Here is a 115343-nt window from a genome sequence, read left to right as displayed (position 1 = left end):
ATGCCCATCTCGCGTCACCGCAAAACCAACGCCCTGAAACTAAGCGTGGTGGAGTAGTTTTTTAGCACGCAGTTGAAAAGGTACCTTCTTACTAAGGTACCTTGCGACTGGGGTACCTATCAGAAAGTAAACTGAAAGTACTCAATTGCCAGAGGCTTTGGCCTTTGGTTAACTGAGAAAAGCTTAGAATTTTTTTCGGCCAAAAAGCCGCTTTGCGTTTCGCAAAGCGGCTTTTTGCTTTTTCTAATCAACTAACTTATATAAAAAACTAATCATTTAGTTTTGAAACTAACTGAATAGTGATAACTTTGAAAAAGTAAACCATTTCAGTACCTACTAAATTAATACACCCCTATGGAAATTCGCTCACTAACCCGCGCCGAGGAAGAGATCATGCTCATCCTGTGGCAAATGGGTAAAGGTTTCGTCAAGGACGTACTAGCCGAAATGCCCGAGCCCAAGCCGGCCTATAATACCGTTTCGACCATCATCCGCATTCTGGAAAAGAAAGGCGTGGTGGGCTACACGGCTTACGGCAAAACCCACGAGTACTATCCGCTCATCAGCCGGGCCGAGTACAAGCGCTATGAGATGAAGCAGTTGATGGAAAACTACTTCGACAATTCCCTGCCGCAGCTGGTATCGTTCTTCGTAAAAGAAGAATCGCTCGACCAAAAGGAACTGGATGAGATCATGAAAATCATGAAAAAGGGGAAGGAGTAATGGATATTTTGATGCTCGGCGCTCGACCTATGCCCTAAAACTAAACTCTTAAAATGATCATGGAATTACTCATCTATGTTGCCAAACTCAGCGCGTACTGGATTGCGCTGTACATTTTATACGCACTTTTCCTGCGCCACCACACGTTCCTGCGCTGGAACCGTACCTATCTGCTCGGTTCGCTGGTACTGTCGTTTGCGTTGCCGCTGGTGCAGTATCCCGAATCCGCTCCGCCTATGCCCGTCGTGTACCAGGTTTCGGCGGTATCGTTTTCAGTGGTCACAGCAGCCCCATCGCCTTCGCTATTGACGTGGGAAAACCTGGTTTGGCTGGTCTATGGCATCGGCGTAGTGGTGATGTCGGTGCGGTTGGTCCAGCATTTCCGCCATTTGAATTCATTTCTGCAAGAAGGCGAATGCATTCCGATGGACCATTATACCCTGGTTTTGCTGGGTGATAACCAGACCCGTACCGGTTCTTTTTCTTTCATGAAGTGGATCTTCATTAGTCCTGCCGACTACGCCCATAATTTCGATACGATTCTCAGCCACGAATTAGCTCATGTACGGCAACGGCACAGCTGGGACATTCTTTTTTTAGAAATCCTGCAAGTAGTTTTCTGGTTCAATCCGATTTTGATAATATATAAGAAAACTATACAACAAGTTCACGAGTACCTGGCCGACCGGCAGGCGGTCCAGGAGCAGACCCAGACCGACAACCGCGACCGCTACGCCGAGTTTCTGGTATCGTATGCTTTGGGCGCCCCTGCCAGCATGTTGACCAACCAATTTTTCAATTCTAAACTCTTAAAACCTCGAATCGCTATGCTTTACAAAAACAAAAACTCGAAATGGTCACTGGGCAAGTACGCCGCCGTGGCTCTGCTGGTGGGCTTTGCCTCGCTGATGGTGGCCTCCTGCGAACGCGAAGTAATGCCTACCTCCGCCAATGGCGAGGCTATGGTTAAAGGCGATATCAATATCACGGGTATCGTCAACACTCCCGACCACAAACCACTGCGGGGAGCAGTCATCACGGATAGTAAGGGTAAGAAAGGCGCAATCACCGATGAAGCCGGAAGGTTTTCGCTCAAAGTTCCGGCGGGCAGCGCCCTAACGTTGAGCCACCCTGACTATGGTCAAATAATCATGGGTATTAGCGGAAAGTACAAAAATACAGACTATGACCTCACGATGCCTTCCAAAGGCGACAAACCCAGCAACATGGTGTCCACGCCGTCGGCAGATGGGCAGTCCGTGAAAATTACTGGTCAAACCTCAACATTCGGCGGTTCGCCCATTTTCACAGTAGTCGAGAAAGCTCCCGAATTTCCCGGTGGGATTCAGGCGATGTACAAATTTCTGGGTGAAAACATCAAGTACCCCGAGGCAGCGGCCAAAGCCAATGTACAAGGGAAGGTATTTTTGACCTTTATAGTGACCAGCGAAGGAGAAATCAAGGATATTCAGATTATGAAAGGACTGGGCTTTGGGGCCGACCAGGAATCGGTTCGCGTTATGTCCAAAATGCCGCGGTGGGAACCGGGTATGCAAAGCGGAAGGCCTGTCAATGTGCGGTATAACCTGCCTATTGCTTTTCAATTGGATAATACTAAGGAAATAAAAGCCAATGAAAGCGCTAAGAAAGTTGGACTTGTTGAGCAAGGTACCCTCAATGGTCCATCAACCGAGGGCCCGACTATGATTTACACGGGTGTAGGCCAGGCAAGAGTCGTGATTGATGGGGTGATGCAAAAAGAAGGCTACGATATCAAGGAGGTTGGTCCTGATAATGTACAGAAAGTCAATGTTTTGAAAGGCGAAAGCGCCACGAAAGCCTATGGTGAAAAAGGGGCCAACGGAGTAATAGAGATTTATATGAAGAAAAAGTAAAGCCTCCGCTACTCGTGCCACGGCTATGAGCCGTGGCACGAGTAAAAAAAGCTCATGGATCTACTGAGGGTACCCTGAGAAAGAGGCAAAGTATAGTCCTTGACCTTTTATCCATCGACCATTCAACCCTAAACCTATGGAACTGGCTACCTACTTCGGTGAAGTGAGCCTGTACTGGCTCCTGCTGTACGGCTGCTACTGGCTCGTGCTGCGTCGTCACACCTTTTTTGTGCTCAACCGTGTCTACCTGCTCGGCGCGCTGGGAGTGGCATTTATATTGCCTCAGGTACCCTACCCCGAGGTAGCTCCGCCCGTACCAGGGGTCGTGTATGAGATGGCCACCCAGCCGATTGAAACCATAATCGTAGCGCCGCAAAATGCTATGGCGCTACCCTCTGCGGTCACTGAGCCGTTCCCGTGGGGTACCTTTCTTTGGATGGTTTACGTGCTGGGGGGGCTGGTAATGGCAGTCCGCCTGTTCCGCCATATTCGCCAGCTTTTGACTTTTATCCAGCAGGGTACCTACCTGGACATGGACTTCTACCGCCTCTGCTTGCTGGAGAATGACCATCTGGGGTCCTTCTCATTCCTGAACTATATCGTCATCAACCGCACCGACTATGCCGAGAATTTCGACACCATTCTGAGTCACGAGCTGGTACACGTGCGGCAGCGGCATAGCTGGGACATACTTTTGGTGGAGGTACTTCGGGTGGTTTTCTGGTTCAATCCGGTTTTGATTTTGTATAAAAAATCATTGCAGCAAGTCCACGAGTACCTTGCTGATCGGGAAGTGTGCGCCTGGGACGCCACACCCCGCGACCGCTACGCCGAGTTTATGGTTTCGTATTCGTTAGGAAGTCCGATGGCGGCACTGGCTAATCCCTTTTTTAACTCGTCATTTCTAAAAGACCGCATCATGATGTTGTACAAAAACCGAAATTCAAACTGGTCGCTGGGCAAGTACGCCGCCGTTGCCCTGCTCGTTGGCTTTGTATCGCTATTGGCCGCTTCCTGCGAACAGAAGGCGGGGAAGGTTAGTGAAGCCGATGAAAGTACAGCTGCTATAACGGATAAGGAGGTCACAATTGAAGGAATGGTAGTTAGAGATGATCAGATGCCTATTCCAGGAGCTTCGATAGAAGTAGAAGGAACAGAACTAATTACAAAAACGGATTCTGATGGCAGATTTAAAATAGTAGCTCCTGTCGGCGGAAAGGTAGTGGTTGGTTATCCGGGCTTTAACTCCTTTTCGTTTAATGTTTTGAAAGAAGAGAAAAAGGTAGACTACCTCTTGGAATTAAGTACAGATTCACCTGGTTCCTATTCATCTGTACCTTTCCCCGGAGAAAATGGGCCATTGGTTTACGTTAAGGGAAATGTATCTGGTGCCGATGGTAAACCACTTCCGGGAACTTCTGTTACAATAAGGCACACACAAAGGGGTACCACTACCGATAGTAGAGGAGAGTACAGAATTGAAGTCCCCAAGAAAGGATGGTTGGAATATTCTTTTACAGGCTATAAAAAGGCAGTGGCTATAATTGAGGGGCAAGGTACTGTCAATGCCACTTTGATCCAGGACGGATTGCCCAGCTCTTCTACAGCCCGGTGGGTGTCAGCTAGTGTAGAGAAAGATATAGGCTCTAAATATGCGATTTCTCAACCTACCCTCAACTCCCCCCAAGACTCCGTATATACTGTCGTCGCTGAAAACCCCGAGTTCCCCGGAGGGATCAAAGCCATGTACCAATTCATTCAGGATAACGTCAAGTACCCCGCCGCCGCCCGTCGGGCCAATGTGGAGGGTAAGGTATTCCTGACTTTTGTGGTACGGGCCGATGGAGCAATTACACAAGTCAAAATTCTGAAAGGTAGGGGTTTTGGTACAGACGAGGAGGCCATTCGCGTGGTGTCGGCCATGCCCAAATGGAAGCCCGGCGAATTGGATAATGGCCAGAAAGTCAACGTGAAATACAACCTTCCGATTTCGTTTGTACTTCCTAAAAAAGAAAAGGGACTTTCGGCGCGTTCGAAAAAATCCAAAGCAAACGTAGTTGCCACCGAACAATCAAACAGCGTAAACACTGAGGTGGATAGGCTGGTTGGGTTGAAGTTTTGAAATGAGGAAAGGAGCTGAAGCCTAAACCCAAAGACTCATGAAAGCCTTACTCATCCTGCTATTTATTTTTACGCTGCCAGCGGCTTGGGCGCAAAATTCCGCCTTCGAGGGTTTTGTGTACGACGAGCAGGGTGAACCTATCAAAGACGTGATGGTGAGCGTCCTGAATATGGGGCATGGGTACACCATGACGGATGCTACGGGCTATTTTTCCCTGGCTAGGGTAGATCCTGACGACAGTCTGGTAGTTGACCACGTGGCCTACGGACGAATCCACGTAGCCGCTGCCGGACAAAAGCGGATGATCATCCAGTTACCGCGCAGACAGGATAGGTTGCTTTCCTTTACATTGGTGGACTATTCCACCCGCCTTGATCCACCTCCCCCCATTCGAAATATGTTTGGGGAGATCGAAAAGCCGGGAATGGTGGCCCTAAGGATGCCTCCGTCTTACTTAGCGGGAGATCTGGGCCTGGTTCAATTCCTGGCCAAAACGATGAGTTACCCCGCCGAGGCTGCAAAAAATGATATTCAGGGTATGGTAGAAATCTCGTTTGTCGTCAATGAAAACGGTGATATCCGTAGCCCGCGCATTACCAAAAGTCTGGGCTACGGCTGCGATGAGGAAGTGATGAAAGCCGTGCTATCCATGCCGCGCTGGCACCCCGGCATTCAGAATGGTAAGACGGTACCCGTACCTTTCACGCTGCCCGTTTGGTTTGTTCTGAAAGAAAAGTCTTCGCCATCAGCTACCTCCGGAAGTACGGAAACCCCGCCATCGGACCCGGTTTTTATACTACACGGAAAAATTGTACAAGGGAAGGAAATAGGCGATGGCTTGCAGGGTTTCGGTATCAAGAAACTGGAGGCTTTTAAAGGCAAAGCGGCCACTGATCAATTCGGTGAACAAGGTCAGAAGGGGGTAATCCTGATTACTCCAAACACCCGAGACTGAATCTATGCGAAGCCAGCTGTGCCAGGGCTTTGAGCCGTGCCACAGCTATCATTTCATAAAAAGACTAGTTACTAACCACATGGAAATCCTCACCTACATCGCCAAAGTCAGCCTCTACTGGGTAATCCTGTATGCTTGCTACTGGCTCGTGCTGCGCCGTCACACCTTTTTCATCCTCAACCGCACCTACCTGCTGGGCGCACTGATTGTATCCTTAGGCTTACCATTGGTGAATTATACCGACACTGTCCCACCAGTTCCGGCGGCGGTTTATGAACTGACTGCCCTGCCGCTGAAAACTGCGACGACTGCGGTAGTAGAAACTACTTCGGCTCCAGTCTCCCGCATTGTAGCAAATACTGATGCTCCCACCGACTTGCCCTTCCCGTGGGCAGATGTTTTAGGGGCATCATACCTGGCCGGTGCGTTGTTTATGCTGGGGAGGCTGGTGTTTCAAGGCCGGGTGCTTTTTTCCTCCATCCAAAAAGGTGAGCGGATTGACATGGAAGACTATACGCTGGTTCTTTCGCACCCTGGTGACCTGGGCGTGCGCGGTTCCTTTTCGTTTCTGCGCTGGGTTGTCATTAGCCCCGCCGATTACGCCCATAATTTCGACACTATTCTGAGCCACGAGCTGGTGCACGTACGGCAGCGGCACAGTTGGGATATTCTGCTGGTGGAGGTACTGGGGGTACTTTTCTGGTTCAACCCGGTTTTGATTTTGTATAAAAAATCGTTGCAGCAAATCCATGAGTACCTGGCCGACCGTGAAACCGCCCTCGCACGCGAAGCTTACGCCCATTTCCTGCTAGCCTACGCGCTGAACAATCCGGCGAATATGCTGACCAATAATTTCCTAAATCCTTCCCACTTAAAAAGCCGCATTATGATGCTTTACAAAAACCGAAACTCAAATTGGGCACTGGGCAAGTACGCCGCCGTGGTCGTGCTGATAAGTTTCGTATCGTTAATGATGGCTTTTAAGCCAGCCGTTGTGAAGTCCGATCTTTCTAAAAACGATACGCTTTCTATTCCTTCTGAGAGTACTATAGCCAAATTAGAAGAAAGGATAATTCTGGCTGGGGTAGGAGACACACGATTCGGTCAGTTCATTCCTAACCTATTTTCTGACGAAATTCCGTTGAAATCCGAGCCTGAACAATTTGCTTACCACTTTATTAGAGACAAAAATTACTCCCCTTCGTTTCCTGGTGGAAACGAAGCCATGCAGAAGTTCATGGGCCAAAAGGTAACCTATCCGGCGAGCGCAGTCCGTTCGAATGTGCAGGGGAAAGTGCTGCTGAATTTTGTGGTTTCGGAGGCCGGAGAAATACAAAATGTGGAGATTTTGAAAGATCCGGGCTTCGGGCTTAAAGAAGAATCGCTACGGCTTATAGCTGCCATGCCAGCTTGGGTACCCGGCCAGAAAGATGGTAAGAACGTAGCCATGCATTACGAAATGACGCTTGATTTTCAACTGTCTGATTACAAAACAATCGTTGCACCCGCCAAGGTAGGTACCCTGGAGACGCAGGTGAATCTGGATGGAGAGAGAAGCCGTGTGGCGGTAGTCAAATATTACCCCAAATACAACCGGGACCGGCGTACCGTAAACTATCGCATATTCCATAACGACACCTTGCAAAATGCCCTGTACATTTTGAACGCTATGCCCATGAAAAACCGGGATTTCATGAAAGACCTCACGATGGACGAATTGCAATCGGTTAGGGTACTCAATAGTACTACGGCCCGGCGGCTCTACGGTGAAAAAGGAGCAAATGGGGTTGTGCAGGTTTTTACCAAAAAATCGGACAAGAACTAGTTTCTGAATGGAGCAAGCTGTGGCACGGCTCAAACCCGTGCCACAGCCATTCGAAATCCATATATAGAATATGATTATATAATAAGACAAGCCCACGCGTCACATGGAATTCTTCATTTACCTCGGAAAAGTAAGCTTGTACTGGATCGTGCTGTACGGTTGTTACTGGATTTTGCTCGGCCGCCACACCTTTTTCGGCTGGAATCGTGCCTACCTGCTTGGGGCTTTGTTGCTGTCGTTGGGTTTGCCGATGGTACAGTACCCCGAAGCGGCTCCCGTGATGCCGACAGTCGCCTACGCTGCCGCAACACTACCCGTCGCAGTGAGTGCGCCCCCTGCTTTTGTGGTGTATTCTCAATCCGAGGAAGTGATGCTTTCCTGGCCGGTACTTTTGTGGGTTGTGTATACAGTCGGAGCGATGTTGCTGCTTGTCCGGCTGGGGCTACAATTCCGAACGCTCTTTTCGTTTCTGCAAAAAGGCGAACGCATCCCGATGGATGGATACATGCTGGTCTTGCTAGATGACGACCGTACTGGTTCTTTCTCTTTTATGAAATGGATTGTCATCAATCGCACCGACTACGCCGAAAATCTTGACACTATTCTGAACCACGAGCTGGTACATGTACAGCAGCGGCACAGCTGGGATATACTTTTGGTGGAGGTACTTCGGGTAGTTTTCTGGTTCAATCCGGTTTTAATTTTATACAAAAAATCGTTGCAACAAATCCACGAGTACCTCGCCGACCGCGAAACCGCTATATCACGCGACGGCTACGCCCGTTTCCTGATGGAGTACGCCTTCCACACATCCGTACCCGACCTGACCAATCAATTTTTTACATCTTCCTTCGTCAAAAACCGAATTACCATGCTTTACAAAAACAAAAACTCGAAATGGGCCCTGGGTAAGTACCTCGCCATAGTCCCGTTGGTTGGCCTCGTACTGATGCTTACCGCCGCCCGCGAACGCGTTACGGATGCACTGGGAAATAATACACGGGTTTTGCCCTCGGCCACTTCTTCGCGGGCACCACTACCGGAGGTACCCCTGGCCGAAACCACAACGGTGAAAGGTACCGTCCGTAGTTCCAAAACCAAAGAACTCTTGCCGGGTGCCAACGTCATCGTGGCAGGTACCTCACGCGGAGCTACCACGGATGCCAACGGGGCCTTTGAGCTAAAAGAGGTACCCCTCGACAGCAAACTGGCGATCAGCTACGTGGGGTACGAAACGAGGGTGGTGGAGATCACCAAGAAAAATCAGGCCGTGAATGTGGTGTTGGCATGGCAGCAGAATCCTCTGCAAGATGTGGTGGTGGTCGCCTACCCCCCGATAACAGGATTGAAACCTCAACCCGGTGCCGATAATACCCCATCGAGCCCAGCCAAAGATGGATTCACGATAGTAGAACAAATGCCCGAGTTTCCGGGTGGGATTCAGGAAATGTACAAATTCCTGGGCCGCAACATCAAGTACCCTACCGACGCGGTACGGAACGACGTGGAAGGGAAAGTGGTAATTGCCTTTACCGTGAGCGAAAAGGGCCGTATCCGTGATCCGCAGGTGACCCAAAGACTGGGCGATGGCACCGACGAGGAAGCCCTGCGCGTGGTGCTGAATATGCCCTCCTGGAAGCCCGCTCAACAGAATGGGCGCCCGGTAGCGATGGAGTATGTGCTACCGATCGAATTCAAACTGGAAAAGCCTGAATCAAAAGAAGACAAGGAAAAGCGGCAGGGGAACGCCACCAAATACTTTAATTATCAGATGCCTGAGTTCAAGTTTGAAAATGCATTTGATTCCGGCTCGCCGGCAAGCATCAGAGATTTGGGTGCGCCGGAAGTCAATATTCCCGGCATGGGGGGTACCTCAAGAATGCGGTTTTCCAATTATTCTCCTTATTCTTCCCAAAAGGTATTTTCTGATGTGACTCCTCCGACCATGATCATTTTTCCCGCTAGCCGGTTCAAGAAAGATTAATCTAAGGTACTTATGAAGGAAATACCATGAAAAAGAAACTGCTAACGCTACTGGCGGCCTGCGCCCTGACTTTTTATGGCTGCAACAATAACTCGGAAATGGCCTCGGGCACCAATCTTGAAACGGAAAATTCCCCGCTCGACGAAAAGGTATATACCCTAGTGGACGAGCAACCCGAATTCCCCGGCGGCTTTCAATCCATGTACGAGTTTTTGGGCAACAACATCCTGTATCCCGAACAGGCCAGGAAAGCCAATGTACAGGGCAAGGTATTTCTATCTTTTGTGGTAAGCTCCACCGGCGAAATCCGCGATGTGAAAGTCCTGAAAGGCGTCGGTTATGGCCTGGATGAAGAAGCCGAACGCGTGGTGAAAAAGATGCCGAAATGGCAACCCGGTCGGGAAGATGGTAAGGAGGTGGCCGTAAGGTACAACCTGCCGGTTGTCTTTCAGTTGAAAAAGCAACCCACTATCTAACTTTCCGATAAACCTGACGGCAAGTCTTTCAGAAGAAGTGCAAAAATCGCAAGCGTAGAATCGAAAGGTTCTGCGCTTTTTCGGTTTAGAAGTGGCAACTCTGCGTAGCCTTATTTCATACTCCGGCCGTATTGTAATCGGTCGTCCTACTTTTCCAGTATCCAACTAAACCCTTTCCGCTCATGAGTGAACCCAAGAAACCCACTGATCAACCTACCCGCCGTACTTTTATCAAAGCCTCGTCGCTGGCGGCGGCTTCCTCTTTTTTCATTGTACCCCGCCATGTATTGGGCAAGGGGTACGTCGCGCCCAGTGATAAACTCAACATTGCCGGGATTGGCGTAGGCGGTAAGGGCAAAAGCGATCTGGCCAATTTTGCCAAAAGCCCCAACGTCAACATCGTGGCGCTGTGCGACGTGGACGACCGGCAGGCCGTTACCTCGCGGGAGAGTTTTCCCAAGGCTACCTACTACAAGGATTTTCGGGAGATGCTCCGCAAGGAGAACAAGAACATCGACGCCTGCTCTATTTCCACGCCCGACAACACGCATGCCGTAGCTACCCTGGCCGCCATGCAGCTAGGCAAGCACGTCTATACCCAAAAACCGCTGACGCATGACATCTACGAAGCGCGGATGCTGGGACAAGCCGCCAAAAAGTACAAGGTGATTACTCAAATGGGCAATCAGGGTGGTTCGGGCAACGGCGTACGCCGCATGAAGGAACTCTACGAATCGGGGATCATCGGCGATGTGCACAAGGTACTTTGCTGGACCAACCGCCCCGTGTGGCCCCAGGCGGTACCTACCGACAACGTCGATCCGGTACCGAAAGAACTGGATTTTGACCTCTGGCTGGGTCCTTCGCCCAAGGTACCCTACAACAAAGAGTACCTACCCTGGAACTGGCGCGGTTGGTGGCCTTACGGTACGGGCGCGTTGGGCGATATGGCCTGCCACATCATGGACCCGGTCTACCGCATCCTGCCCATCCTGTACCCTACTTCGGTGGAATGTAGTGTGGGAGGTACCTGGACGTTCACCCTGCGCGAAAAAGACGATAATCCCGCCTGGACACCCTTCACAACGTCGATTCACCTTGATTATCCCCGCAATGATGGCAAGGGCAATATCAAGGTCAGCTGGTACGACGGCGGCATTTTGCCCGAACTCCCCGAAGATCTGCTGCCCGGCGAAGCCTTCGGCAACTCCGACGGCGGGGTACTTTTCATTGGGTCAAAAGGTAAGCTGATGGCCGACTGCTACGGTGCCAATCCCCGGCTGGTACCTTTGAAAGCCAACGATATTGTGAATGTTCCGGAAACCATCGCGCGCGTACCCGACGAAAACCACTACCTGCAATGGGTCAATGCCTGCCTGGAAGGCTACGGCAAGGGCGTTACGAGCTCGCCGTTCGAATACGCCGGGCCGTTCACGGAAAGTATCCTGATCGGCAACCTGGCGATTCGGAGCTGGATGCTGCGCGACAATCCTACGGCCAAACGTGCCGTAGATAAGTATACGGGCCGCAAAAAGCTGTTCTGGGACGCCCAGAATATGAAGGTGACGAATTACGACGCAGCCAACCAATTCGTCAAGCGCGACTACCGCGACGGCTGGGGCGACTTGAAAGTTTAGCTTTACCTACATAGAAAAGCCCCGGAACGTCTGACGTTCCGGGGCTTTTTTGTGAAGATTGGGTGAGAATCTTTTTAACGCGCCGTAGCCATTACCATTTTGATATCCAGCTTGGCGCCGATTTCCAGTACGTCTACCAGGTCCTGTACTGCCAGATTCTTATCTACCCGCAGTACCACGGTACGTTCCTCCACATTGGCAAAAATGGAGGCTAACTGCGATTCCAGTTGTCCAACCGGAATTGGGTCCTTATCAATGTAGTAATTCTTCTGTTCGTCCACCGACAAGGTGATCTGCTTCTTATAGACCTGCTGCGACGACGATGCTTTGGGCAGCATCAGCTTGATGACGTTCGGGTTGGCCATCGTGGAGATGATCAAAAAGAACAGCAGCAGGAAGAACATGATGTCGTTCAGCGAGTGCGTGAACACTTCGGGTGCAAACCGGGCTTTTCTGCGTATTTTCACGTCTGTTAGATATGAGTTATGAGATATGAAGGATGAGATACCTGAACCGATATGCTGGTATTCATATCTTCTGAATTTGTTTTAATGGCCAAGTTCCGGTATTTGCGTTGCAAATCATGGAACTCTAAACGAGGAACTACGCTTAAAAACTACCGCGAAGCGACGGGGCGTTGCAGTACGTCCAGGAAGTCCGAAGCGGCCATCTGTAATTTCAGCGCAAAGCGGTCGATCTTCATATTGAGCAGGTGGTACCCTGCGTAGGCGATCAGACCGATGATCAGACCTGAACCCGAGGTGATCATTTTCTCGTACATACCACCCGAAATGGTACTGATATTGAAATCGTTGGAAATGGAGATATCATAAAAAATCCGGATGATTCCCGCAATGGTACCTACAAAACCCAGCATGGGTGCGATACCCGCGATGACGCCCAGGTAGGACAGGTTGCCCTCCATCCGCTGCAACTCGATCTGGCTGGCGTTTTCGATGGTCGTCTCGATATCCTTGATAGGGTACCCGATGCGTCCGGTGGCGCGCTCCAGAATGCGTCCGGCGGCGTTTTTCTGATTGCGGCACAGCGACTCGGCCGACTTGAGGTTGCCCTGCTGAATAAAATCCTTCACATTATCCACAAACGAATCTTCGATTTTGGCATTGGCATTGATGCCGATCCAGCGCTCCACCATCAGGAAAATCGTTACCAGGAACAGGAAACCGAGTGGCAGCATTACCCAGCCGCCTTTCATCAACAAGTCAAGAAGGGAAAGGCCCTGATCCGCCACCGGGGCAGCCATAGTAGAATCGGTAAGTGCTTGCAGCAGCATCATAATGGAGTAAAAGTGAATAGTGATACGTGAAAAGGACTAAGCCACAGCCGGCAGAGTGACTTCTGAAATAAACGGCTGGACTTGGGCCTTATTGTTCAAGCTCCAAAGATAGAAAAAATACCCTCGGGCGCGCATTTTGCTTTTGCAATTCCTTTTTTCGCAACGGGTATAATACCTTTGACCTACCCAATTGACGTCTTTCCCAGCCATGAGCTCATTTTTTACACCCGCCTTTATCCGAAACCTCTTTATCGCCGCAATCAGTGGACTGATTATCTCTTTTTCAGGGTTCCGAAGCGAGGGCGTGCACGTACCTTTCCTGTTCAATATGCTGTTCAGCGTGGGCCTGGGTTGGCTGGAACCCAAAAAAGGCTGGGCGTTGGCTCTAATGCAGGTTGTCGTGATTTTCGTTGGTTACTACGTGTTTAGCGGCTTTGTAGTTGCCGAACGTCCCGATGTAGCCAAATTTGCCACCTACCTGGCCGCTGTACCTACCCTGGCAGGGAGCTTTATGGGTGCCTTTATGAAACGGGCTTTTTTGTGAGGACTTTTGAGCAATAGGGGGTTTCCAAATACTCCGATTTGTTTTCTAACTTACCCACCCCATCACGAGAAAGAAGTTCTTGTTAAATTATTGTCGTTGTATTTCAACGGTAGCCACTTCTGTGTAAGTTTAACTCTCGACTGCCCAGGCCACTAATTCACATCAGATAATGAAACGGTTTACCTCTATTTCCCTTTTCTTACTTCTATCTTGTGCAGTGGTAAGCTGTTACGACTGCGGACCCCGAGCGGAGCCGACGGTAGAGTTCAATATGAGCTTCGATTCTTTGTACGGATTAAAAAAAGTGAGCGCTTTAGGTGCCAAATCTGATTCAGTTTTTAGGCAATACGAACCATATCTATCCTGGTCTAGGCACGGCCAATACCCAATCTCGCTCTTGCAAGACAGTACTACCTTTATCTTTTACGCCGCTAACCGAACAGACACATTGACACTCTTTTACGAGCGGATATTCGATACGGATAGCAAGTGCGGCTATTATGTCGATATTGAAGGACGAAGCTTCAAAAGCACCTTTGAGAGTGTATGGGTTGAGTTTGGATCGTACCGGGGGCCTGTGGTCATCAACAAGCAATATGGTGGGCCAGGAATCAGGGTGAATATTAGCAATCGTAGATAAGTACTCCATGCTAAACCGGACATATTTTTTGATGATTCTTGGGCATGTACTCGCATTATCCGTATCAGCGCAGCGCATACGTAGCGATAGCACAACCGCTACTGATTCGGCTGTTGTTCCTCCATCCAAAGAATTCAGCGTGGGAATAGATGTATTCAGGAATATTCCTTTTTTGCTGCTGGGTAATCATGCGGCACTTATCATGGGAGGTGAGCTGCGCAACCGACTTATTTTCGAGGGTACCTTCCGCAAGAAACTAAATCCAGACCAAAGTTGGGTCGGTTTGCTGGGCTACGCGAAGGGCGAAATATATTACAGTAACGACGTAGAGGAGAATAACAAGTTTTGGGGCTGGTATGGCAAAGGAGGAAAGGAATGGGCAGTGTTTAGGGGCAACCATACCAAAATCGGGCTGTTGGGCATCGTTACGTATGTTCACTATCGCACCGCTTTGCGTTTCAGGGGCCCGACTTTTGGCGACTACACAGAAACCCGGGAAATCGTCAATGCCGGAATTGGGGGAGAACCTTACTTTGCCTACGATTTTTTTCCAAATTCTCGATGGATGCTGCGTTGGATTACCCGCGTAAGTTTTCAGCAACGGTTAACGGGCGAAGGATATACGCCTTATTATCCGGGAATAGGAAACGTACCCGCAAGCTATAACCTCATCGTGTCGGGAGGTACCACCCTGCAACTCCATTACCGCTTCCGACCCGAACGCTGAACCTATATTTGTACAACCTAAACCCCTCCCTCCCATGACGCCCGACCAGGTATTTCAGATCGCCAGTACCATCGTCCTGCCGCAGTGGCTGCTGATGGCTTTTGCCCCGCGCTGGTTTGTTACCCAATTTTTAGTAAAATCTTTCCTGATTCCGGTGATTCTGGCCGTATTGTATGCCTACTATCTTTTTGCGGGCGGGCCTATCGACTTCGGTGCATTCGGTACCCTGGAAGGGGTGCAAGGTCTGTTCCAGAATGGGGGCGATGGTGTCATGCTGGCGGGCTGGATTCACTACCTGGCCTTCGACCTCGTCGTGGGAAGCGTCGTGATGCGCGATGCGCAGGAACGCGGAATCCCGCACTGGTGGGTGGTGGTACCCATTTTCTTCTGCTTTATGCTGGGGCCCATCGGCCTGTTGCTGTATTGGATCATCAGGACGGTGAAAATCAAAAAACTGAGCTAGCAGGGTACCTTTCGCTCGTTTTAGCGTTTATCTTTGCCCTGTAAAAATACGAATGCCCGATCACCAGGCGTTACTCATGTTGTGAAGCAATCGTTAAAACAAGGCGTGGCCGTTGGCTTTTTGTTGCTCCTGTGTATCAAAGCATGGGTGATGCCGCTGTTGTACCTCGACTTCGAGCTTCGCAAGGAATTCATCATCGACAATTTTTGCGTCAATAAAGACCGCCCTGAACTCCACTGCGACGGTAAGTGCTATCTAGCTATCCGTCTGGCCGCCGTACAAAAGCAGGAACAGCAGCAGGCTGAGCGTAATTTTATGTTCAAGCTGCTCGAAAACATCACCGATTGCCAGACTTTCTTTGCCTCTTTTTCCGCTCCTGATTACGCGTTTGACGAACAGGTACCCTCTTCTTTTTATTACGTTTCCTCTTTCTTCCCTAATGCATCTCTGTCGGGCGTTTTTCATCCCCCGCAGTTAGGCTGATTTTTTCTTCTCACTTTCTGATTTTTTCCGCCGAAATATTCTGCGGATTGCATTGTTGTTTAGCGCAATTTCTGCCGCTCCCGTATTTGATTTCACTTCAAAAAGCTATAAGCCATCAGCTAATGGCCACTGGCTATTTTATGAAAGCATCACTCGTACTGCTTCTCGGATTGCTCATCGTGGCGTGTCAGCCCAAGGATAATCCTCCTCCCGCTCCGGCGGAGGAGAAGCCTTTGTTTGCACGTCCGGCTAACTTTCCTGAGCCGGTGTATCTGATCGATAGCAATCAACCGACGGAAGCCGGGGTAGCTTTGGGTAAGACGCTCTTTTACGATGGCATTCTGTCGCGCGACAGTACCATTGCCTGCGGCGAGTGCCATCGGCAGTACTACGGCTTCACGCACCACCTGCACGACATCAGCCACGGTATCGGCGGCCGCACGGGCCTACGCAACGCGCTACCCCTGCAGAACCTGGCCTGGTTGCGGCGCTTTCAATGGGATGGGGGTATCGAGAAATTGGACGAACAGCCGATTTTCCCCATCGAACATCCCGACGAAATGGACGACACGATGGATAATGTGGTGAAGAAACTGCAAGGCAGCAAAACCTATCCTGCTTTGTTTAAAGCCGCCTACGGAAGCGAAGAAATCACTTCCGAAAAGATGCTGAAATCGCTCACGCAATTCATGCTCACGCTGGTATCGGCCAACACCAAGTACGATCAGGTGGTGCGGAAGGAGAACGCCGCGACCTTCACGGCCGACGAACTGGCAGGACAAAAACTGTTTGCCAGCAAAGGGTGCCAAAACTGCCACGCGGGCGAATTGTTCACCGACCAGAGTTTCCGCAACAATGGCCTGTCGCCTTTCGAACGTACCAAGGTAGAATATGTGGATGGAAAGCCTATGGTGCGCGTGGTGGTGGACGAAGGCCGCTACCGGATTACGGGGCAGGCCGCCGACCGCTTCAAATTTGTGGTACCCAGTCTGCGCAATATTGCCGCTACGCTACCCTATATGCACGATGGCCGCTTCAAGACGCTGCGCGAAGTACTCGATTTTTACGACAGCGGCATGATCGACAGCCCTACTTTGGACCCTTTTTTCCGGCAAGCCAATGGCTCGCTGGGGATCCCGTTGAGCGAGGATGAAAAAACAAAACTCATTGCTTTCCTCAATACACTAACGGATACTGATTTTTTAAAAGACAAACGCTTCGCCGAACCGGACGGGTTTCCCAGTCTGTAAGGCTGCAAATAACTTAATTTATAAAAAAGAATTCTTACGATAATGAAAAGAATAATTAACTCCATACTGGCCGCTGTTTTTGCCTCGGCCCTGATGCTGGCCTGTACTAACGACGATGTAGAACCCGTCGGTACCCATGACAAAAATAGCGTCACGCTGGAATTCGATAACCGCGTGGGTGCTCAGAAGATGGCTTTGGGTAATACCACCTATAAGAATGCCTCCGGTGAGGAATTTACGCTGACCCGGTTCAACTACTTCATCAGCAACGTAGCGTTGAAAAAAGCCGATGGTACCGTGGTGAAGTTCCCGGATCAGTACTTCCTCATCCGCCAGTCTGACCCTACCAGCTGGGAGCCTGAATTGAAAGACGTACCCGCTGCCGATTATAGTGAGATCAGCTTCACCATCGGGGTGGACAGTACCCGCTCCGTGTCCGATATATCGGCCCGCACCGGTGTACTGGACCCCACTTCCTACGGCGACGACGGGATGTACTGGTCATGGAATTCGGGCTATATTTTTGTGAAAATGGAGGGTACCTCACCCGTCGTTCCGCTCAATTCGGCGGGTAAGCGCGCCTTTGAACTTCACATCGGTGGTTACGGGGGTCGTGAAGCTACAGCGCCCAATAATCTCCGCAGTGTGACTCTGCCGCTGAATGGTACAGCTATGGTACGCAAGGACATTGCCCCTACGATACACTTGGTGGCCGATTTTATGAAAGTATTTGATGGCCCGAATACGATCAAGCTGGCCGAGACCAACAGCGTGCATAACCCTGCCGTGGCCGGGCCGATTGCCGACAATTACATGAAGATGTTCGTGGTGGATCATGTGCATAATGATTGAGCAATCACGGGGCGGCAGTAATACCGCCCCGCGGTTTTTTCTGGATTCAAAAATGAAGCACTTTCTACTATTGGGTTTCTTGCTGTTGCTGGTCGTGGGCTGTACCCCTACGGAGTCCACAGAGCCGGAAATCCTGTTCAGGGTACCAGCCAATTTTCCCAAGCCGCTTTACGATTTGGAGAAGAACCCAATCACAAAAGATGGTTTTGAGTTGGGAAAAGCGCTGTTCAACGATCCCATTCTCTCGCGTGATCTGACGATTTCCTGCGCCGAATGCCACAGTCAGCCGTCGGGTTTTACCCATCATGGCCACGATTTGAGCCACGGCATCGACAACCGAAAGGGTACCCGCAATTCGCTGCCCGTACAGAATCTGGCCTGGGAGTCGGAGTTTTTCTGGGACGGCGGGGTAGGTGACCTGGATTTCGTACCCATTGCGCCCATCGAAAATCCGGTGGAAATGGATGAGAAAACGGGCAACGTACTCGAAAAACTACGAAAATCACCCCGCTATCCAGCGATGTTCAAACGGGCCTACGGTTCGGAAGAAATCACGTCAGCCAGGTTTCTGAAATCACTCTCGCAATTCATGCTCACGCTGGTATCGGCGGATTCGCGCTACGATAAATTTGTGCGCAATGAAGGGGGTACCCTGACGCCAGACGAAGCGGCGGGACTGACGGTTTTTAAGCAAAAATGCGCTAGCTGCCACGCGGGCGAACTTTTCACCGATCGCAGCTACCGCAACAACGGCCTCACCATTCAGGGCGATGACGCTGGCCGCTACCGGATCACCGAAAACGAAGCCGACCGTAACAAATTCAGGGTACCTAGCCTGCGCAACGTGGCCGTGACTGGCCCCTACATGCACGACGGGCGTTTTTACACGCTGGAAGCCGTCCTGGATCACTACGCGGAGGGCGTGCAGGGTACCCCCAATCTCGATTCTTTATTGATAAAAAACGGACAGCGGGGCATTGCGCTCTCGACCGAAGAAAAGCGGCAGGTAATCGCCTTTCTCAAAACGCTGACGGATGATACTTTCCTGAAAGACAAACGATTTTCAACTCCCTGATGATGAAAAAACTACTTTTTGTAATAGCAGCCTTAGGCATGGGGGTACCTTCCCAGGCCTGCGACATGTGCGGCTGTGCCAACAGCGGCTCCTACTTTGGTCTGATGCCGCAATCGCACAAATCCATGGTCGGTCTGCGCTATTCGCACCTGAATTTTGAGACGCATCCCACCAGTTTTTATTCTCGCACCGAGGGAACCTTCCGGATCACCGAACTGTACGGGCGGTTTTATCCGGCCAAGCGCGTGCAGGCGATGGTTTTTCTGCCCTATCGGATGGATGAGCAGCTGGTAGAGGGCGGCGTCAAGAAGCAACGGGGCTTGGGCGACGCCACGGTGCTGGTCAACTACAACGTGCTGAATACGTTCATGGATAGCGAAGAAAATCACCGATTCAACCACAGTCTGCAACTCGGCGGTGGCGTGAAGGTACCCACGGGTCGGTTCCGCTACGACGAGAACGATCCGCTGGCCGTTGCCAACGCCAATTTCCAGCCCGGCACGGGCAGTACCGATTTTATTGTGAATGCTTTCTATACTCTGACCGCAGGGAAATGGGGTACCTTGCTAACGACTTCGCACAAACTGAACACTACCAACGCCCGCGGCTACCGCTTCGGCAACCAAACCTACGGTAGCGTGGATGTGTACCGGACTTTCACGAAGGGTACCCTGTCCGTTATGCCGCACCTGGGCTTGTACGCCGAGCATTCGGCCTACGGTAGGCAGGATGGAAAAACCGTTCATGAATCAGGCGGCGACCTGCTCAACGGCACGGCGGGTGTTTCACTGTTTGCCAACCGCTGGACGGCGGGCGTAAGTTATCAAAAGCCTTTGGCGCAGAATCTTTCGGGTGGCGAAGTTGTGAGCAAAGCGCGGGCGCTGGTGCAGGTGGTGTGGCTGTTTTGAGGGTGCGTCCACAGGCTTCGCACCTGAGGGCGCTACAACCAAATGGTGGAGAAGCTAGGTGTTATTTTATTGTAACTATATTTTTTTGTTATTTTGTTTTTCTGCAAAAGTTATTTTATTTGCTTATCTATTAGGCATATATACACAACTTAACTGCACGAAAATGTTCCGCATAATTCTACTCATTCTAGGTACTGGGTTTACGGCCTTTGGGCAAATCGATTTTGAGAAAGCTTCCTGGGAGAAAATAAAAGCCAAGGCCAAAGCAGAAAAGAAACTCATTTTTGTGGATGTATACACCACTTGGTGCGGCCCCTGCAAAATGCTGGACAGCCAGGTATTCAGCGATCGGGAAACGGGACGGCGCATGAATGCTTTTTTTGTAAGCTACAAAGCCGATGCCGAATCGCAGGGGCGGGCACTGGCTGTCAAATACGGGGTAAACGCTTTTCCGACGGGCCTTTTCATGGATGCGGATGGCAATTTGGTGCATAGCTTCATCGGTTTTAGGCCAGTACCGGAATTTATTGTGGAGGCCAATCAGGCGATGCAGGCTACCGAAAACGGCCGGATTTTTACCCTATACGAAAATGCTTACGAACAGGGAAACCGCAACGTTGACCTGGTATATACCTACCTCAAATTCCGTCGGATCTATAACCTACCCACGCATGATTTGCTGGAAAAGGTTTTGAAAAAAATGCCGGATGATTCGCTTCAACTTCCCCACTGGCAGCGGGTGGTGATCGAGAACACACAATGGACGGAAGGAAAAGGTTTCGACTGGCTGTTGATGCAGAAAGGTACCCCCAACATTAAGAATAAAATCGAATTTATTATTAGCAATACCGTCGTTCGGGCGCAGGAAGAGAAGGACAAAAAGCTCTTCCAAAAAGCACTGACCTACGTGGATTCCGTCGAAGTTTCCGAAAAGGCGCGCGAACTCAAGACACGTTACACGATGGATTTTTCCGCTGCCACCCGAGATTTTGACCAACTGGCCGATGCCGCCGAACAATACCTCGAGCAGGAAATCATACCTTCGCTTTCAGCCGATAGCCAGCGAGCTAATCCCGAAGCTTATCAGAAGGCCATCGACCGATTATCCAGCGTTTGTTGGCTGTACAGTGAGTATGTAAAAAAAGACCGCCTCACCAAGGTATGCGACTGCGTCGCGGACGTTATCGAGAAGGAGCAGAATTCTGTTCTTTTAAGCCACTACGCCTCTTTGCTCTACAAACAGGGCGATTTTGAAAACGCAGTAGCCGCCCAAACCCGGGCCGTGGAAATTGCCCGAAACAGCAACGACGAGAGCTTGGCCGATCAAGAAGAAAAGCTCAAACGCATCAAGCGGAAGAAGTTATGAAATGGAAGAAAGCTTAACCATCAAGGGAAAGCCTCGTGACGCTCAAAGCTTATGAAATGATTTGCACGTCTTTTTCTTAACTTTGTCAGGATTAAAAGGTGAATTGAGTTTCTCCTGGAAGAAATATTCACTCATTCCGACATTCACTCATCGCGCGGGCGACCGCCACGGGGACGCCCCGCCGTAACAATTGACCCATGTTTGAAAGCTTACAAGATAAATTGAACACCGCCTTCCGTACCTTGAAAGGCAAGGACCGGATTTCGGATATTAACGTGGCCGCCACGACCAAAGAAGTACGCCGCGCGCTGGTAGACGCCGATGTGAACTTCAAGGTTGCCAAGGAAATCACCGACCGCATTCGGGAAAAAGCGCTGGATCGCAAGATTCTGATTTCGGTGGAACCGGGACAGATGTTCGTCAAGATCGTGCAGGAGGAACTGACCGAACTGATGGGCGGACAGGCCGAGAGCATCGACATCAAGGGCGACCCCGCCGTGATCCTCATCGCGGGTTTGCAGGGTTCGGGTAAGACCACCTTCTCGGGCAAGCTGGCCATGATGCTGAAAAAGCAGGGCCGTAACGTACTGTTGACAGCTTGCGACATTTACCGGCCGGCGGCCATCGAGCAGCTGAAGGTACTGGGCGAACAGATCGGGGTGGAAGTATACGCCGAGCCTGATAACAAGAGTGCGGTAGAGATTGCTACCAACGCCATTGCCCACGCCCGCAAGACCAACAAGAAAATTGTGATCGTGGATACGGCCGGACGCCTGGCCGTGGACGAAGTGATGATGCGGGAGGTCGAGGACATCAAGAAAGCGGTGAAACCGACTGAAATTCTGTTTGTGGTGGATTCCATGACGGGACAGGATGCTGTCAACACGGCCAAAACCTTCAACGAACGCCTGAATTTTGACGGGGTGGTGCTAACCAAGCTCGACGGCGACGCGCGCGGTGGGGCGGCGCTATCCATCCGTCAGGTGGTGGAGAAACCCATTAAATTCATCAGTACGGGTGAGAAAATGGAAGCGCTCGACGCTTTCTACCCCGACCGGATGGCCAGCCGAATCCTCGGCATGGGTGACGTGATTTCGCTGGTGGAACGCGCGCAGCAAGCCTTCGATGAAGACGAAGCCAAGCGCATCAACGCTAAAATGCGCCAGAACAAGTTCGATTTCGACGACTTTCTAGGGCAGCTACAACAGATCAAGAAAATGGGCAATATCAAGGATCTCGTAGGCATGATTCCCGGCATGGGCGCGGCCATGAAGGATCTGGATGTGGACAACGATTCGTTCAAGCCCATCGAGGCCATTATCCAATCCATGACCAAAAAAGAGCGCGAAACTCCGAGCCTCATCGACGGCAGCCGTAAGAAACGCATTGCCAACGGCAGTGGTACCTCCATTCAGGAAGTCAATAACCTACTGAAGCAATTTGACGAAATGCGCCGCATGATGAAGAAAATGAACACCATGCAAACGCCCGCAGCCTTGAAGAAAGCCATACGGCGTTAGGTGGTTTGCTTTTCAGGAAATACCGACCTCCGGAGATTTCAGTATCTTCGGAGGTTTTTTATGTTAATTGAAAATTGAGAATGGAAAATGGAAAATGGGCCTATCCGTGGCCTGTGTCCTCACAGAACCTTATCAAAAAAGGCATCCTGCTCGTTTTGCTCTTCATTGGATTTTCGTATGGTACCCACGCCCAGGGGTCAATAGGGTATTATCCGTGGAGCGGATTGCTTTCGTTCGGTACCAACCCCCAAAAAGCCATTTGGCTCGATACCCGCGTGCAGACCAACTCGCTGTTCAGCAGCCTGAGTGTGGATTTGCTGCCGTTAATCAATTTGAAAAGAGGTGAGGTAGCACAGTGGTACCTTGGCGGTGGCCTGCGGGTCAATCCACTCTACCGCATCGCCGATCCCAAAGCAAAACTATTGACCGTAGATGGCTATTCCATCAACTTCGGCGTGCGGGCCGCACCTTTTGCCCAAAACCGCCAGATTCAGGTAGCGCTGGAAGTGAACCCTTACGTGAAGGATGATTTTGCCAGCGGCGTGCTGAAAAGCCACTTTGGGGTGGTGTATGTGTTTCGGAAAAGGGAGAAGGAATTTAATGAGCAGAACTAGCTTAAGGTACCTTATACTGATATTTTTATCTACGATAATTTCAGTAAGGGCTCAAAAAGCAGAAAAGTATTACAAAGCCAAAATCCAGCGTATCACACTACATAACAGAACGATACAAGAGCCCAAGAGTTTCACAGTGGCCTGAACGACAAATAATCCTTGTACTATACCTAGGTGGATGGAGTGCTGTTGGTGATGAATGCTGAATTCTTGGATGTCATAACCTGAAAAGGACGCGTGGTTTTGCAACTGTTGAATCGTTATTTACCGAGAATTCCAGGCGGAATCTTCTTCATGCAGCAGCACATGAACTTAACGCACTTCGTCAGCGCTAATGCTATTCTGGTGATGCTATATCATCTTTTGATTTTGGACATATTCATGTTAGTCTACATGAAATGGAGCTAAATCAAATTCCCTAATAGGACTAAAACTCATTTTTTTAAAAGATCCGCAACCTAGCGTCATCCTTGAACTTCCAGAGTGGGGCGTTAAACTAAAAAATACATAGATCAATAAGCTGGAAGGATTTGAGAATCATTCCAGCTTATTGATCTATGTAAATTCATAGGGCTTTTCGACGTTCCTTTTTCAAATCCTCTTTTTTTAGTACGTAACTTAAGCCTTCGAGTTCGTAACCATAACGGATTCGACCCACGTAGTGCTTACATACATTCTGCTCCACCGGTTTATAAAAGTCCACATTGTATGTATCTGGCAGGTGCCGTACACCTTCCGCTGAGCGTTGAGCGAGCATAGCAATAAAAGTCTGCTCCAAACGATAATTTGATGCATAGGAGGCAAAAAATGGATGATTGAGCCACATCTCAATTTGCTCCAAACAGATGTCTTTTGCGTTCATTACCCACAGGCCGGCATTGATGCGAGAAGCTGGACCATAGCCCAATTCTTGAACAATAACCTCCCGTTCAGTAACATACGCATCCTCGATGTCGCGGTTGAAATAATTGAAATCCCGCTGTTTTACGAGAGTATCTACGAAAGCTTCAGGATTTTTAAAGAAAAGAATATCAGAATCCATATAACCGATTCTGGCTCCTTGCCCCCAGAGTTTTACGTCAATTAATTTCAGGGCCATTACGTGGGAGTAACGGTAAGCGAGGGTACGGGGAAACGCTTTAAGTTTTTCTTGCGCTATTTCATCAGCCTCGCGGCGTCCTATTATGCGGGTTCCCGACAAAAACTCTTGAAACTGTTCAATCGCCCGTTCAGAAAGACTTCCATCGTCATGAAATACGAAGCGATGCGCGTGATTGGTATGATAATTAAACAGGCACGCTGTGATGATGGCCATTTCGTGGTCGCGTTCCCCTACTAGCATGTGCAGTGTAGAACCTTTTTGGCTTGCCGGGTACTTGGGTAATAAGGGCATTATTTGTTGGCGAATCCGCCGCCGAAAAAAAAGACGAATATCGTTTTGAAGCCTGGATTTTATCCGTTCAGGAATAGTTTTGGGCGATACGGTCGGGGTCAGGGGATTGGTGATGAGCATGGTTCAAAGGGTCGCTGGTTTCTGACCAATCAGGAAAAGGTTATTGGCTAGACTATTGGGGAACCATCGGTATAGAAAGTCAACTACCGCATTGTATAGTGTCGATTTAGGCGAAGGTGTTTCATTCAATCCAGTCAATAGGGCGTGATAATCGCGCAATGCCTTAGGATCACGCGTGGACTGGCATGCTGAAAGCAGGACCTTATAGCCAAAATGCCGCGCCGTTTGGCGTAGCTCAGCTTGGGTGAATTCTCGCTGGTGGTGCGTGAAATTGTCGTTGCTCTCCAGAAAATGCCGAAGGGGCTGCGGATGTCCAGTTCGACGCCGGACAAACAGCAGCCACATTTCAATCCGCATAACATTGGGCGTAGAAAGCACAAGGTACCCGTCCGGCGCGGTCAACTGATTAATCTCGATCATGATGGGTTTAATGACGGAGAGGTGTTCAATGACATCGATCATCAATACCAAATCATAGGCCTGGTCGGCTTGCAGTTGGGTGGTATAGCGATCCTCGACACCTAGCCAACGGGCAGTCTGCCATTCGGCCTCAGTAGCATAAGGCTCGTAGCCTGTGATCGTGTAGCCGAGGTCGGTCAGGATGCGGGTCATAAACGGATGTCCGCATCCATAGTCTAGTAGGCGTTTTTGGTTCGGGTCGGGTAGCGCTTTCAATACATAGTGTACCGAAGCCCGATAACGGAGCCAGTTTTTCAGGAACATACCCCGGAGGGTAGCCGGAGCATCCCGCAAATCGTACAGAATGGCATCTTTGGTCGCGTGAAGCGATTCCGATAGGTGAGGGGTCATGGGCTAGGGGATTTTACTTCGGGCTCGAACATCATCAATAGTTCGCGACTCATGGCTTCCAGTGAACGCAGCGGTGTAAGTTGCCTGATTTTTTCGTTGTACTTCAACAGCTGTTCGGGACTATTCGCAATGAGCTCAAATAAGGGTTCAAGCTGTTCTGAGTTAATAACCACATTTGGGAAGTCCGTCTGGTGAAGGTACTTACCGTTTTGATACTGATGCACAAAACCGTGTAGTAACGAGTCCAAGTGTGGTGGCACGAAAGCCATCAGGCAGGACGGGATATCAAAGTAGCAGGCCTCATAGCCCATGGTGGTTCCGAAATGCAGAAAAGCTCTTGCGTGCTGCATTTTCCAGAGTTTGTCTTGTACTCCGTCATATTCTACCGAAAAACTCTGGGAAGTAGTTCGGAACTGATCATCAAATACCACATTATCCCTATCCCTGAGTGATGCATATAGGTTCCACTGTTTCTGGAAAGGATATGGACGTACCACTAACTTCCATTCAGGTAGTACTTTGGCCAGCACACGAGCAATACTTACCACGTACTTTACTTCCTGCGCTACCAGTTCGTCATAGCCCGTAGCAAACCCCAGATACACATAAGGAAAAGGGTAGGGGCTTTCCTGGAATCCATCCCGGTGCAGGTGCGCTTGTACATACGAAAATTGTGTGGCTCCCCACAGGATAATCTGCGAGAGGGGTACCCTCTGCAACTGGGTTAGATCTTCCCTTAACCCTTCATTCCAGACCAGATAGCGGGTACGTGTTGAGAAGGTTTTCATCTTGCAGGGATGATCCCAACTGTAGACATAGGTCCAGACGGGCTTGTTCTGATTAAGTATGTGGGCATACAGCCGGTCGTCGTAGATTTGGGTGTTACAAAAGAATACCTCGATATCAGAGTCCAGCGGGAGTGGCTTAGGTAGCCAAGCTAACCCTTGAAGATAAGTATCATAGCTGATGAAGTGAGGGACATATTTACTTAATCCAACCAAAAATGCATGGGTGTACCTGGCCAGATGTCCCATATTCCGATCACTGAGCCTTATATGCTCCACCATGTAATAATTATAACGGCTGCGTGGGATTTTTCCGAAAACAAGGTAGATATACTGCCAAAAGATTAGCAGAAGTTTCGTAAGAAAAGAAGTTGTGGGAGGAATAACCGTTACCTCCACTTCGGTGGGTAATATAGGCGCAATGCGAAAGGAATCGGACGCCTTAAGATAAACGATTAAACGGTGATTTTTGGCCAGAATTTGGAGCATTTCCCGTACGTCAGATCGGGTATCAAGATATTGGGCCAGAACGCCAATCTTCATAGATAATAATTATTACGACGTAGCTTCTATGAGCAATTGCCGCCATTTGAAGGATTGCACAGTGGCCTCATACTTTTCAAGAACCCGTTTCCGGCCATTTTGGCCCGCCACCCGCCGAAGTTCTGCATTTTGGATAAAATAAGCAATGCCCTGTGCCAGGCCCTCAGGCGTCTGATCCCGAACCAGATACCCGGTTTCGTCATCCACTACTTCACGGACGCCCGCGACATCCATTGCTACCACGGGCTTTTCAGCCAGGCATGCTTCCAGAATCACCAACGGAAAGGCTTCCATTCGGGAAGGCAGAACAAATATATCCAAATCAGCATAGAAATCACCTACTTCGCTGGAATGGGGCAGAAAACGAAAGTGCGACTGCAGTCCCTCGCGCTCGATGCTTTTGAGCAAAGCTCGGTAATATATCGACTTATCCTGTAGTTCGGATGGCCCGCCTAACCACAAAAACTCGAATGACTGATTGGGCAGCTTGTCTTTCAAAATACTACATGCCCGCAGAAAGGTATCCACGCCTTTTCTGTAAATAACCGAGCCAACGGCCCCAATCAGCAGGATGTCAGCGGCAGTTCTCAGCTCAACTTGCTCACCCTTTAGACGTTGCTGGCTGAGTCGCTTCTCACTCACAGTTTCGTATATAAGCTTCATCTTTTCTTCGGGAACTCCGTACACATCGCGGTAAAACTCAGCTGCTGCCCGAGCCGGGCTAACTACTATATGGGCTTTTGACAAAAGGGCTTCCATCCAACGGGTTCGCATCCGCTGAGTTACGACAAACCCCATTTCGTGCACGTGTACAATAAGTCTTTTGTCCGATCGAACTGCGATCTGACTGAATTCATGTTCATTGACTGTATTGATATAAACCAAGTCCGGGTTGATCTTCCTGAGCAAGTAGCGCCCGTACTGTTTCTTCAGCCCGACGAATACAGGCAACAGAAATCGGCGGAAAAACCGTCTGGTCCACTTCATGTCGTCTATTGGAAATGTATAGACTTCTCCGAACTGCCGGAAATGCTCATGCATAGCCCCGCGCTGGCTGACCAGTAGATGGAATTTTAGGGAATCGGAGCTCAGCACATAGAGTAAGTTATATAGAACCTGCGTATCGCCCCCGGTACCAGTATGAGGAAGAATGATGAGGACTTTGGTTCCTGGAGTACTTTCCATCGGCTAGGTATTCAATAGTTCATTCCATTTTTCGGCAAAAATCGCCGGGCTGAAGCTATGGTATGCCTCTTGCTGAGCCGCTTTTCCCATTGCCAACAGCTTGCCAGGATTTGCAAGAAGTTGTCTTATATAGCCAGCTGCTTCTTTTACGATTTTGGCTTCGTCGGTGTGATTTTCAATAAGGTACCCGTTCGTCTGGTGCGTTACATGTTGAGCAATGCCCCCACGTTAGTGGCCATTGGCAATGCTCCATGGGCCATGCCCTCAGCCAGAACCAATGGAAAGCCCTCCCGTCGTGAAGTGATCAGAACGACATGATGTTTTTTGTATAGGTTTATCAGTACTTCAGGATCGGTAATTTCTCCTTGGAAGGAAAAGTAGTCGCGATGCTCCGGATCAACGCGTTGAGCGAGTTGGGGGCCGACAAGGGTAAACTCCACTGGTTCATGACGCAGTTCGTGGGCAATTTGACCTAGGAGCAAAATCCTCTTTTCAGGACTATTCCGACCTACGAACAGCACTCTCAAAGGAGGTATGTCGTAATTTTTTTTTGCAAGATCCCAGGGCGGGCAGCTTAGCTGGTTATGAATCACTTCAATTCGCTCCAGCCATTCCTTTTGCGCTAGGCCGTGCTTGGTATAGAGGCGCTCGTAATCCCGTTTGACAGCCTGGTTGATGACCACCCGCTTCGCCAGGCGGTGTACGTAGGGTAGGCTAGCTAGCTCAATCGGGTTATTGGATTCAGGTACAAACGAATGTGTCAGGTCAATCACTCGTACTGACGCTTTTAAATAGGGAATTATCTCGTATAAATAAGTGGCATTTGCACCCAATACGGTTGGGTTGGGACAGTTGTTAATAACCCGACTTATCAGTCGGATAAAAATCTGGCGGTATTTCGAGCGATCTAATCCTGCGATTTCGAAACACCGGGCAACTCTGTAAAAAAAACTTTTGAAAGTATTTGAATCTGAGGGCTTAGTAAAAAAAACAATTAGATGTTCCCTAGGAATTGCTTCGCTCACACTTTGCAGAATATCGGCATGCACGCGTTCCGAACCCCCGGTCTGGTAATAGGGAAAAAAGCAGAACAAGCCGGTTTGATCTGATATAGCCTTAATGCCAAACCAAGTAAAAGCCAACTTGGGAAGCAGAAATATATGGTTGACAAGGGCTTGCAGCTTACGCATGAATATCAATATTATTTTATCCCCAATGCCAAACTTACGCCGAATCGATGAATATAGTATGCGATTAGGCCTATGGCAGTAGGAGTACCTTTTTTTCTAAATACTAAATCTATAAGACAAGCAATCACGCCCCGAAGGCCAAAGTGATCGATTATTTCCAGTTCCCACTCTGTAACGGCCAGTTTGCCGTAGTAATCGTAGTCGACAGGCAGTGTGATTTTAGCACTTAGTATGCTTTTTATAAGCTTTTTCCCGGCCTTAAATACCTCCCAAGAAAGTTTCTTTTTCTCCAAATAATTAGCTTGGAGATCACTCAGTGGACATTTTAATGCCAACTCATACCATAGTATGCGCGCCCTTGCCCGGCTTTGGGACTGTCTGTTGGTGGACTGGCTGATATTGGCCGAGTGCCATCGATAACTCAGTAGGGGTTCACTTAGAGAAGTGAGATGGGCAACCTGCCCGATCCTGATCCAAAAGGCATAGTCCTCCGCGTAAGGGTAATCATTTTCGTAACGAATGGAATGCTGTTCTAAGACAGCCCGCCGGATCATAACAGTGGGGTGAGCCAGGCAAGAATTGCTGGATAGAAACGTAAAAGACTTTTCAAAACTCTCTGGCAGTGTTATAGTGCCGCTCCTATTTCCAATATATTGGTAAGCAGTACCACAGACGCCTACTTCAGTATGCTGGTTCATAAAAGCAACCTGTTTGGCAAATCTTTCCGGGAGACTGATGTCATCGGCATCCATTCGAGCTATATACTCACCCTGAGCCAGATCAATGCCTACGTTCAACGCAGAGACAAGGCCGGCGTTTCTCTCATTTTTAATATGCTTAATCCGGGAGTCTTTATAGGAATCTATTATACTTCCACTGGTATCCGTTGAGCCATCATTAATGATGATAAATTCAAAATCAGTATAAGTCTGTCCCAGTATGCTCTCAATAGCCTCCCTAAGATAGAGTTCACCATTGTATACCGGCATAATTACGCTAATTTTCATAAATCATAGCTCATCTTACTGGTGCAGATTCAACCGATGGTTCAGCGGGGTAATTATATTATTTATTGGCTTTGTTGTATAACTTTTAAATGATCGATAATTGGGATTAAATAAATCTAAAATGCCATTTAGTAAATCTTTGATTGGTTTGAATTTTAAGCTTTCTGGATTTAATCTGGCATATTACTAATCCGCATTACGGTAATAATCGATTCTTTAAGAGCTAGGCAACGAAACCTTAATTGTTTACTAGTTTTTTAAGATTAAAAAATATAGATTTAACTAGAATTTTTAAAGAGCTCAGTACTGAAATTTCTCCGTTGATCAGTTTTTGTTTTGCACCTAAGGTTTTTGAATATTGTGAATGTTTGAAAGCATATATTTCTGGATGATAATAAGCATTTATTTTCTCCTGTACTATGGGGTTTTCTTGTATTCTTTCGAAGAAAAACATATTTTGTCGATACCAGCAGTCTATCTGGGAATCATTCCAAATTTTAGCCCTGAATAAATCCCGACATATGTATCCCCTTTGATTGAATTTATTTACCCAATAGTCAATAAATTGCTCGTTGAGATGATTCTGCCCTCCCTGATCCGGCAAAGCAGCTGAAAAAAGAATCTGATCGGATAAGTCGCATAAAGTGCTGACCAATACCTCGGCTGACGCTTCTGGCAAATGTTCGGCTACTTCCAGACACACAGCCAAATCAAATCTTTCATTAAGCTTGACTGGCTGGGTCAGGTTCACAGCCTTGAACTCGTTTCGATCGATATGTAGTTGTGCCAAATCCACATTGTTACCGTCGATACCCAGAACTCGTTTTATACCCATCTCCTTGAAAACACTAAGCCATGTACCTGTGCCGCAGCCAACATCTACTACGGATTGTGGTAATTTTATTTCCTCAAACAGGATCGGTAAAAAAGCTTTGGCGGCTCTCGTATTATGGGTAGCCGGGGTATGGATGTATATTATTTGATCATTCATCAGTTAAAATGTGGCAAGCACTGGATCATATACTACAAGATAAAATAAGTGCTTGTTTATTTTTTTAATAGGCAATCTTAACGAGCCGTCCGATGCCTGCCAGTTAGCTGGCGCTGTGGCAAATTATAAAACAAATCCTAAACGACAAGCGTAAGGTCAATTTGAGGGAGGCAATTGACTTCATTCCGGAAATCCTGAGCATAGGACTCAATGGCGCAATTTGAAGCATTACAGGCCTCGCTAGCAGAAATATACATAGAATCCGATAGAAATTTTAGGGTACCCCTTACTTCCGCACTGGCATATTGGCCTTCACCTGCTGCTGCCAGGCTTTCCACTGAGCGGCCATTTCCTGCTTTTTTTCCGGCATCGAAGCCGCCAAGTTCTTGCTTTCGCTGAGGTCCTCCCGCAGGTTGTAGAGTTCCATTTCTCCGGTCTCGTAGCTTTCGGTGAGCTTGTAGTCGCCCAGCCGCATGGCCCCGGCGGGGCGGCCCATCTGGTTGCTGAAATGCGGGTAGTGCCAGTAGGCGGGCTGATCGGGCCGCGTTGTTTTGGGATCGAGAAGGTTGGCCAGAATGCTCCGGCTATCCATTTCGATGTTCGGCATCGGGTACCTGAGTAGCTCGCTGAACGTGGCGAAGTAGTCCACATTGCTGAAGTACTGATCGCTGGTTTGACCGGGCGCGATTTTCTCTTTCCAGAACGCAATGGCCGGGATGCGGATACCCCCTTCGTAAATGTGGCCCTTCCACTTGCGCAGCGGCTCCATGTTGGTCGGGATGGGGCCGAGTTCGTCCAGACCTACCCCTCCGTTGTCGGAGGTGAATATGACCAGCGTATTTTCCAGCAGCCCGTTCTTTTGCAGCGTCTCCATCAACCGGCCCACGCCCTCGTCCATGCTTTCGATCATGGCGGCGTAGTTGGGGTTGTACTTGCCCTCAAACTGATTGTACTTCATGAAGTACTTCCGCAGTTTATCGCCTCGGGGTACCAGCATTACATGCGGCGTTGAGTAGGTGAGATAGAGGAAAAATGACTTTTTAGCGTTCATTTCCACAAACTCCACCGCATAATCCGAGAGTTTGTCGGTGAGGTACTTGGTGCCGTCGTCTTTGAATTCTTTCGTATAGCTATCCTCAAAAATGGAGTAGTTGTAGTAGTCGAGCCCATTTTTCCCGATCATCCGGCTGAAATCGAATCCCTGATTCCAGGGTGCCAGGCTGTCGGCACCGCCCAGATGCCACTTACCCACCATACCCGTGGTGTAACCCAGCGGCTTGATCCATTCGGCCAGCGTGGTCGCCGAGGAGGGTAGAAAGGGATTCCAGGGCGCGGGATTTACGGGCGAGGCGGGATCGGTGCGGTTGCCCGCAATGAAGTTAGTAAGGCCATAACGCGCCGGGTGGCGACCCGTCAGAATCGCCGCCCGCGAGGGCGAGCAGACCGGACTGGCCGAGTAGGCCTGCGTGAAGCGCAGCCCGTGCCGCGCCAGCGAATCCAGGTGCGGTGTTTCATTATAGGGATTGCCGTAGCAACCCAGGTCGAAGTACCCCAGGTCGTCGGCCATGATGTAGATAATGTTGGGCCTTGCGGGCGGCAGGGTTTGGGCCAAGGTACCTACCCCAAAAAATACCATTAGCAGAAAGCCGAGGAAAATTCTCATAAAATCGCTTTCTGTAAAAAAGCAAACCGCTACTCTTTTATACCGGAACAGGCTATCGCTACGCACGATAGCCTGTTCCGGGCCAGGAATGGCTACATAAGAAAAGGTACCTTAACCAAGTACAGATCAAGGCATTTTATTTTATTTTTTGGAAAATGAGTTGATTGTCCATGTGACTGAGGAAAAGCATATTATTTTTTATTTTATAGGTATCCACATTTTCTATTGTATCGGCAAACAAATCCCCCCATGCGTTTTCGCCAACTTTCGACTCATAGCCGCAATGGATAGAAATAAAGTTACTGGATTGAGTTTCATATTGGCCGACCATGGGATTTGCGGAAGACGTACCAGTGAGTTTACCGTCCGGCAGAAACTCTATTTCAACTTCATAGCGTCTTAAATAAGGGTTAGGCTTATCGACTTCATTGCCGCTTTGAATTGCTTTGACCATTTGCCATCGACCGAGCAGGTTTTCAGGACTGGTTTTAAGGGTTTCCTGTGAACAACCCATCACCGCGCAGCCAATAAAAATAAGGAATAGCACTACAATTTTCCAGATATGCATCGTCATATGTTTAAATTGTTATTGTTTGTTTCGCTCGCTTATTTTATACGGATTACATTCACTACATCCCAACTTCAAGTGATACACTTTGCCAAGAAGCAAACCGGACATTCCATCCGTGACAAATTTAAATAATGCCTAGCTGTCACAGTTATACCCGAGTATGAAAATAACGCTACTGTCGCTTCGCCCGCAGTCTGCTCAACGTATTCGGATCGATGTTGAGATACGAGGCCTGAATATGGACAGGGAGTTGGCTTATCGTCCCAGGATAGGTCAGCTCAAACACACGTAAACGATCTTCGGGATAGCGGAGGTTGCTGATATGTAGCCGCAGATCGGCCATGACGATGACATATTCGAATATTTTCCACACTACCTCAGGATGTAAACGCAGGGCGAGCCGATAGTTCGGATAGGACAACGTAAACAATCGGCTCGCTTCCAGCGTCTCGACATAGTAGAAGGTCGGTACCTGCTGCGAAAAACTCCGCATCGCGGTGTGCAGCCCGCCCGTCGGGATGAGCCAGTTCGTTACCTCGCGCGTGATTTTCTCCTCGCTCATTCCCGGATTGGTACGTTTTCGCTCTTCCAATTGGTAGTAGGCGCGAAGGGATCCACTCCCTACGAACCACACCTGCGAGCAGACCTTACCCGGAACCAGCAGCACTGTTTTGGCCGGCACGTCGATGGACTCGAAGAGATTCAGTACGGGCATGAGTTCTTTTTCCGGCAGATGGGTGATTTTAACGAGGGTGGGAAGTAATTCCATGAAGATGTGGTTGTGGATGGGCTGTGTAACGCAGAACCTACCCCGGCTGAAAAGGTTGGAGGGGGTTATTGAAAAAAGACCGCATTTCAAACAAAAAAGGGTCAGGCACGCGTTGGGGAGCGAGCGCCTGACCTTCTCATATAAAACGCAAACTCACCTCACCAGCATAAAAGGAACCCTTTGTTTTCCCGTGGGAAGGAAAAAATGGAAATTGGTTTCATAAGCTGACCGGGTTAGAGTGAAGTTCGGAAGTGGTTTAATTCTTGCCCAACTCAGCAGCATAGTTACCAATATGAATCAACGGAATCTGCATCCCGTAGGAAGTATTGAAGACCTTGATGACTTCATTAGCCAGCACGGCCTGCCCGATGGCCGATGGGTAGATTCCATCAGCAGAAAAGAAGTTTCCATTCGGGAAAGAGGGGTCTATTCTGAAGCCGTCCTCCGAGACATACTGCCCAGCCATTATCTTTTTGTAAACCGAATAAAAATCAACTATTGGATACCCATAGTCTTTTGCGAATTTTTTGATGAACCAGTCATTATAATATTCGGGACGACCCGCTTCTTGTGCCCTGACTACGTCAGCGTCTGTAAGCGGCCCCTGAAATGTGCTATTATACAAATTCACCACATTGGCCGTAGGTAGCAATATATCACCTGGTTCGACGCTTCGAATTTCGGTAGTGCCATTTGGAATAATTTGCGGAACTTTGCCCGTCTTTTTTACCATACTTTCATACGTATAGAGCTTGAAATACGGAAAATCCAGAATGTCAGGAATTGTCATATACACATATTTCATTCCTGTCTTTTCTATATTGTTCAAAATCTGTAATTCCCAGTCCGGTGAGCGTTGGCTTATAGTTAATCCCTTTCCTGCTCCCTGGATATGAGTTAGAATATTGATGTCCAGGCCTGCATCGATTATCCCTAAATCAGGTTTCAGCATATTGATTCGATCCCAGCCCGTACCCGTATTAGCTGGAATGAAGCGACTAGCTAACGCGGTTGGCATAGCATATTTATCCCATAGATAATTGATATTATTTTTTTCAATAGGCAACGGATTATTCCTGAAGTAAGTAATCTCATTTAGTAGCAGTTCACTAGGATTGGCAGCAAAAAAACCAGGATGAAATCCAGGAGCCGAAAAGTTATTGATCGATTTGCCCGTGTAGGGTTCAAATTCAATAGAGGAGCCTTTTTCCTTATAGGCCAGGTTGTTCGTCACTTCCTTCCAGCGTAGGTTCTCACTGCCTTCATCAATGACCAAACGCCCCGTCCCGTTGCCATTCGCCCGCTCGAACAGCGGCTGAGTAAAATTAGTAAGCCCCATCTGCCGGGCTACCAGGTTAGGGTAAGCGGTAAGCTGCCCCTCCCGGAACAACCCCCCGTCGCGGTAACCAGCCGCTACTCCCTCACCAAGCACTACGAACACGGGCTCCCCGCCCGTCTTGCTTTTCAGCCCCCCCAGATTGACGGAACCCGGTTGTGGAGCCCAACCGAACGTTGGGTCGACCTTCACAGGCAGCGAGATTTCCCCGGCCTTCAAAGGGTCTTCCGAGTGGTAGGGGAGGAGTGTGTCCTCACCCTGGAAGATGTTGCTACAGGCTACCACGCCGAGGGCGATGCTGGCTGCCAGTAAGATGTTGGGTGTCTTCATAGTAAAATCAGGTTAAGAATTTAGATTATAATTAGAAACGGATAGTGACAAATTTAGAAAATGCGAAGGTGCTGCCCTCATACCCGGGTATGAAAATGCTGTTTTCAGTGTTTCCTCAGTACCATGGAACCTATCCTGGATAAAAAGGTTGGAAGGAGTTGCAAAAAGAGATATACCCAAACAAAAAATTCCCACCGAGTCTCTCGGTGGGAATTTTCATAACCCATATCTGATAATCTACTTCTCCTTCGTCATATTCAAACTACTGAAATCGCCTTTTTCCAAATCCGTGGCTTTGCCAAACTGCTTGATGGCTTCCTGGTACACATTATCCATCGGATTGAGTACCTGGAATATTTCATTGTTTAGGCCGTCTTTCCGCTGGCGTCCCCACTGGTAGCGGCCAATCAGGCCCTTGGTTTGGGCCAGGATCAGGGGCTTGGAGCGATTAAGTTCTTTTTCGTTATACTTGATTCCCGCCTTCTTCGCGTCCTGCACCAATTCATTCACCATTGCGTCCGAAACGTTGAATTTGGTGAGGTACTCGTTGAAATTCTGCTTTTCCAACACCTTCTTGTGATCGTTCACGTAGCGCAGGGCGTATTCGCGGATGATGTTCTTGGCGTATAGCTCAAACAGGAACTTGCTGTTCATGCTGGTGTCGCGGGGTACGAACACGTCGGGCATGATCCCGCCACCGCCATACACCAGCCGGCCACCGTCGGTTTTGTACTTCAGGGTAGAATCGAACTTGATGCTGTCGGCGCTAAAATACTCGCCACTGTTGAAGCGGTTGGTTAGGTCTTCGTTGTACACTTCGCCTTTACCCAGGTCATAGTGTTTCTGGATGCTGCGGCCGCTGGGCGTGTAGTAGCGCGAGATCGTCAGGCGTAGTTCTGAGCCGTCGGAAAGTCTGATGGGCATCTGCACCAGGCCTTTGCCAAAGGTGCGGCGACCTACCACCAGCGCGCGGTCGTGGTCCTGCAGGGCACCCGCCAGAATTTCGGAAGCCGAAGCACTACCTTCGTCCGCCAGAACCACAATCGGCCCTTCTTCAAACATGCCGTCAAACTTGGCATTGGTTTTCCGATCGAAACGGCTGTCTTTGCCATCGGTGTACACCAGCAACTTATTCCCCGAAATCAACTCGTCAGCAATACTCGTCGCCCGTTCCATGTAGCCGCCGGGGTTCCCGCGCAGGTCGAGAATCAGCTTTTTCAGACCGGCGCTTTTCAGAGAGCTGAGTGCAGTTTTGAATTCATCGTAGGTAGTTTCCGAGAAGCGGCTCACTTTGATATAGCCAATCTCCTGATCCACCATATAGGCGGCGTCCACCGAGTAGGTAGGGATGCGGTCGCGCACGACGGTGAAGTCCAGTCCGTCTTTCATGCTGCCGCGCCCAATGTGTAGTTTCACTTCGGAGCCCCGTTTGCCGCGCAGTAGCTTGAACACCTTGGCGTTGGTCACGCCGGGGCCGGAAAGATTTTCACCGTCCACCTTCAAAATGCGGTCACCGCTCAGAATACCGATGGACTCGGACGGCCCGCCGCTCAGGGGACTCACGACATAGACAGTGTCGTTATAAATATTGAACTCCACGCCGATTCCATCAAAGCCCGACTCCAATTGTGAGCGGGCCGTGGTAGCTTCCTCGGCGTTGAAATAGGACGTGTGTGGGTCGAGCTTTTCCAGCATTTTGGCAATGGAATAATCGACCAGTTCGTCGGTGTTGACCGAATCCACGTAATTATTCTCCACCAGCATCAGTACTTCCCGGAACTTGGCGTAGCCCTTGGCTACGTCGGTCAGTTTTTTGCCACCACTAAAAAAGGTAGCCCCTAACAACATGCCGGCGGCCAGCGTGAGGCTGATTATAATAGGAAGCCGCACTACGTACGGTGAATTTTGAATAGGTTTGTCGGGAGTAGGCTGGCTCATGGGTCTTTTTTATGCTTAGGTAGGGTTTTATTTTCAAAAAATGTACCTATAAATAACGCGAAAAATTTCCAAACGTTGCTTGGAACAGGATTGGTTTGTTCATAACGGCTTTACGGCACGGGACTTTTTGGCCGCCATGCGCACAAAAATATCCAAAGCGTCAGGATTACGCATCGTGTCGCGGCTCGCTACGCGGGCAGGCTCACGCCCCATCAGGATTTTCTTAACGGGTGCTTCCAATTTTTTGCCACTGATGGTATAAGGTACCTCTGCGATTTCCTCAATGCGGTCGGGTACGTGCCTGGGGCTAAATTGATGGCGGAGCGTGGCATTGATGCGGGATCGTAGTTCGTCGTTTAAGGTACCTCCCTCTTTGAGTACCACAAACAAAGGCATGTCGCCGCTGCCGTCTTCATTTTCCAGATACACCACCAGACTGTCCCTGATTTCGGGGATACTTTCTACGGCGGCGTATACCTCGGCAGTACCGATACGTACGCCACCGCGGTTCAAGGTAGCATCCGATCGTCCGAAAATGATGACAGAGCCGCGCGAGGTGATCTTGATCCAGTCGCCGTGCCGCCATACACCGGGGTAGGTTTCGAAGTAGCTGCTGCGGTAGCGCTCATCGTCGGGATCGTTCCAGAAATAGATGGGCATTGAGGGCATGGGCTTGAGGATCACCATTTCGCCTAGCTGATCAATGACCGGCTCGCCCTCATCGTCGAAAGCTTCCAAATGGCAGCCCAGCATCCGGCACTGGATTTCGCCCGCGTATACGGGCAGTAGCGGGCACCCGCCCACAAAGGCGCTGCACACATCGGTACCACCACTCAGGGAAATGAGCCATACATCTTTCCGTACCGCCTCATAAATCCAGGTACAGGCGTCCGGAGTCAGCGGCGAACCCGTAGAGCCAATGGAAATGAGGTGCTTCAGTCGTTCGCTGGGCAGGCTCAGGTTGGCTTTGTGGCAGGCAATGAAGTAGGCCGCCCCGCCCCCAAAGTGGTTGATCCGGGCCTTTTCGGCAAAAGTCCATAGTACCTGTAGGGTAGGAAAGGCAGGCGCACCGTCGTACAGCACCAGCGTGGCGCCCGTCAGCAGCGAAGCCAGCGAATAATTCCACATCATCCAGCCCGTGGTGGAGTACCAGAAGTAACGGTCGCCGGGCTTCACGTTCTGGTGCAAAGCCAGCGTTTTCAGATGCTCAAGCAGACAGCCGCCCACGCTATGCGTAATGGCCTTAGGCTTGCCCGTGGTACCCGATGAATAGAGTACCCAGATGGGATGGTCAAAGGGTACCGCTTCAAAATCGAGACCTGTGTTGGGGCTATGGAGAATGTCCTCCCACGAAATGGTACCTTCGAGGGTACCTTCGGCGTCAAGGTAAGGTACCAGTACCGGAAGCTCTACCGAGGGAAGCGCATCGAGCAATGCACGAAAGGCAGTTGTCTTATCGTAGGTCCGGCCATTGTATTGGTAGCCATCGGCCATGATGAGTACCTTGGGAGCGATTTGGGCAAAGCGATCCAGGATACTGGCTTGTCCGAAATCGGGAGAGCAGCTCGACCACACGGCTCCCACGGCGTTGGTCGCCAGAAAGGCCACCACGGCCTGCGGGATATTGGGTAGCACGGCGGCCACGCGGTCGCCCCGCTGTACACCCCGTTTTCGCAGCCAGGTAGCTACGGCGGCCACCTGCTTTTCTAATGCGTCCCAAGAAATTTCGGTCAGTGCGTGTCGCTCCGACTGAAACACCAGGGCGGGGCGTTCTTTAGTCTTGTGGCGAAAAACATGTTCGGTGTAATTGAGCGTAGCGCGGGTGAACCATTGCGTATGGATCATATCGCTCTCGCCGGGCCGAACGACGTCAAAATACGTGTCGTGGCATTTTATCTGAAAGTAATGCCAAAGGCTTTCCCAGAAATCTTCGGTATCGGTCACCGACCACTCCCACAGATCATGATAATCACGAAAAAAAAGACCTTTTTTGACAAAAAGCCAGTCCATGTAGCTCTTCAGATTCGACTGCTCCACGAAAGCCCGGCTGGGTTTCCATAGGGGGGAGGGCGGTACGGATGTTGTCATGGGGTTTAGGATATATTGTCAGGCAAAGGCCTGCATTAATTTCAGTTAGTACTAACGAGAGAGAGGGGCTTTCTGGGATATGAAATCCAGAAATAATTCGTTCAGGAAAATACCGTACCTTTGCGTTCCATTTTTAGGAGGATATGTAATTTTCTGACCGTCAGGAGCGTTATCCTGGGGCCTTAGTACCTACCTCCCAGTTATTTTTATATTATTTACTACTTACCGATAATTCGGCAAAAGGAACAACCATCCAGTAGCGATACTGCATTCCTATGAAAAAACGAAACGAATTTCTCAAAGATCCCAAGTTTTCACGCCCATCGTCCCGCAGCCAGGAAGGCAAGGATGAATCACGTTACACCTCCGCCCGTCCCGCGCGCGACTCCGAAAAAGGAGGGCGCTCTGAGGGGCCGGTCTTCAAATCCAGAAAGAAGACAACGGAAAAACTTTTTAATAAACCTACCCTCAAAAAGTCAGACTTCAACCGGCTGAAAGCAGAGGATTCTCCGGTGCGGAAGCTCGACCGCGACGACCGACTCCGTGACAAACGGGCTACCCCTGAAGGTGATTCATTCCGGGAACGGCCCGCCCGAGATTTCAACAAACCGGCAGGAGGCTATAAATCGGGCAGTGAGTCGGGCCGCAGTTTTGATCGCAATCGCGACGACAGAAGTTCTGACCGACCTCGTCGTGACGACCGCGGAAGTCGTCCGCAAGATTCACCCCGGCGCGATTTTGATCGGCCCAGGAACAAAGATAGGGGACGGGGCGACCGGGATTCTGACCGTCCGGCTCGCCGTGACTTCGATAGGCCTAGGGAAGAAAGTGGTCCCCGCCGCGATGAAAGAGGTTCTGCTTCTAGCAGTAGGAACGAGCGTGCACCCCGTGACTTTGACCGCAATCGCGACGAGCGTGGCGCACGTAGCAACGATTTTCGTCGGGAAGGTACCCCTGGAGGTTCTGACCAGCGGCGGGATTCGGCTCGCCCGACCCGCAATTTTGATAGAGACCGCGATGAGCGTACCTCTGACCGCCCTCGCCGCGATACGCGTGACGACCGTTCACGAGGGGACGGTGGTCCCTTTCGCAAGGGGTTGGAACAGGGGAATCGCAAATTTGACCGCAACCGTACAGAACCCCCCCGTTCCGAGGTACCCCGCGATTCCAGGCGCAACGAAAAGCAAGATGGACCAAGTGAAGCCAAAAATCGTCGGGCAGGTCGTTTCAGCCGTCCTCCCCGCTATGATTTCAGCGATTATGAAGACCGGAAACCGAAAGTTCAAAAACATACCGACGACGATGTGCTGCGTCTGAACCGCTACATCGCCAATGCTGGTATCTGTTCGCGCCGCGAAGCAGACGAATTGATCGAAGCCGGGCAAATTACTGTGAACGGTGCTGTAGTGACTGAGATGGGCTACAAAGTCAAGCGCTCGGATGTAGTGAAATATGGCAAGAAATTGCTCAACCCCGAGCGGATGGTCTATCTGCTGATTAACAAACCCAAGGATTACATCACCACAACCGAGGATCCTGACGACCGAAGGACGGTAATGGATCTGGTAGCGGGTGCCTGTGAGGAACGTATATACCCAGTCGGTCGCTTGGATCGCAATACGACGGGCCTGCTTTTGCTAACCAATGATGGTGAACTGGCCAAAAAGTTGACGCATCCATCAAGTAATGTGAAGAAAATCTATCAGGCTGAATTGGATAAGCCCATTACAACCGAGGATTTTGAAGCTATGCAGGCTGGATTTGAGCTGGAGGACGGGTTTGTAAAACCTGATGATCTTGGAATCGTGACCCCCGACGCCATGGTGGTGGGCCTCGAAATCCATAGTGGCCGGAACCGTATCGTACGCCGTATGTTCGAGCACTTTGGTTATGAAGTACAAAAGTTGGACCGGACGGTTTTTGCCGGACTCAATAAGAAGGACTTGCCTCGGGGAAAGTGGCGTTTTCTGAATGAAAAGGAAGTAATTAAGCTTAAATTTCTGCTATAATCGGCTATAAAAGGAATTTTTAACGGGCTCATCGGCGCATTATTAATTAGCCGATGGGACCGTTAAAGAAAAGAGAAGTGGAAACACTAGTCTACTCGATCCTTTAGTTTAATCAGTTCTGTTGCTCTTGTCGTACGCATGTTAAAGATCGCCACTGCCAAAAGGGCACGGCAAAACACACGTAGCATTGGGGTATTTTATGATAGGCTGCCTTTGCCACAAGAAGCGTACCAATCGTTATCAGAAGCGACAGGGCAAGGATTTTTTTATTGAAAGATTTCATTGGCAAAAATTGCCAAATCTCGTCGCAGAATAACCATGATACGGGTGGAAAAGACAAAAGCGGTAGTTATGATTAGTATGTTTTCTGCCAATCCGACCACAATCAATACCTTATCGAATGAAAAAATAACATTGAGCAGGACCATCTGGGTTAGGGCACGTCCAAAGGGGAGCGCTCTTTCTTAACAGGATAGTCTGTTACTAAGAAGGCAAGAAATTGGATTCCTTTTCCAGTCCGTAGTGAATTTTTCTGGTGGTGCAGCAAAATTGAGAACCGAGCAGAATCGTTCCTCGAAATGGTAAGCAATGGAAGTGCCTTAGCACTATCGCGACCCTAGATAAAATTTTTAAGCTTTGTCTTGATGTAATTTTTGGAGTTTACCGGCAACAATTATAATGAAAATTATGTTATTTATTCCCAATCCTACTTCTAACCACGTGAGGGTGAATAGATTAATGATTGAATAATTGGTAAATAAGGATTCTAGGGCAGCAGTACCTGTTTCTAGCGATTTCCATCGATGAAAGTACTGGCTTGCTGCGGAAGCCACAAAGAATATTTAGGGCACTTAATTAAAAAAATGAAAATATTTTAATTTCCTTTCGGTTATGATCAATAGAATTCTTAATTTTGGCACAGTCTTTGCTAAATAAGGGTTATAATAAGGGTTATAATAAGGGTCAAGGCAAATTCTGCTATCCTCTAGCCCCAACTGGACTTGATAATGACAGAGCATCTGAAAGCTCTTCCCGATACTTAAGATAATAGTGTGTGTATAGTGTGGAACAAGGCATGGAAATTTTCCGTGCCTTTGTTTATTTCAGGACTGCAATGTCGCGTACAGCTAGGCTAGGAGAAGAACGATACAGGTAGAAAAAGATCAATGAAAAAAGCGGGAAGGCCAGAAATTGTCCTGGTCCAAGGTTATGATCAAAGAATGATATGACAAATGGATGCAGAATATATGAAAAATGTGACGCATCATTTTTAAAATAAAAAATTAAAGGTTTGGCGATAAAGAAAAGTACAAACCAAGCGAAGCAGATGATACCGCTCTCAAAAAGGACAATAATATATGTATTATGGGGATGTACCTTATAAAAGCGGTGTTTATATTTATTAACAGCCTCCGTCGAGTTGTCGGGCCCTACACCAAAAAGCAGCAGCTGGGGATTCTCTGAAACAATAGAAAAAATGTCGTTCCAAATAAGCAATCGGGATTCTTTGTTAACGACACCCTGCTTTGAGTGACCCTGATGCCTGTTTAACGCTAGGTTTTGACTACTCGACACCAATAAGTAAATAAAAGTCATACCTATCAGCAACCCTGTTTTAAGGGTAAGAGAGATGTTTCTACGAAGCAGGATCAAAAGCATACCACTGAGTGCTATGGCGAGAGTAGAGCTCCGACTACCGCTAATAATAACCAGATACAGGGCAATAGGAAGTGTAAGAACATCAATAAGAGCCAAGAACTTGCTGTTGGGAAAGTTCTTGATACGATCTATGGTCAATAGAAAATAGAAGGATGCTGCCCAGCCAAAGTTGTTAGATGTAAGGCCCAAGTCATCGCTCTGTTCGCCGTAAATGTTAGTTTCACCCAAAGTTGGGGTATTGATTAGATAAATAGCGATAGGAACAAAATAGACAAAACGAAAAATTTCAATAAGAATGAAATGACGATCCCGAGCAGATTGTGAAGTGGAGGTGGTACGGAAAAAATATTCCAGGTAAAAGAGGTAAATCAGAATTGTAAATAGCCGGAACAAGGCGACGGTAGGGTGTTCTGATAAAATAACGGAGGGAATGAATAACAAACCAAAAACAGGCACTACATAAAAAAACGTTGATCTGAGTATATATCTGACTGAAGGGGGGAATTATAGAGCTGAAAAATGGAATACAGCAGGAGCGCTATACGCCCGATTTTCAGAAATGCATAGAACTCTTTAGCCACATTGGCCATCCAGTAGCCCATAATTACTAGCAGTACATTGGCCAGGAATAAAAACCAGTTCTTATCAAAGCGGTAAAGGAATTTGATAAATCGATAGGGCCTGTAGTACATTTTATCTTGACAATATACGTTGGTAGACGTCCACACAGGTTTGTGCAATCCTAGTCCAGTCATGATATTGGGCAACATACTTCCGGGCGTTCTGTCCTAAAGCCAGCCTGGCAAGTCTGTTCCGGATTAACCCTAGTAGTATGCTCGCCACTTCCTGTGGCTGGGTCGGATCACAGGTGACTAAGGCTTCCATACGTACAGCTTGGTCAACATTCCAGCCTTTGCCGATTAGGGTTGCTACTCCGCTACCCATGCTCTCCATGATAGCCAGAGTCAAGCCTTCGCTATGTGATAAATGGCAGAAAATATCGGCCTCGGCCAAGCGGGCGTACTTTTGGGCTTCGTCCAAAAAACCCAGCCATGTGATCTTCTTACTCAATTTATATTCTTCGATCAACATGTCTAACTGTCCTACGTACCCGGGATTCTGTTTTCGGTCACCCCCAATATACAAGTGAACCTCTGGCACAACAGCCGCTACTTCTCTCAGAGCAGCTAAAAGGTAATGTAGTCCTTTCTTTGGGTGAATTCGGCCAATGAATACTATTCTGATAAAAGTTTTCTCTTCTTTTTTGTGAAAGGCCGGCAGATGGATACCGTTTGGCAAATAATGTACAGGCACGTTTTCAATCAGTTGACGGATTAAGTCAGCTTCATCCTGTGAGATAGCAAATATTCCTGCCGATTTACGTAAGGTAGGTATTTCAAAAAGAAATAAATATAGCTTTTTCTTTAGACTCTTTAATAAGCCCTTCTGAACAACCCCAGGATCGAGGCTACCATGGATATGGAAAAAAACTGGCAAGCCGCAGCGCTTTCCTACTCGACTGGCGTATTGGTTAAGGGGATGGAATACATTGTGGGCGTGAATGACATCGAACTGAGACCCATTATACCGCAAGGCCTTGAAAAGTTCTGGGGAAAATAGCACACCTGCTTTATAGGCATCAAAATAATGAATTTCAACTCCTTCACTTGTCAGAGACCGATTCTCTTCTGTAAGAATGAATTTCTCGTCGCTGTTATAGTTGGTAGTATATACTACCGACTGATGTCCCAGTTGAGCCTGAGCGCGGGCCAGTTCATATACGGCTTTGGGTATGCCTCCTTTGTACCTGTGCGGAACCAAACTATATACCACATGAAGGATGTTCATGGCTTTTGGCGTAAGGAAAATGCATATTCGATGGCTTTACTGAAACCCGAGGCCATTACATCGATCGTACGGTGCCGCCAATAACTGTCACAGGCAGCTTTTGACATTACCTTGACTCGCTGTGGATTATCTAGGAGAGCTAGCAGAGTAGATTCTAGATTGGGATAGGTGCCGGGGTATAGGAATCCATTGTAATCATCCTGAATAGCAAAGCGTTCGCCGCCTGTAATCGCATGGGCACTGGTGATAAAAGGCAAGCCAAAGGAAAAACTTTTAAGTACTGATAATCCCGCCTGCCCGGGAGAAACACAGACCAGTGCATCCTTGAAAATAGTACTTAGAACTTTGTCCTGATTGACTTGGCCATGGAAGACAATGCGTTTCTCCATTCCTTGATTTAAGATTTTTTCCTTCAACAGCGGTTTTAGAGTTCCTTCACCCACAATGTGCAGCGTAAGATAGTGGTACTTGGGAGCTAGTATGAAAAAACAATGTAAAAGTTCATCCAAGTTTTTTCGAGCCTGCAATGAACCTATGAAGACGAGTTTGGTTTTAATAGCTTGACTTCTCTGATCCCAGTACTCATCTGACCACTCGGTATTGACTGTGTTAGGTGCAACAAAAAGCTTTTGTTCAGAGATTCCAGCCCGTTTGTATTTCTCAACCGGGTAGTCTGAATAGAATATCATGGCGTCGGCCCGGCGTGCAAAGTAATAACGAACCGGATCATACAGTTTGATGGCATCGTAGCCTTTTTCGGTAGAGACACCTATTCCCCAGAAAACATAACCAAAAGGACGGTTTCGTATTAGCACGAGCTTAAGATGAGTCAGCCACCGGATATCGAACATAGCAATTACTACATCGTATTCGCAGCAAAGTTCATATAACCTTTCGTGCAATACGAACGCCTTTGCCTTCTGTATTGACAGTTTTATTTGCCGAAACTCAGTTTTTGGCACCACGTCTCCGTAAGGAAAAGCTACACATACCTCATAGCCTGCTTGACGATTGAGGAATTCATACAGCGGAATGCGATAATGAAGTAACCTGTTTTGAAGAAAAAGTATCCTTTTTTTAGTTGTCATGGTGTTCTGCTTCCGGATATCTCGGGCTGCAAGAATGCATCATACCAAAGTGCCACGCTCAAAATTCTAAATAGTAGCCGATGCTGCTTTTTTCTATTCCGTTCCACGTTTTCAATTAGACTGTCTAAGGCAACCTGATCAAACCAATGCTCCTGGGTGACTACAGGGTGGCTTTTTATATAGTTGAGGAGGTCCCGGTTCTGAAATACTTCCTCAAAAGGCGAGGTAAATCCTATTTTGTTCCGATCATCCAATAATTTATTTGGCACAATCCCCTGCATTGCTTGCCTATGCAGGTATTTACCCATGCCCTGATGGATCAGGTAGCTGTCGGGTAATCTAAACACATATTCAACCAACCGGTAATCCATGAATGGCAGGCGGCTTTCCAATGAGTGCATCATGGAGATGTTGTCTCCATAATGGAGCAGATTGACAAGCCCGCCCGTATGCTGTTCGTAAAGCCGCTGTTTAAGTAAGCCCGAAAATTTTTTCTGCGGCGGTTGGTCTCTATATTTCGAAAGGCCGGTACCGTAAATATTTTCTATGCCCTGAGCTTTTCTTCCCAGCGTTCGAAAACGGGCGGGTAGACTGGTACGTAAAAACAACAAGCCTGCGTAAGTAAGCGACCAGTTTTTTCTGAAAGCGCGTAGGGCAGTCCAAGAGGCCTTAAGTTCCCCGGCCTTGATACGATCTAACCAATATTCACAAAAAATAGCGTTGATATAGCCGGCCAGCAACTCATCAGCTCCCTGACCTTCCAGAAAGACAATGATGTCTTGCTTCGCTCTCTGAAGTACCTGCGAGAGAGGGAAAATCGCTGGAGACGAATGTCCACCCTCCAGGTGATAAACTAACAGCCGTAAATCGGGTAAGAAATCGGTATAATCGACCCTCTGCTGATGAGCCCTATAGCCCATGTCCTTCTGCAAAGATTCTACAGTTTTAAATTCATCGTAGGGCTTGTCAGGGAAACTAGCCGTGTATGTGTACAGAGAACGGCCGGAAATACGCTGGGCCATGGCCACGATCGACTGTGAATCAATACCTGACGAGAGCGTGGCTCCATAGGGCACATCGGTTCGCAGTCGTATGCGGGTTGCATCCTCGAACAAAGTGCGATACCTATGGGTTGCCTCTTGAAAGGAAGTAGTCGTATCTTCATTGTCAGGGTAATCCCAGTAGCGGATAGTTTGGGTTTGACCCTGGCGTATGACCATATAATGGGCGGGAGCCAGTCGACTCACATTTTCGAACCAAGTATCGAGCGACTCGCCTCCAACTGACTCACGGCAGTAGCCGGCAATGGTATTCAGGTTTGGAGTACGGAGGGCGGGTTTTAGGACCAATAGGCTCTTGATAACCGATCCAAAATAGAAGGCATGCTGATCGGCATGATAATAACAGGGCTTTATCCCAAAGCGGTCACGGGCTAAGAACAGGCTTTTGCGGTCTTTGTCATAAAGAGCAAAAGCCCACATTCCATTGAATCGCAGTAGACAATCATATCCCCACTCCTGGTAAGCAGCTGCCAGGACTTCTGTATCAGACGTAGTACGGAACTTGTATCCTTTTGACACCAGCTCTTCTCTAATTTCCAGGTAATTATATATTTCGCCATTGAAAATAAGACATAGATTACCGTAATGAAATGGCTGATTGGATTCATTTGAGAGGTCGATGATGGAAAGGCGTACATGACCCAGTTCAATACTACGGTCGGGAGCGGTATAGCGGCCAGTAGCATCGGGCCCTCGGTGCTTCATCCGGCTTATAGCCTCATCAAACTGGCTCTCGGAAAATTGGATGGGTGAACCATCCAAAGAATAAACACCTAAAATTCCACACATAATTTCATCAAACCTACCTAGGATAACGAAGGTAGGGAATTGTAAAGTTTTTCAAACTGTGTGTTTCTTTGCAGAAGGGCTAGCTGTTCCGCAGAAGCCCGGAATTCAGCGATTTGAATTGCCCTGATTGTATCATATGGCGAATCATTTTCGCTAATACAGACTCCGGTGCGGAGTTCTCCAATCAACCGGCGCATTTCTTGAGAGGGGCGATAGCATATCGGAATGACTCCGGATCCCAGGTAATCATAAAATTTCTGGGCAACTCGTCCACCCATTTCGCTGCCTTTGGGCAGATAAATAAACCCAAAGCGGTAAGCAGTCAGTAGAAGAGGGATCTCTTCTGGTTCAACTACGCCCCGGTAGGAGATGCAAGGTGATGTGTCCATAAAGGTGTCATATTCTCCATAAAAATCACAGGTTACTACCTGTTCCTGAAAACAGTTGAGTAAGCTATGAATCCATCGGGTCGCTTGCCCGGCAGTAGTACCCCCTGTGTAAACAAATCGTAAATTATCTATATTATGAACAGCCTGATTCTGTAATATATGATCAAAGCCATTTGCAACAGTCAAAAGTTTGGAGCGATGGCCTGGAAAACGACCCGACCAGTGATTTTGATCCCAGACGGTATTGCACACAATATGATCAGCATGGTACATAGCCCAACGCTCAATAAATGGATCGAGGTACCTTTTGGTAATCGGTGGGGCATACAATGGGTGTTGTGTCCATAGATCCCGGAAATCGAGTATCCATTTTATTTGGGAAGGAAAAAAAAATTTGCCTACGATGCCAGCTATCACTAGGCCATTGGGTGGGCAGGTCGTGAGTAAATAAACAGGTATTGGCGAATACTTTATTTTTTTACGTAAAACCCAGATCACCTTAAGCGCCCACAGAAACGTATAGTCAGGTGGAAATGCCCGAAGCACAGACCATCGCATCCATCGACTTTCGGGTATGGTTAGTTCCGGTCCGCTCGAACAGGTCGAAGTCACGAGCGTGACATCCCACCCTTTTTGCCTGAAAAAATCAGACATGCGGTAAGGACGAAGCGCTCCCACAAATGTTTTTGGATTGTTATAACTCCAATAGCTTATAATATACAGACGGGGGGGGACATAGAGAAAGAACAATGTGTTCATACTTGTTTTTTGGTTGGGTACCGCATCAAAAGTTCCTCTCCGAAGAGTCGAATCTGTTCGGCGATAACACTCCATTCCAGAGTTTTAGCAAATTCCAGCACCTTTTTTCTTGTTTCTTTTTCGTCCAACTGCCGTGCCCGTTCTATGAGTAAACCCAGAGACTGGACATCGTGCAAGTTTCCCGTCAAAACAATGTTCTCAGGAAAATGCCCTACAAACAACTCCGAGGCTATTACCGGTTTTCCCGCGCTAAACGCCAAAGCTGCCATACCGGAATTGAGTATGTTTTCGTAAGGGAGCACCACAAAACGAGCCAGATCTAAAAAATTGAGTAACTGACAGTCAGGTACATACTGTAAATGAAGGCGTAATGAGGAGTAGGTAGCAGCAGTCTCCATCAAATCGCGGGCTAGGGTGCTGTTCTGAGGTTTTCCAGCTACCACCAGCTTTAAACCTGGATTATTTTGATTGTACGTGCAAAACGTTTTCACAAATGGGACTACTCCTTTCCCTTCTCGTATTTCCCCTAAGATCAGCAGTGTCCAATCTTCGGACTCTATCCCTAGTTTCTGATTCAGGTCCAGATTCGGATCTCGGCCCAGAATTTCGCTATAATTTCCGTGGGGAATATGCCGTATGGGAGTAGAGGCAGGCAAGGCAAGGTATTCTTGAACGACGGAAGTAGAACATTGATTAAATATCCGGATGCCATCCACTGCCCGAGCCAATTGTCTGAAACTCCATTGCTCCAGCAGTTGATGCCGATTATCGTGGCGATGCAGATTATGAATGTTCCAGATGATCGGTACCTGACGATGCCTGATTTTATGCCGATCCCGAATGCCCGCCAATGTTTTAACCACAGTGGGGATCAGGCTAGGGGAAGTGTAAAATGAATGTACCCAATCGAGTAGGATTACGTCTGCCGAAGTGATCCTTAACGTTTTGCTGAGTGGTTCAAAAGGGAAATAAGGAATTTTATCAATTTGTACACCGACCTTCTCAAAACCCTGGGCCATAAGCCGCTGGTAGGGATTAGTACTTTGCTCATTCCAGGGCATTATTCCAAAGGTCAATGGATGCAAAGCAGGAGACATATTGATTTCGTGGAATTAAGCCATTAAACTGGATCGTCTACTTCTAGTTGACTAGCACTGTGGCCTCTAATATTTTCCAACATGAATTCAGGTCAAAAGGCTATTGTGAGTACTTTTCCGACAGCAAGGTATAAAAAAAGAGCGAACCCCGAGCGGGGTTCGCTCTTGCTACATTTATTATAAGTACCTCAAGGTACGATAAACAGCTTGGCAATGGCCAACACTTCATCCTTAGTCAGGGGTTCGTCGAATGCTTCGGTAATGGCCTGTTTTGATTTGCCAGCTATACCATTGATGTCTGTACCACCCTGTACCGTATTGTCGTCTCCTGCGTATACAGCGGCGGGTGATCCTTCATTCAGTGTAATCCAAGGCTTGATTTGGGGAGCATTTCTGATTTCTGATAGAATATCCCGTGATTTAGCCGCGTGACGTGCTTCTACTGAGTGTACCTGTAGAGCATACTCAAGAATCTGCGGATCATTTATCAGGTTTCCTGCCTGTCCTTTATAAGCACGAACTCCGGTATCCTCGAAAGCGTGCGATAAAAAAGCAAAGGTATCAAATACACCAAAAGGGTTTGGAAAAGTACCACCTGCCGAAAAGTCAAAATTAGGCTTGGCTACTGCGGCAGATCCTAAAGCTCCTTTCAGGAAAGCTACATGCTGCGATTCATGCTTACCGATCTGATTATAGACCAGGGTATATTTGGCAGGAATAAGGCCAGAAGCCATATTACCCATTTTGTAGAACTCGTCTTCTAAGTATTCGAGCGTAAGGGCAAAATTCAAAACATCCACAGCCATGGCCGACTGCGCATAAGCTTTGTTGACGATCGAAGCCATCGCCACAGGGAGCGCCGCCGCCGTGAGGTTCCGGCTGAACTTAGTCATGAAGCTACGGCGGGTTGCGTGCTCGATACGTCCGATCGCGTCGCCATCTATTTGCTGGATTTCATCTATAATTTTGAAAATATTCATAGTCTTGTTCTTTTGATATTGTTAATGGGGTTGTCAAAAATTATTTTGGCAAGTTGTTGCCTGAAATCTTGGTAGCAATGAACGGAGCTACGGCAGGCAATATCATACTAGGCGATTTAGCCAGATCGAGTCCGTTGCTATCAATGACATCGTCACCCGCAAAGGCGGTCGTATTAGGCTCAAGCAAATCACGGATAATGGCCGCATGGCGTGCCTCCACCGAAACAATTTTACCCGCCAATAAAAGGTACCCTCCATCTTTGATCAACTTACCGGCTCCATTGTAAGCCGCAACCCCTGTATCTTCAAATACCTTGGCCGTTCCCAGCACACTGGCGCGGCTTGCAAAGTCAATAGAAGAAAAATTAACCGATAGACCTGGGATGGCCATACTACCTAAAGCTGCTTTGAAAAACTCCCGGTGTACAATTTCATGGTCACGAATATCAGTAAGGAAACGCATTTCCTTATCAGTCATATTGATATAAGGCGTCATGAGTACCTGCATGTAAAAAGCAGCTTCAAGCTGCTCGAGAGCATAGGCATAGTTCAGGATCCCAATATCGCCCGAACCGAGGTCCACAACTTGATCACCGGGATCCAGGTCATGATCGGTACAGGCACTCATAACAAAGGCCCCGGTTGCTGCGGCAACCCCGGCCGAACGCAGGAAAAAGCGCCGGTTGACCACATCCAACATCGGATTATTCTCAGAAGAATTCGATGATACTTTTGTGTTTGTCGTTTTTTTCATAGTTGTAATAGGTTTTAAAAAATTGCTTATTCTATTTGTGTCTCAAACTCTATAAAAAACTTACGCCATAGAAGTTGGTCTGGATTACAAAAAGTACATTTTAGTTCCCGTGTCCTCAGAGATGCTCTCAGGAAAAATTTGATTATACTAATATTAATCTACTAATAAGTTTGATTTCGTGGTACAATAGCAAGACTTGGTTCTTTTAGATATTGCCGAATATTTTCAGAATGATTCCTTGATTTAGAATGATTTTAGATAATTTAATACGCCTACCCCATACTGGCATTCCCCATTTGTAGGATGGGTTTACCCGCCGCACAGGCCAATAATACCCGAACGGCTGCTGTGAACATCAGACAATCGCCTTACCTTTGCACTCCTGAAAACTACGATTTGGCACATTATGAGTACAGCGAACATGAGTTCGGGTTTTATCGAAGAATTGCGCTGGCGCGGCATGTTGCACGACATGATGCCCGGCACTGACGCCCAATTGGCGCAGCAGTCGATGGCGGGGTACATTGGTTTTGATCCTACGGCGGCATCACTACACATCGGGAATCTGGCCACAATCATGCTGCTGGTGCATTTCCAGCGGGCTGGTCATAAGCCCTTTGCCCTCGTCGGCGGGGCCACAGGCATGATTGGCGATCCCTCCTTCAAAGCTTCCGAGCGCTCCTTCCTGTCGGAAGATACCCTGCGGCACAATCAAGAGGGCATCCGCCGTCAGCTGGCGTCTTTTTTGGACTTCGACTGTGGAGAAAACTCGGCCGAGATGGTCAATAACTACGATTGGTTCAAGGAAATCGGCTTTCTGACGTTTTTACGGGACGTGGGCAAATTCCTGTCCGTAAACTACATGATGGGGAAAGATTCAGTTAAGAACCGGCTTGAGACGGGTATTTCTTTTACCGAGTTCTCGTATCAGCTGCTGCAAGGCTATGATTTCTACTGGCTTTACAAACATAAGGGGGTACGTTTGCAAATGGGCGGCTCGGATCAATGGGGCAATATAACTACCGGAACCGAACTGATTCGGCGCAAAGAGGGCGATGACGAGGGGTACTTCAAAGCTTTCGCTCTTACTACTCCCCTAATTACCAAATCCGACGGGACTAAGTTTGGCAAAAGCGAGGGAGGGAATGTGTGGCTGGACCCGACGATGACTTCACCTTATCAGTTCTATCAATTCTGGATCAACCAATCGGACGAAGATTCCCACCGGCTCCTGCGCGTATTTACTTTATATACCCAGGAGGAAATCGAGGAACTGGAATCCCGGCATGGGCAGGCTCCGCACCTGCGTATCATGCAAAAGGCCCTGGCGGAGGAAGTTACCACACGCGTACATTCGGCACGCGACTATCAGCTGGCCGTAAAGGCGTCGGAGGTACTGTTTGGCAAAGCTACTCTGGAAACCCTGCGCGGGATCGAAGCCGATGAATTTGAAACTATTTTCGAGGGGGTACCTCAATCCCTTGTGAGTCGTTCCGATTGGGACGCCTGTCCCACTGTCACCGAGCTACTTTCTACGGTAACGCAGGGCGAAATATATGCTTCCAAAGGCGAAACCCGCCGGGCCATTCAGCAAAATGCAGTAAGCATCAATAAGGTGAAAGTTACGGGGGCAGAGCAGCCGCTATCTGACTTTGACTTATTGCAGGATCGCTTTGTACTGGTATCCAAAGGCAAGAAAAATCATTTGGTGAAGGTGGAGTAGGGAGTTGATGAGGTTAAGACAAAGGGTCAGAACTTATCAGCTTTTTCCTACAAACGTATTGATAATGGGCGCAGCGGTGGGATTGTACTGATACGACTGCCAGGTACCGTCTTCGTACACCTCTACCACCCGGTAGCCTTTGTAGGTGGTACCCCAGCTGCCTCCGAAGTGCCCATCGAAAAAATAGGGTTTTTCACCACTCATCTTGCCGCCGTCCTCGTTGTGGTCGTGGCCGTGGAACATAGCCTTCACATTAGGCGTTTTTTCCAGCAACTCCCGTACCTCCTGGCAATCGACCCCATTGTCGGTCCATTTGGCGGGTGTGATATGCAGGAACACGAAGATTCCTTTCTTACTGCTGTATTTAGCCAATTCGCCGCGCAACCACGATACATCGGGACATAGGTACTCTCCTTTCTCGTTGGAGGTATCGCCCAAAATGAAGGCGTACTCGCCTCGCGCAAAACTGTGGTTGGGAGGGTACCCCCACGTTCCTTCCCACACGTCGGCTCCTACCCGGTCGTGGTTGCCTCGCGTCACAAAGAAAGGAATCGTGAGACTGCGCAGGGCCGTTTTAGCATCGTAAAGCAAGGTAGGCTCATCATGAATGATGTCTCCATTGAAAATGACAAAATCCAGGCCCTTTTGTAATTTTTCCTGGTTGAGCCATCGTACCAGATCTGAATGGAATTTTTCGAAATCAGTTTGGGGCTGTCCGTAATGCCCATCGGAAGCTACCACAAACCGCAACGCAAAGGGAACCGGACGTATGGACGGGATAGAAGTAGAAAGCCAGGGCAGGGCAGGCAGTAATTTCAGGAGGTCACGACGGGCCAGTTGCATGGGAACGACAAAGTGAGGTTGGTCCAAAACAGGTGTTGTACGGGATAAAAGTACGGGATTTTTGGTGACCTAAGGGTTAATTTCTCGGCTTGTAAAGGGGTAAATGGCTATTCAGGTGTCTTTTCCATACGTAGTTTTAAAAAAAAGAACGATTATTGCTGCCGGTACCTACGTAGCCTGTGATTATCCATCAAACTTAGTGAGCTTATCCATGAAATATTTAGTATCCTGCCTATTGCTGATTTTTGGTTTGGGAATAACGGCCCGTGCCCAATTGAGTTTTGACGGGAACGCAGGGTACGTCATTCCTTCCAATGAAGGAGGACAAGGCGCCTGGGGCGGTGGGATAGGGATAAAATACTACCTGTTGCCAAAAATCGCCGTGGGGATACGGGGGCGCGCCTACATCGAAAATGTCACACAAGAAGGCAATGGCCTTGTAGGTCGCCTCACTGCGGTTACCGTGCCGGTCATGGGTACATTCGTTTACCAGTTTACCGACCGGGATCTGCATCCCTATGTAGGTTTGGAGGCCGGTATTATACGCACGGCTGTAAATGCCGACCTGAGTTTCAACAGCAATAAGGTCTACGACGATGTGGTGGTCAACACTACGTTTGGATTCGCTCCGAAAATAGGTGTAGGGTACGACCTCACTCAGGGATTGACGGCCATCGGGGAGGTACTTTACAACATAGGGTTGGGTAAAAATCAGGCCGGCGACACCCAGTACACTTTCGATCGATCGTCCCATTTCCTGACCGCTCACGTGGGTATTTCATTCACTTTCGGCAATCGTTTCGATCGCAATCGCCTTACTTCCGAACTCGTGAGCCGCCGGCCCTGAGATTTGAACGGTTTAGGTAGGTATTTTTCTTATCTTCCGGAAAAAACAGCACGGAAAATCCTGCGACGGAAAAAAAGATGGATCGACTTTCGCTACAACGGGCCGCCGCGTTCTGTGCTTATCAGGAGCGTACACCCGATGAAGTGCGCCAGCGCCTGGCGCAATGGGAAGTGGTCGATGAAGCTGCCGATGAGATCATTGCGGAGCTGATATCCCTGAACTATCTGAGTCAGGAACGCTTCGCCAAGACCTACGTCAGCGGTAAGTTCAGGATTAAGAAGTGGGGCAAGTTGCGGATCAGACAGGAACTGGCGCGGCGCGGGCTGGACGATGCCTCCATTCGACAGGGCATGGAAGAAATCAACGACAGTGCGTACGAAGAAACCCTGCGCAAGCTATTGGCCAAAAAAGAGGAACAGCTGCTCCGGTCAGAACCTGATGCCTTTAAGCGTAAGCAAAAACTCGTGCGCTTCGCTCTGAGCAAGGGCTACGAGAGCGGGGTCGTGTGGAAAATCGTGAATGAGGTATTAGGCAATTAGAGGAAAGACGCTTGACTGGTTTTGATTAACGCTGACAGCGGTTTGCAACGCTGTCAGCGTTGGAAGATCAGAAATCTTCGTCAAAAGCGATCTTATGGCCTGATTCCTTATCGGTCACGCCCGACATTACGCCAGCTTTCTGGTATTCACCGACGCGCTTTTCGAAGAAATTGGTCTTGCCGGGCAGTGAAATCAATTCCATAAAATCGAAGGGATTGGACGAACCGAAATACTTCTCGCAACCCAGACGTTCCAGCCAGAAATCGCACACGAACTCAATGTACTGCTTCATCAGTTCGGCGTTCATACCGATTAGTGACACGGGTAGGGCTTCGGAAATAAATTCCTTCTCGATTCTTACCGCATCCAGCATGATTTCCAATACACGCTCCTGGGGTAGCTTATTCTTGATGTGATCGGTATAAAGCAGGCATGCAAACTCGCAGTGCAGCCCTTCGTCGCGGGATATCAGTTCATTGGAGAAGGACAAACCCGGCATCAGGCCGCGCTTCTTCAGCCAGAAAATAGAGCAGAATGATCCCGAGAAGAAAATGCCTTCCACCGCCGCGAAAGCAATGATACGCTCAGTAAATTCGGGGCTATTGATCCACTTCAAAGCCCACTCGGCTTTTTTCTGCACGCAGGGTACCGTGTCGATGGCCCTCAATAAGTGGTCTTTTTCGGCAGGGTCTCTGATATAGGTGTCAATCAGCAGCGAGTAGGTCTCGGAGTGGATATTCTCCATGGCAATCTGAAAGCCGTAGAAGCACTTGGCTTCTGCGTACTGTACTTCACTCAGAAAGTTAATGGCTAGGTTTTCATTTACAATGCCATCAGAAGCTGCGAAGAAAGCCAGGATATGGGAGATAAAATGACGTTCGTTATCGCTCAGGTTTACCCAGTCCTTCATGTCCTGCCCCAGGTCTATTTCTTCAGCCGTCCAGAATGAAGCCTCGTGGCGTTTGTACATGTGCCAGATATCCTGATGCTTGATGGGAAAAAGAACGAAGCGCAGGGGATCCTCAACCAAAAGGGGCTCCTGATGAGTGGTGCTTACTTGTGACATAAAAACGATGGTATTTTTTTGATGAAAAAGGTGAAGGTACAACGCCCTGTCCAACCAGATTGTTGGCAAAAATTGGAATAAACAAAACTACACCGATACGGCATGAAATTCAAGGCGCGGGAACCTACTCGAGTGAGTTGTTTGGAATAATTCTATTTTGGAAAAGTCAAGCGTTTAGCTGTCAACTGTTTCGGATAATAAAAACCTTTGAAAGTGAAAACAATTGCTGGACATACCATACGAACCAGTTACTTTTAACCTTAATTATTTCATCAATCAGCCTTACTCGGTGAAAATAGTCGGATTTACAATTATCAAGGACGCCCTTCTGAACGATTATCCAGTTGTCGAAGCCATAAATTCCATACTGCCCGTAGTGGATGAAATGCTCGTCAGCGTGGGACAAAGTGACGACGATACCCTCCAACTGATTCAAGCCATCGATTCGCCCAAGATAAGGATCGTGGAATCGACTTGGGACATGACCCTCCGCCAAGGCGGCAAGGTGCTGGCTGTTGAAACAGACAAAGCCTACCGGCAACTGCCAGCCGACGCTGATTGGGTTTTTTATATTCAGGGCGACGAAGTGTTGCACGAGCAATACCACGCTGTAGTGCGCCATAGTTGTAAGATGTACGTGGGCGATCCGAACGTGGAAGGGCTTTTGTTCAATTATCTGCATTTCTATGGTACCTACGACTACATGGGGGATAGCCGTACCTGGTACCGTCGTGAAGTCAGGATTATTCGAAACGACCCCGCGATTTCGGCTTTTCGCGACGCTCAAGGCTTTCGAAAGGGAAAAACGAAGCTAAAAGTCAAGCCTTCGGGGGCAGCTATCTATCATTATGGCTGGGTAAAAAGCCCGACCCAAATGAAAAAGAAAATGAAGAATGTGGGGCGGTTCTGGAAGGATGAGCAAGCGTGGCAAGAACTGTTGCAAAGCGGAGACTTCTTCGATTTCACCCAGTTCGACTCGCTCACACGATTTGCGGAAAGTCATCCAAAGGTGATGCAGGAACGCATTGCCCGGCAAGACTGGAAGGTGGAAATGGACCTGAATCGTAAGAAATTTGATCTGAAGGATCGCCTGCTTTATTGGTTTGAGAAAAAGACCGGAAGGCGGTTGTTTGAATTCAGGAATTACCGGCAGATATAGGCCTCTTTTCACTGCCGGACAACCTAAATCGATAAAAAAATTTAGTTTTGTAAGCCAACTAGCGCCAAACTCGAAAACAAACCATGATTGAATACTTGAAAGATCTGATTTCTAAAAAAACGGCGAAAAAGAAGGCCCGCCGCCATACTCAAGAATATGGTCATACCATCGATGCATTCCAGATGGCCGAAGAAGGTGAAATCCGGTTCGCTAACTGGAAAAATCCACTCATTCCCCCAAGGTTCTTACCCAACAGGAAGTGAATTTTTTCAAAAAATTCATCCCAAAGGGATCATTGTGCATTGATATCGGTACCAATATTGGAGATACGACTGTCCCGATGGCATTGGCTGCCGGGAAAGAGGGTACCACTCTGGGCTTCGATCCCAATCCTTATGTGTATAAAATCCTGGAAGAAAATGTAAAACTCAACCGCGACAAGGCCAACATCATCCCTTATCCATTTGCCATCACCAAAGAGGAAGGCGAATTCAACTATGCGTCTTCAGAGGCTTCATTTGGCAACGGTGGTATTGCCAACGAAGTCGTTACGGATCAGGGTTCCTTTCAATTGTCACAAAAAGTAAAGGGTGTTGTGCTTGAGGATTTCCTTCTAAAGCACTACTCTGATTTGTTACCCCGTCTTTCATTCATCAAAGTGGATGTGGAAGGTGCCGACCGGGAGGTGATCGAGTCAATCGGCGGCTTGTTAATGAAATACAAGCCTGTGCTGGTGGCAGAGTGTTTCAAGCGATCCACACCATCAGAACGGGCGGAACTTTATGAAACGGTAGCAGGATTAGGCTACTCCCTTTATTATTTTTCCAATTTTGACGATCAGGCCGAAATTATCGCTATTAAGTCGGCAAAGGACATGAACCACTGGAAAACCTTCAACTTCTACGCGGTTCCTAAAGCTGGTTGAGCCCAGTAGCAGCAATGTAGCTCTGCCTCAAAACACCCACGCCAGTACGTTCCATTCGTCTACATGATCCAAGTGTGTGTAGATCGTGCGGAAGCCTACCCGTTCGTGGGCGCGCATGGAGCGGGTGTTGTTGGTCGATACTTCCGTAACGAGCAGGTCAAAATCAGGACGATACACTTCGCGGTGCTTCTGGTATAAGCCATCGAAGGTACCCTGACCCCGGTACTCTTCCGCCACGCATATTTGCCCCATTATGTAATAATTGCTGTGGGTAAGAAAATTTCCCCGCCACGGAATTTGAGCAAACAGGGCAAACATAGGTTGCAGGTCGGGTACCAGCTCTCCCAGGGCGGGAAGCATGGCCAGTGCGTAGGCCGCTATCTTATCGCCATCTTTGGCCACTATCTGCGGGGTAGTATGGTGCATTAGGTTGATTTGCTCCCAGCTATGGCATACCGTGACGAAACCCTGCTCCCGTTTCACGGCTTCGCTTACCTTAGTTTTAAGGTTTTTCTGCTGCAAAGCCAGGATCTGGCGCAGGTCGTCGTTGGTCTGGGCGGTGGTGAAGTGAAGAGGCATAGAGGCAGACAATTTACCGGAAGGCAGAGGCTTGCTAAAAGGAGGTACTTTATAATCAAATCCACTTCTTCTTTCTGAAAAACCACAGTACTACAAAGGAAGAAAGTACCATCAGCAACAGCGACGCCCAGAAGCCCCACGACCAACCCGAGGTAGGCAGCGACACGAAGTTCATGCCGAAGATACCCGCGATAAGGGTAGGTGGCATGAAGATGATCGTCACGACGGTGAAAATTTTGATCACCTGGCTCTGTTCAAGGTTGATCAAACCCATAAAAGTGTTCTGCAGGTACTCCAGCCGCTCGAAATTGAACGTGGTGTATTCCAGCAGCGAACTGATGTCTTTCAGAATGATACGCAGGTGTTCCTTGCGGTCTTCAGGAAAGTATTGACTGCGTAGAATCCCCGAAAGTACCCGTTGCTTATCGATGGAGGTTTCGCGCAGCATCATTGTGATTTCCTGCAATGAGCTGATCCGGATCAGTACCTCCTGCCGGGCTTTCTGTTCGCGGATGAGGTCTTTGCTGATAGAGGAAATATCGCGCGAGATGGCTTCCAGCGAATCGGCATCGGCCTCGATGCGGGTTTCGAGTAGCATGAGCATGAAGTCTACGCCCGTCTGAAACGTATCCGGACTCACCTTCATTTTCTTCACCGTGTCGGCAAAGGTCTTGGAGTCGCCCCGGCGGTAGGTGAAAAGCACGCTACCCCGCAGAATGAACGAAACGGGGTAGGTCTGGTAGCCGTTCGAATTGATCTGCAGGAAGTTGGAGTTGGCGTTGATGGTGTCGTGTTGCTCGAAAAACCGCGCGCTGCTCTCGATCTCCACAATTTCCTGCGGCGTCTGAAAGTCGATGTCGCACTTGGTTTCCACCCACTCCTCTTCTTCCTGTGAGGGTGACTGCAAATCGATCCACAGCGGATTTTCAAGCTTGCCCAACTCCCGTACGTCTGTTTCGCGTTTAATCAGGCGACCTTCTTTGTAGTAGATTCGAACCATTATAGCGGTCGGCCGTTAGCCTTCGGTCTTTTTTACATTGAAATTTCCCTTCAAAGGTAGGGAGAAAAGGAAGAGACTGAAAGTTAACCGAATCGAAGAGGTTTTGATTTCAGTTTTTCAGCTCATCCGACTAGCCGTCGGTCAATTATGCACCAACCGCACCATCTTTGTGCGGCATCCTAATTTCAAGTCAGGTTTTTGAAATAGTGGCTTATTTGAGGTACCTTCGTGAGTCGGTAGTATACGACTGCACCCCTTCGGGGTACTCTGTTTTTACTTTTTGTGGCGATTAATCCAGGTAGGTAATTCCGATTCAAGGCTATGCGAGGTACCCCTATTATCTATCTGGTGGATGACGATCCGGACGACCGGTTTTTTCTGCGGCAGGCCCTGCTTCAAACCAGCCAGGCCATGGAAGTCATTGAAGCCACCAGTGGCTTTGAATTGATGTCGATGATCCAACGGGCTGGCTCGCCCCTTGCCACCCTTATCCTGATGGATATGAACATGCCTAAGATGAGCGGCGTGGAAACCGTCCAGGCCATGCGGTCGAATCCGGGTTTTCCCGTCATTCCAGTGGTTATGATCTCTACCACCAATAACCCTACCTTCGTTCAGAATGCCTTCGATGCAGGCGTCGCCGAGTTTGTGTCTAAACCGGCTACGGTCAAGGGATTTGCTGATATAGCCAATCAGCTCACCATACGTTATCTGGGCTGATCATTTCGGAAGAAAGGGGTTCAATTTCCTGAAGCCATCATAGCGCTGTGGGCTGTACGACGGGTAGTGTGATGATGAAGGTACTTCCGGTTCCTTCCCGCGAATTTGTTGATAGGGTTCCGTAGTGATTGGAGACAATTTTTTTGCACAGAGCCAAGCCCATGCCCATGCCGGCCGATTCGGAATCCAGTTTGTTGAACAACCCCATCACGTAGGTACCATACTGGTTGTCAAATCCTTTCCCGTTATCCGTTACTTCCACTCTCGAATAATCCATGTATCGGTACCTGTCTTTACTGAACTGGTAGCTGTTTTCTTCAACGGTCGTCGAACCAACCATGATGCGCAAGCGGGCGTGTACCTTCCGATTCTGAATGGCATTTTTAAATAGTTCCGTAAAAAGCAACCTCATCTGTCCGGCACGCGCTTCTATCGGAAGCATTTCTCCTACTTCAAGCTCAAAATCATCAAAACCCGTCACGCGGACCGCGTCGGCCTTTGCCTTGGCGATCAGGGCATCCAGCGTAACGATTGTGGGTAATTCTTCATTGGATTCGACACTGACAAACTCCTGCAGGCTCTGGGTCAAAGCACGAAGCCGGGTAACGGAAGCCTGGATTCTCGTAAATTGAGCCTTGATCCCCTGATTTCCAGAAATATTTTCTTCTTTTAAAAGTATATCCAGATAGATGGCTATTTTTCGAATAGGCTCCTGCAGATCGTGCGACAGAACTTTGTTTAACTGCACATACTCCTGATTTCGCTGGATGAGGGTAGCGATCTGACGGTCCAACTTTTGCTGGTGCTCTTCCAGTTGTGCCTGGAGCCCTTTTAATTGCTCGTTGTTTTCGAGGGCTTTTTGCAGGCTCTTTTTGGATTCAAGAATTTCGCTTTCATATTTCTGCCGTTCCCACACGGTAATGAATATGCACAGGTTCACGACTTTTTTACCGCTGGAATCCCGGGTGGCATTGGTCATGACCGGGATACTTTCGCCGGCTTTGGAGCGCAACATGAAGAAAATTTCGCTGACTTTCCCATTCAGCCTCAGCAGAGGAAAAAAGTGCGTCTGGTAAAAAAGCCTGCTGGAAAATGTCAGGATACGGTCCAGTTTGTGGCCGACGAGCTCAGCCGCCTCATAGCCGAGCAGTTCGCAAAGAAAAGTATTGACAAACTCAATGGTACTCCCGTCTCCAAACAACAGACAGGCGCAGGGCATGGTTTGTACAATATAATCGGCACTGTGGGTTACTTTCAAGAAATTCAGGTTAAGACGGAAGATTCGAGGTACTGTTTCATAAAATGGATGGTCTCTTCCGGAGCACTCATGTGCGGGCAGTGCCCGGTTGCTTCCATGAGCACGAGCTGACTGGCGGGAAGATTATCCCGTAGGTAGCTGCCTACCTCGGCGGGGGCTACCATGTCGTCCGAACATTGCAGGATCAGGGAAGGATGACGCACTTTATGAAGATCCCGCCGGTTGTCGGACAGGAAAGTGACCTCGGCAAATTGCCGGGCGATGACGGGATCGGTGGAGCAGAAACTCTCAGTAAGCTCCTGACCCAGTTCGGGGTTACCGGGGTTCTTCATGATGGCCGGAGCCAGAAAGTTGGCCCAGCCGATGAAATTCCGTTCCATGGTGGTGAGCAATTCCTCGATATCGGCGTGTTCAAAGCCTCCTACGTACCCTTGATCGTTGATGTACCGCGGAGAAGGACTTACCAGGATGATTTTCTGAAAAAAAACGGGTTCTTTAATGGAAGCCAGTAAACCTACCATGCAGCTTACCGAATGCCCCACAAAGATGACCTCCCTCAGATCCAAAGCCCGGCAAATGTCCAGTACATCTTCGGCGTAGCCGTTCAAGTTGGCATACCGCTCGGAATTATATGCGCTGACATCCGACTGTCCGCTTCCTACATAATCGAACAGGACAATTTTGTAATCGTCTTCGAAGGCTGGCCATATATAGCGCCACATCTGCTGGGCACAGCCGAAGCCGTGTGCAAACAGCATGGGCGTGGTACCTTTGCCTAGTACCCGAACGTGGTTTCTTTTCAGTACATCGGTAGGCATAAGGTGCAGTGGTCCAGAAGTGCAGATTTTGGCTTAGCCAGGTTAAGTCAATAAAGGTACTACCCATTTTAGAATACTAATGCCTTATCAGGGTTATTTTAGGCCGGGTAGATGTATACAAGCCAATAAACGACGAATCCCGGCTATGAAAGTAGTCGGGATTCGTCGATAGAGAACAAATCGCTCTCATCAAAACTAGCAAAAGGCGCTTATGGAATCGTCGTCAGCGGCGGTACATTGTTCTGGTAGCCATTGTATCCTTTGTTCTGATTCAGGATTCCCTTGGAATTACTATTGATCGACGACTGCGGGATGGGCCACAGCACATGGTAAGGACTCATTTTGTACTCGTCGCCGTGCCGGGTTTTGACGCCCTTGTTATAGAAATTGCTCTTTTCCATAATGCGGTCGTAGAAAAAGTTATTGTCCGAGAAACTGGCCATGTTGTACGACTTCCCGTTGTAGGCTGTTTTGCCCGTCATGGCCAGGATGTAGGCGATGCGGGTCAGCTCCGTCTTACGGGGCTCTTCGTAGTATAACTCCCGGGCGCGTTCGTCGAGGATGGTACCAATGTTGATCTCCGACGGCTCGTAAGGGGCGCAGTTGGCGCGGGTCCGAACGGAGTTGACATCCTTGGCGGCGTTGGTCAAATCCCCCTTCCAGAAATAGGCTTCGGCCCGCAACAGGTACGTTTCGGCCAGACGGAACACGTACCAGTCGGTATGCCCGCCCTGCGGCTGCACGCGTTCGGGATCGGGGATGTACAACTTGTAATGAGGCCAGTCGAACCAGCAGCGGATACTATCGATCGTCAGCACGGTGCCGTCTTCTTTCCGGAATTGCAGGTGCTTGCCGTAGTAAGGGTCCTTGCCCTTCAGGGAGGGGTTGTTGTACAGCAAATCCTCCATCGTCATCCAGTTGCCGGGCTTGTGGCGAAAGTCATTGGCATCATCCCACACACTATGGGTCGAGTACCAGGTGGGGCGCAAACGGCCAATGCCTCGACCGTATTCGGTCACCTGATCTATCTCGATATTATAGGTATCGATGGTACCCCGGTTGCCATTGGGGGTGTTGATGTTGTTGAACCAGAAGGGTACCCCCTGGCGCATACTAGTGGTACCCCCATCCGTGTTGCCCTCAATCTGATAGCGATCCAGTACCAGCATCAGAGCTTCCTTATTCAAGGGCAGGGCTTTGTTTTCGGGCCGATGCAAATCCCACACGACATCTTTGCTGGCGTCAGCTTGATCTACCCCGAAGCGCGAAGTCATAAGGCTATGAGCACCGCCGTCGATGACATTGCTGGCCGACTTGATGGCATCGTCAAACAAGCCAAGGGCCAGGTTTACCTTGGTAAGTAAGTGACTGACTGCACCGCGGTTGACGGTACCTTTGTCTTTTATCACAGGTACCCACTTTTCAGCAAATTCCAGATCTTCCTTCATTTTTTTCAGGATGACCTCACGCTTGGTCGAGAAGAAGTCCAGCTTGGGTTCCGTTACTTCATTCAAAATCAGAGGTACGTCGCCGAATTGCTGCGTAAGGCGGTAGTAGCGGTAGGCGCGGTGAAAATAGGCCCGGCCCAGCACATCATTTTTCTGTGCTTCCGATTCCCACTTGGGCTGTTCGATGCGGGAGATAGCCACATTGGCGTATTTGATACCCTTATAGCCTTCGTACCAGTACCAGCCGATCTTGTTGTAATCGCCATTGTTGAGCTGGGCGTCGGGCGTGATCTGCAAATCCATGTTCTGGGCGGGACCCGACTTGTCGGTGGTACCTTCCACGGCAATATCGGAGAAGATGCTCTCGGTGATAATGGGAGGTGAGTCGCCGTACCATTCGTAGCGCATGTTGCGCTCGCAGGCTACCAGGGTAGCTTCCAGACCTTCGGGATCATTGAAGGTGTTCTCCGGCGAATAGAAGGAGAGCGGCTCAGGGGCGAGCCAGGATTTATCGCAGCTGGTCAGCGTAGCAGCCAGCACAGCGGTCAAAATCAGTTTCGTTTTATTATAAAATTTCATGTTGTTTGGCAGGTTAAGCATTAAAGCGTGATATCAATTCCGACGGTGATGATTCTCGGCGCAGGAACATTGTTGCCATCATCATCCGGCTCCGCATCGTAGTAGTTCCAGTTGGGCGCGTAGTAGCCCAAGTTTTTCACGGCACCGAAAACTTTCAGATTCTGGATCTTAGCCTTCTGTGTGATCGTTTTGGGAATGGTGTAGCCTACCGAGATATTATCCAGGCGGATGAATGAACGATCGCGATACACCGAGAAACCGCTGGAACCGCCTTCGCTGGAATACAACCGCGCCCATTCGTTGTTGGGGTTTTCGGCGGTCCAGTAGGGGAATTTGTACGAACTGGTCCGGTCCAGGAACCCGTCGCGGTTTTTCATCTGGTTGAAGTCGTCCTTGTGTCCCCAGTAGGAATAAAAAGAAACGGCTACATCTAAGACATTGAAGAGGCGGAACTCATTGCGCAGCGTCCAGCGGAAACGGGGATTGCGCCAGCCCTGGAAATCCTTGTCGGCGTTGGTGTACTTGCCATCGCCGTCTACATCCCTGATCTTGAAATCGCCCGGCTGTACGCCATACTTGGCGGCTTCTTCTTTCTCGCTGGTCTGCCATACGCCGTCCACCGTGTAGTCCCATATTTCGTCGATGGAATGGCCGATGAACCAGCGGTTGCCCACATCGTCTATTTCCTTGCCGTTAGCATCCAGATCACCATACAAGTGTACGATTTCGTTGCGATTCAGCTGGAAGGTAGCCGTTGAGCGCCACGAGAATTTTTCGCGGTTCATATTGACCGAACTCAGGTTGAACTCAATCCCCTTGTTCTGTACCTCGCCGAGGTTATCCCATACATAGCTGAACCCAAGAATATCAGGCAGCGAGCGCTGCACGAGCAGATCCGTCGTAGACGATTTGTACAATTCAATTGAACCACTCACGATATTGTCGAAGATTCCGAAGTCCAGACCCAGGTTCACGGATGTGGTGCGCTCCCACTGGAGGTCGCTGTTCTGCATCCGGTTCACATACAATTGGTTCACCTGGTAGATGCTGCCATCCTGGCGTTGGTAGAGGTACTTGCCGGTGTTCAAATCCGAAAGGGCCACGTACCGGCCAATATCCCGGTTTCCGTTGCTACCCCACGACAGGCGCAGCTTACCGTAGTTCAGCCAGGGTATTTTACCAAATTTTTCGTCGGTGAACACCCAGCCTACTGCCGCCGAGGAGAACAACGCGCGCGGGTTCTTCTGTCCGAAGGCTGAGTACCCGTCGCGGCGGGTCGATAGTGTCAGCATGTAGCGGTCTTTGAAGGAGTAGAAAAGGCGGCCCATCAGACCGTCGCCAGTACTTACCTCGTCGTTGCTGCTGATGGTCGGATTTACACCCGTGCCCATATTATGGTACCCCAACACATCAGAGGGCAGGAAGCCCCGGGCTGACATGGAATTGCTCCACCGCTGAAATTTCTCGGCGTTGATCAGGAATGTGGCGTCGAAGTTGTGTACGTCGTTGATCGTCTTGGTCCATTTGAAAATATTATCCACCTGCCAGTAGTAGTCCTTTCTTTGCTCCCGGACGGCGGTTCCGCCCACAGCGGCCCACTCGGCATGTTTGGAGGACTCATGGTTGTAATATTCATAAAACTCGTAGCGCGGCGTGAAATTCATGCGGTAGGTGATGCCCAGGGGCAGATTGACCAACGCGTACAAAGTGGTGTTCAGGGTTGTGAACTTTTTGCGACGGTCAATGAAACTACGGTCGTAGTAGGGGTGCTTGCCCCCGCTTGCTTCGCCATTAGGCCGCCAGATGTAGTTGCCGTTTTCGTCATATTCCGATCCCCAGGGCGAGATAGTCCGCGCCAGATTGTAATCCACCGGCACCTGACTTTCGTCGCGGTCGGCAAACTGTAGTGTGGTACCCACGGTCAGGAATTTATTGATTTTGCCTTCCAGATTCAGGCGACCCCGCACCGTGCTGAACTTGTCGCCGTAAATGATGCCTTCGTTATTGAGGTACCCCAGCGACATGTAATAGTTTAGCCCGTCCTTGCGTCCCGACATGCTGACCGTGTGATCCTGCCGGATGCCGTTCTGGAATACCTTGCTGTACCAGTCCACACTTCTCCCGGCTTTGTAATTTTCTATTTCCATGGGTTGCATGCCCAGGCGCTGGAGCCATACCGTGGTAGGGTCACCTGCCGAACCGTCGTAGGCCAGCCACTGTTCCAGGCTTACACCGGTGGGTAGGTTGTCAGGATTGGTAAACTGGCCGGGTTTGAAATTAGAATTGATATTTTTCATCACCTCGCTCCGCCAGTCAAGAAACTCGTTCGGTCCCCATACTTCTTCATTCTTGGAAACCGACGCTACGCCTACGTTGGTATTGATGTTCACTACTGGCGGGCCTTCCTGTCCTTTTTTAGTAGTGATCAGAATGACCCCACTAGCGGCTTTGGCCCCAAATACGGCCGCCGAACTGGCGTCTTTCAGCACGTCGATGGTTTCGATGTCGTTGGGGTTGATGTCCGAAAGTTCGCCGTAGTAGATGGCTCCATCCAGTACCAGCAACGGGCTGGAAGCGGCATTCAGGGAGTTTTTGCCGCGCACCAGCAGGCTACCCCCGCCTTTTGCCGAGGGCGACATCCCCACGTTCAGACCGGCGATGTTACCCCGTAAAATGTCCTGTACTGACTGGGGGTTTTCATTGTCGAGCTTGGTGGCATTTATTTGCGACACGGCCCCGGTAAGGTCACGTTTTTTGGCGGTACCGTACCCTACCACTACCACTTCGTCAAGGGTTTTCAGATCCGTTGCCAGTATAATGTCTATCACACTGGCGTTGCCTACCGTACGTTCCTGCGTCAGGAAACCCACCGCCGAAAATACCAGTACGTCGGCGTCGGATTTCACATCAATGCTGAACTTACCGTCGGCGTCGGTGGTGGTACCGATGGTGGTACCTTTCAGCAGAACAGTGACGCCGGGAATGCCCGTTTTGTCTTCTTGAGAAGTTACAGTTCCCGTGATCGTTTTATCGACAATGGTACGCAGGCCAGTAGTACCCGGCGTGGGGTACGGCGCTGCGGAAGCAAGCAACGAATGGCCCGTGAAAGCAAAAAGTATGCAGCTCAGAGCCATCCTAAACGAAATATGCATTAGATGTTTTTTCATAGGTGTAAAATTGTTACTTTATTATAGGTTGTTCTTTTTTGACGCCCCATCATAGTACTTTCCCTTACTCCGAGTATCATATTTCCGGGTAAAAAGTGAAATTTACTTTTATAGAAGCCAACGATAAGGGATGCATCGTTAAATACTTATTTACTAATATCTTAACTCAAATGTGCTTCTGCGCCTGATGAGCGGAGATATTTGCTTACATCCCCTACCTTTGTGGAATGCAAACTACCGCCACACCGGGCGTCGCGACACCCGGCATCTTCACCGGGCAATTTTGGCTACTCAGCCTAAGTTCATTTCTGTTTTTTGCCAGTTTCAATATGCTCATTCCCGAGCTGCCCACCTACCTCACGAGCATGGGTGGAGCCGAGTACAAGGGATTTATCATAAGTCTGTTTACGCTCACTGCCGGTCTGTCGCGCCCGTTCAGTGGCCGCCTCACCGACCGCATCGGACGCATTCCGGTCATGGCGTTCGGGTCGTTGGTGTGCTTCGTGTGCGGATTTCTATATCCCGTTTTTATTACTGTGGTACCCTTCCTGCTGCTGCGGTTAGGACATGGTTTTTCGACGGGTTTTAAGCCTACGGGTACGGCAGCCTACATTGCCGATATCGTTCCCGCGCACCGGCGGGGCGAGGCACTGGGGGTATACGGCATGAGTGTCAGCATCGGGGCGGCGTTGGGACCGGCCATCGGGAGTTGGATTGCGGCCGTGTTTTCACTCAATGCCTTATTCTACACTTCGTCGTTTCTGGCGTTTCTCTCGATCGGTATTCTGATCAATATGAAAGAAACACTGAAAAATCCCGCCCGGCTTTCATGGGAGGCATTCAGGATTACCCGCAAGGATGTTTTCGAGCCGCGCGTGCTGCCACCTTCGCTGGTGGTTTTCCTGACCTATTTCAGCTTCGGAGCGGTACTTACGCTCATTCCCGATTTCAGCGATTCACTCGGCTTGCGCAACCACGGCCTTTATTTTCTGGTCTACACGCTTACGTCGCTATTCATCCGGCTGGTGGCGGGCCGAGTCTCGGACCGTTATGGTAGGGTAGAGGTAGTGGTGGTAGGTTGCATCAATCTTATCGTGGCCATGCTGTGTACGGGCTTTGCCACTTCGCCCGTGTTGTTTTTTACGGGTGCCGTGTTTTTTGGTTTCGCCACGGGTATCCTTTCACCTATCCTTACTGCCTGGACAGTGGATCTGAGCGAGGAAGACGGGCGAGGGCGGGCCATGGCTACCATGTATATTTCGATGGAAGCGGGCATTGGCCTTGGGGCCTACCTGGCCGCGGCTATTTTTGCCAATGAAATAGCGCGGCTACCGCTGGCGTTTTCGGTGATGGCCGCTTTGGGATTGACAGCGCTGGTGTATTCGGTGGTTATTTTGAAAATGAATCGGAAGAACGATGCTATTTGACGACAGCTACCGTACCCTTGAGGCGCCCGCCGAAGGTTTTTTCAAAGACCGGGGCAGTAAGTTTTACGCCTTCGCTTATCCCATTCGCTTTGAGGAAGATACCAAACCTCTGTTAGGTACCCTGCGCGAACAACACCCCAAGGCGGTTCACCACTGCTATGCTTATCGCCTAGGGCTGGACCGAAATCACTACCGCGCCAACGACGACGGCGAGCCGTCAGGTACCGCCGGGCGGCCTATTTTGAATACGCTCTACTCACGCGATCTGACCAATGTTCTGGTCGTGGTGGTGCGGTACTTTGGGGGTACCTTGCTAGGGGTACCCGGCCTGATCAATGCCTACAAAACCGCCACCGAGCTGGCTTTGGACGAAGCCGTGATTTTGACAAAATACGTCTGCGACGAGTACGAAATCAGCTTTCCCTACGAAGCGACCAGCGACGTGAACCAGATTCTGAAAAACTACGAATTGGAAGTGACGGAGCAAGCGTTTGAGATGGAATGTACCTTCAAAGTGCTGATTCGAAAAACGCTGTTGAATCGGGTGGTACCTACTTTTGAGGAAATTGAGGGTGTAAGGCTGATGTACCGGAAAACAGTATAACTTCTGGCCTCATGCGGGGAAGAAAACGAATATTTATAAAGTAACAAGCCATGATTTCACGCGGATCTTTTCTCATACTTCTCTTATTGTTCTATGGACTCGCTCATACCGCCGTGGCTCAGAGTAGCCTGCAAAGAAGCACAAGACGGATAAGCTCCCAAGGCACAATTGACAGAAACACTAAAATTTACGACAAAGAGACGGGTATGCAGATACCATTCGAGGAATTTTCCCGGATGTTTGAGGGCGGTTCCAAAGAATACAGTGCCATTCCACAGATTGACGAATACGGACAGGTTTCCTTTTATGTGGTAAGAAAGAAAACGAAAGAAGAATTGGAGCTAGGACAGGCGAATCTATTGAATGATTATAAAAAGCCGGAAGTAGGGCAGGTACTTAGTCCTTTTGTGATGCAGGGGGCCGACGATCAAACGTACAGTTCTTCACAGTTGAGGGGTAGCTACATATTGTTAAGTTTTTGGCAAAATTTAGAGCCCCCATTTTTTAGCGCTGATAGTGCTAAAGATTTGGTAGAATTAATTGGCATAGCGAAGGCGAAGCACATCAAGTTGGTTTCGCTGGGAATCACTATGTCTTCGATGCCGGAAGGTTACGCTGCCATGAACGAGTTCAAGTTAGGGTTCGTGCCTATTCCTGAAGCCCGGAATTTCATGATCAAATATGGGCTTTCGATTTCTCCCTCTTACCTACTCATCGGACCCGAGGGTACCTTGCTGGCTCTCATCGAAAATAATTCTCCTCTTCCTTTGCAAAAGTATCTTAGAAAGTAGCGCTCCTTTACTCCCTCAGTTTATCCACCCGGATATTGACATCGTCATAAAAATACTCATCGAAAGTACGGCCTGAGGCTTTCCCATAGCGCAGCATAATATGGGCAAGATACGATTCTTACTACATCGAAAGATGGTCGGTCTTTGAAACGTGATAATCATTTCAAAGCCCGCCTTAAAATATAAGATCAGTATTCCAATCGGCCAGACTCTAATAAGTCCAATTTTCCCTCTACTGCAATGTCCTTTACCTGTCCTATATTCTGTAAAGTGACGACATGCCCCGGCAGGATGCGCACCGTATCGTTTTGGGTGGGAATGCGCCCGCAAGTCCAAGTAGAACGAGTATGCCAGTCGCCCGACGTTTGGCTTTCAATAACAGGGCCACACGATTCTCTCAAAGTCAAGAGTGGATCACCAAGAATGAGTTCAGTATCTATATAGCCCGTATAATGCCTGAAAGCATCACTGATTGTCTCCCCTTTTGACATGTTGTCGAATACTCCATTTCTATCGAATTCCGGCGCCAGCGCGCTCCTTCCGTTGATGGTAAATGCAAAAAGCAAATCGCTGTACGCATGGGCGGCCAGTACGTTCCCGGTTTCCAGATACTTATTGGCCAGGTATCCGGCATGTCGAAAGTTGCCCACGTCACACGAATGAAAATTGATAATCTGCGTGTTGAGCGCGGGCAGCGGAGTAATGTCTGTTTCGGTAATTCCAAAACTGTGATAACTGCTTGACCCGTGGCCATTGTAGGTAAGGATTTCATAGGAGTTGTCCCGTAACTTCTGAATATAATCGTCTTTCCACAGCTGGTCGTAGCCCGAAAAAGAATTGTTTTTTACACGACCGAATTTTACCGAGTCTGCTGCGTACCAACGATCATTCTGCTCCGCTAAATTCATGGTTTCAACGTCACTTGTAAAACCATCGGTGATCAGAACTTTTTTGTCAAATCCGAATTCGTAATTTTTGTATCGGTGCAGTTTATCAAAGTAAGCCAAAATCCGATTCGTGCTCGTCTGACGGTCGTACGAGATGTCAGGTACCAGCATTCCCATAGAAATGGCTCCACCGGTCTGTTGAAATACTGCATTCAATTTTTCAGTTTCAGAACGATCATAAAGACTTGGGGTCCTTGGTGAAACAAATTCACCTGAATTAGCATCGAACTGATAGGCATTATACCGGGGAAAGGTGTAGTAGGTAAAGGACTGGAGCGAATAACGGTTGACTATTTGATTGTTTGTATCATAGATTACAGTAGCGATTGGCACAACGGCGTTTCGACCTATAAAAAACAAGTAAGCCAAATCATTATCCAGGTAGTCGCGCTTTACATTCTCATACAGGGCGATTTTCTCGGCCAGGGAGGTACCTATGTAATAGTACCCGAAAACAACGCTCGTGTCGGTCAGGTTGACGTCTCGCGAATAGGTTTGCAATGCCTGGCTGATTGCCGCATTGTCTCTCCATTCCTGATCAACCACAAACAAAAGTTTCTTTTTTCTTCCGATGGGAGCCGGGGCAGTCGTTATTGTAGAGAAAAGCTCGATGCTATTATTGCTTATATCCCCTTGAAGATTCACGATCGCGCGCATGGGATACCTCGTATTGGCCTGTAAGCCGTCGACTGTATACGTGATTTCCTTGGTATCGTAATTTATTGATTTGGGGGATAGCCAATTACTTGAAAAACCAAGTGGTGTGCCTGAGGAACTAAAATCATGGAATAAGTCTATGACGACCATCGTTACCCGATTGATATCAAAAGTTTCCAGGAACCGGATACGTACATCAACCGAGCTGTAAGGTCTATCAACGTTGGGAGTAGTGGTCAGTATAATGTCCTCGACTGCTTCCCGAAGTCGATTTTTTGATTTAATGGATTCAGGTGCTAGGCTATAAGTGTAAGAAACAGAATCCATCTCTATACGGTAGGTTATGTCCTGCCCGGCACAGGTATCGATCAGTAACGAGCAGAGAGTACAGAGTAGTAATATTTTTACGCTTACTGACATGGTCGGCTATCGTTGGGGAATAAACTGATTTTCCATTGTAAATATATATAATAGACTTGTTGCAATAGTGATTAACAACTAGTTAGTAAGATAAAAATTCCATAGGCCGGCGCAAATACCAATCGCTGATTCGTAGAGAAGTACCTTACGGGTTCGTAAGCGATCACTCAAATACCGAAATCTCTTCATTCCACCGATAGCCTGCTCGACATAGACACGTTCCGAGGATTTGCCCCGATTACTTTCTTTCTGCACCTCAGTCAACTTGCCCTTCCTGGGCTTCTTTTCAGGGATGCTAATCTGCTCACATTCATAGTCTTTGACTATCCCCTGGTAGCCCAAGTCAACCCTTACCCGTAAATCTTTGAACCAGGGTTCCCCGGCCGGGAATTCTACTTTGAGCTGAGTGTAATCGTGCGATTTCCCGACCCAGCATTTACTTAAAAAATGAATGTACCGATCGGTGGTGGCCATAATCATGGCCTTGACGGTGTGAGCTTTTTTTGCCACTGTACATCATCTTTTGGTAGTCTGAGTCACCCGGCCGCTGTGTACGTTGTTCGGTGGCATCGATCAGGATGGCACCCTTGTCCTGGAAGTGTTCCTTGAACTCCTCGGCGCTGTCAAAACTACGCTTGGGGACATGGCCTGAGGCCGCCAAGGTATGGCCCAGTACGGTTATACCGATGTCCTGATTTCGCTTGGCGGTCGAGCCGTCCATGCCGGTAGTGAAACCTAAGAGATCGTACGAAAGCCCTGATTTCAACGAAAATAAGGTAAACAGTAATAAATCCGTGTAGGTGCTCAATGCAGGTAGTTCAGGACACTCGGACTGCCTGAGTTCAATGCCCCTGCCGTAAATTTGTTCATGGGACTGCTCGAACCAAACCAATAATTTGGAAAAACGTTTCTGATCCAAACCGGTAGCTGAGCGCCACTGTCGGTCTGTTTTTAAAGCTGTAATTGAGAGATTCATAAATCAAATTTAAGCCTTTGCAACAAGTCTATTATTAATTTTTGTTGATATAGCGAATCATTCTACCTTTTAAGAGAAGATATAATAGGAATATTTACAAAGGATATTCTTCGTCATGTTACAAGAGTAGAGTCTTATCGGAAGAAACAAGAATTCGCTAGTCAGAGAAGTGCCCGACTACTCCCTCAGCTTATCCACCCGAATATTGACATCGTCATAAAAATACTCATCGAAAGTACGGCCAGAGGCCTTCCCGTAGCGTAGCACGACGTACACTAGCCAAATTATCAGCAGTGGCGAAAATATGAAAAGCAGCGTACCGACACCCGCCTGGCCGACAGCGATTAAGACTACAAACAATAAAAGGTAGGCTGTGGAAAATACTGCGGCGAAAGTGGGATTTTTCAACATGATTTCATAGGTTAATCGGTTCAGTTTTATATCGTAAAACCTGTACCCAACTGTTTTGTTCTATAAAAAAGAGGGGCACCTTTCTAAAAGGCGCCCCTCTTTTTTCAATAAATCAACTTACTCAATAGTTAGGATTTTGCTTTAAAGTAGCTTTCCCACCTACCTGTGAGTTGACGATTTCCTGCAGCGGAAGTGGGTAGTACTCGTGCTTGCCTTTGATAAAATTGACCCCATTGAAATAGGTACGCTTGGCCTTCTCGACGGCATAGTAGGCATTCATGACCTGATCGGCGATACCCCAGCGGGCCAGGTCGAAGAAACGGTGTCCTTCCATACCCAGTTCCAGGCGCGACTCGAAGCGGACGGCGGTGCGGGCGTTGGCGGCGGTACTGAAGGCCGGATCGGCATCGGCGTAGGGCTTGATGACGTAGTTGGCGGCGGGTTTTCCGTCGGCCGTCTTTACGAAGCCATCCGGGTTGGCCGCCCGGTTGCGTATCATGTTCACCAGGTCGCGGGCGCGCGTCAGATTGCCCAGCTCTACCTCGGCTTCAGCCAGCATCAACAGAACGTGCGCGTAGCGTATCATGCGGTAGTTGTTGGCGTTGAGGCGCGGGTTGCCCGAAAAAGTAAGGCTACCTACATCCGAACGGTACATCACATGCTTGCGAGGTGAGTAAGGACCGCCGTACGACTGATCGCGGACATACGCCTTACCGGGATGTACCCCCCAATCCAAGAACGGAATGCCCCGGCGGCCCACCGTATGGTCGAGGCGCGGGTCAAATTCACCCTGATCGGGCGTAAAGGCCTGGTTGGACTCGATGCCCTGGTCGTTTTTGACATCAGAGGTATTGAACGATTCGGGCATCGGCAGGCCATTCTGGGTCTTGAAGGCATTCACCAGATTTTGGGAAGGCTGGTAGAAACCGCAGCAGGTCGTCACGCCCCCGCCCCCGTAAGGGTAGTTGAGGGTAGCTCCCTGATTGCCGTTTTCACCGCCCGGCGCACCATCATTGACCGAATGCTGTACTTCAAAAATCGACTCGGCGTTGTTGTTGGTTGCCGTACGGAAGTTGTCATGGTAGCGATCCATCAACTTGTAGCGGCCGCTGTTCACGATGGCGTCAAACTGCGCCTTGGCTTCGGCCCATTTACGCTGATAAAGGTACGCCTTGCCCAGCAGAGCGGCAGCCGCCCACTTGGTAGGGCGGCCCTTCTGCGTCTGGGTTTCGGGTAGGTTGTCCAGCGCAAACTTCAAATCGGCTTCGATGTTGGGCCAGATGTCCTTGTCATTGGGTACTTTAGTACTGCTCAGATCGTCAGGATTGTAAACCGTTTCGTCGATGTAGGGTACCATGTTCCACATTTTCTTAGCCTCAAAGTGGTAATGTCCGCGCAGGAAACGAGCCTGAGCCTTGATTTGCGTTTTCTCGGTGTCGGTTAGCTGAGTTACCTGATCCACCAGCAGCATCACGTCGTTCGAACGCGCAATGCCATCGTATACCGCCTGCCACTTGCCCCGAAAGTAGGTGTTGTCAGGCTGGATTTGCCGCTGCTCGATCAGGGACATCTCGGGCTGGTCGCCGGCAATGGTACCTTTGTAGGCATCATCGGAAGCGATGCTGCCGTATACGAAGTTGTCGGCCGAACTATGGTAGGTCGTATTGCCCGCCCCTACGCCATCAAGAAGGGAATAGGCACCCGTAAGCAGGTAGTTGATGCCCGCCCGGTCTTTGAGGGTTTCGGACGAAAGCGCGGCTTTGGGCCTTGTTTCCAGAAAATCATCACTGCACGAAGTAGCGAGGGCCAGCACGAGCAGACTTGTGAAATAGGTTATTTTTTTCATTTGAGAATATCAGTTTGAAGTATTTTGTACAATCCGATTAAAACCCGAGGCTCAGCCCCACCAGGGTCGCCCGATACGCTGGGTAAGCGCCTTCATCCACCCCGATCTGCTTGTCCTGGTCGGTGCCGCTCGAGCTACGCAGGTTAATTTCGGGGTCCAGTCCGGTGTACTTGGTGAATGTGAACCAGTTTTGTCCCTGGATGTACACCGATGCCTTGCCCAGACCTAACCGCGACAGGAATTTTCCGGGGACGGTATAGGTGAGTTGGATGTTTTTCACACGCAGATAGGAGCCATCCTCTAGGTAGTAGGTAGAAGGCTGGACGGAAATTACGTCGTTGGAGCGCAGCAGAGGTAGCTTAGGATTGGCTTTGCCCGGTTCCCATGACTCGTAACGCATCCGTGTGCTGCGGTTGCCCGCGAAGGTCGGGAAGTCGGTCCAGTACCGTACGTAGTTGAAAATCTGGTTGCCCTGCACACCCTGACCGAACATATCTAATCGGAAGGCCTTGTAGGTAGCACTGATATTGAGACCGTAGGTGAAATCAGGGTGGGGGCTGCCGATGATAGAGCGGTCAGACGCATTGATAATGCCATCGCCGTTGACGTCGCGGAAGCGGAAATTCCCGGCCTTGTTGTTGGCTCCACCACCAAACTGAACGGGCAGGCTTTTACCTTCCTCGTCAGAATTGATGAAGCCGTCAATGGTATAGCCAAAGAATGAACCAATCGGATAGCCCGCTTGAGTCACACTCATGGGAGGCAGGCGCGTGGTGAAGCCAAAGTACTGTGTAGCGGGGTCGCCCGTCAAATTGATAACCTCGTTGCGATACGTAGCAATATTGGCTCCCACCGAATAGGTGAAATCCTTGCCCGCGCTGCCGTTATAGTTCAGGCCGAGTTCGACACCCTTGTTGCGCATGGAGCCGATATTTTGGAAGGGTACGGTAGCCGTACCCTGCGTACGCTGTACGTCAGGCCGGAACAGCATGTCGGTGGTCTTGCGGTCGAACCAGTCGAAATTAACGTCCAGGCGACCTTTCAAAACAACGGCGTCGAAACCGAAGTCAGTAGAAGTCGTGGTCTCCCATTTGGCGTTAGGATTGGCAAATTGGGTACGGTCGTAGCCCTGCACGGCCGAAGTATTGACACCGCTCAGGTCATAGAAGTTCTGGGCGGCATTGGTGCCATAGATACCAAAGCGGTTATAGTTACCGATTTCCTGGTTACCCGTTTGGCCCCAGGCCGCGCGGAGTTTGAAATCGTCCAGCCAGCTTACGCCACTCATGAATGATTCGTTGGACAACCGCCATCCGGCCGACACAGCCGGGAAATACGCCACACGGTAGGCTTCGGCAAAGCGAGATGAACGGTCACGGCGCACGGTCAGGTCGATCAGGTATTTGTCGTCTAGTGAGAAGTTGGCTTTGGCAAATTCGGAAGCTAGCCGCCAGTCCGACGCCGTACCTGAATTGACCGAAGTACCGGGGTTACCGGCGTCAAGGAAGCGGTTGTCGATGTCATCCGAAGCGAAGCGCTGCCGGCGACCCGTGAATTGTTCGAAGAAACTCTTGATGGATTCGGTACCCACCACGATATTCATGTTCAGGTGGTCATTGAAGAAATTCTTCTTGTACGTCAGCGTGTTGTACCAGGTCCAGGTCCACTCGTAGTTGTTGGTCTGGTTTAGCTCGTTGGCTCCGGCATTCTCCGACGATTCCAAATCCACGGCGCGGTAGCTGCGAATATTGTACAGGTTGTAGTCCACCCCGAACTGGGTACGGGCCGTCAGGTCTTTCAAAATGTCCACCTCGGCGTAGGCATTACCAAAAATGCGCATATTACGACCTACATTGTCCTTGTTACGCCAGAGTTCGGCGATCGGATTGCGGGAATTGTCCAGATCAGTACCCGATGTTCCCGCATAGTTGCCCATAATGTCTTTCACCGGAATGATGGGCTGAATGCGGTAAGCAAAGGAAATAGGATTCGATTCGCTCTGGTTGCCGTTCGTCTGTCCCACGCGCTCGTCCAGTGCTACCTGGAAGTTTTCGCCCACGCGCACCCGCTTGGTTACGTTGAATTCCGTATTGGCCCGGATCGAATAACGCTTGTAGTACGTGTATTGCATGATTCCCTTCTGATCGAACAAGTTGAGCGACATGGCGTAACGTCCGTTCTCGTTGCCGCCCGATACCCCCAGCTGATGGTTCTGAATGGGAGCCGGGTTGAACATCTCGTCAAACCAGTCGGTGCCCTGTTTGTTGGCTTTAGTGATCAGATAGCGCGTGCTGGGATTAAAGGGGTCGAAGACATACTTGCTGGGATCGGCGCGCGGATCGCCTTCCGAAACTCCGGCGGGAATGATGTAATCCGGGATGACCGGCGTGGCGCCTTTGCCAAACTGCGCGTTGCTGGGGTAGATCAGACCGGTTTGGCCCGCGTTCGGGGTAGCTACTCCGTTCACCAGTGTGTTGAGAGCATTGATCCGGGACGTCCATAGCAGATCGGCATATTCCTGCGTGTTGGTCAAGTCCAGGCCCCGCCAGGCACTCTGGGTACCATAATACATATCGTAGGTAAGGGTAGGCTTGCCGATTTTTCCTTTCTTGGTGGTAATGATGACGACTCCATTTCCGGCCCGCGCCCCGTAGATGGAGGCCGCTGAAGCATCTTTCAACACCTGCATGGACTCGATGTCATTCAGGTTCAGGGAATTCAGGTTGCCTTTGGTAGGGGTACCATCGATCACATACAGAGGAGAGTTATCGTTGATGGTACCGAAGCCCCGTATACGTACCATCACCCCACCCCTGGCGAGTTGTCATTGGATACGTTCACGCCTGCTACCCGGCCTTGCATGGCCTGCGCCAGGTTGCTGGCGGGGACCGCCAAAGCCTGCTTGACATCAATGGAAGCCACGGCCCCGGTAATGTCCCGCTTGTTTTGGGTACCGTAGCCTGTCACGACCACCTCGCTCAGGCTCTTTACATCGTCATCCAGCGACACGTTGATCGTGCTCTGATTCCCCACGGTTATTTCTTTTTTCATGAAGCCAATAGACGAAATCACCAGAACACTGTTTTCGCCCGGTACATTGATGGCAAATTGCCCGTCGGCGTCCGTAACCGTACCGACAGTAGTTCCCCTGACCTGCACGTTGACACCGGGCAGGCCCTGGCCGTCGGTCGAGGTGGTTACTTTGCCGGTAAGGCGACGTTCCTGTGCCTGCGCCAAAAAGCTACTCATCGTGAGCAGCAGAAGTACAGCCCAGCGGGCTGTGATTTGTACACCTTGTTTCATAGAGGCGTTGTTGGGTTTAAGTAAATGGATTGATTGAATTGGTATGCTTAATCAGCACACGAAAGTATATATTGTGTCGGATTCTAACTACGTTTTTCAAAAAAAATAATCGTCATATATTCATATTTTTTAGTCATACTTTGCAAAAAGCCCCAATGCGTTAAAATTTGGCAGATTTAAGTGAGAAATATACTCGTTAACCTGCTAGAAGTTAAGAAGTAACGACTGGCTTAGGTACCCAATAATGGTTTATACCGAATGGGTTTTATTATATATTCAACTTAAAATAATTCAATAATTTAAGTTGAAAAGTGAAGTTGATGAAATCGAGCGAGACATCCCTTAAAAGAAGCAAGACGATGAGCGAAAATGAGTAGGGATTTTGGTATGGTTTCGGCCTTGAGAAGCGGCCAAAACCACTGCTTCCCTGGTAAGACGCGCATCCAAAGTAAGAAGTGTGCATGCGGACAGATGCTGCCGATGCCTATATTTGTAATCTGTATAAGAAAGTCATATCAAAATCAATTATGATAAAACCCATTTCAATTGTAGCTTCAGCCACCGTGCTGGTCTTCAGTATCTGTCCATTCTCCTTTGCTCAGAGCGACCAGGCTTCCACCAAAGCCGGAACGTTGCCTCCCGTGGAAAACAATGAGAAAAACTCGCCCGAGTATAAACCCGCCTTTACGAATCAGACCCGTGCCGCGGGTATCAAAACCTCCAGTGAATATGAAGGGAAGGTATTGACCGAGGATCTGAAATCGCCCTGGGCTATCACCAGCCTGCCCGACGGTCGTCTCATCCTGACCGAAAAAGCCGGCAACCTGCGTATTGTGACCCAGGAGGGCAAGCTGAGCGATCCTATTATGGGCTTGCCCGAAGTTCACTTTAAAGGGCAGGGAGGGCTGCTTGGCATTGCTCTGGATCCAAAGTTTAAAAGCAACCGGATGGTATACTGGGCGTTTTCCGAACCCACGGATGACGGAAACCTGACGGCTGTGGCCAAGGGAAAACTCTCGGCAGACGAAAAGAAAATTGAAGGTGCCACAGTGATTTACCGAGCTACTCCCTACTATAAGGGCAATCTGCACTTTGGTGGACGTGTCCTTTTCGATCGTCAGGGCAACCTGATCCTCAGCACGGGCGAACGGTCCGATTTGGTTACGCGGCCTCAGGCGCAATCGCTGGAATCAGGCCTGGGTAAGGTGATCCGGATTACGACCGACGGGCAACCTGTGAAAGGCAACCCTTTTGCCGGTAAAGAGAGCGCCCGGCCCGAACTGTACTCGTACGGACATCGCAACGTGCAGGGGCTGGCGATCCATCCCGTAACGGGCGATCTGTGGGAGAATGAGTTTGGTCCCCGGGGGGGCGACGAACTGAACCGCGTGGAGGCTGGTAAAAACTATGGCTGGCCCACCATTACCTACGGAATCGAATATAGCGGGAAAAAAGTGGGCGATGCCATCCAGCAGAAGGCGGGCCTCGAACAACCCGTCTACTACTGGGACCCTTCGGTATCGCCCAGTGGCATGACTTTCTATACCGGCAATCAGATTCCTGAATGGAAGAATAATCTCTTCATAGGTACCCTGAGCGGCATGCATATCGCCCGGCTGGTGTTGGACAAGAATAACCGCGTCATTGGCGAGGAGCGTCTGTTGGCCGACCAAACCCAACGGTTCCGCGACATAACTCAGGGCCAGGACGGCGCCCTGTATGCCGTGACCGACCAGGGGCGTTTATACCGGATCGGTAAGAAATAGTAGCGGCAGCCAGACAAGCTGTAAACTTCAAAGAGGAAGCTCCACGCTGGGGCTTCCTCTTTGTTTTTGAGGCACTTTTCCTGACGTTTAAAGTAATGGTCAAAGTAAGCATCCGGAAACTCGACCCTCTGGCTCGAGAATGCTTTACCCTACATGTCAATTCATCCATTAAATGCGATCAGGAAGCGACCTGTTATTGGAATAGTATTTTTAGAAGTTTTTAGGGTAGGTGAGTCGATTGGGAAAGAATTCAATGGCCATCCTAGTAGCTGCTCAAGAAAGTATCAGGCTGAGCGGAATGGCCTTCGAACCCGAGTCGACTGTAGGTTTTATTCACTAATCCATCAACGGCATGAAAGACTTCGTGGTAAAGAAAAAAGTGACGATCAACGCGGAACCGGCAGCGGTCTGGGATGCGCTGACAAATCCTGAAAAGACAAAGAAATATTTTTTCAATTGCAAAGTCTTTTCCGATTGGAAGGTAGGCAGTCCCATCACCTTTAAGGGGAAAATATTTCTGATAAAAAAGATAGAGTTTCATGGCAAAATTCTGGAAGTAGTGCCCGGAAAGCTTTTGAAATATAACCTGACCAATGACAATAGCAAGGGTACCTCCAGCATTTCAGTTGTAACGGATGAGCTGACTTATGAAGATGGAAAAACCACATTATCGGTATCAGATAACGTAGGGGGAGGGGAAGGTGCGGAAGACCGTTATAAAAAGTCCGTGAAAGGGTGGGACAAGGTACTTAAAGGCTTAAAAGAAGTAGTAGAAAGCGGAAAGTAAAGGTACCTGATTTTGGTAAAAGCAAGGCTGGGCGCTTACGTGAGAACGCAGACTCTCATTGACTCCAACCATTGGTCAGGGTACCTCGAAGCTTCAATCTTTTGCCTTCTTCCACCGCAGCATTCTTCTTGGAATTCCGGGCAGTAGCCAACTTTACTTATTTTGGGAAGAACCTACCGGCCTATTCATTAAGGTCGCTTTGGGTGGCGGAGGCGGGGTACCTTGGCCAACCAATGAATCACGTACTGAAGCAGGCAGGCCCTGCGGAATTTGGTTTTTATGCACGGGCTCATTCGTTTGCGTAGTGTAGCCAATCGACATCTCCTGCCCGTTATGAATGAAGGTACTCCGGCGACCCCGCTTGTCCGTTTCCCATTTTTCTCCCAACACCCCCATGTAGCTTGAGCGGGAATCCTTTTCTGTATCCTGGCCGCCGATAGCCTCCATCGTAGTGAAGTTTGTCAGGCTCGAATACGGAAAATTAGTTGCAGGGTACGTTTCAGTCTGAGCGCTCGTTTCTTCGCGCACAGCCTGCGCCCGCACGCCCGTTGCGGTAAGGGCCAAGAGGCAGGCCAACAGGATTTTTGGATGTTTCATAGCGTATGCTTCTACAATATGCCGCTGGGGGGTGGAATCCCTCACCAGTAGGCAGTAACTCTCTATTTCGTACTTATAAGTACAGTTCGATCAGTATAATATTTTTTCAAAAAGTAAACTATACTTGTCATTTTGATTACTATACTGTACTTTTGTAAAGTAAAATAAACTTATGTTATCATGAACAAGCTACCTAAATATCTAGGCCTGGTATTAATTGTAATGGGAATTGTGGCGTTTTTTATCAATAACGCTCCGGGTTCAGAAATCCCTTTACTGGTAGGATTGTTTATTGTGTTTGTAAGCAAAGAGAAAATTGATGATGAGCGGGTAAAAATCTTAAAGTCTTCATCTGCCTACATCGCCCTGGTTTTGGGATATGGCCTGAAGCTTATCAGTACCAACCTTTATTCGCACCAGGTGTTTTCCTTTCAACTCGTTGAAATAAATCATTTCCTCATACTGGTATTTGCTTTGGCAATCAGTATCTATTACCTACGATTATACCTTTCTTGGGAATAACTGCTTGAAAATGAAAAACTATCTGAAAGTTGAACGTGCAAAACAGAACATTACCCAAGCAGAATTGGCAGAAAAAGTAGGTGTTTCAAGGCAAACGATCAATTCCATCGAGATTGGAAAATTTGTACCATCAACGGCGCTCGCTTTAAAAATCGCTTTCAAATTCAATACTACTGTAAATGATATTTTTATACTGGAAGATACGGATTGGAATTGATGCAGCGTATCGGCGGGTGGAAGCACCCGCCGATATCTTATAAGATCAGTCGGTACCCGTTCCGCCAGCCGCGTTCACCGTGGAGTAAAGCGCATTAAACACTAACTTCAAAGTGCCGTGGGACTGCGCCCGGAAGGTAATTTCCGGCCCGAAGGCATAGAGCTTACCGGCTCCTACCTTGGCTTCAAAGCCCGTGACGCCTCCTTCCAGATAGGACTGTCCCCACGCCCAGCCGCTGCGGAGCGGGGTAGCGCTATCGAACCAGAGTAAAGGCTTGATGGTACCCTGGGCTAGCGCATCGGGTGCCACAGTAAACACCGGACTGTTATCAAAATATACATCGGTCTGCGATGGCATGCCCCAGGCGACGGCCCGCGTGGAATCTACGCTCACGCGCAGAATGCTGCCCGGGATGTAGTACTTTTCACTGGGCAGGCGGCGGTCTTTGCCATCGCCCGTTATTTCCACCAGTGTGTTGCGTACGGGTAGCTTCAGGTGGTAGGCCAAATTGGTACTGCTGCCGATAGTCAGTACGGTACCCCCTGCCTCCATGAATTTTTTGAGCGCTGCCACCGACGTGTCTGCCGATATTTTCCCCAGTTGGTCGCGGTACTCTTGCGGGATTTCTTTGGCGTTAGGTTCCCGGCGGCTATAACCCCGCCCGCCCGTTTCGCCCGCTGGTGCAGGAATGGCCCCCGATACAAAAAGGAGTACGTCGAACTTCTTGCGCAATTCGCCCGCGTCGATTGTCGGAGCATACACCACTTCTACCGGAAAGTGGAATTGTTCACTCAGCCAGCGCACCCAGCCCGAGGGCATGGAGCCGCCGTAGGTATCCCATAAGCCCACCCGAAGCGGACTCACCTTGGCGAGGGGAGCCGTAGGACGCTGCGCTACTCCTTTGACGTCGATGCCCAACTCGTTGGACGATTTTCCCAGCATGGCTCTGGCCTGCTCGCCCGCCGGTACAAAGAAGGCACCTACCTCAAGGTCCGACGGTTCGGTGGTGCGGAATACGTCTACGTTCGCTTTTAGGAGGTCATTCACGGCAGTGAACGAGTCATTGGCCTCAGGATTTAGGAGGTACCCTGCCACCGGATTTACAGTTTCAAGGGTACCCATCGGATGTTGCAATTCGCCATAGGGCAGAGCCTGGAACGGGCCTTTAAAATCGTCCAGAATGCGGTCGAACTCGACGCCCATCTGGTAGGCGAGTGTCCAGCCGGCCGCATCGTAGGGACGTACCGGAGGACCGCCCGGATATTGGAAATCGTTGGGGTGATCCTGCGGCTCGAACATATCCATCACGTGCGGGCGGAAGGCCTGCGCGGTTTTGACGACGTAGGTACCCTTGGGATATTTCTTTTTACCCACCATAAAATCCGCCGTAGCTACATGGACTTGCACCCCTGATTTGATGAGGGCGTTGACGAACTTCGTCGCCGTAGGAAAGTCCGATTGGCTGGCTGAAAGAACATAGGCCCGTGGGTCGCGCAGGGTAGGATCGGTCATAACCGAGTCGTAGTAGGCCTTGGTGAGCTTGGTTTTGCTGTTTTTCTTTTTCGCAGCTTCATAAGCATCTTCGATTTCCTTGATACGCTTGGGAGAAAGCGCCCAGGTATCTTTCTGTCCCCGTTCGATGGCGTTTTTGCCCATGCGGTAAATATTATACAGCAGTTCGTCGCGGTAGCGGGAGGCGTAATCGAGCACGGCGTAGTTCAGCGATACCGAGTAGTCGATCGACTGCCGGAAGTGCCATAGCTGGGGCGTAATCGGGAACGTCTGAGAGCCGTTGGGAATCAGTCGCTGAGGTACCAGGGGAATGGTGTCGGGGGTAGGACTGCCGATGATTTCGGTCAGGATACCGATCATGTTGTGAAAGTAGGGAGCGGTGCGCAGGCCACCGTTCCACCAGGTACTGTACACCGAGCCCGCCCGTTGGGTATAGCCGGGCTTGCCTTCGGCGTTGAGGCGGTTATTCATGGCCGCGCCCACGGCATCCAGGCTGGTGATAATCATGGGATCATAGACATAATTGAACGGGTCGCGGTAGGGGGGGCCGGCAACCACCGAACCCGCCGGGCCGGATTGGTGGTGGTTGTAGACAATCTGCGGAATCCACTCCACGTACAGTTGCTTGCCGATATTCCAAGATTCCTTCATGTTCATCATAAAGAAATCGCGGTTGTTGTCGTGGCCGATGTATTTCTGATACAAGCGGGGCAGGAAATCGGTACTTTTCTTGTCGTCTTTTTTCTCCCGCATGTACCATGTACTCACCAGTTCCTGCCCGTCGGGATTGGCGTGGGCCAGCAAAATGATGGTCTGATCCAGAATACGCATCGTTTCGGGATCCTGACGGCTGATGAGCTGGTAGGAAGTTTCGATGAGTTGGTGAGCGCCCACGGTTTCAGTGGCATGCAGGCCGCCGTCGATCCACACCACGGCTTTTCCTTCTTTGGACAAAGCCCGGGCCTGCTCATCGGTTAGGTCCTGCGCACGGCCCAAGCGCTGGGAGATGGATTTGTATTTTGCCAGATTTTTCAGATTCTCGGGCGAAGACACCACCAGCATGTACTGATGCCGACCTTCTTCGGTAAAGCCCATGTCTACCAGGTTGGCGCGGGGCGAAGCGGCGGCAAGTTTTTTGAAGTAGGCTTCCGTTTGCACATAGGTAGCCAGATGGTAGTCGTCGCCGATGGCAAAGCCAAAGTGTTCCTTGGGGGTAGGGATTTTCTGGGCCTGGGTAGCCTGAATCAGGGTCAGGGCGATCAGACCCAGAACGTAAAACCGGAGACGGGTAAAATAGGTCAAATGCATATTCGGTTTAGTTAGGTTAAATATTGTTGCTTTATCAACCAAACAAATATAGTAATCCCGCAGGCACGGCGGTGATTTCTTTTCTGTTTTCGGGTAATTTATACGGCGAACTCGTCTTATTAATACAGAAGAATCTAACCATCATAACTAAATCAAGCTCTCACGGAGCCAAAGAGCCCTATGAAACAACATGAAAACCGCCGGAAATTTCTCGTCAGCTCGGTACAATCCGCCGCGGGCCTGATGATGCTACCTTTGGCCAGTCAGGCCGGAAACGGAACGACCCTAGCAGAAATCCCGACTGAAAAGCCGTTGCAGCCCGTAGCGCCACGAATCAAGTTCTCCGTAATCGGCATGAACCACGGACATATTTACGGGCAGGTGGGAGCCGTGCAGCGGGGCGGCGGCGAGCTGGTGTCTTACTACGCCAAGGAAGATGATCTGGCCGCGGATTTTGGCAAGCGCTTCCCGCAGGCCAAACGAGCCGGCAGCGAGCAGGAAATCCTCGACGACAAATCCATTCAGTTGGTGCTCAGCTCAGGTATTCCGATCGACCGGGCGCCGCTGGGTATCCGGGTGATGAAGAGCGGCAAAGACTACATGTCCGACAAACCCGGCATCACTACATTGGCCCAACTGGCCGAAGTCCGCAAGGTTCAGAAAGCTACGGGGCGGATTTATTCCATCATGTACAGCGAACGCTTCGAGAATAAAGCCACCGTCAAAGCGGGCGAGCTGGTCAAGGCGGGTGCCATCGGTAAAGTAATCCAGACGATTGGACTGGGCCCGCACCGTATGAACCCCAAAACCCGGCCCGAGTGGTTTTTTGAACTCGACCAGTACGGCGGCATCATCTGCGACATCGGTTCCCACCAGTTCGACCAGTTCCTGTACTTCACTGGCTCCACCGAGGCCGATGTGGTGGCTTCGGAAGTGGGCAATGTGGCGCATCCACAGTACCCGGGCCTCCAGGATTTTGGCGACGTGATGGTACGTGGCAACGGCGGCATGGGCTACGTCCGGGTCGACTGGTTCACACCTGATGGCCTGAAAAGCTGGGGCGATGGCCGCCTGACGATCCTGGGTACCGAGGGCTTCATCGAGATTCGCAAAAATGTGGATATTAGCGGCGCTCCCGGCGGCAACCACCTGTTCCTGGTCAATCAGAAAGAAACGATCACGGTAGATACCAAAGATGTAGACTTGCCTTATGGGCGACTACTGATAGACGATATTCTGAACCGCACCGAAACCGCCATGACGCAGGAGCATTGTTTCCTGGCGACCGAGCTGGCGTTAAAGGCTCAGGCCAAGGCGGAGAAGATTAAGCTGAAACTGGCGTGAAGAAGTTGTTGAATTGTTTTTTGTGTATTTGTTTTTTGATTTAAAAAGCCTCTGGCCGCAATTCATTGTGGTCAGAGGCTTTACTATTCTATTGACAGTTTAAATATCCAAATAAGGTACCCTCCGTACCACATCAGGATGCTTCCAGTGCTTTACGGGCGTACTCCACGCATTTGGCGGTTTCTTTGACAGCATCCGATCCAGCGGGAATGGGGTATTCGAGCTCGATGGTAGCGGGGAATTTGTATTTTTTGTCACGAATCAGCTGCAGGGCCTCCACAATGGGCGTATCGCCCTCGCCCCATACTACATTCTCGCCGCCGTTGGCTTTGTTTTTCCGATCTTTGGTGTGCATACTCACGATATGCTGGTGCTTGTCGGTGATCAGCGGAATGGGATCATGGCCGGCTGCCACGTAGTGACCCATGTCAAAGTTCATCGCGTTGTATTTAGACTGCGCCAGGGCTTGGTCCCAAATCGTGTAAGTTTGTTGCAAATGGCCGTGGTAGCCGATGTATATTTTGTTTTTGGCCGCAATATCACCCAGCCGCTTGCTTTGCGCCGGATCGGTGGGAATCTCGACCGTAGCATGTGTGGCTCCCAGCGCTTTGGCAGCCCGGCAGGCGTAATCCACCTCGGCGTCGGTGTTGTTAGCTCCCAGGGCACTAGGCTTGTAGGCATAGATGCTCACCCCCGCTTTGTTGTACATCTTTTTAAGCTGCTCGAACTTATCCATGGAGACGGACGCGCGCCAGGCGGCCATCTTCTGCGCGGCCTCGGCCCGCTCGGCTTTCTGTTGGTCAGTCAACTGGCCGCGCACGAACGCGGGTGCCTCCGGTGCCCCGGCAAACGACTCGGCCGTGGGGCCCATGAGTTCGATGGCACTGATGTTACATTCCTGGCAGTAGCGCAGGATATCCTCGGCACTGCCGGGCATACTGCGCCAGGAATACGTGATGGCACCTACCTGTACGCCATTGAAAACGGAATTGGGCTTGCCCAGATTTTTGATGTAGGCAGGTACCCCGAACGTGTCATGGACCAATAGCGCCGCACCACCCACGGCCAGCGAAGCACGGGTCAGAAATTGCCTTCTTGAAAGTTCTTTATCGTTCATAATTGAAAATTGAATAGCAGATGTACGAAGAAATATTTCAAACAAAAGACCGGGCAGTGATGGACTTAACCAAATTGACCCAAATTATTTATCCGAATACTGTTTTCGGTTTGCTTAAAAGTACCTCGTTACATATTTATTAAAAATTTTTATAAAAATAAATATTTGAAAATCAGATATTTGACTTTATTATTATGGAATTCAAGGTGGCTTTTACTTCCTATTGATCCATTTTGGGGTTAACTTCGTTCAGACTACTTCATAAAATAACTCAACCCCGTTATCCAAGAGTATGAGGACGATTCTTCTGTTTGTACTTACTTTTTTCTCGCTTTTGCCCGATGTTTCGGCGCAGACTACCTTCTATTTCTCGGAAGGCCTGGTGGCGGGTCCTTTTCACCAGTATGGCCGCGAAGCCATTTACAAAGACGAACTGGCCTATGCCCTGAATACCAACGCCCTGACTTCCCCGCAGGACGGGGGTACCTTCTCCACCCTGGATCAAAAAGAGATTACCTGGAAGGCGATGAAGGCTGACAGTATGCACCGCTTCCGGAGCCGGGACATGGGCAATGGGTACCTGTACCTGACCTACACCACCAAAAAAGCGCAGACCGCCCTGTTGAACGTAACCGGCAACGACATGGTGTACGTCAACGGCGTGCCGCACGGGGGCGATATCTACCGCTACGGCTGGATGGATATTCCTGTGGTTCTGAAAAAAGGGAAAAATGAATTTTACGTCCGCGTGGGCCGCTTCGGTTCGTACGGCGGGATTGTGGCCAAGCTTGATTTTCCCGAAAAGCCCGTGTACCTCAACACCGCCGACCTGACCATGCCGCACGTGGTACCTACCCTGCAAAATGACTCGCTGTGGGTCGGCCTAGTGGTGGTCAACACCTCTTCCAAGCCACTAACCGATCTGACGATTATCTCCGATGTAATGGGAAATAAGATGTCGGTCGAGGTACCTGCTGTCCCCGCTCTCAGCACCCGTAAGGTAGGGGTGCTTCTGAACGGAAGTAAAGCCACGAACATCGGCAAGCAAACGGTAAACCTCTCGCTGCTGCAAAGCGGAAAAATGCTGGATACGAAATCTATAGAATTGGAAACCATCGCGACCGGCAAGCAGTACAGCCGTACCTTTGTCAGCGACATTGACGGCACGGTGCAGTACTATTCCGTAGCCCCGCAGCTCAATCCCAAGCCTGGTGTGGCACCCGCTTTGTTTTTCTCAGTGCATGGGGCCGAAGTGCAAGCCATCAACCAGGCGCGGGCTTACAAGCCCAAAGATTGGGGCGTGCTGGTGGCGCCTACCAACCGTCGTCCGCGCGGCTTCAACTGGGAGGACTGGGGTCGGCTCGACGCCCTGGAAGTGCTGGCGATTGCGAAGAAAAATTATTCGCCCGATCCCGAGAAGATCTACCTCACGGGCCACTCGATGGGCGGACACGGTACCTGGTTCCTGGGCGCGACTTACCCCGGCAACTGGGCGGCCATTGCGCCCTGCGCGGGGTACCCTACCTTGTCGTCCTACGGCTCGCACGACGGCATGATTCCCGACAGTGCGTCGTCGCCCATGGAAGCGATGTTGCTGCGGGCCAGTAACCCGAGCAATGTGCTGGCGCTGGTACAAAACTACAAACCGCTGGGTGTGTACATCAACCACGGCGACGCCGACCGGACGGTTTCGGTGGAATACGCCCGGCAGATGAAGAAGCTACTGGCCGGTTTTCACCCCGACTTCAGCTACTATGAGTACCCCGGCGGCAGCCACTGGTACGGCGACATCAGCGTCGACTGGCCGCCTTTGTTCGATTTTTTCAGCTGGCATACCCTCGCCAAAGACACGGCCACTGCGGCCAATCACGTGGATTTTACCACGGCCAATCCCGGTGTTTCCGGACGAATGAAATGGGCGACCATTCACCAGCAGCAGGAACCGTTGCGTTTCAGTCGCATTGTCCTGGATCGGGATCAGGCCAAAAACCGCATTACGGGTACCACCCAGAATGTTGCTACGCTGTCCCTGGATTTGGGCGCTTTTGCACCGGGAACGGAAGTCAAGATCCAACTGGATAGCGTGGCCGAGGTACCTTATAGCGTGAAAAGTCCGAACGAAACGATTTTTCTGAAAAAAGAAGATACCTGGAAAGTAGCAGGCAAACCCGATGCGCGCCAGAAAGGTACCCGGCGCTCAGGTACCCTCAAGGAACCCTTCAACCACCGGATGGTATTCGTATACGCCACCGGCGGCAGCGCCGCCGAAAAGGCCTGGGCGCTGGACAAAGCCAAATTCGACATGGAGTCGTGGTACTACCGGGGCAATGGGGCCGTGGATCTGATTGCCGATACGGAATTCGACCCGCAAAGGTACCCCGACCGGGGCGTGGTGCTGTACGGCAATGCCACCAACAACGCGGCCTGGCCGAAACTACTGGCCGACTGTCCCATTCAGGTAGCCAATGGTACCCTCACGGTAGGTACCCGTACCTTCTCCGGCAACAATCTCGCCGCCTATTTCGTGTGGCCCCGGCAGGATAGTGAAGTAGCTTCGGTAGCGGTAGTAAGTGGCACGGGTCTGATAGGCATGCAGGCTGCCAACGCCAATCAGTATTTCAGCGGCGGCAGTGGTTTTCCCGATTTCATGATTTTTACCAATGACATGCTGCGGAGTGGCGTGACGGGCGTCAAGATGGCGGGTTTTTACAATAACGACTGGTCTTTGAAGGAAAGTGAAACGGTGGTGAGTCAGTAGCTTCGCCCCAACCTCGTCAACCAATCAATCGGCTGTCGTACGGCCCGATTGTAAAAAAATGAAGCAAAGACTAGTTTATAAAAAGCGAGCTACCACAAAGTCGAAGCTACAAGCTCGCTATGAGAAACTCCTGAAAGACATCGGCGAGAGCCAGTCTTTGCACCATACCCTCGAGCAGGGGTTGCGGGAGGTGGTACCTCGCATTCAAAGCGAATTGCGGCCGCTGATCGGCAGGCGGGATGAGCTGCTGCGGAGCCGGTTGCTACGGCTGGATGAACTGGCCGACGAACTGGGCATTGGCAAGTACGACCGGCCATGGTTCGATGGGTACATGGCCGACCAGGCCAGCGAACTGCTGAAAAAGAATGGCTATGGCGATGAGATACTGAAAGAGCTGTTTGAAAAATACGCCGGGGAGCCGCTACTTTCCGATGAGAAGAATTTGGCCCCGATAGCCCGACAGCTCAAAGATGAGTTGGGGATCGACATGGACCTGCGCGAGATGGTTGACAAGGGCGTGGATACCTTCGTGAAGGAACACAGCGAGGAGATTCGGAAAAAAATGCTTGAAAAGTGGGAAACCGGGCAGGCCGAGGATTTGAAAAACTTTGAGCCCGACGCCCCACTGCAAGTGGACAAACAGCAGCAGGCCCTGCTACAGGATGCCAGGGCGATCTACCTGCGGCTGGTGAAGAAGTACCATCCCGACCGCGAAACGGACGAAGCCGCCAAAATCCAGAAGACCGAGCTGATCCAGCGCGTGACGAAAGCCTACCAGGAAAACGACTTCCTGGCGTTGCTGAAATTACAGATCGAGTACCTCGAAGAAGAGGAAGCCGATGCTTTTTGGCTAGCTGAGGACATGCTCAAACGGTACAATAAGATCCTGCAAAAACAGCTGAACGAGATCAGGAAAGAAGTCGATTTTCTGAAACATAGCAGCATGGGTTTGCGCGAGGAATTTTTTGACCAAACCCATGCGTTCAGTGAGCGCAAATTCAAGAATTTTAAGAAAAAACTACGGGCAGAAATCACAATGATCCAGGCCGATCTCAACGATTCGCGCAAGCACCAGAAAAGTTGGTTCAAGGACTGGACTCCGGAAATAAAAGCCTACCAACAGGATGCCAGGTTGCAGAACGCATCCCCGCAACCCTTCGATATCTAATTAATTCATGTTGCGTAAGCTACTGAGGAGCTAAAAAAAGCTAACGTCCATTAGCTATCAGCCATTAGCTTTTTTCATCTACTTCGCGCTTACTACGCAGCGGAAGCCCAGATTGTTGCTGCCGCTGGTCACCTCGCCTTTGCCACGGCTTCCGGCCTTGTAACGAATGCAGTATTGATCGCTGCAAAGGAACGAGCCGCCGCGCTGGACGCGTTTGGTAGCGCCGGGTTCATCAGGATCGTAGCTGTCGGCGGGACCTTTGGGGTTGTTGGCGGCGCTGGTTTGGTAGGCATCGGGGCGGTAAAGGTCCTGGCACCATTCCCACACATTGCCGTCCATGTCGTAGAGGCCGTAAGGATTGGAAGGAAACGACTTCACCGGAGCGGCTCCGGCGTACCCGTCCTCATTCAGGTTCTTGTCCGGGAAGCTACCCTGGTAGATATTGGCCACCCACTTGTTGCCGGGTTTCAGCTGATCGCCCCAGTAGTAGGTGTGGTTGCCCCGGCCGCCCTGGGCCGCAAACTCCCATTCGGCTTCGGTAGGGAGCCGCTTACCCGCCCAGCGGGCGTAGGCGGCGGCATCTTCGTACGAAACATGCACCACGGGCAGATTCTCCCGCCCCTTGATGGTACTTCCCGGTCCTTCGGGATGCGCCCAATCGGCGCCCGCCACGTAGTTCCACCATTGCAGCGGGTTGTCCAGCGACACGGAGGTAGGGGTAGGGGTAAACACCGCCGAGCCAGGTACCAGCTTGTCGGCAGGTACCCCCGGATAATCAGCCGGATTCAGGGGCCTTTCGGCGACGGTCTTATAGTTGGTAGCTTCCACAAACCGGGCGTATTCAGCGTTGGTCACTTCGTGGGTGTCCATGTAAAAGCCGTCCACGGTTACCTTATGCACGGGTCGGGAATCGGGAAATTCGTCGGCTCCCATCAGGAAGGTACCCCCCGGTATCCACGCCATGCCCGTCGTGTCGCGTTTCCCTTCGGGAATGCTATTCATCGACGCAGCTACCACCGGCGTATCCGAGGTAGCCGAATTATTCTGTTCTTTTTGGCATCCGCACGTTAGGGCGGCGAGTGCTCCTAAAAAACAGACTTGTACGTTCACGGTCTTCATCATATCCAATTTCACTCGTTCTTACTTTTTGGCCGCAGCCAATATTTTCAATGCCTCCTCATCCTTGTACGCTTCCATGAGTTTTTTCAACTGCCCTTTCAGGTCTTCCGTGATAGACTCGGTACCCGGCTTTCCGTAGAGGTTAGACATTTCGTGGGGATCTTTTTGTAGATCGAATAACTCCCACGCGTCGGGGCCGTCATAAAAGTAGGCCAATTTATAACGATCGGTCCGGATTCCAAAGTGCGGATAGACGTGGTGCGGCTGGGGAAACTCGTAATAATGGTAGTAAGCCGCTTTCCGCCAGGGTACCTGCGTCGATGGGGTACCCTTCAACAACGGCAGAAACGATTGGCCCTGTATGTCCGCAGGAATCGGGGCACCGGCGATGTCCAGTACCGTGGGTGCCCAGTCGATGTTAAGTACCAGATCATCCTGTTTTTTGCCCGCTTCCACGATGCCCGGGTACCGTACCATCAGGGGCGTTCTCATGGATTCTTCGTAGATGAACCGCTTGTCGAACCAGCCGTGCTCGCCCAGGTAAAAGCCCTGGTCGGAGGCATAGATGACCACTGTATTTTTGGCCAGGCCTGACTTATCGAGGTAGTCCAGCAACTTGCCGATGTTGCGGTCCAGGCCGTTGGCCGTGGCGTAGTAGTCCTTCAGGTACCTTTGCAATTTCCACTCCACCAGCGCTTTGCCCGTCAGCTTTTTCGCCTCGAAATCCTGGGCTACTTTGTCGTAGTAGTCCTTGAATACCTTCTTCTGCTCCGGATCAAAGCGGTTGTAGACCCCGTCTTTCTCGTAATCGGGATGGATTTTCAGGTCCTGCTTCAGCCGCATGGTTTTTTCCACGGACATATCCTGCTGCCGGGCGGCTTCGCGGTCCTGATAGGCATCATAAAAATTGTCGGGCAGCGGAAACTCCACGTCGTCGTAGGCTCCCAAATCTTCCAGGGCGGGCAGCCACGTCCGGTGGGTGGCTTTATGGCCCACGATGAGGAAAAACGGCTTGGAAGTATCGCGTTTTTCGAGCCACTCCGTCGAAAACTGCGTGATCAGGTCCGACACGTAGCCGTGGTAGCGGGTAGTGTCGTTGGGTTGACTGATGAAATCGGGGTTGTAGTACTGACCCTGACCGGGCAGAATATTCCAGTAGTCGAACCCGACGGGCAGGCTGTTGAGGTGCATCTTGCCGATCCAGGCGGTTTGATAGCCATTCTGCTGCAGTACCTTCGAAAACAGCGTTTGTTCCGTATCGAACAGCGTGCGGTCGTTGCGCTTGTAGCCGTTCATGTGGCTGTATTTTCCCGTGAGCAGGGTCGCGCGACTGGGACCGCAGATGGAGTTGGTCACGAAGCTGTTGGTGAATAGCATGCCTTCGCTGGCCAGCTGATCCAGATTGGGGGTTTTGGCGATCTTATTGCCATAGGCCCCGATGGCCTGGTAGGCGTGGTCGTCGGAGAAAATGAAAACAATGTTAGGCTTGTCAGTTTTTTTCTCTTCTTGGGTCTGGGTGCAGGCCACCAGCGAGGCCAAACATACCAGTAGCAGGTACTTCATGCAGTTAGGGAGTTGGGGTAGTGCCGGACGCGTCCGGCGAGACTGATTGAACTACTACCAAAGGCGGGTTGGGTTGAAAACTAACCGGAATCTGGGTAGATGCATCATGTGTTTGCTTAAAGAGCGCCGGTACGATTACGTTATCTACAAATGATCATATTTCTTATTAGAGCCCTTTGCTTTTGACACAGGGTACTTTTGAGCATTTATTTTGAGTTTTGCTTCGATGCTTTCTTTCACATTAAGATTATAATGATCGGCAATAAGCAAAGCGGAATACAGTACATCCGCCAACTCTTCCTTTATTTTCTCAATATCTGCCTCATCGGCATTTTTCCATAGAAATGACTGTAATAACTCCGAAGATTCAATACTGAGGCATATTGCAAGGTTCTTAGGATCATGGAATTGTTTCCAATCGCGCTCATCCCGGAATGCTTTGATCTTTTCCGTTATTACCTCAATTTCCTTTTTCATCCCCGGTAAATGTTAGTGTTATGCCATTCGATGTATCTTTTATCGGGCTTATCAGTATCTTTTGTTGGAAGAATTAAAAGACCTTTCCCGTGGTACTGGTAATATTCCTTCCCATTCTGAAACTCTTCCTTGATCCTATTACTTACTTCCACTTTGTAGTCCTCAGTGACTGTCAAATAGCCATTGTCGAACAACTTATGCATGTCGGAGCGAAGCAAGATACCATTGGAGGTGAGGTGCGGCCCAGCCTCAGCATAAGACCTGATATGGGCTGCTTCAAGCACGGGAAGCGTTTTTTCGCCTGTGATACTGCACCTTCTATTATAGGCATCGGTCACTAGTACTCTAAATGCTCCCTGTCCAAGCCTGACTTTTGTAAGGATTGGATTTCCATAAGCAGGGAAAGCGGGTTCTTCGGTTAAAAAGGGATTCGAGGAGAGTTGCGCTTCGGCCATATATTTAGTAGTAAGCGCTTCAACACGCTTCCAGATTGCATTACCTATGGGCTCTTCTGTGCTATACGACTTCCCCTGAACAATACTGTTTGCCCAATTTGAAGGGGTTTCAATCCAATCCTCATCCCGGAAAAAAATGGGGTTGGTCAGGACTATGCAACCAATCGTGGGATTAATATTGTGCCTATCATTGCGATAATTCAATATCATTCGACTGAATTCATCAAATGTAGCACAGCCATTCCGGTTGCGGAACGTATCCCAGGCGATTGATATCGGCAACGTCGTATGGCTGGAAAAGAAGCCAACGCCTCCAATTGTATTTAGAGGCTTTTTGAGCTTGAAAAGGAAGGGGTCTCCGGGGTGCAGTACTTTAAAACTCACATTCCCGCTGGGTTGCCAGAAGTTGACGTCTTCTGGATTCATTCGGCTTAAATAATGAAACCAATTATTATCTGTAACACCTAAATACAGCTTCATTGTTAGGGGCTGATTTCTTGATCTATGTATAGGTTTCTATGGTTTTTTTTAGATAAAGTATTCTGTGAAACCTTTCTTTATTCGGTTTACAATCAAAATGTTATCTTCTAAGGTATTGTCAAAATAGTCTATCATAACTCGGGCTAATTCACTGGTGCGGGGGTCAGCAGTATTGACATGCATAATATTTAATATCCGCTGGTACAGCTGATCATTTCGTTGGGCAATCTTTCCAATCTCTCGTCCCATTACCTGAGCGGCTATATGCCGCAGGTCATCATTTTCATCTTCAAACAGATCTGAGTGATTAGTCCATATCTCCTCATCATATAGGTCAAAAAAGTGATTCAGAATGTCGCTGATGTCCCTTATGTCGTCGCGGCGGGCCTCTGGCCGATCGTCCCACGCTATAAGTTTCAACAGGAATATACCCGGTAGCGTACAGAATTTGAACCGATGTTGCCCTTCGAGGATCAGTTCCGGCAATCCTTCTTCGTAGATTTCGCCAAATCCAGGCATATTGATCGATGCAAACCCAGAGCCCATGACTTTTACTGTTCCATTCTCGTCAGTGATGCCCCCGAAAGGAAGCAAATCTAACTGCGTTTTGTCCTGCCATATAAGAACGAAAGGGTTTTCGGAAGAGGGGAAGAATCCTTCCTCTGCAACCAGGTACTCTTTTAATGCTTCGTAGGTTCCAGGCGTATTAACGAGTACGGCAAAATCAATGTCACCCGTGGTGCGGCGGGCCTTTTTGTCATGAATGCTCATCCAGGCGTCACGGGCTACGGCTCCCACGAGATAAAAATCGATGCCATACTTGGTGAATCCTCGCTCCAGGCCCGAAAGCAGACCGTCTACCGTGGGATTCTGCCGCAATTCACGGTAATTCAATCTGTATATAGTCATCGTACACTTTTTGGGCGGTTTCCTGACTTCTCCTGTCTTGGGCACTAATCAGATCGGCATACACCAGCAGGGGGGGCACGGTAGCCCAGTCATTTGCTTCCTGCTGCCAGAATTTCCTGTACACTTGCACGGGCCCCGTCTCGTCGGGTATAAGACGGTACCTTTTCATGAGCTCACTCCGGCTGTCTTCGGTGTAAAGTGTTAGCTCGGCCGATTTCAGATGGCCCGTCAGCAGCTCCCCGGCGGGCTCGCCCCCCCAGAGTGATCCGGGGACATGTAAAGTCAGGCTTTTCCAGTTAGCGAACCCATCCTTATCCACAAACCGAAACCTGCCCATTTTCAGGGAAGGCTTCAACGTTTTCCCGTAGGCCGCTATCCATTGTCCCAGCAGTTCATCCAGCCGTTGGAACTGATATTCGTTCTTTGAAACCTTGATCAGGTAGCCTTCCTGCTTGAGTCCGTTGACGATATGCGTGATGTTGCCAATGGAGGTGCCCGTCTGCTCGGCGATTTGCCGATATGGCTCATTTATCAGCTGTTGATGCCTTAAAAAGTCAAACAACACGCGGAGGCCAGTTTTGGTAAAAGCCCGATTCCTGACGTTTCTATCTATTTTCAGGGGTTCATTGGTATCAATCCAGAACCATTGATCCATAGTTTTCAGATAGAGATTTCCGTTGGCTTCCAGGTAAGAGATATTATGGATTCTCAACTCCTCTTTAATCTTGGGATAAAGCCGGCCAGCAATGAGCAGAAAGGGCTGTTGCGCTTCACTGAACCCATAAATTTGGGGTAAAATGTGCATTCTGAGTTCTTTCTTTATCTCCACATTGAATTGCAAGACTTTTTCTCCGGCTCTAATCCGCAAAGTACCATCCAGCTCATCCGTTGCTTTTCTCTCCCAATGACCTTTGAATTGGGTAGTTTTCAGGAGATTATCCAAAGCTGTGTGGACAATTTGTTCTTCGGTCATGTTTACATAATTTCAATGTTTACGTAAACGTAAACATATTTCATTGGTAAACCAACCATGTTTGTGATTTAGCTTTCTATTTGAATTCAACGGAAGCACCAGATTCTTGGCCGGGTAAGGGTACTTTTACGAAATATGACGATGTAAAGCCAGGCGGAATCCCAGCTAGGTAAGGTAGGTGAGAGATATACTTGCAAAATACTGACAATCACCCAAAAAATCAGAACGGGAAGAAACGAAATCTTATTAAGTGGTAGAGCTTCCTGTATTCCATTTCCTTATTTTTGGGTAGCCTACCTTTACCTACTTCCCTGAACCCTTCCCGCATGACAACCCTGAAAATCCGCATCCCCGGCACCACGACCAGTAATCACCCGGACGACGACACCGACGAGCTTACCATTGAAAAAACCATCGTCATTACGCCCGCCACCCGCAGCGACCTCAGTACCCACACGGAAGCGGAACTGGACGAAACGAAGATCGTGGAGTTTACCTACGACGACGGCACCGTCTGGATCGGGAACTACCAGACCATCGACGAGATATTCCCCGGTACCTCGGAGAAACTGCGGAGCCTGGAAAACGACGAGTCGGGGGTACTCGACATTCCGGCCGAGCTGGTAGGGAGTGAGCAAACCCGGGGACTGGGTACCATCGTGTTAAAGGTGGTCAAACTGTTTACCAAGAAAAAGGTACTCAGTCCGCTGGTGAAAGACCTGGCTGCCAAGCTGGAGCAAAAGCATCTGACCCATGGTACCGGCCTGTTTCGACTGAGCCCCACGTTCGAATTTACCAAACCTACCTTCGGACCTGAGGGAGAGTACCTGCTCTTTCTGCATGGTACTGCCACTTCCACCGAAGGCTCATTCGGCGACCTGAAAGGTACCACCGCCTGGAATTTCATTCACCAGACCTACGAAAATCAGGTGCTGGCCTTTGAACACGAGTCCCTAACCGCCAGTCCGCTCCAAAACGTGCTCGACCTGGTCAAGGAACTGCCCAGCAAGGCCAATCTGACGCTCGTGAGCCAGTCGCGCGGTGGCCTGGTAGGCGATATTCTGAACCGTTATTTTGGGAATGAAGCCGCTACCCCTGGCTTTTCGGCCAGTGATAAAAACTATCTCCGTAAGCAGGATCGCCAGAAAGATCTCGACCTGATCGAGAAAATTGAAAATGTCGTAGCCAGCAAAAATATCATCATCAGCAAGTACATCCGGGTAGCCTGCCCGTCCAGTGGTTCTACGCTGGCTTCGCGCCGCCTGAATATTTATCTGAACGTCATTTTCAACATTGTCGGGCTGGCGACCGGAGGAGCGGCTAATCCAGTGTATACTGCGTTCAAAGACTTGCTGGCGGGGTTGGTAGACAGCAAAGACGACCCTTCGGTACTACCGGGTCTGGAAGTACAGAATCCCCGCTCGCCCTTCAACCAGATGCTGAACAACGTACAGCCGGAAACCCTGATCAGCACGCCGCTCATCATTCTGGCGGGCGATGCCAAAGCCAGCCTGCGGTGGCAGGGGCTGAAAGTGATCCTGTCGAACCTGTTTTTCTGGAGCGACAACGACTTCGTCGTCGATACGCAGTCGATGTACAATGGCGCCCGGCGGGCGCAGGACCGGGCGCAGTATTTTTTCGATACCAGTACGGACGTCAGTCACTTTAACTACTTCAAAAACGAGCGGACCCGCAATGCCCTGCTGCTGGCCCTGAAGAATACCGACAATACGCTCATACCGGGCTTTACCCGGCTGCAAGCCCGGAACTTTACCGAGGCTGAAATCCGAAACATCGAGTCCATTATTCCGGGAGGTAGTATTTTTCAAGATACGGTTTCCGGCAAAAAACCAATCGTGGTGTTGCTTCCCGGTATCATGGGAAGTACCCTTACGGTACGGGAGAAGCTAGTCTGGATCAATTTTCTGGGCTTTACGACCGGACAGTTGACCCATCTCCGGAATAGCGAAGACAATAACCCCAATGTCAAGGCAACCGGACTGGTCGGTAGCTCCTATCGGAAACTGGTCGATTACTTCAAGCAGGATTACGACGTAATCACCTTTCCTTTCGATTGGCGGAGCAGTCTAGTTGCGGGCGCGGCCACCTTCAACCGCAGGATCGAGCAACTTCTGGAATGGGGACAACCCATCAAGATCATCGCGCACTCGATGGGCGGGGTACTGGTACGGGACTTCATGGTGTACCACGAAGGTACCTGGAACAAACTGAAAGCAAGCAAGGATTTCCGGCTCGTGTTTCTGGGCGCGCCGTTGGGCGGAGCCTTTCGCATTCCGTACGTACTGTTCGGGTTGGATTCGTTGATACGTAAACTGGATTTTCTTGATTTTACCCATACCCAAAAAGAATTGCTGGAGGTGTTTTCCCGGTTCCCGGGTATCCTCAACCTGTTACCCCTGACTACCGATGCTGACAATGACTTTGCCCAAAGCAGTACTTGGGACAAAATGCGCAAGGCCTTCAACGACGACCAATGGCCGGTTCCCGATCAGAAGGTATTGGATGAATTTGGCGCGTACCGAGACAAAATCCTAGCAAAAGCAGCCACCCTTGACTACGGCCCGGCTGCCTACATTGCCGGACAAACCGGAAGGCGGGATCAGACCATCAGTGGGTACCGGATTGTCAAAAAAGGGAAAGATAACGGGGAAGTCCTGGAATTTCTGGCGACCAAAGAAGGCGATGGAAGTGTAACCTGGGCGAGTGGTATTCCTAGGGCTTTGCTGGCTCAGAATAGCGTTTACTATTCCCGGACTACGCACGGCGAACTAGCCAACGAACCCGAATTGTTTGGAGCTATGACCGATTTGCTGGAGAGCGGCAGTACCGCCAAGCTATCCCGGGTAAGACCCGCCATCCGGGGGCTCGATACGGAATTCAAAGCCAAAGATACCTTCGACTTTGACTTTTCGCCCGAAGGCGTGGAGCGGACCTTATTAGGGTTGGAGGCCGATAGTTCCTTTACCGTCGGTGATATACCGATCTCAGTGTCGGTGAGCAACGGGGATTTGAAATACGCCCAGTATCCGGTTATGGTAGGGCACTTCGAAAATGACGGCATCCAGTCGGCCGAGAAAGCCATCGACTGGCACCTGAATGGTGAATTGAGCCGCCGGGAACGGTTGGGCTTATACTCAGGGGCGATTGGCGCGAGCGAAATGGTGGATGCCGGGAAAAACAAAATTTTCAAGGGTGCCATTATCGTGGGACTGGGTCAGCACGGGCAACTAACCGAGTACCGGCTTACGATCACGATTGAAAGGGGTATCTCGAAATATTTGGCAAATCTGAACAGTCAGGCACCTCAGGATTCGGACCTGAATCAGAAGTCGAAACCGAATGGTATTTCGTCTTTATTCATCAGCTCGGGCTTCGGTGGTTTGAAGATTGAGAGTTCGATCCGGGCCATCATTCAGGGGGTGCAGAATGCGAACGCCAAAATCAGGCAGGTATATTCATCACCCAAAACCATCGAAACCATCGAGTTTGTCGAGTTGTACAAAGATCGCGCGTTGGCGGGCATGAAATCGCTCTGCTCCATTGAAAGCGCGAAGGATCGGTCGCTCAATATTTTTAAAAATACCAACAAAATAAAGAAACTCAGCGGCTGGCGGGAACGACTTCCCGTCGATGATACCGCCGAATGGTGGACCCGGATCACCGTCGTTCGCGCGCAGGACGAATCCCCTCACCACCGGATCAAATTCACGATTTCTACCGATGCGGCCCGATCGGAAGAACGCGAAATTTCAACCATCGATGCTACTTTGAGTGTGATGTTGGACGGGCTTTCTACCCAGGATCAGTGGTCGCCGGAACTGGCCAAGACCATCTTTGAATTAATGATTCCCAACGATTTCAAGGATCAGGTCAAGCGGCAAAACAACATCAACTGGATACTTGATCCATACACGGCGGGTTTTCCTTGGGAATTGCTGCAGGACAGTGTGGCCAATGCCCGTCCCCTAAGTGTCAATGCCGGCATGATCCGGCAGTTGTCCACCCCCAACTTTCGTATCAATCCGAACCCCGTGACAGAAGAAACGGCGATTGTCATTGGTGACCCTAATCTGAACAATCCCAATAAGCAGCTCAAAGCCGCGCTGCTGGAAGGCGAAAAAGTGACCGAAATGTTGCAGATTCAGGGCTTTACAGTCAGTTCGCTTCTCAGTAAGAAGGCGACCGAAATTCTGATGGGGCTGTTTAGTAAAAACTACAAAATCGTCCACCTGGCCGGACATGGGATATTCAACAGCGATCCCAACCAGCCTACGGGTATGTTGATCGGCGAAAATGCTTACCTGACTCCCGCCCACATCGATCAAATGAGCGGTGTGCCCGAACTGGTGTTTGTCAATTGCTGCTTCCTGGGCGATATGGACGCCGCCACCGAAGAACTGACCAGCCACCGCACCCGCCTCGCGGCCAACCTGGGTACCCAATTGATTATAAATGGCGTGAAGGCCGTGGTTGTGGCGGGCTGGGCCGTGAACGATACGGCCGCCCTGGATTTTGCCGAGCGATTCTACCAGGCTATGTTTGAAGGAAATACCTTTGGCGAGGCCACCAAAAAAGCACGCCGGGCCATCTACGAAGCGCACGGCACGCGCAACAACACCTGGGGCGCCTACCAGTGCTACGGTGATCCGTACTACCAGCTTGCCCAGAGTGTCAGCAAGCCCCGTGAAGTATATAGCTTCATCATTCCCGAAGAAGCCGAAATCGAGTTGAGCAACCTGCTGAACAAAGTAGAAAGCGGAGGGCACGATGCCGAGGCGATCCTGAACACGACGGATGCCATCGATAAAGCACTGGTAAAGGCCAGTATCCAAAGTACCCGCATCATCGAACTCCAGGCATTGCTCTACTGTGCATTGGACAAATACGAGCTGGCAACGGTCAAATTTGAGCAGTTATGGAAGGCAGAGAAAGCAACATTTGCTTTTTCAACCACTGAACAATACTGTAATCTTCAGATCAAACATTTTGTCAAAAAAATGCAAAAGGATCGGGAGCAGGGTACCCTAGACCCCGAATCAGAAAAAAGCGCAACGGATCTTATCAAAGATGCCATTGGGAAGCTGGAAAGTTTGAGGAGCTTCGGTGAAACAGCGGAGCGGCTGAATCTTATTGGAAGTGCCTACAAGCGTCTGGCTATGGTCAGCACTGATCAGGCGAAAAAGAACGCGTACGAATGCTCTGCCTCTTTTTATCGCCTTGCATTCAGGGCAGGGACCGATTCTTCCCAATACTATTCGCTGACCAATCGGGTATTCATCGAAAATGCCCTGGTCGTGGCGGGTACTGCTAAATGGGGCGTTTCTCCCCTCAGCAAGAAAGAAACCCTGGCAGAATTGGATGGGGAATTAAAAGAAGTTCAAAAAAATTCCGACCAGGAAAAGGACTATGGAGACTGGATAGCCGAAGGTACCCTTCTGCTTTGCCAGCTTATGCTTAAAAGCAAGTCGGTAGCGTACATTACCCTTTTGGAAAAGTATAAAGAGGGGTGGCAGACGGGTAGTCCGGGGCAAAATCAGAGCCAAATGGAACAATTGGATTTTCTGAAAGATGTCCTGGAAATGGGTGGAGATAAGGCGAAGGATCTGCTGGAAATAGTGATTCGACTACGATTAGATCTGCAAGCGCTGATGTAATTAAATCGCTAGGTGGGTGAAAGAATCAGAAGTGTGAAAGATAAAAGCTGCGAAGTAGTAAATCTATTTAAAGAAGAAACTTGCAGATTGGTGATTCATCAAGACTAAATTGTACCCAATCAAATCAGTTTTTGACGAGCAAATCCAGCAGATCATATATCAAACAAAAAAGCACTTACAAGTTCTATCTTGTAAGTGCTTGATAATTAAGTGGTCTCGTAGGGATTCGAACCCCAAACCTCCTGATCCGTAGTCAGGTGCTCTATCCAATTGAGCTACGAAACCATCGATATAGAATCGGACTGCAAAAATAGAAGGTGTTGGGGTTTTTACCAAATGTTATTTTTCCATTTTTAATAAAAAAACACGCAAACATCTACGAGCCCTGATACTCAGGCTTTCGCTTTTGTAAAAAAGCCAGAATCCCCTCCCCGGCGTCGTGAGTTTTGCTGAGTTTATCTTGCCCTTCGGCCTCGTAATGTAGCATTTCTTCCAGATCTGACTGTAAAGATCGGTTGAATGCATGCTTCATAGCCCCGATGGCCTGGGTAGGAGCGTGTCGATAGTAAGCCAAGGTTTCTTCCACGGCGCCATCCAGTTCGGTAGCGGATACGGCGCGCTGCGCCAGACCTATTTGCACAGCTTCGGGACCATATACGCGGCGGCCTGTGGAAGCCAGTTCGAAGGCTCGGGCCGGGCCTACCAGCCGGGGCAGGAAGTAGGTTGAGCCTGCATCGGGCATCAAACCGATGTTGACGAAGATTTGGGAAAAGTAGGCTTCTGCCGACATGATGATTACATCACAGGCAAGGGCTAACGAACAGCCCGCTCCTGCCGCCAGGCCATTGAGGCGGCAAATCACTGGTTTGGGAATGGTACGTAGCGCCAGGATCATAGGATTGTAGCGGGTACGTAGCGCATCGCCCAGGCCCGAGGCATCGCCAAGCCCGGCTTTGAGGTCGGCACCAGAGCAGAAAGCTTTGTCACCCGCTCCTGTAAGCAGCAGAACGCGAACCGAAATATCGGCTGAGGCCGCGTTCACCGCATCGGTGATTTCCCGGATCAGATCGGGGCTGAGGGCATTGTGGACTTGGGGGCGGTTGAGGGTAATGCGCGCTACACTGTCGGCAGTTTCATACAGCAGATGTTCGTACATGGTCTGTGGAAGATTTGAAGGTAGAGAGTGTTATCAGCTTACGGAACCAGGGTACCCTATCGCCTTTAATCAACTAAAAGTACAGAAAGACCGCCGCTATACTGATCAGCAGGCCTACTCCCAACCCAGTGGATACCTGGGCAGGGGTGTGGGCATTCAGGCTTAGGCGAGCACTCAGGAGTAAGCCTGTGATAAAAATACTGATGAGGAGGGGAAAAAAGAGCGAGAAGTCGCTGTAGCGCAGTATGACACCGCCCAATGCCCCCAGCGCTCCGCCCATGCCCGTAGCATGGGCACTGATTTTCCACTGTAAGCTTACAAGGGCCACGACCGCCAGCGACACGGTGATGCTGCCTAGTACCACGGCTATCTGCGGCGCAAGCTCGCTGATAGGCTGAAACTGCCAGCCGAACAGGTAGGTACTCAGCGAATAAAGGATCAGGGTAATCAGGTAGGGGAGCCGACGGTCGCGGCGGGTATCGAGATGCAAGTCCTGGATGAGGCCGAGGCGGTAAAAGGCGTAAATCATAAGCGCCGGTACGACAAACGTATTCAGGAACAGCAGGAATAGCAGGCTGACCCGCGCTGACATGCTCAATGCACTGATGCCCACCACTTCGGGCGTCATACCAAAAAGAATACCTAAAATATAGGTCGGGAGCAGCAGGGGATGCAATACGACAGAAAGCAGAAGAGCAAGGCGATTGTTCAATGCACCGGGATCGGTTTGTCTTTTGGTTGGTTGATGTGCGGCGGTCAACGCAGGACTGTCGCCTGCCGGGGTCCCGGAACAGAGTGTCCAGAGCGGGTCTGCCCCACAAACACTTACGATTCCGCTCCACTCACGAAATAATTGCACAAATCAACGCATCAACCAATAAACAAACAAGTAAACGAGTCAATAATACTATCCGTTGTCAGATTTGCTTGCGTAGCCGGGCCACGGGGATGTTGAGTTGCTCGCGGTACTTGGCTACGGTACGGCGAGCGATATTGTAGCCTTTCTCATTAAGCATTTTTTCCAGCTTGTCGTCAGAAAAGGGCTTGCGCTTGGGTTCGGTTTCGATAAGCTCACGCAGAATGTTCTTCACCTCGCGGCTGCTGGCGTCCTCGCCCCACTCGGTAGAAATACCCTCCGAAAAAAAATACTTGAGGGGATACAGGCCAAACTCGGTTTGCACGCATTTGCTGCTGGCCACCCGGGACACGGTCGAAACGTCCATTTCGATGACCGTGGCGATATCTTTCAAGATCATCGGGCGGAGTCTCGTCTCATCCCCTTCCAGAAAAAAGTCGTACTGATAATTGAGGATGGCTGTCATGGTGCGCATGAGCGTTACCTGCCGCTGCTTGATGGCGTCAATGAACCACTTGGCAGAATCCAGCTTCTGCTTGATAAAGGCTGCGGTTTCACGGATGCTCTTGTTCGTTTTGTCGCTCTTATTATAGGTGTCGAGCATTTCGGCGAAGGTACGGTTAACCCGCAGTTCGGGAGCGTTGCGCGAGTTGAGGGTTACTTCCAACTGCCCCTGATGGTTGACAATAATGAAATCAGGAGTCAGGTAGTGCGAGCGGTCTTCATCACCTTCTACGGAGCCCGGTTTGGGATTGAGTCGTGTGATGAGCGTGATTACGTCGAAGGCCTCCTGTTGGGTGATACCCAGGCGCTTTTGTATTTTTTCAAAGTGTTTTTTTGAGAATTCATCGAAGTGATTCTCAATGACTTGCCGGGCAAGCTGCACGGTGGCATCGAACTGGGATTTGTGCCCTAATTGCAAAAGCAGGCATTCCTGGAGGCTGCGTGCGCCAATTCCCGCCGGTTCCAAGGCTTGTATTTTTTTCAGTACCCTTTCGAGTTCGGCTTCGCTAGTGTATACTCCTTGGGTAAACACCAGGTCGCTGGCAATAGCTTTTAATGATCGCCGTAGGTAGCCGTCGCTTTCGATACTCCCCAATAAGTGTAGCCCCAGAAACCGCTCCTGCTCCAATAAATTCAAGAATCCGAACTGCTGAAAAAGACTGTCGTGTAACGTCATGCGCGTCTCGACCGGGTACTCGTAGTCTTCCTCCATGTTGAAAGCACCATCCCCGTACATCTTGTAGCCATTGAGTTCGTCATGATTCAGGTAGCCATCCAAATCAAGCTCCTCATGGTGCCCGTCTTCGTAGTCGCCTTCCTCATTGCCTTCACTCTCGAACTCGCTTTTCGGCAGTTCATCCTGTCCTTCTTCCAGTGCGGGGTTTACTTCAATCTCCTCTTTGATCCGGGAATCGAGTTCAGCAGTTGGTACCTGCAGCAGCTTTATAAACTGGATTTGCTGAGGAGAAAGCTTTTGCAGCAGTCCCTGGGTAATAATCAGCTTTTGCATGAATTAGTAAATAATGATCATAAGCTCTTTATTGCCTCTTTTGCAGCCCCACAATTCATCCTCCCTTGTATCCTATGGCTTCCCTGTCAATATTGATGCCAATTTATGATAAAATTGTATTATAAGTTACTTTTTATTAACAAAAAAAGTCAAATTACTTTTATACAAGCCCTTAGGTCGGGGAAAAATACGTGATTTCTAAGCCTTTTAAAGTTTGCTCGCGGGTTGGGGGCGCTTGGCTAAACCTAGGGCCGTGGGTAGGTTTTCGATCAGTAATTTGTAATTTTGCCCCCTATTGAAAAATCCCGGCCGCTACCAGCCGGCTATCTTACTGATAACGAAAACAATGGGTCCCGTACAGATCAAACAACTCCTGCAAAGTGCCGAGATCGGTCAGCCGGTCGAAATCAAAGCCTGGGTACGCACCAAACGCGAGAGCAAGAATGCCATTTTTATTGCCCTCAACGACGGCTCTACCATCCATAATATTCAGGCCGTTGCCGAGCCTGGACAATTCTCCGATTCGATCATCCGCCTTATTACGACGGGTTCTTGCCTGAAAGTCACGGGAATTCTGGTAGAATCGCTCGGTTCGGGACAGTCGGTGGAGGTAAAAATTCAGGAGATTCATATCTACGGTACTGCCGATCCGGAACAGTATCCGCTGCAACCCAAGAAGCATTCCCTGGAATTTTTGCGTGAGATTGCCCACCTACGCCCACGCACCAACACGTTCTCGGCCATTCTTAGAATACGCCATGCGCTGGCTTTTGCAGTGCATAAGTACTACAACGATAACGGCTTCTTTTACCTGCATACGCCCATCATTACGGCCTCTGACGCCGAAGGTGCCGGAGAGATGTTTAGGGTTACATCGTTGGATATGGAAAATCCTCCACGCGATGAATCCGGCCAGATCGATTACAAAGAAGATTTCTTCGGCCGTGAGACTAACCTGACGGTTTCCGGGCAACTGGAAGGAGAGCTGGGTGCGCTGGCGCTCTCCAAGATCTACACATTTGGACCCACCTTCCGGGCCGAGAATTCCAATACCACGCGCCACCTGGCGGAGTTCTGGATGATCGAGCCGGAAATGGCTTTTTTCGAACTGGAAGACAATATGAACCTGGCCGAGGATTTTGTCAAGTACGTGATCCGTTATGCGCTGGAACACTGTGCCGACGATCTGGACTTCCTGGAGAAGCGGCAGGCGGATGAGGAAAAAAGTAAGCCCCAAAACGACCGCTCCATGCCGTTGTCGGAAAAGCTGCGGTTCGTGGTCGATAACCCCTTCGAGCGTCTGACCTATACGGAGGCCATCGATATCCTGGTCAGGTCGAAGCCGCATAAGGAGAAGAAGTTCCAGTATCACGTCGAATGGGGGGTAGATTTACAGAGCGAACACGAGCGCTATCTGGTAGAGAAGCATTTCAAAAAGCCCGTGATTCTGACCAACTATCCCCGTGCGATCAAGTCATTTTATATGAAACTGGATGAAGATGGAAAAACCGTGCGCGCTATGGACGTACTATTTCCCGGAATCGGTGAGATCATTGGAGGTAGCCAACGCGAAGACAATTACGATAAGCTTCTTGAGCGTGTCCACGAGATAGGTATCGAACCCGAAAACCTGTGGTGGTACCTTGAGACCCGGAAATTCGGCACAGCTCCGCATTCCGGTTTTGGCCTGGGCTTCGAGCGGCTCGTACAGTTCGTAACGGGCATGGGAAATATCCGCGATGTGATTCCATTCCCAAGGTACCCCAAGAGTGCAGAATTTTGAAAAAAGGCACAAAGGAGCAAAGTTCCAAAGGCACAGAGCGAAGAAATTTATGTTGATTTGAGTGCCAAACGCTAATACTACGATTTCGTGCGTAAGCTACTTTGTACCTCTGTGCCTTTGTCCCTTCAATTCTATCGCTACCTACCTGCACTATGTTCACCACCCTCCTTATCTTCCTCCTCATGGTACCCGGCTTCGTGGTGGTGGGGGTATATCTGGAGCGTAAGGTATCGGCCTTTATTCAGGATCGCATGGGGCCTATGGAAGTGGGCAAATGGGGCCTTCTGCAACTTTTTGCCGACCTTTTGAAGCTTTTGCAGAAAGAGGACATCGTTCCCAAAGCAGCCGACAAGTGGCTGTTCCTGGGCGCGCCTTTCGTGATTTTTGCGGCCGTATTTGCTTCCTATGCGGTACTCCCGCTGGCACCCGGCCTCAATGGATCGGGCGCGGCGGTAGGTGTCTTTTATCTTCTAACTATTTTGTCGGTGGATGTGATTGGCATTCTGATGGCGGGCTGGGGCTCCAACAACAAGTACGCCCTATTCGGAGCCATGCGTTCAGTGGCGCAGATCGTTTCGTATGAGGTACCCCTAGGCCTGGCGGTGCTGTGCGTAGTGATGCTCACACAGACTCTCGACCTGCAGGCTATCAGTTTTCAGCAGGGGATCTATTCGCCCGAAACGATTTACCTCTTCGGGCTGCGCGACCTGAACGTGGACGTAACCCGGGTAGGTGGTTTTTTGAGCTGGAACGTCGTACGCAATCCATTCCTGCTCATCGTATATGTCATTTTTTTCATCGCTTCGCTGGCCGAGTGCAACCGCGCGCCCTTCGACTTGCCGGAGGGGGAGTCGGAACTGGTCGGGGGCTTTCACACGGAATATTCCGGGATGCGTTATGCACTTCTAATGCTATCGGAATATGGCATGATGCTGCTCGTGTCGCTACTTGGGGCCATCCTTTTCCTGGGTAGCTGGAACACACCGTTTCCAAATATAGGCCCCCTGCGCCTTGCCGACTGGACGAGCGGCGAACCTGGTACACCGTTGGGGTACCTTTCGGGTGCCTTCTGGCTTTTGTCTAAGGGGCTTTTGGCTGTGTTGGTGCAGATGTGGGTACGCTGGACGCTTCCACGCCTGCGCGTGGACCAACTCATGTACCTGGGCTGGAAAGTGCTGACTCCCGTAGGCCTGGTGCTTTTCTTCGTGTCGGGCGTATGGCGGCTCCTGGGCGTGTAGGGACCCGGCAGGTAAAATTTCTTTTTTTGCACAAAATGCTATTTTTACAGTTGTATAGGGTACCTCATTGCTAACCATCTAAAAGCTATTATCTGAAATGAAAAAGCACTTCCTGTTCATTGCCCTGTTTGTGGGTGTTTTCTGTGGCTGCACAACGGCCCAGAAATCGTCCAACCCTGCCGCTGAAGGCTTTAATCTGGCAGGTTCCGACCCCCAGGCCATTGCATTGGCAGATGAAGCCATGAAAGCAATGGGCGGACGGAAAAACTGGGACAACACCCACTTCATAACCTGGAATTTTTTCGGCAACCGCCGCCTTGTTTGGGACAAATGGACCGGCGATGTACGGGTTGACAACTTAAAAAATGACCAGACCGTACTACTTAATATTAATACGGACAAAGGTCGGGTCATGAAAAACGGACAGGAAATCACCCAACCCGACTCCGTGGCCAAGTACGTGAAGCAGGGCAAGAGTGCGTGGATTAACGATGCGTACTGGCTGGTGATGCCCTACAAACTGAAAGATTCGGGCGTGACTCTGAAATACATCGGTGAAGATAAAACCGAGGATGGAACTGCCGCCGAAAAAATCCAGATGACCTTCGACGGCGTGGGCGACACCCCCCAGAACAAATACTACGTCTGGTTCAACCCCGATTCGCATCTGGTGACGCAGTGGGCCTACTACGCCAAAGCTGACAATGAGAAACCGAATTTCGTCTTACCATGGAAGACGTATAAGCCCTACGGAAAAATCATGCTTTCCGGCGATCGCGGGCAGCGTCAACTGACCGACATTCAGGTGTTTGACAAACTACCGAAATCCGTATTCGAATCGTTTGAGAAACCGACCTTATAGGTATCTGACCAGATATTCTTGCGAGTATTCGCCTCGAATGAATTTGATCGGTTCTTCAGGAGGAATCCAGGATTTTCTGAATGCAGCACCCAGAACATTGACCCATGAATACCCAATTACAAACCGGACCATTAACCACTTCTACTAAAACAATCGGCAAAACCGGCGTGCTGATTGTCAATCTGGGTACCCCCGATAGCCCCAACACGCCTGATGTTCGCAGGTACCTACGCGAATTCCTGATGGATGGTCGTGTGATCGACATCCCCTACGTGTCGCGCTGGATGCTGATCAATTTCATCATCGCTCCATTCCGGGCTCCCAAGTCGGCCAAGGTATATAAGGAACTCTGGACCGAAGAAGGGTCTCCGTTGAAAACGTACGGCTATACCGTAGAAGAAATGCTGCAAAAGGCGTTGGGCGGGGACTACGTGGTAAAACTGGCCATGCGCTACCAGAATCCCAGTATCGCGAGCGGACTGGCTGAATTGCAGAAATTGGGCTTATCCAAAATAACCGTCATTCCGTTTTTCCCACAGTATGCTTCGGCTTCTACCGGCTCGGTGTACGAGGAAGTAATGCGCATACTGGCTACCTGGCAGGTTATGCCGGAACTACGGTTTGTCAACCGTTTTCTGGATCATCCCAAATTCATCGAAGGCTTCGTGCGGCTGGGTAGGAGGTACCTCAGTGAGCGTAAGTACGATCACGTCCTGTTCAGCTATCACGGCCTGCCTGAGCGGCAGATCCTGAAAGGTGACGTCACAAACAAGCAATGCAAACTTGGGAGCTGCTGCGATACCCTCAATCGCCACAATCAGTTTTGCTACCGGGCCCAGTGTTTTGAAACGACGCGACTGCTCGTGAAGGAACTGGGCCTGGCCGAAGGTACCTACACGACCAGCTTCCAGTCAAGGCTGGGACGTACACCCTGGATCAAACCTTATACCGACGATGTAATCAAGGATCTGGCCAGGCGTGGCATCAAGAGCGTTTTGGCCTTGTCGCCCTCGTTTGTGGCGGATTGCCTTGAAACTACTATTGAAATCGGTGACGAATACCGCGAATTGTTCAAGGAAGTCGGCGGTGAGCACTGGCAGTTGGTGGAAAGCCTCAACGACAGCGAAATATGGGTAGAAACGCTGGTGGATTTGGTGAAAAAAGCATAGTGGCACGAGTAGGATGGGCCGCTTACAGCTAACCTTCCCGCCCTTTTTGGCGTTAAGAAAGAAGAAGCCAGTACCGCCCTTTTATCAACCGACTCGACTAACCTGTGAAAATAGCCATTATCTCCGCCTCTCCGCGCAAAGACAGCAATTCATTAAAAGTAGGCAAGTACCTCAAATCCTTATTTACAGCCCAGGAAAGCGATGTTTCCCTGTTTGATTTTGAGGAAATAGATATTCCGATGGTAGGGCGGGGTAGCCTGGATAAAGAAAACCTGACTCCCTTTCAACAAAAGTTGGTGGCTCTGTGGGGGGAAGCCGATCTGGTGGTTTTTGCCATACCCGAGTACAATTGGATGACGAGCGGCGAGTTTATCAATATGCTACACCAGGTAGGTACCAAGCCCTTTGCCCATTTGTTCGATCAGAAAGTGTTTGGTTTGGTAGGCGTGTCGTCCGGCCGCGGCGGCAGGCGCCCGTGCCTGGAAATGACGATCATGATCAACAAACTCATCAGCTTCCTGAACCAATATTCCGTCATTTCACCCAAACTGTTCGAATCGCACGAAACGGGTAAAAACCTGGATGACGAAGGTAACTCGACCGGAAACGAATTCTACGAGAAAGGCTTGGCGGATTTTGTGGACTACACACTGAAAATAGCCAGGCAGTGGCACGGATAGGATAAATCCTGATGTTGGCGGGAAAAGGATTCGAACCTATCAGATCGGATTGCTCCCACCGGATACGGTAGCAAGTAAGAAGAATAATTCCCTGCTCTTGGCTATATTGCAATTGTAATAAGGTGTTATCCAGGTAAATTAGTCAGAAATTTCTAAAATTACGCAGCTATGTACCAGATCGTAACCAGAGCTATCTTTACAATCCTAGCGATCCTGTCTCTTAGTAATTGCAAAGACAATAATGATCCCAATCCCATACCCCTCTCTGTTAACTTAATAGGTAAGTGGGAGTGGGTAAAAACAATAAATGAATCGGGTGAAGCAGTGACTCCTCAAACTCTTGGGTATAGTAAAGGTATGAGCTACGGTAATAGTGATAAAATAGGGGGAGATTACATATATCTGGTTGAAAACAGCGATAAACCAACGGTGTTATTGCAAAACAATAGTTTTGGTAAGGCTGAATTAGTAGGAGATACGTTGAATATAATTTCTCGGTTTGATAGTGAGTATATAGAATTCTTTCTTTTAAAGAATTCTGAAAATACTTACCCTGAACTCATTAGAACTGACTTAGTAGAAGATTATTCCAAGGGTTTTGGAGCGACCCGTCATTATTACAAGCGCGTTGGAGCAGCGGATAAACCTTGAATCATAGGATCACCAGGCACCAACTCCCAAGGTACCCTATTTCAGAATGCCTTCTTTTCTATACAATTCGGCGAGTGTCGAAACGGCGAAATCTACCTCTGCTTTGGTGTTGTACTTGCCAAAAGAA

At 49.7% G+C, this 115343-nt stretch carries 96 protein-coding genes, 1 tRNA gene and 1 pseudogene (2 of these 98 cut by a window edge); 45 read left to right on the top strand and 53 right to left on the bottom strand.

What is annotated here, in order from left to right; all coding sequences use genetic code 11:
• The 9 genes from pyk to GBK04_RS08725 form a co-directional block, all read left to right on the top strand.
• On the top strand, positions 1-57 hold the 3' end of the coding sequence (gene pyk, locus GBK04_RS08765) for a pyruvate kinase (RefSeq protein WP_152758708.1). 1380 nt of this gene lie to the left of the window's left edge; only the last 57 of its 1437 coding nucleotides appear in the window; the start codon falls outside the window, past its left edge; the stop codon is at positions 55-57.
• 297 nt (positions 58-354) lie between these two features.
• On the top strand, positions 355-723 hold the full coding sequence (locus GBK04_RS08760) for a BlaI/MecI/CopY family transcriptional regulator (protein ID WP_152758706.1): 369 nt from the start codon (positions 355-357) through the stop codon (positions 721-723).
• Between the two features lie 59 nt (positions 724-782).
• Positions 783-2618, top strand: a complete 1836-nt coding sequence (locus GBK04_RS08755) for a TonB family protein (protein ID WP_373330840.1) — start codon at positions 783-785, stop codon at positions 2616-2618.
• A gap of 136 nt (positions 2619-2754) precedes the next feature.
• Complete coding sequence (locus GBK04_RS08750; RefSeq protein ID WP_152758702.1) at positions 2755-4740, top strand: TonB family protein; 1986 nt, start codon at positions 2755-2757, stop codon at positions 4738-4740.
• Between the two features lie 37 nt (positions 4741-4777).
• Positions 4778-5695, top strand: a complete 918-nt coding sequence (locus tag GBK04_RS08745; RefSeq protein WP_152758700.1) for a TonB family protein — start codon at positions 4778-4780, stop codon at positions 5693-5695.
• 79 nt (positions 5696-5774) lie between these two features.
• Positions 5775-7520 carry a TonB family protein gene (locus GBK04_RS08740; RefSeq protein ID WP_373330839.1) on the top strand — a complete coding sequence of 582 codons (1746 nt, stop codon included), beginning with the start codon at positions 5775-5777 and terminating at the stop codon, positions 7518-7520.
• Between the two features lie 103 nt (positions 7521-7623).
• Positions 7624-9504, top strand: a complete 1881-nt coding sequence (locus GBK04_RS08735) for a TonB family protein (RefSeq protein WP_152758696.1) — start codon at positions 7624-7626, stop codon at positions 9502-9504.
• A 26-nt stretch (positions 9505-9530) separates the two neighbouring features.
• Entirely contained in the window at positions 9531-9980 is a 450-nt protein-coding gene (locus GBK04_RS08730) for an energy transducer TonB (RefSeq protein WP_152758694.1), read from the top strand.
• Between the two features lie 182 nt (positions 9981-10162).
• Positions 10163-11617: a Gfo/Idh/MocA family protein gene (locus GBK04_RS08725; protein ID WP_152758692.1), complete on the top strand. Its 1455-nt coding sequence runs from the start codon at positions 10163-10165 to the stop codon at positions 11615-11617.
• A 74-nt stretch (positions 11618-11691) separates the two neighbouring features.
• Here GBK04_RS08725 and GBK04_RS08720 read toward each other — a convergent pair whose 3' ends face one another.
• Entirely contained in the window at positions 11692-12084 is a 393-nt protein-coding gene (locus GBK04_RS08720) for an ExbD/TolR family protein (protein ID WP_373330838.1), read from the bottom strand.
• Positions 12085-12233: 149 nt separating this feature from the next.
• The gene (locus GBK04_RS08715; RefSeq protein ID WP_152758690.1) at positions 12234-12914 is read right to left on the bottom strand and encodes a MotA/TolQ/ExbB proton channel family protein; all 681 of its coding nucleotides are present in this window, start codon (positions 12912-12914) and stop codon (positions 12234-12236) included.
• 208 nt (positions 12915-13122) lie between these two features.
• Here GBK04_RS08715 and GBK04_RS08710 point away from each other — a divergent pair, with 208 nt between their 5' ends.
• The 11 genes from GBK04_RS08710 to GBK04_RS08660 all read left to right on the top strand — a co-directional run bounded on the left by GBK04_RS08710 (position 13123) and on the right by GBK04_RS08660 (position 23356).
• Positions 13123-13458: a hypothetical protein gene (locus GBK04_RS08710; RefSeq protein WP_152758688.1), complete on the top strand. Its 336-nt coding sequence runs from the start codon at positions 13123-13125 to the stop codon at positions 13456-13458.
• Between the two features lie 671 nt (positions 13459-14129).
• Positions 14130-14825, top strand: a complete 696-nt coding sequence (locus GBK04_RS08705; RefSeq protein ID WP_152758686.1) for a hypothetical protein — start codon at positions 14130-14132, stop codon at positions 14823-14825.
• Between the two features lie 34 nt (positions 14826-14859).
• The gene (locus GBK04_RS08700; protein WP_152758684.1) at positions 14860-15288 is read left to right on the top strand and encodes an ABA4-like family protein; all 429 of its coding nucleotides are present in this window, start codon (positions 14860-14862) and stop codon (positions 15286-15288) included.
• A gap of 81 nt (positions 15289-15369) precedes the next feature.
• Complete coding sequence (locus GBK04_RS08695; protein WP_152758682.1) at positions 15370-15771, top strand: hypothetical protein; 402 nt, start codon at positions 15370-15372, stop codon at positions 15769-15771.
• 140 nt (positions 15772-15911) lie between these two features.
• The gene (locus GBK04_RS08690) at positions 15912-17021 is read left to right on the top strand and encodes a cytochrome-c peroxidase (protein WP_152758680.1); all 1110 of its coding nucleotides are present in this window, start codon (positions 15912-15914) and stop codon (positions 17019-17021) included.
• 42 nt (positions 17022-17063) lie between these two features.
• A complete protein-coding gene (locus tag GBK04_RS08685; RefSeq protein WP_152758678.1) occupies positions 17064-17873 on the top strand; it encodes an MbnP family protein in 810 nt (269 codons plus the stop codon).
• Positions 17874-17925: 52 nt separating this feature from the next.
• Complete coding sequence (locus GBK04_RS08680; RefSeq protein ID WP_152758676.1) at positions 17926-18948, top strand: cytochrome-c peroxidase; 1023 nt, start codon at positions 17926-17928, stop codon at positions 18946-18948.
• A 2-nt stretch (positions 18949-18950) separates the two neighbouring features.
• Positions 18951-19856 carry a transporter family protein gene (locus GBK04_RS08675; protein ID WP_152758674.1) on the top strand — a complete coding sequence of 302 codons (906 nt, stop codon included), beginning with the start codon at positions 18951-18953 and terminating at the stop codon, positions 19854-19856.
• Positions 19857-20019: 163 nt separating this feature from the next.
• Positions 20020-21222, top strand: coding sequence for a thioredoxin family protein (locus GBK04_RS08670; protein WP_152758672.1), 1203 nt, complete (start codon positions 20020-20022; stop codon positions 21220-21222).
• Positions 21223-21419: 197 nt separating this feature from the next.
• The gene (gene ffh, locus GBK04_RS08665; protein ID WP_152758670.1) at positions 21420-22742 is read left to right on the top strand and encodes a signal recognition particle protein; all 1323 of its coding nucleotides are present in this window, start codon (positions 21420-21422) and stop codon (positions 22740-22742) included.
• 80 nt (positions 22743-22822) lie between these two features.
• Positions 22823-23356 carry a hypothetical protein gene (locus GBK04_RS08660; RefSeq protein WP_373330837.1) on the top strand — a complete coding sequence of 178 codons (534 nt, stop codon included), beginning with the start codon at positions 22823-22825 and terminating at the stop codon, positions 23354-23356.
• Positions 23357-23921: 565 nt separating this feature from the next.
• On the opposite strand, the gene GBK04_RS08655 is transcribed toward GBK04_RS08660, so the two are convergent.
• The 13 genes from GBK04_RS08655 to GBK04_RS08595 form a co-directional block, all read right to left on the bottom strand.
• Positions 23922-24869: a hypothetical protein gene (locus tag GBK04_RS08655; RefSeq protein WP_152758668.1), complete on the bottom strand. Its 948-nt coding sequence runs from the start codon at positions 24867-24869 to the stop codon at positions 23922-23924.
• 3 nt (positions 24870-24872) lie between these two features.
• Positions 24873-25679: a class I SAM-dependent methyltransferase gene (locus GBK04_RS08650; protein ID WP_152758666.1), complete on the bottom strand. Its 807-nt coding sequence runs from the start codon at positions 25677-25679 to the stop codon at positions 24873-24875.
• Positions 25676-27007 carry a hypothetical protein gene (locus tag GBK04_RS08645; protein WP_152758664.1) on the bottom strand — a complete coding sequence of 444 codons (1332 nt, stop codon included), beginning with the start codon at positions 27005-27007 and terminating at the stop codon, positions 25676-25678. The genes GBK04_RS08650 and GBK04_RS08645 overlap by 4 nt, the downstream gene beginning before the upstream one ends.
• Before the next feature lie 12 nt (positions 27008-27019).
• Positions 27020-28192 (bottom strand): glycosyltransferase family 4 protein, encoded by a 1173-nt coding sequence (locus GBK04_RS08640; protein ID WP_152758662.1) that lies wholly within the window; start codon positions 28190-28192, stop codon positions 27020-27022.
• Positions 28193-28395: 203 nt separating this feature from the next.
• Positions 28396-29382 carry a glycosyltransferase family 4 protein gene (locus GBK04_RS08635; RefSeq protein WP_152758660.1) on the bottom strand — a complete coding sequence of 329 codons (987 nt, stop codon included), beginning with the start codon at positions 29380-29382 and terminating at the stop codon, positions 28396-28398.
• 11 nt (positions 29383-29393) lie between these two features.
• Positions 29394-30389 (bottom strand): glycosyltransferase family 2 protein, encoded by a 996-nt coding sequence (locus tag GBK04_RS08630; protein WP_152758658.1) that lies wholly within the window; start codon positions 30387-30389, stop codon positions 29394-29396.
• Positions 30390-30627: 238 nt separating this feature from the next.
• Complete coding sequence (locus tag GBK04_RS08625) at positions 30628-31380, bottom strand: class I SAM-dependent methyltransferase (RefSeq protein ID WP_152758656.1); 753 nt, start codon at positions 31378-31380, stop codon at positions 30628-30630.
• Positions 31381-31666: 286 nt separating this feature from the next.
• Positions 31667-33043, bottom strand: a complete 1377-nt coding sequence (locus tag GBK04_RS08620) for a sulfatase (protein ID WP_152758654.1) — start codon at positions 33041-33043, stop codon at positions 31667-31669.
• 136 nt (positions 33044-33179) lie between these two features.
• Entirely contained in the window at positions 33180-33611 is a 432-nt protein-coding gene (locus GBK04_RS08615) for an META domain-containing protein (RefSeq protein ID WP_373330836.1), read from the bottom strand.
• A 175-nt stretch (positions 33612-33786) separates the two neighbouring features.
• Positions 33787-34383: a Crp/Fnr family transcriptional regulator gene (locus tag GBK04_RS08610; RefSeq protein WP_152758650.1), complete on the bottom strand. Its 597-nt coding sequence runs from the start codon at positions 34381-34383 to the stop codon at positions 33787-33789.
• A gap of 256 nt (positions 34384-34639) precedes the next feature.
• Positions 34640-36049 carry an SGNH/GDSL hydrolase family protein gene (locus GBK04_RS08605; RefSeq protein ID WP_152758648.1) on the bottom strand — a complete coding sequence of 470 codons (1410 nt, stop codon included), beginning with the start codon at positions 36047-36049 and terminating at the stop codon, positions 34640-34642.
• A 237-nt stretch (positions 36050-36286) separates the two neighbouring features.
• Positions 36287-37987 carry a S41 family peptidase gene (locus GBK04_RS08600; protein ID WP_152758646.1) on the bottom strand — a complete coding sequence of 567 codons (1701 nt, stop codon included), beginning with the start codon at positions 37985-37987 and terminating at the stop codon, positions 36287-36289.
• Between the two features lie 99 nt (positions 37988-38086).
• Positions 38087-40075, bottom strand: coding sequence for an acetoacetate--CoA ligase (locus GBK04_RS08595; RefSeq protein ID WP_152758644.1), 1989 nt, complete (start codon positions 40073-40075; stop codon positions 38087-38089).
• Between the two features lie 275 nt (positions 40076-40350).
• Between GBK04_RS08595 and GBK04_RS08590 the strand changes: the two genes are divergently transcribed.
• Positions 40351-42084 carry a pseudouridine synthase gene (locus GBK04_RS08590; RefSeq protein ID WP_152758642.1) on the top strand — a complete coding sequence of 578 codons (1734 nt, stop codon included), beginning with the start codon at positions 40351-40353 and terminating at the stop codon, positions 42082-42084.
• Positions 42085-42350: 266 nt separating this feature from the next.
• Here GBK04_RS08590 and GBK04_RS08585 read toward each other — a convergent pair.
• The 9 genes and pseudogenes from GBK04_RS08585 to GBK04_RS08545 all read right to left on the bottom strand — a co-directional run.
• Positions 42351-42530: pseudogene (locus GBK04_RS08585) on the bottom strand (TerC family protein); the annotation flags it as partial.
• Between the two features lie 652 nt (positions 42531-43182).
• Positions 43183-44199 carry an O-antigen ligase family protein gene (locus GBK04_RS08580; RefSeq protein WP_152758639.1) on the bottom strand — a complete coding sequence of 339 codons (1017 nt, stop codon included), beginning with the start codon at positions 44197-44199 and terminating at the stop codon, positions 43183-43185.
• A gap of 237 nt (positions 44200-44436) precedes the next feature.
• Positions 44437-45591, bottom strand: coding sequence for a glycosyltransferase (locus GBK04_RS08575; protein WP_152758637.1), 1155 nt, complete (start codon positions 45589-45591; stop codon positions 44437-44439).
• The gene (locus GBK04_RS08570) at positions 45588-46679 is read right to left on the bottom strand and encodes a glycosyltransferase family 4 protein (RefSeq protein ID WP_152758635.1); all 1092 of its coding nucleotides are present in this window, start codon (positions 46677-46679) and stop codon (positions 45588-45590) included. Before GBK04_RS08570 ends, GBK04_RS08575 begins: the two co-directional genes overlap by 4 nt.
• On the bottom strand, positions 46676-48529 hold the full coding sequence (asnB, locus tag GBK04_RS08565) for an asparagine synthase (glutamine-hydrolyzing) (RefSeq protein WP_152758633.1): 1854 nt from the start codon (positions 48527-48529) through the stop codon (positions 46676-46678). The genes GBK04_RS08570 and asnB overlap by 4 nt, the downstream gene beginning before the upstream one ends.
• Before the next feature lie 17 nt (positions 48530-48546).
• Entirely contained in the window at positions 48547-49677 is a 1131-nt protein-coding gene (locus GBK04_RS08560; protein ID WP_373330835.1) for a glycosyltransferase, read from the bottom strand.
• A complete protein-coding gene (locus GBK04_RS08555) occupies positions 49674-50696 on the bottom strand; it encodes a glycosyltransferase (protein WP_373330834.1) in 1023 nt (340 codons plus the stop codon). Before GBK04_RS08555 ends, GBK04_RS08560 begins: the two co-directional genes overlap by 4 nt.
• Positions 50697-50962: 266 nt before the next feature.
• Entirely contained in the window at positions 50963-51754 is a 792-nt protein-coding gene (locus GBK04_RS08550) for a ferritin-like domain-containing protein (RefSeq protein ID WP_152758627.1), read from the bottom strand.
• Positions 51755-51794: 40 nt separating this feature from the next.
• Positions 51795-52508: a ferritin-like domain-containing protein gene (locus GBK04_RS08545; RefSeq protein WP_152758625.1), complete on the bottom strand. Its 714-nt coding sequence runs from the start codon at positions 52506-52508 to the stop codon at positions 51795-51797.
• 406 nt (positions 52509-52914) lie between these two features.
• On the opposite strand from GBK04_RS08545, the gene tyrS reads away from it, so the two are divergent.
• Entirely contained in the window at positions 52915-54231 is a 1317-nt protein-coding gene (gene tyrS / locus GBK04_RS08540; RefSeq protein WP_373330833.1) for a tyrosine--tRNA ligase, read from the top strand.
• 36 nt (positions 54232-54267) lie between these two features.
• Here tyrS and GBK04_RS08535 read toward each other — a convergent pair whose 3' ends face one another.
• Positions 54268-55101, bottom strand: coding sequence for a metallophosphoesterase family protein (locus GBK04_RS08535; RefSeq protein WP_373330832.1), 834 nt, complete (start codon positions 55099-55101; stop codon positions 54268-54270).
• 184 nt (positions 55102-55285) lie between these two features.
• On the opposite strand from GBK04_RS08535, the gene GBK04_RS08530 reads away from it, so the two are divergent.
• On the top strand, positions 55286-55921 hold the full coding sequence (locus GBK04_RS08530; protein WP_152758623.1) for an outer membrane protein: 636 nt from the start codon (positions 55286-55288) through the stop codon (positions 55919-55921).
• Positions 55922-55998: 77 nt separating this feature from the next.
• Positions 55999-56460 (top strand): regulatory protein RecX, encoded by a 462-nt coding sequence (locus tag GBK04_RS08525; protein WP_152758621.1) that lies wholly within the window; start codon positions 55999-56001, stop codon positions 56458-56460.
• 67 nt (positions 56461-56527) lie between these two features.
• Here GBK04_RS08525 and GBK04_RS08520 read toward each other — a convergent pair whose 3' ends face one another.
• The gene (locus GBK04_RS08520; protein ID WP_152758619.1) at positions 56528-57526 is read right to left on the bottom strand and encodes a ribonucleotide-diphosphate reductase subunit beta; all 999 of its coding nucleotides are present in this window, start codon (positions 57524-57526) and stop codon (positions 56528-56530) included.
• A gap of 289 nt (positions 57527-57815) precedes the next feature.
• On the opposite strand from GBK04_RS08520, the gene GBK04_RS08515 reads away from it, so the two are divergent.
• From GBK04_RS08515 to GBK04_RS08505, 3 genes are all read left to right on the top strand, one after another.
• Positions 57816-58685, top strand: coding sequence for a glycosyltransferase family protein (locus GBK04_RS08515; protein WP_373330831.1), 870 nt, complete (start codon positions 57816-57818; stop codon positions 58683-58685).
• Positions 58686-58768: 83 nt separating this feature from the next.
• A complete protein-coding gene (locus GBK04_RS08510) occupies positions 58769-58948 on the top strand; it encodes a hypothetical protein (RefSeq protein WP_152758617.1) in 180 nt (59 codons plus the stop codon).
• Between the two features lie 32 nt (positions 58949-58980).
• On the top strand, positions 58981-59610 hold the full coding sequence (locus GBK04_RS08505) for an FkbM family methyltransferase (RefSeq protein WP_444544415.1): 630 nt from the start codon (positions 58981-58983) through the stop codon (positions 59608-59610).
• A 27-nt stretch (positions 59611-59637) separates the two neighbouring features.
• Here the strand turns inward: GBK04_RS08505 and GBK04_RS08500 are convergent, their stop codons facing one another.
• Together GBK04_RS08500 and corA are read right to left on the bottom strand one after the other, a co-directional pair.
• Positions 59638-60189 (bottom strand): GNAT family N-acetyltransferase, encoded by a 552-nt coding sequence (locus GBK04_RS08500; RefSeq protein WP_152758613.1) that lies wholly within the window; start codon positions 60187-60189, stop codon positions 59638-59640.
• A gap of 55 nt (positions 60190-60244) precedes the next feature.
• Positions 60245-61189, bottom strand: a complete 945-nt coding sequence (gene corA / locus GBK04_RS08495; RefSeq protein ID WP_152758611.1) for a magnesium/cobalt transporter CorA — start codon at positions 61187-61189, stop codon at positions 60245-60247.
• Between the two features lie 321 nt (positions 61190-61510).
• On the opposite strand from corA, the gene GBK04_RS08490 reads away from it, so the two are divergent.
• Positions 61511-61909 (top strand): response regulator, encoded by a 399-nt coding sequence (locus GBK04_RS08490; protein WP_152758608.1) that lies wholly within the window; start codon positions 61511-61513, stop codon positions 61907-61909.
• A gap of 37 nt (positions 61910-61946) precedes the next feature.
• Here GBK04_RS08490 and GBK04_RS08485 read toward each other — a convergent pair whose 3' ends face one another.
• From GBK04_RS08485 to GBK04_RS08470, 4 genes are all read right to left on the bottom strand, one after another.
• Entirely contained in the window at positions 61947-63167 is a 1221-nt protein-coding gene (locus GBK04_RS08485; protein WP_152758607.1) for a PAS domain-containing sensor histidine kinase, read from the bottom strand.
• 5 nt (positions 63168-63172) lie between these two features.
• Positions 63173-63985, bottom strand: coding sequence for an alpha/beta fold hydrolase (locus GBK04_RS08480; RefSeq protein WP_152758605.1), 813 nt, complete (start codon positions 63983-63985; stop codon positions 63173-63175).
• 209 nt (positions 63986-64194) lie between these two features.
• Complete coding sequence (locus GBK04_RS08475; protein ID WP_152758604.1) at positions 64195-66012, bottom strand: RagB/SusD family nutrient uptake outer membrane protein; 1818 nt, start codon at positions 66010-66012, stop codon at positions 64195-64197.
• Positions 66013-66032: 20 nt separating this feature from the next.
• Entirely contained in the window at positions 66033-69179 is a 3147-nt protein-coding gene (locus tag GBK04_RS08470; RefSeq protein WP_373330829.1) for a SusC/RagA family TonB-linked outer membrane protein, read from the bottom strand.
• Positions 69180-69406: 227 nt separating this feature from the next.
• Here GBK04_RS08470 and GBK04_RS08465 point away from each other — a divergent pair, with 227 nt between their 5' ends.
• The 3 genes from GBK04_RS08465 to GBK04_RS08455 are packed head-to-tail and all read left to right on the top strand — an operon-like array spanning position 69407 to position 72001.
• On the top strand, positions 69407-70606 hold the full coding sequence (locus tag GBK04_RS08465) for an MFS transporter (protein WP_152758602.1): 1200 nt from the start codon (positions 69407-69409) through the stop codon (positions 70604-70606).
• Entirely contained in the window at positions 70596-71210 is a 615-nt protein-coding gene (locus tag GBK04_RS08460; RefSeq protein ID WP_152758600.1) for an IMPACT family protein, read from the top strand. The genes GBK04_RS08465 and GBK04_RS08460 overlap by 11 nt, the downstream gene beginning before the upstream one ends.
• 50 nt (positions 71211-71260) lie before the next feature.
• The gene (locus GBK04_RS08455) at positions 71261-72001 is read left to right on the top strand and encodes a peroxiredoxin family protein (RefSeq protein ID WP_152758598.1); all 741 of its coding nucleotides are present in this window, start codon (positions 71261-71263) and stop codon (positions 71999-72001) included.
• Between the two features lie 188 nt (positions 72002-72189).
• On the opposite strand, the gene GBK04_RS08450 is transcribed toward GBK04_RS08455, so the two are convergent.
• From GBK04_RS08450 to GBK04_RS30455, 7 genes are all read right to left on the bottom strand, one after another.
• Positions 72190-73605, bottom strand: a complete 1416-nt coding sequence (locus GBK04_RS08450) for a hypothetical protein (protein WP_152758596.1) — start codon at positions 73603-73605, stop codon at positions 72190-72192.
• Positions 73606-74103: 498 nt separating this feature from the next.
• Positions 74104-74499 (bottom strand): transposase family protein, encoded by a 396-nt coding sequence (locus GBK04_RS08445; RefSeq protein ID WP_373330828.1) that lies wholly within the window; start codon positions 74497-74499, stop codon positions 74104-74106.
• A complete protein-coding gene (locus GBK04_RS08440; RefSeq protein ID WP_152758592.1) occupies positions 74462-75001 on the bottom strand; it encodes a hypothetical protein in 540 nt (179 codons plus the stop codon). Before GBK04_RS08440 ends, GBK04_RS08445 begins: the two co-directional genes overlap by 38 nt.
• A 177-nt stretch (positions 75002-75178) precedes the next feature.
• Positions 75179-75412, bottom strand: coding sequence for a hypothetical protein (locus GBK04_RS08435; protein WP_152758590.1), 234 nt, complete (start codon positions 75410-75412; stop codon positions 75179-75181).
• A 121-nt stretch (positions 75413-75533) separates the two neighbouring features.
• Positions 75534-77258: a RagB/SusD family nutrient uptake outer membrane protein gene (locus GBK04_RS08430; RefSeq protein WP_152758588.1), complete on the bottom strand. Its 1725-nt coding sequence runs from the start codon at positions 77256-77258 to the stop codon at positions 75534-75536.
• A gap of 37 nt (positions 77259-77295) precedes the next feature.
• Positions 77296-80061 carry a SusC/RagA family TonB-linked outer membrane protein gene (locus GBK04_RS08425; protein ID WP_373330827.1) on the bottom strand — a complete coding sequence of 922 codons (2766 nt, stop codon included), beginning with the start codon at positions 80059-80061 and terminating at the stop codon, positions 77296-77298.
• Entirely contained in the window at positions 80061-80561 is a 501-nt protein-coding gene (locus GBK04_RS30455; RefSeq protein WP_373330826.1) for a carboxypeptidase-like regulatory domain-containing protein, read from the bottom strand. The genes GBK04_RS08425 and GBK04_RS30455 overlap by 1 nt, the downstream gene beginning before the upstream one ends.
• Before the next feature lie 527 nt (positions 80562-81088).
• Here GBK04_RS30455 and GBK04_RS08420 point away from each other — a divergent pair.
• Together GBK04_RS08420 and GBK04_RS08415 are read left to right on the top strand one after the other, a co-directional pair.
• Positions 81089-82327: a PQQ-dependent sugar dehydrogenase gene (locus tag GBK04_RS08420; RefSeq protein WP_152758586.1), complete on the top strand. Its 1239-nt coding sequence runs from the start codon at positions 81089-81091 to the stop codon at positions 82325-82327.
• A gap of 352 nt (positions 82328-82679) precedes the next feature.
• Positions 82680-83114 (top strand): SRPBCC family protein, encoded by a 435-nt coding sequence (locus GBK04_RS08415; RefSeq protein WP_152758584.1) that lies wholly within the window; start codon positions 82680-82682, stop codon positions 83112-83114.
• A gap of 153 nt (positions 83115-83267) precedes the next feature.
• Here GBK04_RS08415 and GBK04_RS08410 read toward each other — a convergent pair whose 3' ends face one another.
• Positions 83268-83711, bottom strand: coding sequence for a hypothetical protein (locus GBK04_RS08410; RefSeq protein WP_152758582.1), 444 nt, complete (start codon positions 83709-83711; stop codon positions 83268-83270).
• A gap of 180 nt (positions 83712-83891) precedes the next feature.
• On the opposite strand from GBK04_RS08410, the gene GBK04_RS08405 reads away from it, so the two are divergent.
• Both GBK04_RS08405 and GBK04_RS08400 read left to right on the top strand, forming a co-directional pair.
• Positions 83892-84233 carry a hypothetical protein gene (locus GBK04_RS08405; RefSeq protein WP_152758580.1) on the top strand — a complete coding sequence of 114 codons (342 nt, stop codon included), beginning with the start codon at positions 83892-83894 and terminating at the stop codon, positions 84231-84233.
• Between the two features lie 10 nt (positions 84234-84243).
• Positions 84244-84450 (top strand): helix-turn-helix transcriptional regulator, encoded by a 207-nt coding sequence (locus GBK04_RS08400; RefSeq protein WP_152758578.1) that lies wholly within the window; start codon positions 84244-84246, stop codon positions 84448-84450.
• Positions 84451-84495: 45 nt separating this feature from the next.
• On the opposite strand, the gene GBK04_RS08395 is transcribed toward GBK04_RS08400, so the two are convergent.
• On the bottom strand, positions 84496-87270 hold the full coding sequence (locus GBK04_RS08395; RefSeq protein ID WP_152758576.1) for a M14 family metallopeptidase: 2775 nt from the start codon (positions 87268-87270) through the stop codon (positions 84496-84498).
• A 180-nt stretch (positions 87271-87450) separates the two neighbouring features.
• Between GBK04_RS08395 and GBK04_RS08390 the strand changes: the two genes are divergently transcribed.
• Entirely contained in the window at positions 87451-88614 is a 1164-nt protein-coding gene (locus GBK04_RS08390) for a Gfo/Idh/MocA family protein (protein WP_152758574.1), read from the top strand.
• 133 nt (positions 88615-88747) lie between these two features.
• Here GBK04_RS08390 and GBK04_RS08385 read toward each other — a convergent pair whose 3' ends face one another.
• Complete coding sequence (locus GBK04_RS08385; protein WP_152758572.1) at positions 88748-89731, bottom strand: sugar phosphate isomerase/epimerase family protein; 984 nt, start codon at positions 89729-89731, stop codon at positions 88748-88750.
• A 292-nt stretch (positions 89732-90023) separates the two neighbouring features.
• Here GBK04_RS08385 and GBK04_RS08380 point away from each other — a divergent pair, with 292 nt between their 5' ends.
• Both GBK04_RS08380 and GBK04_RS08375 read left to right on the top strand, forming a co-directional pair.
• Positions 90024-92489, top strand: coding sequence for a carboxylesterase family protein (locus GBK04_RS08380; protein WP_152758570.1), 2466 nt, complete (start codon positions 90024-90026; stop codon positions 92487-92489).
• A 58-nt stretch (positions 92490-92547) separates the two neighbouring features.
• Entirely contained in the window at positions 92548-93657 is a 1110-nt protein-coding gene (locus GBK04_RS08375; protein WP_152758568.1) for a J domain-containing protein, read from the top strand.
• 78 nt (positions 93658-93735) lie between these two features.
• Here GBK04_RS08375 and GBK04_RS08370 read toward each other — a convergent pair whose 3' ends face one another.
• The 6 genes from GBK04_RS08370 to GBK04_RS08345 form a co-directional block, all read right to left on the bottom strand.
• Positions 93736-94776 carry a formylglycine-generating enzyme family protein gene (locus GBK04_RS08370; protein WP_373331447.1) on the bottom strand — a complete coding sequence of 347 codons (1041 nt, stop codon included), beginning with the start codon at positions 94774-94776 and terminating at the stop codon, positions 93736-93738.
• Between the two features lie 21 nt (positions 94777-94797).
• Positions 94798-96339, bottom strand: coding sequence for a sulfatase family protein (locus GBK04_RS08365; RefSeq protein ID WP_152758565.1), 1542 nt, complete (start codon positions 96337-96339; stop codon positions 94798-94800).
• Positions 96340-96483: 144 nt separating this feature from the next.
• Positions 96484-96816, bottom strand: coding sequence for a nucleotide pyrophosphohydrolase (locus GBK04_RS08360; protein WP_152758563.1), 333 nt, complete (start codon positions 96814-96816; stop codon positions 96484-96486).
• Entirely contained in the window at positions 96813-97751 is a 939-nt protein-coding gene (locus GBK04_RS08355; RefSeq protein WP_152758561.1) for an HNH endonuclease, read from the bottom strand. The genes GBK04_RS08360 and GBK04_RS08355 overlap by 4 nt, the downstream gene beginning before the upstream one ends.
• 48 nt (positions 97752-97799) lie before the next feature.
• Positions 97800-98660: a nucleotidyl transferase AbiEii/AbiGii toxin family protein gene (locus tag GBK04_RS08350; protein WP_152758559.1), complete on the bottom strand. Its 861-nt coding sequence runs from the start codon at positions 98658-98660 to the stop codon at positions 97800-97802.
• Positions 98632-99633 carry a type IV toxin-antitoxin system AbiEi family antitoxin gene (locus tag GBK04_RS08345; protein ID WP_152758557.1) on the bottom strand — a complete coding sequence of 334 codons (1002 nt, stop codon included), beginning with the start codon at positions 99631-99633 and terminating at the stop codon, positions 98632-98634. Before GBK04_RS08345 ends, GBK04_RS08350 begins: the two co-directional genes overlap by 29 nt.
• 326 nt (positions 99634-99959) lie before the next feature.
• On the opposite strand from GBK04_RS08345, the gene GBK04_RS08340 reads away from it, so the two are divergent.
• Positions 99960-105308 carry a CHAT domain-containing protein gene (locus GBK04_RS08340; protein ID WP_152758555.1) on the top strand — a complete coding sequence of 1783 codons (5349 nt, stop codon included), beginning with the start codon at positions 99960-99962 and terminating at the stop codon, positions 105306-105308.
• A gap of 211 nt (positions 105309-105519) precedes the next feature.
• Here GBK04_RS08340 and GBK04_RS08335 read toward each other — a convergent pair.
• From GBK04_RS08335 to rpoN, 4 genes are all read right to left on the bottom strand, one after another.
• A tRNA-Arg gene (locus GBK04_RS08335) sits at positions 105520-105593 on the bottom strand.
• A 91-nt stretch (positions 105594-105684) separates the two neighbouring features.
• Positions 105685-106464 carry an enoyl-CoA hydratase/isomerase family protein gene (locus GBK04_RS08330; protein WP_152758553.1) on the bottom strand — a complete coding sequence of 260 codons (780 nt, stop codon included), beginning with the start codon at positions 106462-106464 and terminating at the stop codon, positions 105685-105687.
• A gap of 73 nt (positions 106465-106537) precedes the next feature.
• Entirely contained in the window at positions 106538-107176 is a 639-nt protein-coding gene (locus GBK04_RS08325) for a hypothetical protein (RefSeq protein WP_152758551.1), read from the bottom strand.
• Between the two features lie 205 nt (positions 107177-107381).
• Positions 107382-108833 (bottom strand): RNA polymerase factor sigma-54, encoded by a 1452-nt coding sequence (gene rpoN, locus GBK04_RS08320; RefSeq protein ID WP_152758548.1) that lies wholly within the window; start codon positions 108831-108833, stop codon positions 107382-107384.
• A gap of 346 nt (positions 108834-109179) precedes the next feature.
• Here rpoN and asnS point away from each other — a divergent pair, with 346 nt between their 5' ends.
• From asnS to GBK04_RS08290, 6 genes are all read left to right on the top strand, one after another.
• Entirely contained in the window at positions 109180-110616 is a 1437-nt protein-coding gene (gene asnS, locus GBK04_RS08315; RefSeq protein WP_152758546.1) for an asparagine--tRNA ligase, read from the top strand.
• 152 nt (positions 110617-110768) lie between these two features.
• Positions 110769-111854 (top strand): complex I subunit 1/NuoH family protein, encoded by a 1086-nt coding sequence (locus GBK04_RS08310; protein ID WP_152758544.1) that lies wholly within the window; start codon positions 110769-110771, stop codon positions 111852-111854.
• A gap of 97 nt (positions 111855-111951) precedes the next feature.
• Positions 111952-112716 carry a DUF6503 family protein gene (locus GBK04_RS08305; protein ID WP_152758542.1) on the top strand — a complete coding sequence of 255 codons (765 nt, stop codon included), beginning with the start codon at positions 111952-111954 and terminating at the stop codon, positions 112714-112716.
• Between the two features lie 104 nt (positions 112717-112820).
• The gene (hemH, locus tag GBK04_RS08300) at positions 112821-113885 is read left to right on the top strand and encodes a ferrochelatase (protein WP_152758540.1); all 1065 of its coding nucleotides are present in this window, start codon (positions 112821-112823) and stop codon (positions 113883-113885) included.
• Between the two features lie 104 nt (positions 113886-113989).
• Positions 113990-114565: an NADPH-dependent FMN reductase gene (locus GBK04_RS08295; protein ID WP_373330825.1), complete on the top strand. Its 576-nt coding sequence runs from the start codon at positions 113990-113992 to the stop codon at positions 114563-114565.
• Between the two features lie 168 nt (positions 114566-114733).
• Positions 114734-115216: a hypothetical protein gene (locus GBK04_RS08290; RefSeq protein ID WP_152758538.1), complete on the top strand. Its 483-nt coding sequence runs from the start codon at positions 114734-114736 to the stop codon at positions 115214-115216.
• A gap of 36 nt (positions 115217-115252) precedes the next feature.
• On the opposite strand, the gene GBK04_RS08285 is transcribed toward GBK04_RS08290, so the two are convergent.
• A protein-coding gene (locus tag GBK04_RS08285) for a cysteine desulfurase family protein (RefSeq protein ID WP_152758536.1) crosses the window boundary here: on the bottom strand, positions 115253-115343 show its final stretch. 1058 nt of this gene lie beyond the right edge of the window; 91 of the gene's 1149 nt are visible here — the last part of the coding sequence; its start codon lies off the right edge, out of view — the gene reads right to left on this strand; its stop codon occupies positions 115253-115255.

Origin of the sequence: Salmonirosea aquatica, from assembly GCF_009296315.1 — a bacterium.
In the GTDB taxonomy this organism is placed as follows: Bacteria; Bacteroidota; Bacteroidia; order Cytophagales; family Spirosomataceae; genus Salmonirosea; species Salmonirosea aquatica.
Note: the sequence above shows the minus strand (reverse complement) of the source record. Positions and strands in the feature narration are given on the sequence as shown.

Coding starts and splice junctions, on each gene's coding strand:
- hemH (WP_152758540.1), top strand. CDS start 112,821: ATGAATACCCAATTACAAACCGGACCATTAACCACTTCTACTAAAACA.
- GBK04_RS08750 (WP_152758702.1), top strand. CDS start 2,755: ATGGAACTGGCTACCTACTTCGGTGAAGTGAGCCTGTACTGGCTCCTG.
- GBK04_RS08440 (WP_152758592.1), bottom strand. CDS start 75,001: ATGAATCTCTCAATTACAGCTTTAAAAACAGACCGACAGTGGCGCTCA.
- GBK04_RS08385 (WP_152758572.1), bottom strand. CDS start 89,731: ATGAACGATAAAGAACTTTCAAGAAGGCAATTTCTGACCCGTGCTTCG.
- GBK04_RS08590 (WP_152758642.1), top strand. CDS start 40,351: ATGAAAAAACGAAACGAATTTCTCAAAGATCCCAAGTTTTCACGCCCA.
- GBK04_RS08500 (WP_152758613.1), bottom strand. CDS start 60,189: ATGCCTCTTCACTTCACCACCGCCCAGACCAACGACGACCTGCGCCAG.
- GBK04_RS08450 (WP_152758596.1), bottom strand. CDS start 73,605: ATGCGCGCGATCGTGAATCTTCAAGGGGATATAAGCAATAATAGCATC.
- GBK04_RS08630 (WP_152758658.1), bottom strand. CDS start 30,389: ATGAAAATTAGCGTAATTATGCCGGTATACAATGGTGAACTCTATCTT.
- corA (WP_152758611.1), bottom strand. CDS start 61,189: ATGGTTCGAATCTACTACAAAGAAGGTCGCCTGATTAAACGCGAAACA.
- GBK04_RS08455 (WP_152758598.1), top strand. CDS start 71,261: ATGATTTCACGCGGATCTTTTCTCATACTTCTCTTATTGTTCTATGGA.
- GBK04_RS08435 (WP_152758590.1), bottom strand. CDS start 75,412: ATGTTGAAAAATCCCACTTTCGCCGCAGTATTTTCCACAGCCTACCTT.
- tyrS (WP_373330833.1), top strand. CDS start 52,915: ATGAGTACAGCGAACATGAGTTCGGGTTTTATCGAAGAATTGCGCTGG.
- GBK04_RS08480 (WP_152758605.1), bottom strand. CDS start 63,985: ATGCCTACCGATGTACTGAAAAGAAACCACGTTCGGGTACTAGGCAAA.
- GBK04_RS08705 (WP_152758686.1), top strand. CDS start 14,130: ATGATTCTTGGGCATGTACTCGCATTATCCGTATCAGCGCAGCGCATA.
- GBK04_RS08355 (WP_152758561.1), bottom strand. CDS start 97,751: ATGAAGCTGTATTTAGGTGTTACAGATAATAATTGGTTTCATTATTTA.
- asnS (WP_152758546.1), top strand. CDS start 109,180: ATGGGTCCCGTACAGATCAAACAACTCCTGCAAAGTGCCGAGATCGGT.
- GBK04_RS08400 (WP_152758578.1), top strand. CDS start 84,244: ATGAAAAACTATCTGAAAGTTGAACGTGCAAAACAGAACATTACCCAA.
- GBK04_RS08420 (WP_152758586.1), top strand. CDS start 81,089: ATGATAAAACCCATTTCAATTGTAGCTTCAGCCACCGTGCTGGTCTTC.
- GBK04_RS08395 (WP_152758576.1), bottom strand. CDS start 87,270: ATGCATTTGACCTATTTTACCCGTCTCCGGTTTTACGTTCTGGGTCTG.
- GBK04_RS08405 (WP_152758580.1), top strand. CDS start 83,892: ATGAACAAGCTACCTAAATATCTAGGCCTGGTATTAATTGTAATGGGA.
- GBK04_RS08555 (WP_373330834.1), bottom strand. CDS start 50,696: ATGGCCCAGGGTTTTGAGAAGGTCGGTGTACAAATTGATAAAATTCCT.
- GBK04_RS08370 (WP_373331447.1), bottom strand. CDS start 94,776: ATGAAGACCGTGAACGTACAAGTCTGTTTTTTAGGAGCACTCGCCGCC.
- GBK04_RS08575 (WP_152758637.1), bottom strand. CDS start 45,591: ATGAACATCCTTCATGTGGTATATAGTTTGGTTCCGCACAGGTACAAA.
- GBK04_RS08650 (WP_152758666.1), bottom strand. CDS start 25,679: ATGACCCCTCACCTATCGGAATCGCTTCACGCGACCAAAGATGCCATT.
- GBK04_RS08510 (WP_152758617.1), top strand. CDS start 58,769: ATGATTGAATACTTGAAAGATCTGATTTCTAAAAAAACGGCGAAAAAG.
- GBK04_RS08290 (WP_152758538.1), top strand. CDS start 114,734: ATGTACCAGATCGTAACCAGAGCTATCTTTACAATCCTAGCGATCCTG.
- GBK04_RS08635 (WP_152758660.1), bottom strand. CDS start 29,382: ATGCGTAAGCTGCAAGCCCTTGTCAACCATATATTTCTGCTTCCCAAG.
- GBK04_RS08340 (WP_152758555.1), top strand. CDS start 99,960: ATGACAACCCTGAAAATCCGCATCCCCGGCACCACGACCAGTAATCAC.
- GBK04_RS08460 (WP_152758600.1), top strand. CDS start 70,596: ATGCTATTTGACGACAGCTACCGTACCCTTGAGGCGCCCGCCGAAGGT.
- GBK04_RS08690 (WP_152758680.1), top strand. CDS start 15,912: ATGAAAGCATCACTCGTACTGCTTCTCGGATTGCTCATCGTGGCGTGT.
- GBK04_RS08700 (WP_152758684.1), top strand. CDS start 14,860: ATGACGCCCGACCAGGTATTTCAGATCGCCAGTACCATCGTCCTGCCG.
- GBK04_RS08600 (WP_152758646.1), bottom strand. CDS start 37,987: ATGAGCCAGCCTACTCCCGACAAACCTATTCAAAATTCACCGTACGTA.
- asnB (WP_152758633.1), bottom strand. CDS start 48,529: ATGTGTGGAATTTTAGGTGTTTATTCTTTGGATGGTTCACCCATCCAA.
- GBK04_RS30455 (WP_373330826.1), bottom strand. CDS start 80,561: ATGAAACAAGGTGTACAAATCACAGCCCGCTGGGCTGTACTTCTGCTG.
- GBK04_RS08330 (WP_152758553.1), bottom strand. CDS start 106,464: ATGTACGAACATCTGCTGTATGAAACTGCCGACAGTGTAGCGCGCATT.
- GBK04_RS08525 (WP_152758621.1), top strand. CDS start 55,999: ATGGATCGACTTTCGCTACAACGGGCCGCCGCGTTCTGTGCTTATCAG.
- GBK04_RS08475 (WP_152758604.1), bottom strand. CDS start 66,012: ATGAAATTTTATAATAAAACGAAACTGATTTTGACCGCTGTGCTGGCT.
- GBK04_RS08360 (WP_152758563.1), bottom strand. CDS start 96,816: ATGAAAAAGGAAATTGAGGTAATAACGGAAAAGATCAAAGCATTCCGG.
- GBK04_RS08595 (WP_152758644.1), bottom strand. CDS start 40,075: ATGACAACATCCGTACCGCCCTCCCCCCTATGGAAACCCAGCCGGGCT.
- GBK04_RS08755 (WP_373330840.1), top strand. CDS start 783: ATGGAATTACTCATCTATGTTGCCAAACTCAGCGCGTACTGGATTGCG.
- GBK04_RS08620 (WP_152758654.1), bottom strand. CDS start 33,043: ATGAGAATTTTCCTCGGCTTTCTGCTAATGGTATTTTTTGGGGTAGGT.
- GBK04_RS08550 (WP_152758627.1), bottom strand. CDS start 51,754: ATGAATATTTTCAAAATTATAGATGAAATCCAGCAAATAGATGGCGAC.
- GBK04_RS08715 (WP_152758690.1), bottom strand. CDS start 12,914: ATGATGCTGCTGCAAGCACTTACCGATTCTACTATGGCTGCCCCGGTG.
- GBK04_RS08560 (WP_373330835.1), bottom strand. CDS start 49,677: ATGAACACATTGTTCTTTCTCTATGTCCCCCCCCGTCTGTATATTATA.
- GBK04_RS08380 (WP_152758570.1), top strand. CDS start 90,024: ATGAGGACGATTCTTCTGTTTGTACTTACTTTTTTCTCGCTTTTGCCC.
- GBK04_RS08710 (WP_152758688.1), top strand. CDS start 13,123: ATGAGCTCATTTTTTACACCCGCCTTTATCCGAAACCTCTTTATCGCC.
- GBK04_RS08645 (WP_152758664.1), bottom strand. CDS start 27,007: ATGAAGATTGGCGTTCTGGCCCAATATCTTGATACCCGATCTGACGTA.
- GBK04_RS08410 (WP_152758582.1), bottom strand. CDS start 83,711: ATGAAACATCCAAAAATCCTGTTGGCCTGCCTCTTGGCCCTTACCGCA.
- GBK04_RS08680 (WP_152758676.1), top strand. CDS start 17,926: ATGAAGCACTTTCTACTATTGGGTTTCTTGCTGTTGCTGGTCGTGGGC.
- GBK04_RS08675 (WP_152758674.1), top strand. CDS start 18,951: ATGAAAAAACTACTTTTTGTAATAGCAGCCTTAGGCATGGGGGTACCT.
- GBK04_RS08425 (WP_373330827.1), bottom strand. CDS start 80,061: ATGGTACGTATACGGGGCTTCGGTACCATCAACGATAACTCTCCTCTG.
- GBK04_RS08605 (WP_152758648.1), bottom strand. CDS start 36,049: ATGAAGACACCCAACATCTTACTGGCAGCCAGCATCGCCCTCGGCGTG.
- GBK04_RS08670 (WP_152758672.1), top strand. CDS start 20,020: ATGTTCCGCATAATTCTACTCATTCTAGGTACTGGGTTTACGGCCTTT.
- GBK04_RS08465 (WP_152758602.1), top strand. CDS start 69,407: ATGCAAACTACCGCCACACCGGGCGTCGCGACACCCGGCATCTTCACC.
- GBK04_RS08570 (WP_152758635.1), bottom strand. CDS start 46,679: ATGACAACTAAAAAAAGGATACTTTTTCTTCAAAACAGGTTACTTCAT.
- GBK04_RS08735 (WP_152758696.1), top strand. CDS start 7,624: ATGGAATTCTTCATTTACCTCGGAAAAGTAAGCTTGTACTGGATCGTG.
- GBK04_RS08375 (WP_152758568.1), top strand. CDS start 92,548: ATGAAGCAAAGACTAGTTTATAAAAAGCGAGCTACCACAAAGTCGAAG.
- GBK04_RS08490 (WP_152758608.1), top strand. CDS start 61,511: ATGCGAGGTACCCCTATTATCTATCTGGTGGATGACGATCCGGACGAC.
- GBK04_RS08760 (WP_152758706.1), top strand. CDS start 355: ATGGAAATTCGCTCACTAACCCGCGCCGAGGAAGAGATCATGCTCATC.
- GBK04_RS08470 (WP_373330829.1), bottom strand. CDS start 69,179: ATGAAAAAACATCTAATGCATATTTCGTTTAGGATGGCTCTGAGCTGC.
- GBK04_RS08365 (WP_152758565.1), bottom strand. CDS start 96,339: ATGAAGTACCTGCTACTGGTATGTTTGGCCTCGCTGGTGGCCTGCACC.
- GBK04_RS08415 (WP_152758584.1), top strand. CDS start 82,680: ATGAAAGACTTCGTGGTAAAGAAAAAAGTGACGATCAACGCGGAACCG.
- GBK04_RS08615 (WP_373330836.1), bottom strand. CDS start 33,611: ATGCATATCTGGAAAATTGTAGTGCTATTCCTTATTTTTATTGGCTGC.
- GBK04_RS08730 (WP_152758694.1), top strand. CDS start 9,531: ATGAAAAAGAAACTGCTAACGCTACTGGCGGCCTGCGCCCTGACTTTT.
- rpoN (WP_152758548.1), bottom strand. CDS start 108,833: ATGCAAAAGCTGATTATTACCCAGGGACTGCTGCAAAAGCTTTCTCCT.
- GBK04_RS08310 (WP_152758544.1), top strand. CDS start 110,769: ATGTTCACCACCCTCCTTATCTTCCTCCTCATGGTACCCGGCTTCGTG.
- GBK04_RS08625 (WP_152758656.1), bottom strand. CDS start 31,380: ATGAATGATCAAATAATATACATCCATACCCCGGCTACCCATAATACG.
- GBK04_RS08745 (WP_152758700.1), top strand. CDS start 4,778: ATGAAAGCCTTACTCATCCTGCTATTTATTTTTACGCTGCCAGCGGCT.
- GBK04_RS08640 (WP_152758662.1), bottom strand. CDS start 28,192: ATGGAAAGTACTCCAGGAACCAAAGTCCTCATCATTCTTCCTCATACT.
- GBK04_RS08655 (WP_152758668.1), bottom strand. CDS start 24,869: ATGCTCATCACCAATCCCCTGACCCCGACCGTATCGCCCAAAACTATT.
- GBK04_RS08685 (WP_152758678.1), top strand. CDS start 17,064: ATGAAAAGAATAATTAACTCCATACTGGCCGCTGTTTTTGCCTCGGCC.
- GBK04_RS08520 (WP_152758619.1), bottom strand. CDS start 57,526: ATGTCACAAGTAAGCACCACTCATCAGGAGCCCCTTTTGGTTGAGGAT.
- GBK04_RS08430 (WP_152758588.1), bottom strand. CDS start 77,258: ATGAAAAAAATAACCTATTTCACAAGTCTGCTCGTGCTGGCCCTCGCT.
- GBK04_RS08660 (WP_373330837.1), top strand. CDS start 22,823: ATGGAAAATGGAAAATGGGCCTATCCGTGGCCTGTGTCCTCACAGAAC.
- ffh (WP_152758670.1), top strand. CDS start 21,420: ATGTTTGAAAGCTTACAAGATAAATTGAACACCGCCTTCCGTACCTTG.
- GBK04_RS08345 (WP_152758557.1), bottom strand. CDS start 99,633: ATGACCGAAGAACAAATTGTCCACACAGCTTTGGATAATCTCCTGAAA.
- GBK04_RS08350 (WP_152758559.1), bottom strand. CDS start 98,660: ATGACTATATACAGATTGAATTACCGTGAATTGCGGCAGAATCCCACG.
- GBK04_RS08740 (WP_373330839.1), top strand. CDS start 5,775: ATGGAAATCCTCACCTACATCGCCAAAGTCAGCCTCTACTGGGTAATC.
- GBK04_RS08305 (WP_152758542.1), top strand. CDS start 111,952: ATGAAAAAGCACTTCCTGTTCATTGCCCTGTTTGTGGGTGTTTTCTGT.
- GBK04_RS08530 (WP_152758623.1), top strand. CDS start 55,286: ATGAAATATTTAGTATCCTGCCTATTGCTGATTTTTGGTTTGGGAATA.
- GBK04_RS08390 (WP_152758574.1), top strand. CDS start 87,451: ATGAAACAACATGAAAACCGCCGGAAATTTCTCGTCAGCTCGGTACAA.
- GBK04_RS08545 (WP_152758625.1), bottom strand. CDS start 52,508: ATGAAAAAAACGACAAACACAAAAGTATCATCGAATTCTTCTGAGAAT.
- GBK04_RS08610 (WP_152758650.1), bottom strand. CDS start 34,383: ATGGAATTACTTCCCACCCTCGTTAAAATCACCCATCTGCCGGAAAAA.
- GBK04_RS08445 (WP_373330828.1), bottom strand. CDS start 74,499: ATGGCCACCACCGATCGGTACATTCATTTTTTAAGTAAATGCTGGGTC.
- GBK04_RS08725 (WP_152758692.1), top strand. CDS start 10,163: ATGAGTGAACCCAAGAAACCCACTGATCAACCTACCCGCCGTACTTTT.